Annotated in this window: 91 protein-coding genes and 3 pseudogenes; 42 read left to right on the forward strand and 52 right to left on the reverse strand. The window is 63.2% G+C overall.

Annotated elements, in window-relative coordinates; translation table 11 throughout:
- Positions 1-525 precede the first annotated feature (525 nt).
- The 3 genes from V5F77_RS16560 to V5F77_RS16570 all read left to right on the forward strand — a co-directional run bounded on the left by V5F77_RS16560 (position 526) and on the right by V5F77_RS16570 (position 1,848).
- Positions 526-849, forward strand: a complete 324-nt coding sequence (locus tag V5F77_RS16560; RefSeq protein WP_429006467.1) for a WGR domain-containing protein — start codon at positions 526-528, stop codon at positions 847-849.
- A 97-nt stretch (positions 850-946) separates the two neighbouring features.
- The gene (locus V5F77_RS16565; protein WP_429006468.1) at positions 947-1,573 is read left to right on the forward strand and encodes an acyl-homoserine-lactone synthase; all 627 of its coding nucleotides are present in this window, start codon (positions 947-949) and stop codon (positions 1,571-1,573) included.
- Positions 1,574-1,602: 29 nt separating this feature from the next.
- Complete coding sequence (locus V5F77_RS16570) at positions 1,603-1,848, forward strand: hypothetical protein (RefSeq protein WP_429006469.1); 246 nt, start codon at positions 1,603-1,605, stop codon at positions 1,846-1,848.
- Between the two features lie 111 nt (positions 1,849-1,959).
- Here the strand turns inward: V5F77_RS16570 and V5F77_RS16575 are convergent, their stop codons facing one another.
- The gene (locus tag V5F77_RS16575) at positions 1,960-2,853 is read right to left on the reverse strand and encodes an NADP-dependent oxidoreductase (protein ID WP_429006470.1); all 894 of its coding nucleotides are present in this window, start codon (positions 2,851-2,853) and stop codon (positions 1,960-1,962) included.
- Between the two features lie 59 nt (positions 2,854-2,912).
- Positions 2,913-3,563: a VOC family protein gene (locus V5F77_RS16580; RefSeq protein WP_429006471.1), complete on the reverse strand. Its 651-nt coding sequence runs from the start codon at positions 3,561-3,563 to the stop codon at positions 2,913-2,915.
- Positions 3,564-3,650: 87 nt separating this feature from the next.
- Between V5F77_RS16580 and V5F77_RS16585 the strand changes: the two genes are divergently transcribed.
- Entirely contained in the window at positions 3,651-3,995 is a 345-nt protein-coding gene (locus tag V5F77_RS16585) for a winged helix-turn-helix transcriptional regulator (RefSeq protein ID WP_429006472.1), read from the forward strand.
- A gap of 88 nt (positions 3,996-4,083) precedes the next feature.
- Here V5F77_RS16585 and V5F77_RS16590 read toward each other — a convergent pair whose 3' ends face one another.
- From V5F77_RS16590 to V5F77_RS16625, 8 genes are all read right to left on the reverse strand, one after another.
- On the reverse strand, positions 4,084-4,773 hold the full coding sequence (locus tag V5F77_RS16590) for a hypothetical protein (protein ID WP_429006473.1): 690 nt from the start codon (positions 4,771-4,773) through the stop codon (positions 4,084-4,086).
- A gap of 43 nt (positions 4,774-4,816) precedes the next feature.
- On the reverse strand, positions 4,817-5,383 hold the full coding sequence (locus V5F77_RS16595) for a hypothetical protein (protein ID WP_429006474.1): 567 nt from the start codon (positions 5,381-5,383) through the stop codon (positions 4,817-4,819).
- A 146-nt stretch (positions 5,384-5,529) separates the two neighbouring features.
- Entirely contained in the window at positions 5,530-6,147 is a 618-nt protein-coding gene (locus V5F77_RS16600) for a hypothetical protein (protein WP_429006475.1), read from the reverse strand.
- Between the two features lie 60 nt (positions 6,148-6,207).
- Entirely contained in the window at positions 6,208-6,759 is a 552-nt protein-coding gene (locus V5F77_RS16605; RefSeq protein WP_429006476.1) for a hypothetical protein, read from the reverse strand.
- Entirely contained in the window at positions 6,756-7,283 is a 528-nt protein-coding gene (locus V5F77_RS16610) for a thermonuclease family protein (RefSeq protein WP_429006477.1), read from the reverse strand. The genes V5F77_RS16605 and V5F77_RS16610 overlap by 4 nt, the downstream gene beginning before the upstream one ends.
- A 55-nt stretch (positions 7,284-7,338) precedes the next feature.
- Entirely contained in the window at positions 7,339-7,680 is a 342-nt protein-coding gene (locus tag V5F77_RS16615) for a single-stranded DNA-binding protein (protein ID WP_213375244.1), read from the reverse strand.
- 33 nt (positions 7,681-7,713) lie between these two features.
- Complete coding sequence (locus V5F77_RS16620; RefSeq protein WP_246544815.1) at positions 7,714-8,334, reverse strand: thermonuclease family protein; 621 nt, start codon at positions 8,332-8,334, stop codon at positions 7,714-7,716.
- A gap of 1 nt (position 8,335) precedes the next feature.
- Positions 8,336-8,839 (reverse strand): hypothetical protein, encoded by a 504-nt coding sequence (locus V5F77_RS16625; RefSeq protein WP_429006478.1) that lies wholly within the window; start codon positions 8,837-8,839, stop codon positions 8,336-8,338.
- Between the two features lie 118 nt (positions 8,840-8,957).
- On the opposite strand from V5F77_RS16625, the gene V5F77_RS16630 reads away from it, so the two are divergent.
- Genes V5F77_RS16630 through V5F77_RS16695 form a run of 14 tightly spaced genes read left to right on the forward strand, consistent with a single transcriptional unit; the run spans position 8,958 to position 21,924 of the window.
- On the forward strand, positions 8,958-9,686 hold the full coding sequence (locus V5F77_RS16630) for a lytic transglycosylase domain-containing protein (protein WP_394015625.1): 729 nt from the start codon (positions 8,958-8,960) through the stop codon (positions 9,684-9,686).
- Positions 9,687-9,697: 11 nt separating this feature from the next.
- Positions 9,698-10,003 carry a TrbC/VirB2 family protein gene (locus V5F77_RS16635; protein ID WP_429006479.1) on the forward strand — a complete coding sequence of 102 codons (306 nt, stop codon included), beginning with the start codon at positions 9,698-9,700 and terminating at the stop codon, positions 10,001-10,003.
- Entirely contained in the window at positions 10,000-10,296 is a 297-nt protein-coding gene (locus V5F77_RS16640; protein ID WP_429006480.1) for a type IV secretion system protein VirB3, read from the forward strand. The genes V5F77_RS16635 and V5F77_RS16640 overlap by 4 nt, the downstream gene beginning before the upstream one ends.
- A 9-nt stretch (positions 10,297-10,305) precedes the next feature.
- The gene (locus tag V5F77_RS16645) at positions 10,306-12,717 is read left to right on the forward strand and encodes a VirB4 family type IV secretion/conjugal transfer ATPase (RefSeq protein WP_429006481.1); all 2,412 of its coding nucleotides are present in this window, start codon (positions 10,306-10,308) and stop codon (positions 12,715-12,717) included.
- A complete protein-coding gene (locus V5F77_RS16650; RefSeq protein WP_429006482.1) occupies positions 12,714-13,616 on the forward strand; it encodes a hypothetical protein in 903 nt (300 codons plus the stop codon). Before V5F77_RS16645 ends, V5F77_RS16650 begins: the two co-directional genes overlap by 4 nt.
- Positions 13,617-13,625: 9 nt before the next feature.
- The gene (locus V5F77_RS16655) at positions 13,626-14,348 is read left to right on the forward strand and encodes a type IV secretion system protein (protein WP_429006483.1); all 723 of its coding nucleotides are present in this window, start codon (positions 13,626-13,628) and stop codon (positions 14,346-14,348) included.
- 13 nt (positions 14,349-14,361) lie between these two features.
- On the forward strand, positions 14,362-14,538 hold the full coding sequence (locus V5F77_RS16660; protein WP_429006484.1) for a hypothetical protein: 177 nt from the start codon (positions 14,362-14,364) through the stop codon (positions 14,536-14,538).
- The gene (locus V5F77_RS16665) at positions 14,535-14,732 is read left to right on the forward strand and encodes a hypothetical protein (RefSeq protein ID WP_429006485.1); all 198 of its coding nucleotides are present in this window, start codon (positions 14,535-14,537) and stop codon (positions 14,730-14,732) included. The genes V5F77_RS16660 and V5F77_RS16665 overlap by 4 nt, the downstream gene beginning before the upstream one ends.
- 7 nt (positions 14,733-14,739) lie before the next feature.
- Positions 14,740-15,870 (forward strand): type IV secretion system protein, encoded by a 1,131-nt coding sequence (locus tag V5F77_RS16670; RefSeq protein ID WP_429006486.1) that lies wholly within the window; start codon positions 14,740-14,742, stop codon positions 15,868-15,870.
- Entirely contained in the window at positions 15,867-16,604 is a 738-nt protein-coding gene (locus tag V5F77_RS16675) for a virB8 family protein (RefSeq protein ID WP_394039617.1), read from the forward strand. Before V5F77_RS16670 ends, V5F77_RS16675 begins: the two co-directional genes overlap by 4 nt.
- On the forward strand, positions 16,601-17,404 hold the full coding sequence (virB9, locus tag V5F77_RS16680) for a P-type conjugative transfer protein VirB9 (protein ID WP_429006487.1): 804 nt from the start codon (positions 16,601-16,603) through the stop codon (positions 17,402-17,404). The genes V5F77_RS16675 and virB9 overlap by 4 nt, the downstream gene beginning before the upstream one ends.
- Positions 17,405-17,410: 6 nt before the next feature.
- On the forward strand, positions 17,411-18,769 hold the full coding sequence (gene virB10, locus V5F77_RS16685) for a type IV secretion system protein VirB10 (RefSeq protein ID WP_429006488.1): 1,359 nt from the start codon (positions 17,411-17,413) through the stop codon (positions 18,767-18,769).
- Positions 18,729-19,796 carry a P-type DNA transfer ATPase VirB11 gene (gene virB11, locus V5F77_RS16690; RefSeq protein ID WP_429006489.1) on the forward strand — a complete coding sequence of 356 codons (1,068 nt, stop codon included), beginning with the start codon at positions 18,729-18,731 and terminating at the stop codon, positions 19,794-19,796. Before virB10 ends, virB11 begins: the two co-directional genes overlap by 41 nt.
- Positions 19,774-21,924 (forward strand): type IV secretory system conjugative DNA transfer family protein, encoded by a 2,151-nt coding sequence (locus tag V5F77_RS16695; RefSeq protein ID WP_429006490.1) that lies wholly within the window; start codon positions 19,774-19,776, stop codon positions 21,922-21,924. Before virB11 ends, V5F77_RS16695 begins: the two co-directional genes overlap by 23 nt.
- Before the next feature lie 92 nt (positions 21,925-22,016).
- On the opposite strand, the gene V5F77_RS16700 is transcribed toward V5F77_RS16695, so the two are convergent.
- The 4 genes from V5F77_RS16700 to V5F77_RS16715 form a co-directional block, all read right to left on the reverse strand.
- Positions 22,017-22,538: a Spy/CpxP family protein refolding chaperone gene (locus tag V5F77_RS16700; RefSeq protein WP_429006491.1), complete on the reverse strand. Its 522-nt coding sequence runs from the start codon at positions 22,536-22,538 to the stop codon at positions 22,017-22,019.
- A 75-nt stretch (positions 22,539-22,613) separates the two neighbouring features.
- On the reverse strand, positions 22,614-23,276 hold the full coding sequence (locus V5F77_RS16705; RefSeq protein WP_429006492.1) for a methyltransferase family protein: 663 nt from the start codon (positions 23,274-23,276) through the stop codon (positions 22,614-22,616).
- A 28-nt stretch (positions 23,277-23,304) separates the two neighbouring features.
- Positions 23,305-23,586, reverse strand: a complete 282-nt coding sequence (locus V5F77_RS16710) for a DUF2933 domain-containing protein (protein WP_213375373.1) — start codon at positions 23,584-23,586, stop codon at positions 23,305-23,307.
- Between the two features lie 239 nt (positions 23,587-23,825).
- The gene (locus tag V5F77_RS16715; RefSeq protein ID WP_213375278.1) at positions 23,826-24,116 is read right to left on the reverse strand and encodes a NifB/NifX family molybdenum-iron cluster-binding protein; all 291 of its coding nucleotides are present in this window, start codon (positions 24,114-24,116) and stop codon (positions 23,826-23,828) included.
- A gap of 1,170 nt (positions 24,117-25,286) precedes the next feature.
- On the opposite strand from V5F77_RS16715, the gene V5F77_RS16720 reads away from it, so the two are divergent.
- Entirely contained in the window at positions 25,287-25,940 is a 654-nt protein-coding gene (locus V5F77_RS16720) for a Crp/Fnr family transcriptional regulator (protein ID WP_271188570.1), read from the forward strand.
- Between the two features lie 406 nt (positions 25,941-26,346).
- Here V5F77_RS16720 and V5F77_RS16725 read toward each other — a convergent pair whose 3' ends face one another.
- The 5 genes from V5F77_RS16725 to V5F77_RS16745 all read right to left on the reverse strand — a co-directional run bounded on the left by V5F77_RS16725 (position 26,347) and on the right by V5F77_RS16745 (position 31,464).
- Positions 26,347-28,167, reverse strand: coding sequence for a DUF3141 domain-containing protein (locus V5F77_RS16725; protein ID WP_429006493.1), 1,821 nt, complete (start codon positions 28,165-28,167; stop codon positions 26,347-26,349).
- A 127-nt stretch (positions 28,168-28,294) separates the two neighbouring features.
- Positions 28,295-28,732: a hypothetical protein gene (locus V5F77_RS16730; RefSeq protein ID WP_429006494.1), complete on the reverse strand. Its 438-nt coding sequence runs from the start codon at positions 28,730-28,732 to the stop codon at positions 28,295-28,297.
- 84 nt (positions 28,733-28,816) lie between these two features.
- On the reverse strand, positions 28,817-30,004 hold the full coding sequence (locus V5F77_RS16735) for a thiolase family protein (protein WP_429006495.1): 1,188 nt from the start codon (positions 30,002-30,004) through the stop codon (positions 28,817-28,819).
- Positions 30,005-30,035: 31 nt separating this feature from the next.
- On the reverse strand, positions 30,036-30,779 hold the full coding sequence (gene phbB / locus V5F77_RS16740) for an acetoacetyl-CoA reductase (RefSeq protein ID WP_394260233.1): 744 nt from the start codon (positions 30,777-30,779) through the stop codon (positions 30,036-30,038).
- Between the two features lie 4 nt (positions 30,780-30,783).
- On the reverse strand, positions 30,784-31,464 hold the full coding sequence (locus V5F77_RS16745; RefSeq protein WP_429006496.1) for an RNA polymerase sigma factor: 681 nt from the start codon (positions 31,462-31,464) through the stop codon (positions 30,784-30,786).
- A 263-nt stretch (positions 31,465-31,727) separates the two neighbouring features.
- Here V5F77_RS16745 and V5F77_RS16750 point away from each other — a divergent pair, with 263 nt between their 5' ends.
- From V5F77_RS16750 to V5F77_RS16760, 3 genes are all read left to right on the forward strand, one after another.
- Positions 31,728-32,198 (forward strand): hypothetical protein, encoded by a 471-nt coding sequence (locus tag V5F77_RS16750; protein WP_429006497.1) that lies wholly within the window; start codon positions 31,728-31,730, stop codon positions 32,196-32,198.
- Positions 32,199-32,623: 425 nt separating this feature from the next.
- A complete protein-coding gene (locus V5F77_RS16755; protein WP_394040780.1) occupies positions 32,624-32,998 on the forward strand; it encodes a hypothetical protein in 375 nt (124 codons plus the stop codon).
- A 63-nt stretch (positions 32,999-33,061) separates the two neighbouring features.
- Positions 33,062-34,465, forward strand: a complete 1,404-nt coding sequence (locus V5F77_RS16760) for a bifunctional enoyl-CoA hydratase/phosphate acetyltransferase (protein ID WP_429006498.1) — start codon at positions 33,062-33,064, stop codon at positions 34,463-34,465.
- A 160-nt stretch (positions 34,466-34,625) separates the two neighbouring features.
- Here V5F77_RS16760 and V5F77_RS16765 read toward each other — a convergent pair whose 3' ends face one another.
- Genes V5F77_RS16765 through V5F77_RS16775 form a run of 3 tightly spaced genes read right to left on the reverse strand, consistent with a single transcriptional unit; the run spans position 34,626 to position 36,558 of the window.
- Positions 34,626-35,195: a hypothetical protein gene (locus V5F77_RS16765; RefSeq protein ID WP_429006499.1), complete on the reverse strand. Its 570-nt coding sequence runs from the start codon at positions 35,193-35,195 to the stop codon at positions 34,626-34,628.
- A gap of 14 nt (positions 35,196-35,209) precedes the next feature.
- Entirely contained in the window at positions 35,210-35,944 is a 735-nt protein-coding gene (locus V5F77_RS16770; RefSeq protein ID WP_429006500.1) for a TPM domain-containing protein, read from the reverse strand.
- Between the two features lie 11 nt (positions 35,945-35,955).
- Positions 35,956-36,558 carry a LemA family protein gene (locus V5F77_RS16775; RefSeq protein ID WP_429006501.1) on the reverse strand — a complete coding sequence of 201 codons (603 nt, stop codon included), beginning with the start codon at positions 36,556-36,558 and terminating at the stop codon, positions 35,956-35,958.
- A gap of 429 nt (positions 36,559-36,987) precedes the next feature.
- Between V5F77_RS16775 and V5F77_RS16780 the strand changes: the two genes are divergently transcribed.
- Positions 36,988-37,644, forward strand: a complete 657-nt coding sequence (locus V5F77_RS16780; protein ID WP_429006502.1) for a response regulator transcription factor — start codon at positions 36,988-36,990, stop codon at positions 37,642-37,644.
- A 134-nt stretch (positions 37,645-37,778) separates the two neighbouring features.
- Positions 37,779-39,086 (forward strand): sensor histidine kinase, encoded by a 1,308-nt coding sequence (locus tag V5F77_RS16785; RefSeq protein ID WP_429006503.1) that lies wholly within the window; start codon positions 37,779-37,781, stop codon positions 39,084-39,086.
- A gap of 73 nt (positions 39,087-39,159) precedes the next feature.
- Here the strand turns inward: V5F77_RS16785 and V5F77_RS16790 are convergent, their stop codons facing one another.
- The 3 genes from V5F77_RS16790 to V5F77_RS16800 form a co-directional block, all read right to left on the reverse strand.
- Entirely contained in the window at positions 39,160-39,669 is a 510-nt protein-coding gene (locus tag V5F77_RS16790; protein ID WP_429006504.1) for a cytochrome b, read from the reverse strand.
- A gap of 211 nt (positions 39,670-39,880) precedes the next feature.
- Positions 39,881-41,932 (reverse strand): bifunctional DedA family/phosphatase PAP2 family protein, encoded by a 2,052-nt coding sequence (locus V5F77_RS16795; RefSeq protein ID WP_429006505.1) that lies wholly within the window; start codon positions 41,930-41,932, stop codon positions 39,881-39,883.
- Between the two features lie 113 nt (positions 41,933-42,045).
- Positions 42,046-42,741 carry a VIT1/CCC1 transporter family protein gene (locus tag V5F77_RS16800; protein ID WP_429006506.1) on the reverse strand — a complete coding sequence of 232 codons (696 nt, stop codon included), beginning with the start codon at positions 42,739-42,741 and terminating at the stop codon, positions 42,046-42,048.
- Positions 42,742-42,935: 194 nt separating this feature from the next.
- Between V5F77_RS16800 and V5F77_RS16805 the strand changes: the two are divergent.
- A pseudogene (locus V5F77_RS16805) lies at positions 42,936-43,742 on the forward strand (MFS transporter); the annotation flags it as partial.
- Positions 43,743-43,795: 53 nt separating this feature from the next.
- Here the strand turns inward: V5F77_RS16805 and tnpC are convergent.
- Positions 43,796-45,073: an IS66 family transposase gene (gene tnpC / locus V5F77_RS16810; RefSeq protein WP_429006507.1), complete on the reverse strand. Its 1,278-nt coding sequence runs from the start codon at positions 45,071-45,073 to the stop codon at positions 43,796-43,798.
- Positions 45,074-45,085: 12 nt separating this feature from the next.
- Positions 45,086-45,412 (reverse strand): hypothetical protein, encoded by a 327-nt coding sequence (locus tag V5F77_RS16815; protein ID WP_429006541.1) that lies wholly within the window; start codon positions 45,410-45,412, stop codon positions 45,086-45,088.
- Between V5F77_RS16815 and V5F77_RS16820 the strand changes: the two genes are divergently transcribed.
- The gene (locus tag V5F77_RS16820; RefSeq protein ID WP_429006508.1) at positions 45,366-45,551 is read left to right on the forward strand and encodes a hypothetical protein; all 186 of its coding nucleotides are present in this window, start codon (positions 45,366-45,368) and stop codon (positions 45,549-45,551) included. The genes V5F77_RS16815 and V5F77_RS16820 overlap by 47 nt on opposite strands.
- Positions 45,552-45,572: 21 nt before the next feature.
- Here the strand turns inward: V5F77_RS16820 and V5F77_RS16825 are convergent, their stop codons facing one another.
- The 3 genes from V5F77_RS16825 to V5F77_RS16835 are packed head-to-tail and all read right to left on the reverse strand — an operon-like array spanning position 45,573 to position 48,209.
- Positions 45,573-46,130 carry a cation transporting ATPase C-terminal domain-containing protein gene (locus V5F77_RS16825; protein ID WP_429006509.1) on the reverse strand — a complete coding sequence of 186 codons (558 nt, stop codon included), beginning with the start codon at positions 46,128-46,130 and terminating at the stop codon, positions 45,573-45,575.
- 43 nt (positions 46,131-46,173) lie between these two features.
- A complete protein-coding gene (locus V5F77_RS16830; RefSeq protein ID WP_429006510.1) occupies positions 46,174-46,935 on the reverse strand; it encodes a lysophospholipid acyltransferase family protein in 762 nt (253 codons plus the stop codon).
- A complete protein-coding gene (locus tag V5F77_RS16835) occupies positions 46,932-48,209 on the reverse strand; it encodes an SAM-dependent methyltransferase (protein WP_213375311.1) in 1,278 nt (425 codons plus the stop codon). The genes V5F77_RS16830 and V5F77_RS16835 overlap by 4 nt, the downstream gene beginning before the upstream one ends.
- Before the next feature lie 395 nt (positions 48,210-48,604).
- On the opposite strand from V5F77_RS16835, the gene V5F77_RS16840 reads away from it, so the two are divergent.
- Together V5F77_RS16840 and V5F77_RS16845 are read left to right on the forward strand one after the other, a co-directional pair.
- On the forward strand, positions 48,605-49,678 hold the full coding sequence (locus V5F77_RS16840; RefSeq protein WP_429006511.1) for an NAD(P)-dependent alcohol dehydrogenase: 1,074 nt from the start codon (positions 48,605-48,607) through the stop codon (positions 49,676-49,678).
- Between the two features lie 68 nt (positions 49,679-49,746).
- Positions 49,747-50,959: pseudogene (locus V5F77_RS16845) on the forward strand (IS3 family transposase).
- A gap of 437 nt (positions 50,960-51,396) precedes the next feature.
- Here V5F77_RS16845 and V5F77_RS16850 read toward each other — a convergent pair.
- From V5F77_RS16850 to V5F77_RS16870, 5 genes are all read right to left on the reverse strand, one after another.
- Positions 51,397-51,621, reverse strand: a complete 225-nt coding sequence (locus V5F77_RS16850; protein WP_429006512.1) for a hypothetical protein — start codon at positions 51,619-51,621, stop codon at positions 51,397-51,399.
- Between the two features lie 210 nt (positions 51,622-51,831).
- Positions 51,832-52,602, reverse strand: coding sequence for a polyphosphate kinase 2 (gene ppk2 / locus V5F77_RS16855; RefSeq protein ID WP_213375317.1), 771 nt, complete (start codon positions 52,600-52,602; stop codon positions 51,832-51,834).
- Between the two features lie 195 nt (positions 52,603-52,797).
- Complete coding sequence (locus tag V5F77_RS16860) at positions 52,798-54,060, reverse strand: MFS transporter (protein ID WP_429006513.1); 1,263 nt, start codon at positions 54,058-54,060, stop codon at positions 52,798-52,800.
- Entirely contained in the window at positions 54,057-56,411 is a 2,355-nt protein-coding gene (locus tag V5F77_RS16865) for a heavy metal translocating P-type ATPase (RefSeq protein ID WP_429006514.1), read from the reverse strand. Before V5F77_RS16865 ends, V5F77_RS16860 begins: the two co-directional genes overlap by 4 nt.
- A gap of 126 nt (positions 56,412-56,537) precedes the next feature.
- The gene (locus V5F77_RS16870; RefSeq protein ID WP_429006515.1) at positions 56,538-56,780 is read right to left on the reverse strand and encodes a hypothetical protein; all 243 of its coding nucleotides are present in this window, start codon (positions 56,778-56,780) and stop codon (positions 56,538-56,540) included.
- A gap of 335 nt (positions 56,781-57,115) precedes the next feature.
- On the opposite strand from V5F77_RS16870, the gene V5F77_RS16875 reads away from it, so the two are divergent.
- Genes V5F77_RS16875 through V5F77_RS16885 form a run of 3 tightly spaced genes read left to right on the forward strand, consistent with a single transcriptional unit; the run spans position 57,116 to position 62,020 of the window.
- Entirely contained in the window at positions 57,116-58,114 is a 999-nt protein-coding gene (locus tag V5F77_RS16875; RefSeq protein WP_429006516.1) for an HlyD family secretion protein, read from the forward strand.
- The gene (gene rbbA / locus V5F77_RS16880; protein WP_429006517.1) at positions 58,104-60,890 is read left to right on the forward strand and encodes a ribosome-associated ATPase/putative transporter RbbA; all 2,787 of its coding nucleotides are present in this window, start codon (positions 58,104-58,106) and stop codon (positions 60,888-60,890) included. Before V5F77_RS16875 ends, rbbA begins: the two co-directional genes overlap by 11 nt.
- 2 nt (positions 60,891-60,892) lie before the next feature.
- Positions 60,893-62,020, forward strand: coding sequence for an ABC transporter permease (locus tag V5F77_RS16885; protein WP_429006518.1), 1,128 nt, complete (start codon positions 60,893-60,895; stop codon positions 62,018-62,020).
- Positions 62,021-62,240: 220 nt separating this feature from the next.
- Here the strand turns inward: V5F77_RS16885 and V5F77_RS16890 are convergent, their stop codons facing one another.
- From V5F77_RS16890 to V5F77_RS16905, 4 genes are all read right to left on the reverse strand, one after another.
- Positions 62,241-63,296, reverse strand: a complete 1,056-nt coding sequence (locus tag V5F77_RS16890; RefSeq protein ID WP_429006519.1) for a 2-oxoacid:ferredoxin oxidoreductase subunit beta — start codon at positions 63,294-63,296, stop codon at positions 62,241-62,243.
- Positions 63,293-65,137 (reverse strand): 2-oxoacid:acceptor oxidoreductase subunit alpha, encoded by a 1,845-nt coding sequence (locus tag V5F77_RS16895; RefSeq protein ID WP_429006520.1) that lies wholly within the window; start codon positions 65,135-65,137, stop codon positions 63,293-63,295. Before V5F77_RS16895 ends, V5F77_RS16890 begins: the two co-directional genes overlap by 4 nt.
- Complete coding sequence (locus V5F77_RS16900) at positions 65,116-66,906, reverse strand: FAD-dependent oxidoreductase (RefSeq protein WP_429006521.1); 1,791 nt, start codon at positions 66,904-66,906, stop codon at positions 65,116-65,118. The genes V5F77_RS16895 and V5F77_RS16900 overlap by 22 nt, the downstream gene beginning before the upstream one ends.
- Before the next feature lie 83 nt (positions 66,907-66,989).
- Positions 66,990-68,507 carry a DASS family sodium-coupled anion symporter gene (locus V5F77_RS16905; protein ID WP_429006540.1) on the reverse strand — a complete coding sequence of 506 codons (1,518 nt, stop codon included), beginning with the start codon at positions 68,505-68,507 and terminating at the stop codon, positions 66,990-66,992.
- A 332-nt stretch (positions 68,508-68,839) separates the two neighbouring features.
- Here V5F77_RS16905 and V5F77_RS16910 point away from each other — a divergent pair, with 332 nt between their 5' ends.
- The 3 genes and pseudogenes from V5F77_RS16910 (at position 68,840) to V5F77_RS16920 (ending at position 73,687) form a co-directional block, all read left to right on the forward strand.
- Positions 68,840-70,714: a heavy metal translocating P-type ATPase gene (locus V5F77_RS16910; protein ID WP_429006522.1), complete on the forward strand. Its 1,875-nt coding sequence runs from the start codon at positions 68,840-68,842 to the stop codon at positions 70,712-70,714.
- Positions 70,701-71,853: pseudogene (locus V5F77_RS16915) on the forward strand (chromate transporter). Before V5F77_RS16910 ends, V5F77_RS16915 begins: the two are co-directional and overlap by 14 nt.
- A gap of 415 nt (positions 71,854-72,268) precedes the next feature.
- The gene (locus V5F77_RS16920; RefSeq protein WP_429006523.1) at positions 72,269-73,687 is read left to right on the forward strand and encodes a DUF1254 domain-containing protein; all 1,419 of its coding nucleotides are present in this window, start codon (positions 72,269-72,271) and stop codon (positions 73,685-73,687) included.
- 13 nt (positions 73,688-73,700) lie between these two features.
- Here the strand turns inward: V5F77_RS16920 and V5F77_RS16925 are convergent, their stop codons facing one another.
- Both V5F77_RS16925 and V5F77_RS16930 read right to left on the reverse strand, forming a co-directional pair.
- Positions 73,701-73,844 carry a helix-turn-helix domain-containing protein gene (locus tag V5F77_RS16925; RefSeq protein ID WP_429006524.1) on the reverse strand — a complete coding sequence of 48 codons (144 nt, stop codon included), beginning with the start codon at positions 73,842-73,844 and terminating at the stop codon, positions 73,701-73,703.
- 199 nt (positions 73,845-74,043) lie between these two features.
- Positions 74,044-74,990 (reverse strand): IS630 family transposase gene (locus V5F77_RS16930; protein ID WP_429006525.1). Its coding sequence is split into 2 segments (ribosomal slippage): positions 74,044-74,654 and positions 74,654-74,990, totalling 948 coding nucleotides; the frame shifts between segments, so codons are not numbered across the junction.
- A 252-nt stretch (positions 74,991-75,242) separates the two neighbouring features.
- On the opposite strand from V5F77_RS16930, the gene V5F77_RS16935 reads away from it, so the two are divergent.
- The 4 genes from V5F77_RS16935 to V5F77_RS16950 all read left to right on the forward strand — a co-directional run bounded on the left by V5F77_RS16935 (position 75,243) and on the right by V5F77_RS16950 (position 78,815).
- Complete coding sequence (locus tag V5F77_RS16935; RefSeq protein ID WP_429006526.1) at positions 75,243-75,446, forward strand: DUF2934 domain-containing protein; 204 nt, start codon at positions 75,243-75,245, stop codon at positions 75,444-75,446.
- A gap of 178 nt (positions 75,447-75,624) precedes the next feature.
- Positions 75,625-77,316 carry an alpha-glucan family phosphorylase gene (gene glgP, locus V5F77_RS16940; protein ID WP_429006527.1) on the forward strand — a complete coding sequence of 564 codons (1,692 nt, stop codon included), beginning with the start codon at positions 75,625-75,627 and terminating at the stop codon, positions 77,314-77,316.
- 140 nt (positions 77,317-77,456) lie between these two features.
- On the forward strand, positions 77,457-78,131 hold the full coding sequence (locus V5F77_RS16945) for a CBS domain-containing protein (protein ID WP_429006528.1): 675 nt from the start codon (positions 77,457-77,459) through the stop codon (positions 78,129-78,131).
- Between the two features lie 6 nt (positions 78,132-78,137).
- Positions 78,138-78,815: a DUF6629 family protein gene (locus V5F77_RS16950; RefSeq protein WP_429006529.1), complete on the forward strand. Its 678-nt coding sequence runs from the start codon at positions 78,138-78,140 to the stop codon at positions 78,813-78,815.
- Between the two features lie 228 nt (positions 78,816-79,043).
- On the opposite strand, the gene cueR is transcribed toward V5F77_RS16950, so the two are convergent.
- Together cueR and V5F77_RS16960 are read right to left on the reverse strand one after the other, a co-directional pair.
- A complete protein-coding gene (cueR, locus tag V5F77_RS16955; RefSeq protein WP_429006530.1) occupies positions 79,044-79,529 on the reverse strand; it encodes a Cu(I)-responsive transcriptional regulator in 486 nt (161 codons plus the stop codon).
- 33 nt (positions 79,530-79,562) lie between these two features.
- Positions 79,563-82,100: a heavy metal translocating P-type ATPase gene (locus V5F77_RS16960; protein WP_429006531.1), complete on the reverse strand. Its 2,538-nt coding sequence runs from the start codon at positions 82,098-82,100 to the stop codon at positions 79,563-79,565.
- A gap of 162 nt (positions 82,101-82,262) precedes the next feature.
- Between V5F77_RS16960 and V5F77_RS16965 the strand changes: the two genes are divergently transcribed.
- On the forward strand, positions 82,263-82,466 hold the full coding sequence (locus tag V5F77_RS16965; protein ID WP_213375400.1) for a heavy-metal-associated domain-containing protein: 204 nt from the start codon (positions 82,263-82,265) through the stop codon (positions 82,464-82,466).
- A 120-nt stretch (positions 82,467-82,586) separates the two neighbouring features.
- The gene (locus tag V5F77_RS16970; RefSeq protein ID WP_429006532.1) at positions 82,587-82,793 is read left to right on the forward strand and encodes a hypothetical protein; all 207 of its coding nucleotides are present in this window, start codon (positions 82,587-82,589) and stop codon (positions 82,791-82,793) included.
- Here the strand turns inward: V5F77_RS16970 and V5F77_RS16975 are convergent.
- The 6 genes from V5F77_RS16975 to V5F77_RS17000 all read right to left on the reverse strand — a co-directional run bounded on the left by V5F77_RS16975 (position 82,773) and on the right by V5F77_RS17000 (position 92,470).
- Complete coding sequence (locus V5F77_RS16975; RefSeq protein WP_213375403.1) at positions 82,773-84,059, reverse strand: MgtC/SapB family protein; 1,287 nt, start codon at positions 84,057-84,059, stop codon at positions 82,773-82,775. The genes V5F77_RS16970 and V5F77_RS16975 overlap by 21 nt on opposite strands.
- 140 nt (positions 84,060-84,199) lie before the next feature.
- Positions 84,200-85,732 carry a thymidine phosphorylase family protein gene (locus V5F77_RS16980; protein WP_429006533.1) on the reverse strand — a complete coding sequence of 511 codons (1,533 nt, stop codon included), beginning with the start codon at positions 85,730-85,732 and terminating at the stop codon, positions 84,200-84,202.
- Positions 85,729-87,087, reverse strand: coding sequence for an MBL fold metallo-hydrolase RNA specificity domain-containing protein (locus tag V5F77_RS16985; RefSeq protein WP_394040852.1), 1,359 nt, complete (start codon positions 87,085-87,087; stop codon positions 85,729-85,731). Before V5F77_RS16985 ends, V5F77_RS16980 begins: the two co-directional genes overlap by 4 nt.
- 8 nt (positions 87,088-87,095) lie before the next feature.
- Positions 87,096-89,465: a phosphoketolase family protein gene (locus V5F77_RS16990; RefSeq protein WP_429006534.1), complete on the reverse strand. Its 2,370-nt coding sequence runs from the start codon at positions 89,463-89,465 to the stop codon at positions 87,096-87,098.
- Positions 89,462-90,508 (reverse strand): ribose-phosphate pyrophosphokinase, encoded by a 1,047-nt coding sequence (locus V5F77_RS16995; RefSeq protein ID WP_394040854.1) that lies wholly within the window; start codon positions 90,506-90,508, stop codon positions 89,462-89,464. Before V5F77_RS16995 ends, V5F77_RS16990 begins: the two co-directional genes overlap by 4 nt.
- Positions 90,509-90,520: 12 nt before the next feature.
- Positions 90,521-92,470, reverse strand: a complete 1,950-nt coding sequence (locus V5F77_RS17000; RefSeq protein WP_429006535.1) for a heavy metal translocating P-type ATPase — start codon at positions 92,468-92,470, stop codon at positions 90,521-90,523.
- Positions 92,471-93,245: 775 nt separating this feature from the next.
- Here V5F77_RS17000 and V5F77_RS17005 point away from each other — a divergent pair.
- Entirely contained in the window at positions 93,246-94,886 is a 1,641-nt protein-coding gene (locus V5F77_RS17005; RefSeq protein ID WP_429006536.1) for a Na+/H+ antiporter, read from the forward strand.
- 142 nt (positions 94,887-95,028) lie between these two features.
- On the opposite strand, the gene V5F77_RS17010 is transcribed toward V5F77_RS17005, so the two are convergent.
- On the reverse strand, positions 95,029-95,274 hold the full coding sequence (locus V5F77_RS17010) for a hypothetical protein (RefSeq protein WP_429006537.1): 246 nt from the start codon (positions 95,272-95,274) through the stop codon (positions 95,029-95,031).
- A 1,130-nt stretch (positions 95,275-96,404) separates the two neighbouring features.
- Here V5F77_RS17010 and V5F77_RS17015 point away from each other — a divergent pair.
- Positions 96,405-97,082, forward strand: coding sequence for a Crp/Fnr family transcriptional regulator (locus V5F77_RS17015; RefSeq protein ID WP_429006538.1), 678 nt, complete (start codon positions 96,405-96,407; stop codon positions 97,080-97,082).
- A gap of 68 nt (positions 97,083-97,150) precedes the next feature.
- Here the strand turns inward: V5F77_RS17015 and V5F77_RS17020 are convergent, their stop codons facing one another.
- Both V5F77_RS17020 and V5F77_RS17025 read right to left on the reverse strand, forming a co-directional pair.
- Positions 97,151-97,399 carry a hypothetical protein gene (locus tag V5F77_RS17020; RefSeq protein WP_394015557.1) on the reverse strand — a complete coding sequence of 83 codons (249 nt, stop codon included), beginning with the start codon at positions 97,397-97,399 and terminating at the stop codon, positions 97,151-97,153.
- Between the two features lie 108 nt (positions 97,400-97,507).
- Positions 97,508-97,974, reverse strand: a 467-nt coding sequence (locus V5F77_RS17025) for a hypothetical protein (RefSeq protein WP_429006539.1), incomplete at its 5' end; no start/stop codon positions are given.

Below are 97,974 nucleotides of genomic sequence, written 5' to 3' on the forward strand. Positions count from 1 at the left end.
AATGACCGAGGCAGGATCGCCCTCGAATTCGTCCGAGGGGAGAACGCCATAGCCGCCGTCGGACTTGAAGAGCGTGATGCAGACCATCAGGGTCTTGGCGAGGCTCCAGGCGTGGTCTTGAGCAAGGGTGAGGTTCTGCGACATTGTTTCGGCTCCCGTCTTGCGGCGGGGACCATCCCCGCTCGACAGGCGCCCGAAGCGTCCGGATCACGGCCGCGATCACCTCGCAGGCGAAGCCGCAGAGGCCGCATGCGCGCATAGCGGACCCCTGGCGGGTTGATCGCAGAAGGCCATGGCCGAGACCAAGGAATTGCGCTGATTGAGAGCGGGGTGGCTCACAGTGGAAGCCCCGGGTGCCGGGCTCGCAGAACTCTGTCAGAAGCGGGCCGTGACCTGCCTCCGCAGCCTGCTGGCTGTCACGTCGGCTGATCCGAGCCGGCCGTCATCACCAAAACGAATCGATCACGGGCAACTGATTCAATCATTGCGTTGGACCATGCGCACGCGCGCGTGGGACTGTGCATCATGCTAGACGATCATCGGCCCTCGCCATCAATGCTTCAGGTGCTCGTGCTCGACCGTATCGACGCGTCGCAGAACATGGCGCGTTACTATGTGCTGTCGATCGAGCCGACGTTATTCGGGGAGACGGCGATGGTGCGCGAATGGGGGCGGATCGGGAGCTTTGGGCAACGCCGCACGGAACTCTACGCGCAGCGCGAAGGTGCGCGCATGGCGCTTGGGACGTGGCTGGATCGCAAGCTTCGGCGCGGCTATCAGCTTCGGGTCGCGCCTGCACACCACAGTGGGAACGGCACGACTCGGTTACCCGACAGCCGTCACGAATGATCGCGGCGCCAGTGCGCAATGGTGATTTCTAACCATACCCGCCGCGCTTGATTCATGAACTCCTCGGCTCGTTACACAACAAGCCGAGGAATTTCCGATGCTTTTGCTCATCCCTGGCTCCGAGATCGCGCGGCATGGCGATCTGATGGAGCGCGTCTTCCGCTTCCGGCATGCCATCTTCGTCGAAGAAAAGGGCTGGACTGATCTGCGGCAGCCCGACGGCCTGGAACGGGACCGCTTCGACGACGCGCATGCGATTCATCAGGTCTGCCTGCGCGACGACGAGATCGTCGGCTACCAGCGGCTGCTTCCGACGACACGCCCGCATCTGCTCAGCGACGTCCTGACGGATCTTTGCCGCAGCAAGCCGCCGCGGGGACCGCGCGTCTTCGAATGGACACGCTTTTGCGTGGCACCCCGTCATCGCGAGCTCCGCCCCAGCGCAAACGGACCATTCCTCGAGCTGGCGCAAGGCGTGGTCGAATGGGGCATGGCGCATCGCGTGGATACCGTCACCGTGGCAATCGATTGGCGGCTGATGGTGATCGCGATGCAGCTGCGGTTCTTCGTGCGCCCTCTCGGCTTTCCCAAGCGCATCGGCCGCGACGAGGTCGTGGCGCTGCGCATGTCATTCAACCGGGAAACCCTCACGACGATCCAGCAGGCGCGGCATTGCGAAGGCTCGGTTCTCCCTGACCCCGGATCACTGCCTTCGGCGGCATAACCCAACTCTCTTAGATCAGGAGGTGCGCCGTGATCCGAACCGCCGATACGAAGCTCATCGCGAGTGAACTGCATTCTCGCTACGAGCCGCCCCGCGCCGTTGCGCTGATCGGACGGACGTTGCAGAAGGCCCTCTTTGCCGGCAGGGCGGACGAGGTGGTCTTTTGGGCATTGGTTTACGCACACTATCGTGGCGGCGATCTGTGCGACGCGACTGAAGAGCAGCTCGCTGCATTCCGGAAAAATATTCTGCCGGATCCCTCCGAGATGAACTGAATCTCGCCAATGCTTACGCCACGTCAAATCCTCAGGATCCACAAGATGCTTGGCTAATTTTAGTTACCTGGCGCAACATAGCCTCCTGAATCTAACGTCTAGACTTGGTCGTCATGCCATGACGATTACGGTCTTGCCCTTGCCCCCTTTGCCCGCTTCCATCGCCGCGATCCGGGCGATGGTCTCGCCGAGGGGGATGGTCCGCCCGATCGGGATGCGGAGCCGGCCGGTAGCGGCAAGATCGACGGCATGCTGGATATCCTTGGCCTTCAGACTGCCAAACACCATATTGCGCCGCCGCGACGCGATCGCGAGCAAGCGCTTATGCCACGACGGGTTAACATCGAGGATCACGCCGCGGGGCCTGGCGAGCAGATCGCCCTCAGCCGGCGTCAGGCTCCCGTGACAGTCGAACACGATGTCGAAGCGGTGGTGCAGCTCGCGCGGGATCGGCGCCTTGTAGCTGATCGCCGGATCGATCCCCGCCGCCACGGCGGCGTCGATGTCGTCCGGCCCGACGCGCCCGGCGATCACCGAGGCTCCCTTGGCGCTGGCGATCTGCGCCGCAGCCTGGCCGACGCCGCCCATAGCGCCGTTGATGAAGACGGATAGGCCGGGGCGAATGTCAGCGTAGCCGATCAGCCCGCGCCAGGCCGTGACGCCGACTGTCGGCAAGGCGGCGGCGTCCTCGAACGAAAGCGAGGCCGGCTTGAGCAGCGTCTGGCTCTCCCGCGCGATCATCGCCTCGCTGAACGCGCCGGGCGAGCGCAGCGGCGCCATTCCCATCACCGCATCGCCGATCGCGAAACCGGAAACGCCGGCGCCGACCTGTTCGACGGTGCCGGCGAAATCCATTCCCATGCCGCGCGGGAAACGCCAGCCGGTGATCAGCTTCAGATAGCCTTGCCGGATTTTCCAGTCGATCTCGTTGACCGAGGCTGCGTGAACGCGAACCCGCATCTCACCACGGCCGGGCAGCGGCAGGACATGGCTCTCCAAGCGCATCTCCTCGGGACCGCCATAACGATAATATTGGACTCGGCGGATCGGTTCGGATGGACCGCTTACGGACGCACTTGTAATAGCAGGACCATCGGGTTGTACGGTTCGGCCGGGGCGAACTCGTGCCGCCAGGCGCGCTTGTGCAGTTCCCAGGGGCTGCCGCCAGCCTCGCGCGCGGCCACGAGCTTGTCGGGATCGACATCGACGCCGAGTGGACGCCTGGCGAAATCCGGCGAAGTCTGCATGTGCTCGATCGACGTCCAGTTCTCGCCGAACTCGCCATAGTTGCTGACGTTCAGCTCGATGCTGTTGCGGTCGGGATCTTCGTAATAGAACGCCGTCTGCGCGCGTTCATCGACCGATAGCAATGGCAGGATGCCGAGCGTCTTCAGCCGCTTGTAGGTTCCGAGCAGTTCATCGAGCGTGCGATAGGCGAAGGCGACGTACTGGAGCCGCTGGTGCTTGCCGCGCTCGGCATCGAAAACAAGGCCCGGCAGTTCGACCACAGCAATCCGGTGATTGGCGGCGTCATTGGTGAGCCAGGCCGCCCGGGGACGCAAATCTCCCTCCTTGGCGCCGATCGGGTTTTCCGACCGAAAGACGAGGCGCATGCCCAGCACCTTGGCGTACCAGTCGGCCAAGCGGGCCATGTCGCCGGTGGTCAAACCGACATGATGAAGCGCGGGATGGATCGTCGTCTCGTCATTGAACATGCCTGTTTCCTTGCAAACCACGCGCAAGCAGTAGAAATGTCGTGGTATAGTTAGAATGGCAAGTAGGATGGGAAGGTCAGGGTAACTATGGAAAACCATAGTATGGAATGCAGCGGTGGCGCCGATCCCGACCGGCTGAATAGCGAAATGCGTCGCGCCTTCGCTGTTCTGTCAGGCAAGTGGAAGCTGGAGATCCTGTGGCTGCTCAACCAGCGCGTCCATCGCTTCGGGGAGCTGGGGCGGGCGATCCCGGGCATCACCCAGCACATGCTGACCGTGCAGCTCCGCGAGTTGGAGAGGGATGGCCTCGTCTCGCGCACCGTCTTCGCCGAGGTCCCGCCACGCGTCGACTACGCGATCACGTCGAAGGCGCGCGGGCTGAAGCCCGTGATCGATGCGCTGGTGGCGTGGTGTCGCGAATACGCGGAGTGAACGGGGCGCCTGGCGATGCGCGGGTCTGGGCCCTGATTAACGCGGGCCACCACAGCGGTCTCTCTCCTGACCTCTTCGAGACGCGCCGTTAAACGTCGGTCGGCGCGACGATGATCGATGCGGTGCTCGCCGTCGGTGGGTTCGCCGCGATTCCCGTCGACGTCGGGAAATCTCCGGGACCGGACGGGCCACACACGCCCTGCCCGTCCTTGCAGTTGGGATCAGCCATGGCGCGGGCATTGTTCGCCATGCCGCAAATCGTGGTCCCGTTGATGTCGGAGAAGCCGGAGCACTTTCCCGAATCGACCATCTTCTGGCAGTTGCCGGTGCCAAGCTGGATACACGCCGCGATGAGACTGGCGTCCACCTTCTGGCCGTCGAAGGTCGACATCGAGGCCAGCTGTTTCACGGCCGACGAGTTGTAGCCGGCGTTCGTGAGTCTGGCCCAGGCATCGACCTGATCCTGCAGCGACATGCACCCGTATCCGGCGCGATCCGTGCCGGCATATTTCTGGACATTGGCGTTGTTGAGCTGGAAGATTCCGGTGCAGCAACTGCCATTGTAGACGCCCTTGTTGCCGCCCGATTCGAAACGCCCGAGACCGCCCAACGAGCATGACGTCCCCTTGAGATCGTCGCGCAGCGAGGAGTTTCTCACCGCGTCGGTGATCTCCTGGGCCGAATAGTTGGTGCGCTCGCAATATTGGCCCTTCTGCGCCAGCGCATGGCCCGACAGGGCTGCGAGCAACATTGGAACGAAGGCGAGCGTCGTGAACAATCCGGCAATTCGCCTGGGCATGAGCGCCTCCTGATCCTGGTGGTCATCTGATCGAATAGGTCCGCGCGCAGTCCGGCACGTCGCGGCCGCCGACATTGGTCCGGAAGGCGATCGTGCCGGCTGCCGGATCGAAGCGTGTGAAGGAATTGTCGTTGCGGTTCTTCGCCGGGATCGCCGGATCGGCGTGATCCGCGTAGCAGCCCGTTGCCGTCTTGACGGTGAGAACCTTGCCGTTCTCGATCGTGACGATGCGCAGCGGGCAGGTCGATGGCTCGATCTCGGCGCCGGCGTCGTTCGCACCGCTGTCGCAATCGCGCGAGAGCGCGGTGCTGACAATGATCGTGCGGGGCCCGTCGCGATAGGTCGAGGACAGGGCCGTCACCAGGGCATTCTTGCCATTGAGCGGTCGCTTGAGCTCGGTGGTGACGTAGGCATTCGCTTCGCGGATCACGTCCGGCCAGACGAGCGTCTGCAGGGTGTCGGTTTTCGATAGCGTCTGGAAATTGTGGAACGTCATCGGCTGCCAGGCCCCGGAGCCCTGGTCCTGCGCAACGGCGGCCGTTGAGAGGGTGGTAAGCCCGACAAGTGCGATGACGAGAAAGGAACGCATCGAAGCCTCCTGATGCTGAGATGGCCGGCCAGCATGGCATGGCCGCAGGGGCGGTCCGGGCCGCGGCGCAAGCCGCGCCCCGCAAGGGGTCGCCTTGACCGCGCCGTCAGCGGACATGGGATGATGGCGGGCGCGCAGCCGTTTGATCATGGCGCGCCCAGCGGGATGTTGTTCGAGCAGCCGTCGACGGCCTGATGGTCGATGACGAGGCCGGTCTTCACCGTCTTCGTCGCGACATCATAGGCAGCGTAGGCGACGGTTCGGGCGGGGTCCACGGGTGCGCCCGCCGCGGCCGGCGCGAGCTCGAGGAAGCAGGCGTTACCCCCGTCGAGGGTGCGAACCTGAATGCCTTCATAGATGGCGATCCGCAGCGGACAGAGTTTTATCGTGGCGCGCGCCGACGCCTGGACCTCTTTCAGCGTGCAGCCGGTCGCCGTGTTCAGGATGCTGAGCACGACCGCCTTCCTGGCGCTCCAAATGACGAAATGCGCCTCGGTCGCCGGGGCGTTGGCGCTTGCGTAGCGCGTGTCGCCGCGCGCGAGATAGGCGCGGTTGTTGTCCTCGATGGCGTCCTTCCAGATGTCGGCATAGGTGGCGGTGTCCGCCGTCGCCTGCTGGAGATCGGCATAGGACATCGGACGCCACGCTCCTGGATCTGCGGTGAGCGCCTGGGCGTGGACGAGGGCCGGGATCACAAGAGACATCCATGCAGCGGTGATCGCTGGCAATCGTCGCGCGATATGCCGTGGAACGCAGGCGCCCATTCCTTCAACAACATCTAGTATACTGAACCAATGTCGCACCCGTGGAAAGCCCCCGCCGCGCTATTCGTATCGATCGCGGCCCGGGACCCAGCGCCACGCATCTTTCGGCGAGCGCTCACCGCCGCGCCAGGGGACAAGGGTTCGCGGCGGATCGACCGGCTGCATGTTCCAGACAGAGCGGTAATGATAGAAATTCGCGGTCTCGCGCCTGAGACGTCTGCCCCCGGCATCGAGAAAATCTGTGGCGCAATGCACGACGGGTCCCCGGTAGCGGCTGACGCGCGCGGTCTGGGCATCGAGCGCTCCGGGCTTGCAGCCGAAGAGCCAGACAGAGGTCGCGCGCGACGGCGGGATCGGGTCGTCGCCAAGCAGCCGGCGATAGGCGTCGTTGGCCTGGGCCTGCGTCGGATAGGAGAAGCGTTCGGTCAGGATCGGGGCGAACGTCGTCCGATCGGGAGCGTATTCGAGGCGCCCGGGCTGAACGCGGTCTGGCTCGTAGAGCGTGTCGCGCGATGGCGGAGGCAACGCCTCGACAACCGGCGACGTCGGGGCGGCGCAAGCCGCCAGGGCGAGCGCCAGAAGCCCGGGCGCGAGATAGGCCGCGACGTTCATGGCGCGGCCTCGGCGCCTTTCTTCGCGATCGCACGCCGCCGATCGCTGGTCCGGTACTCCCAGGGCATCTGGAACGTGCTGGCCCAGATGCCCCGATAGGCTTTGCGCGCGTCCCTCTCGGCCGACACATAAGCGCGGATCGCGGGATCCTGCTCGCTTGGCGGCAGGGTCATCGCAATGCCGTCGCGGATCATGTCGGCGCCGATATCGGCGTGATCCGCCGAGGCGCAGCGCGCGAGGTGCTCGCCCTGCTCATCGCGAAGAATGTTGCAGGCAACCCATTTGTTGAGCGTTGCCGAGACCAGCCAAGCCGCCGCCACGGTGCCGCACGGCCAGGGCTGACGGCCAAGATGAGCGGCCTGCCCTGGCGCACAGGTGTCGATGCCGTAGAGCCGATAGACAGCCTGCGTCTCGATATCGCGAAAGCGCGTCCCGTCGAGAACCTCGACGCGCAGCGGTGGCGATTGCAGCGCGCTACCTGGCGAGTAAAGGCCGGATCGTTCCGGCGATTGCGCGCCGGCCAATGTGGTCGCGGCAAGCGTGGCGACCATGACGATGGTCCCCGTTCTGGCGCCGCGGTTACGCCCCCGCGTCATCACGGTTGCCCAGGTCGAGCTTGTGGAAGGCATTGGCGATGACGTCGGTGGTGTAGACTGTCTCGCCGGCCTTATCCTTGTAAGAGCCGTCGGCGATGCGGCACTCCGCGTAGACGGCGTCGCCTTTGACGACATGGGTCAGCGCCCATTGGGCGACCTTTTCGTTCAGCAGGCTGATCGTCACCCAGTCGGTCTCTTCCTTTCGCTCGCCCTTGCTGTCGGTCCAGACGCGATCGGTCGCGACATTGACCTTGGCGGTCTTGCCAAAGGCCTTCGGTGCCTGTCCGACATGGCCGCGAAGGATGAAGAGGTTGGTGGTTCTCATGGGCAAGGCTCCCTCGGCTGGTGGTGGCGTTGGTCATGGCGGCGCGATCCCTGGCGTGTCCGGGGCGCTCGAGGCTGTTGGCTGCGACGGCGTCGTAGCCGATCGATCCGCCCGGAGCGCGCGCAGGATGATGGCGTTCGGTTCGGGCAGGTCGGCGAAGGCCCACAGCCCGGCGTGTCCGCGTTGCGCCACGAGCTGCGCGACGAAGTAGGGCGGGTGGACCGGCTTGCCGTCGGGTGTCAGCGCCGCGAAGCCGTAGCCGGTCGAAATCAGCGCGGTGCCGAGATCGATCCGTGAGCCGGCGCCTGCTCCGCTCAGTGGTTGCGCGATGCAGAACACGAAGACCGTGCGCGCCTCCGGCAGGGCAGCCGCCTGGTAGCATTGTGGCTTCAGGTCCCGCGTCAGCGCGATCAGCATCGCGAGCGAGGCCTCGCCGCAATCACGCTTCACGCCATGCGCATTGGTGACGATGGTGCCGCGAAGGCAGGACTGAACCCCGTAGAGGCGATAGATCACGCCGCCGTCCGTCCAGCTGTCGCCGGTCTGGTAGACAGCGTTGCCTGGGACGGCAAACCAGCCCGGCGCGGCGGACTGCGCCGCCACGGGCGATACCGCGGCTGCCAGCACGAGGAGCGCGACGCGGACGCGGCGCATCTCAGTATCCCCTCAGCGAGAAATAAAAGCGCTGCGCGCCGTTCGCCGTGGAGATGTCGACATAATTGGGCTCGGTGCGAGCCTGCCGTGGTGTCGTGGGATAGGTGGTCTCACACGACCCATCGTCACCACTATGGCAACCGCGCCGCGGTTTGGAGGTGTCGGCGCAAAGATCACCGTTCGGCGCCGGCACGAGCGCGTCGGAATCGCCGCCGGTTCGTTGCATGGGCGTCGTGCCGGTCGGGCAGGGGAAATAGGGCTCAAAGCCAAGGCGCCCGGCATTGCCTTCCGGGCAGGTCGGCCAGGACCCGCCGCGCGCGAGCGACCGGAAGAGCTGCTGCATGACCGGCACGCAATAGGGAATGCCCGACCAGCTGGGCGCCGTGGCAGCGGCGCAAAGGAGTACCTTGCAGCCAAATGAGGCATCCTGCGCCCCGGCTCCGCCGGGCCCAAGCGCGCCGCCGGTGACAATTATCGCCATTGCCAACCACTGAGGCCGCTTCATCCGCCCTCCTTTTCGGTCCTCTAGGAAAACCCGTCGCCAGTCGTGTTGCCATCGTATCAACATTCAATATATTGTCCATGACGAATTGATTTGAGGGCAGGGCATGTGGATTCGCGGCTTGACGATCGGAACGCTCCTGACGACCGGGATGGCAGGGGCCAGCGCGCAGAGCGGAGCGCCTACGACGCTCGCCACCGTCGACAGTTCCGGCCGCGTCGTCCCGATCGAAGCGCCGGCGCAACCGGTCGAGATACTCCAGGGTCAGAAGGGCGCGGCATCTCCCTGTGCGCCTGCCACGGACCTCGCATCCGATGCCGCGAGGGCGCTGATCGTGAGGATCGCCACAGAGGAGAAGTTCTATCCGGACTTCGTCCTGTCGGTCGCCAAGATCGAGAGCCGCTATCTGTCGACGGCGCTATCGGAAAAGGGCGCGTATGGCCTGATGCAGTTGATGCCCGAGACGGCGCAGCGTTTCGATGTCGATCTGTGCGACCCGGTAGGCAATGTACGCGGCGGCGTCCGCTTTCTGCGCGCGCTGCACGAGCGCTACCGGAATCCGTTCTTCATTCTCGCCGCCTACAACGCCGGTGAGGCCGCCGTGCAAAAAAGCCGCGGTGTTCCGCCTTATCCCGAGACCGTGCGTTTCGTCGCCGACGTCATGAACGACTTCTACACATGGCCAGACCCCGCCGCGGCCGCGACAGTCGGCGCCGCGCGGGTCGCGTCGGCCGCTGCCGACATCATCCAACCTCTCTCCGGCGGCGCTTCACCAGCGGCAGCCTCGGAGCCTGCGAAGCCACGCGCCAAGACACAATGGAGCGACGGCTTCGTGATGCATGTCGACTGAGGAGACCGTAGATGAAGCAGCCGTCGAGACGCCTTCCTTACCTCACCGGAGCCATGTTGCTCCTGATGACCGCCGGCGCCGCCGCACAGTCGGGCGGCACACTGCAGCCGGTGCAGTCGACGCTGACCACCCTCGTGCAGGCGCTGACCGGCCCGATCGCCACCGCGCTGGCGACGCTTGCCGTCATCGCCTGCGGCTTCTTCGCCTGGTCGGGCCGGCTGACCTGGGGCATCGCCGGCAGTGTGATCTTCGGCATCGTGCTGGTGTTCGGTTCGGCGCAGATCGTTCAGTTCTTCCAGTCGGCGGTCGGTCAATGAACAGCCAGCACCTCGAAGAGCCGCATATCAGCCCGCTGGTCAAAGCACTCACACGCGCGCCGACGCTGATGGGCGTGCCGTACATGTATTTCATGTTCAACGGCGTGGTCTCGTCGGTCTGCTTTCTGATCTCCCACAATTTGTTCCTGCTGCTGGTCGCGATCCCGCTGCATCTGTTCGGCTACATATTGACGCTGCGCGATGATCGCATCTTCGAAATCCTGTTCGTCAAATCGACAAGATGCCCACCCCGCTCGCGCGCCTTCTGGGCCGCCGACAGCTATTGCGCGTGAGGCGAAGGCATGGTGGCAAAGGCGCTTCTCGATGAGCTGACCTTCGGCGCGGTCTCGCGCCGGGAGCGTCCTGTGGCCAGCCACATCCCCTATACCCGCCATGTCGACGATCACGTCATCAAGACCCGCGACGGTCTCGTCATGACGGTCCTGAAGTGCGAGGGCTATTCCTTCGAGACCGCCGACATCAGCGAGATCAACTCCCGCCTGTTGGCGCGCAACGACCTCGTCCGCACGCTGGCGAATTCACGCTTCGCGCTCGTCAGCCATATCATCCGCCGCGAGGTGCAGCCGCGGATCGCGTCGAGCTTCGACAATGCGCTGTGCCGCGAGATCGACGAGCGCTATGACGCGGCGCTGTCGCAGCGGCGGATGTTCGTCAATGATCTCTATCTGACTATCGTGCGTCGGCCGCTGCAGGGTCAGGCCGGCACGTTCGACGCGATGTTGACGAAGCTGCTTGGACGCAAGGACGCCGCCGGCGAATCTGTGGCGTCGCAGACGGCCTTGAGCGAGTTGCACGACGCCTCGACCGCGGTGCGCGAGAATCTCGCCGCCTATGGAGCGCGCCAACTCGGCGTCGTACGCCGCTGCGGCGTTTGGCACTCGGAACCGCTGGAATTCCTGGTTCAGCTCGTCAATGGTGGCATCCCCCGCCCAATGCACTTGCCACGCATGGCGCTCGCGGATGCGCTGTCGATGAAGCGGATCTTCTTCGGCAAGAACGCAATCGAAATCCGTGGCGCCGGGCCCGAGGACACCCGCTTCGGCGCCATGGTGTCGATCCGCGAGTATCCGGCGCAGACCGGACCGGGCTCCTTCGACAATCTGCTGCGCGTGCCGCACGAGTTCATCGCGACGCAGAGTTTCGCCATCGTCGACCGCCCCGAGGCGGCCAAGCAGATCGACCGCGTCGCCCGGCAGGTCGACATGTCGGACGAGGCCGGCTCCATCATCGCCGAGCATCTCGACGAAGCCCGTGACGAACTCCTGGCGTCCGAGGCGATTTACGGCGAGCACCACATGTCGGTGATGTGCCTCGGTCGCACGGTTGCCGAGGTTGCCGCCACCGTGACCGCGGTCGGCGCCGCGTTGACCGATCGCTCGGTGATCTGGACGCGCGAGGATCTCAATTGCGAGCCGGCCTTCTGGGCTCAGCTGCCTGGCAATTTCCCCTACATCGCGCGCAAGTCGGTGATCTCCTCAAAGAACTTCGCCGGCTTCACGTCATTGCATAATTACCCGAGTGGGCGGTTGGACGGGAACCATTGGGGTCCGGCGATCTCGGTGTTCGAAACCACCTCGCAGACCGCCTATTACTACAATCACCATGTTCGCGACCTCGGCAACTTCACCGTCGTCGGGCCCTCGGGCAGCGGCAAGACGGTCTTCCTGTCCTTCATCTCGGCGCAGTCGCAACGCGTCACGCCGCGACCGAAGCTGCTGTTCGTCGACAAGGATCGTGGTGCCGAGATCTTCATCCGGGCCATGGGCGGCCAGTACGAGGTGCTCGTCCCCGGCGAGCCGACCGGCTTCAACCCACTGTCCTTGCCCGACACCGCGCCGAACCGGGAATTCCTGTTCCAGCTTCTCGGCTTCATGCTGCGCCCAAGCCATGGCGGAGAGCTCAGCGCCTCCGAGGAGCAGGTCATTCGCAACGCCATCGCTTCTGCGCTGAGCGCCGGACCCGATGGGCGGACGCTGAAGGCCTTCTCGACGCTGCTGCGTGGCCGCATCCGGGCCGGGGAGGGCGACCTGCTCGCACGGCTGGAGAGCTGGATGCGGGCGGATCAGCGTGGCTGGCTGTTCAATAATGAGGCCGATCAGTTCTCGGTCTCGAGCATCTTCGGTTTCGACATGACGCGGGTGCTGGACGATCCTGTCATCCGCACGGCGGCGCTGATGTACATCTTCCACCGCACCGAGGAGCTGCTCACCGGCGATCCCGTGATGATCTTCCTCGACGAGGGCTGGCGGCTGCTCGACGATCCGGTCTTTGCCTTCTTCATCAAGGACAAGCTGAAGACCATCCGCAAGCAGAACGGCATCATCGGTTTCGGCACGCAATCCGCCGCCGACATCGTGCGCTCGAACTCGGCGAGCACGCTGATCGAACAGACCGCGACCAACGTCTTCTTTCCGAACCCGAAGGCGGATGACGAGAGTTACACCCGCGCGTTCCGACTCTCGGAGCGCGAGGTGACCTGGATCCGCAGCACGGTGCCGGAGTCACGCTCGTTCCTGATCAAGCACGGTCGCGACAGCGTCATCGCCAAGCTCAACCTCGGCGGCATGCCCGACATCATCAAGGTTCTGTCGGGTCGCACCGAGACCGTCGCCGAGCTCGACGCGCTACGCGCCCGCGTCGGTGACGATCCAGCCGTCTGGCTCCCGATCTTCACGGGGAGGGTTGAGGCATGAAGCGTCTCGCAATCGCGGCCATCGCCTGGTCATGCATCGGCGCAGGCAGTGCGCTTGCCGCCATCCCGACCAGCGACGCTGCGCAGCTGACGCAGCACTCGGAGACCGCGGGCGCGACCGTCAAGCTGGTGCCGATCACGACGCAGCGCCAGAACGCCAATCAGGGCGTCAAATGCGCGGTGACGACCGGCAAGAAGGCCAGCGTCACCGATCCGACGGTGCAGCCGCAGTCGGGCGCGGGCAGCCGGACCATCCAGGCCTATGCCCCGGACATGCCGGCGACCCCGGCCGCCGATGCACGCGGCGCCGCGCTCAACAGCCAGACCTTGTTCAAATCGACGGGCGATGTCGTCGCCGGCCTCGACGCCAGCCGATCGACGCTCGGCGCTGCCCAATCCGCCTTCCGGGCGGCCGGCACCGAAGTGGGGACCGCGACCACGGTGATGGCCGCGATCGATATGAACAGTGCCGCACGTGTGCAGAACAATCTCGCCTGGAACGGCGCGATGGGCTCGACCAATATCTGGGTGACGGCCCTGAACGCGCTCAATCTGGCGAACAACAGCGACCTGAGCCGCGCTGCCATCGGCATGCGCTCGACCACGACGCCCTCGGGAAACTCGATCGCGCCGGCGTGTCCGGTCGGCATGGTGGGATCCGGTACGATCGCCGATCCGTGCCATGCGGCGGCCTCGTGTTCCACGACCCCGCCGGGCACGCCCGCCGACCCGGCTTGCGTGAGCGCGCGATACGTCGATAGCGATGCAAACGTCCAATCCTACCTTTCTCGGGTTCAGGACCCGGCTCCATCGACCGCTACCGTCCCGCCACCTCAGGCGCCCTTGTCCGGCGCTGATGTCGCCGCCGCGATCGAGAGCATTCAAGCCAACGGCCAATAGGAGGCTGCCATGCGATCTGTCCTGAAACTGGCGCTCGGTCTCGCCGTGGGCATAATCATTGCCACGTCCGCAGCGCGCGCGCAGGTGCCGGTGATCGACAATGCCAACCTGACGAAAGCACAGGAGATCGCGACCAGCACCCGGCAGATCCTCGACGCCGACCAGCAGATCCTGCAATTCACGCAGAAGACGCTTGCCGCGGTGACCGGGGATCGCACCTCGCAGGCGCAGGGGAGCCTGGCGCAGATGGCCCTGGGTGGTGGTTTCTCCATGGCGAAGGCCCCGTCACTGGGCTCGGTGATTTCGGGCGGCTCGTTGTCCTTCGCAGGCTTGGGCTCGGGATCGCAGAACATCGTCTCGACGCTGATCAACGGCCTGCAGCTCGTCCAGACCATCACCGGGATGACTGGCGGTCAGACGCACCCGGTCGACACCGCCTACAAGAACTCCGTCAATGTCGCGGCGACCCTGTCCGGCCTGATCGACTCGACGCAGGGAGCTGTTCAGCAGCGCTCCTCCGCATTTACCCAAGGCGGCCAGCAGATCGGCCAGGCCCAGGACCTGAAGGGCAGCGTCGACCAGAACACGCAGGTGCAGATCCAGACCGGCCAGACCATCAACGAGCTCAACGGCGTCGTGAACAATGCGGCGGCCGCTGCCAACCAGGCCAATCTCGATCGCATCGCGGCGGAATCCGCCGTCGCGCGCGCCATGAAATTCACCCAGCAATGACGTCGGAGGACGCTTGAACAAGATCACCATCGCCGTCGCCGCTGCGATCATCCTCATCGTCGCCGCCGGCGTGATCATCATTCGCATGCCCGCGCCACCGGCCCCCGCTGCGCAGACGGAGAGCAAGCCGGACACCGAAGGCCTGTCGCGCGCCATGACCTTCACCTCGCCGGCCGAGCCGAAGAAATGATCCGCACCTCGGCAGCACTCGCCGCCCTTTGCGGTCTCGCGCTTGCCCTCGCGGGCTGTGCCTACAAGCCACTCAAGGCGCCGTGTTCGCCGGACGAAGGCGGCGCTCCGCTCGGCTACGCGGCGTCCACGCCGACGCCATCACCTCAGCCGTTCGAGTCGTTTGACGCCTGCGGCCCGATGAAACCGATCTGAGGGCGCGATGGCGACGTTCAGCATCACCTCGCTGCTGCAATCGGTCGACCAGATCGGCCAGAACTACGTCTCGACCGCCTACCAGGCGCTGTCGAACGCGCTGACGTCGGGCGGAGCGACGAGCGTCGCCGGGCTGCTCCTGACGCTTTATGTGATCTTCTGGGGCGTCGGCATCTGGCAGGGCACGGCAACCGGCGGCCCGGCCGACCACGCCTTCAGGCTGTTCCGCGCCTTCCTGATCTATGCGCTCGCGACCAGTTGGAACGATTTTCAGACGCTGGCCTACCGGTTCATGAATGACGGGCCGTCGGCAATCGGCAACGCGCTGCTCAGCGCCGTGACCACCGCCAACAACACCGGCACGGCGCAGAACCTGAGCTCGGTCAACGGCGTGCAATCGGCCCTGCAGAACATGTGGGACACCACCAACAGCGCCACCGAAGCGTTCCTGCAGAATGCGGGCCTCACCAATTGGGGGCCCTACATCTTCGCCGCCGTCTTCTATGTGGTGATGGCGCTGCTGATCGGCTTCGCGATCTTCCTGATCGTGCTGTCGAAGCTCTTCATGTGGCTGCTGCTGGCGCTGGCGCCGGTATTCATCATCCTGCTGCTGTTTGGCGTCACCTCGCGCTTCTTCAGCGGCTGGCTCGGCACGCTCATCCAGTATTTTCTGGTGCAGGTGCTCGTCTACGCCTTCCTCGCCTTCTACGTCTCGCTGATCCAGCAGACGATCGACACGCTGAATGGCGTCGCGAACACCAAGAGCGCGAGCTGGGCGACGATTGGCCCGGTCGTGCTGCTGGCCATCATCGGCGTGCTGCTGCTGGCTCAGATCAACAATGTCGCGGCGGCCATTGCCGGCGGTGTGCCAATCTCGAGTTCGCGGATCGGTGCGGTGCTCGCCACGGTCAGCGGCTATCGGCTCGGCATGGCGGCAAACAGGGCCCGTCTTGCCTTTCGCAACCCGTTGAACCCGGCCTCGACATCACGGCGCGAGGAACTGGCGGCACGCCAGCGTGCGCGTGTCGGGCTGCGCGCGGCGTCGTGGGCGCAATCGCCTGAGTTCCGCAGGCTCGCCGAGCAGATCAAGCATCCCGGCTCGCCGCCGGCGCAAGGTGGGGGAGGGAACCGGCCTTGAGCGATACCCCAGTGACAGAGGCTGGAGCGGTCGATGTCCCGGCTAAGATCGACCCCCGCTATTACGCTGAGGGCGCAACCTGGGAATATGACGTCGCACGGCGTAACCGGAACTCGCGAGCGCTGGCCTGGATCGTCGCCGGCGTCATGACCATCGTTGCCGTCGCCTCGCTCGGTACATTGGCGCTGCTGGTGCCGCTGAAGACCTACGAGCCCTATATGGTGGTCGTCGACAGGACGACGGGCTTTGTCGAGGTCAAACGCCCGATGGCCGAGGGGCCGCTGACGCAGGACGAGGCCGTCACCACCTTCAATGTCGTTCGCTACATCAAGGCGCGCGAGACCTACGATCCGAGGGCGCTGAAGGACAATTTCGACCTGGCACAGTTGCTCGCCACCGGCGACGCGGCGCGTGAGCTGACCGAGATCTATTCGCCGGCCAATCCGCAAAATCCCGTCAAGATCTACGGCTCCAACACCGAGGTCTCGGTCTCGGTCAAGTCGGTGACGTTCCCGAACAACCGCACCGCGCTGGTGCGGTTCTCCACCGATGAGAAAACGGCGACCAGCATCACGACGCGCAACTGGGTCTCGCTCGTGCGCTTCCGCTACACCTCCGCGCCGATGCGCAACGAGTATCGCTTCGACAATCCGCTCGGCTTCCAGGTGCTCGAATATCGACGCGACCAGGAGACGGCTCCCTCTCCCGGCACGGCCGGAGCGCAAAGATCATGAGGCGGCGCCTGATCCTTGCAGGCTGCGTCTTGCTTGCGTCCGGCCATGCGTTCGCGGAAGCGATCCCGCGCGCGGGACGGGTCGATGCTCGCGTCCGCGACGTCGTCTATAACCGCGACAACGTCACGGCGATCGACGCCACCTACGGCACGTCGACGATGATCCAGCTGCAGCCGGACGAGAAGATCGAGACGCTGGCGCTCGGCGATTCCCTTGCCTGGAAGGTCGAGCCCAATCGCAAGGGCGACATCATCTTCGTCAAGCCGATCGACAAGAATGCGCAATCCAACCTCAATGTCGTCACCGACAAGCGCATCTACAGCTTCCTGCTGCGGTCGAACACGCGCGCGCCGAATGACCAGATCTACGCGGTTCGGTTCCGGTTTCCCGACGACGAGGCGAGCGCGAAGCTGCTCGTGGCCGCCAAGGAGCGCGCCGCCAATCCGAACCTGCGCGATCTCAACATCGCCAATGCCAACAGCGACTATGGCTACAAGGGTTCGTCGGCCAACAAGCCGGTCGCGGTGTTCGACGACGGCGTCAAGACCTGGTTCCGCTTCGAGGGCGAGACGCCGGCGATCTACATCGTCGATGCCGAGCGCAATGAGAGCCTGGTCAATTTCCGGACCGAGGGACCGTTCGTCGTCGTCGACAAGGTCAGCCCGCAATGGACGCTGCGCAATGGCACTGAATCGACCTGCATCTTCAATCGGCGTGCGACCAATGTGCACGAGCCGAATGGGCTCGAGCCCTATGCGCCGCAGCGCGTAGGTTTTCCGTCAGCCAGCGCAGGAGGCTGACGCGCCATGCCCTCGCCACAGGATTATCGCTCGCTCGAACTCGAAGCCTCTGCCGCGACCGCCGTCGCGCGGGGTTCGACCGCCATCGGCAATCTGCTGAAATTCGGCGTGCCGCTCGGCGCCGTCCTCATCGCGGGATGGATGATTTACGCCTCGCTCGGCAGCGGTCCGCGGAACATGACCGCGCCGGACACGGAAGAGTTCACGACGACGCAGTTTCCGGCACCGTCGCTGCAGGCGCCGCGCCCGCAGACCGACCAGGGCACAATCGTCGTTCCGCAAGCCCCGCCCGTGCCGCCGGAGCCGGTCTTGCCACCACCGCCCGTCGCGCCGCCCATGGCGCTGCCGGCGCCGCCACCACCCGAGCCACCGCTCGCCCTGCCAGCGCCAAATGACGATGAAGCGCGCCGGCTGGCCGAGCTTGAGCGGCTACGCCAGGAAGAGGAGCGCCGGAGATGGGAACGGTTCCGCGCGCCGCAGGTGATCGCCGACAATGCCAGTCCGGGCGATGCAATTGGCGGTCCCGGTGATCCGGCGCGCGCGGCTGCCGGGCAGGACGAGGACCCCAACCGCCGCTTCCTGGCGTCGGTGTCGAGCGCCGGCGTCGAGATCGCGAAGGCGGTGAAGAACGATCGGATCGATGCGCTTGTCGCACAGGGCACGATGATCCGCGGGGTTCTTGAGACCGCCGTTCAGAGCGACCTGCCGGGCATGGTGCGCGCCGTCACAGCTGAGAATGTCTGGTCCTTCGACGGCCGCCGCATCCTTATCCCGGCGGGAAGCCGGCTCATTGGCGAATACAAGTCCGGAATCTCGCAGGGGCAGACCCGCGTCTTCGTGGTGTGGACCCGCCTGCTGCGCTCGGATGGGGTGTCGGTTCAGCTGGGGTCGAACGGCACCGACGACCTCGGCCGCGCCGGCAATGCCGGCTTCGTCGACAATCACTACCTTGAGCGCTTCGGCTCCGCGATCATGCTGTCGGTCGTTGGCGGCGTTTCGCAATTCCTGAGCGGCTATGGCCAGTACGACAACAACAATAACGGCACCACGATCACGACGACCGATCCGGTCACCGGCCTCGTCACCACGACCCAAACGGGCACCAACCAGAACAGCCAGTCGCTCCAGGCGCGCCAGATCGCGGCGCAGAACGTGTCGCAGACACTGACCAATATCGCCCAGGAGGCCCTGAAGAACTCGATCAACATCCCGCCGACAATCTATCTCGACCAGGGGACGCGGATCATCGTCTTCGTGCGCCGGGACCTCGATTTCTCCTCCCTTTACCCTGATCCGGTGAAGGAAGCGCTCAGGGAGCTCAAGCGTGAACGCACCGGCGCGAAACCTGACAGTCTTCCTCGATAGGGCGCTCAATCCCATTCGGCCCTGGCTCGACGACGACCAGGTCGTCGAGATCTGCGCCAATGGACCCGGCGAAGTCTGGGTCGAACGCTTCGGCCAGGCCGCGATGGAGCGTCACGAGGTTCCCGCACTCACCGAGTTCGCCATCCGACACCTCGCCGAACGCATTGCCGGTCAATCCGGCCAGAGCGTCAACGAAGAGCATCCGCTGCTGTCGGCAGCGCTGCCGACGGGCGAGCGCTTTCAGGGCGTGATGCCGCCGGCGACAACAGCGGGCGGCGCCTTCGCCATCCGCAAGCAGGTCATCAAGGAGATGCGGCTCGACGATTATCGCCGGCTCGGCTCGTTTGAGAAAGTCGCCACCGTCACCGAGGGCGCATTGTCGGATGTCGACCGGCAGCTCTGCGCGTATCTCGACGCTGGCCGCATCGAGGACTTCATCCGGCTCGCCGTGGTGAACCGCTATTCGATCCTGCTCTCGGGCGGCACCTCCTCCGGCAAGACGACGTTCCTCAACGCCATTCTGAAAGAGGTCGCGGCCGAGGAGCGCATCATCACCATCGAGGACACCCGCGAGGTGAACCCGATCCAGAGGAACTATCTGCCGCTGGTCGCCTCGAAGGGCGATCAGGGTGAAGCCCGCGTCACCGTCGAGACATTGCTGCAGGCGTCGATGCGCCTGCGTCCGGACCGTATCTTCCTCGGCGAAATCCGCGGCGCGGAGGCCTATTCGTTCCTGCGGGCCATAAACACCGGCCATCCCGGCAGCATCACCACGGTCCATGCCGACAGCCCGGCCGGTGCGTTCGAGCAGCTCGCGCTGATGGTGATGCAGGCCGGGCTCGGTCTGCGGCGGGACGAGATCGTCGGCTACATCAAATCCGTCCTGCCGATCGTCATCCAGCAGACCAAGGTCGGCGGCTGGCGCGGCACCTCGGCCGTGTATTTTTCACGCATGGCGGAGTGGCGTGCAGAAAGGGCAGGGGCGGCAGGAAGGAAGGCCGGCCATGGCCCGCGTCGTCGTTTATAGGATCGGCATTGCGATCCTGCTCGCCATTGCCTTCTGGCTGCTCTGGAGCATGGCCTATGAGATCGTCGTCGGGCTGCGATGGGCCCCGGCGCGGTTTCCGAGCGAGGGCGCCAGCCGCTGGGGACTGTTGCGGCTGCAGAACGCCGACCGCTCGGCCGGCTTCTTCCTGGTTGCCTGGCAGCACTTCCATGCCCGGCTTCTCTACCCGGCGACCCAGGCCGAGGCGCTGATCCGCGCCGGCATTGCGGCGGGGGTGGTCATTGCCCTTGGTCTGGCAGGATGGCTGTTCGCCTTCATCAATCGCCGCCAGATGCCATTTGGGGCGGCGCGCTTCGGGACGTTGATGGAGGCGGCGAAGCAGGGCCTGACCGGCAAGCAGGGCATCGTGCTGGGGACGATTAGTGGCGTCACGGTGCGTTCGGATGAGCCCGCGCACATCCTCGTGGTCGGACCCTCGCGATCTGGCAAGGGGACCGGGTTCGTGCTGCCGAACGGTTATCTCTGGCAAGGGTCGGCGGTGTTCTTCGATCCGAAACGGGAGAACTTCGAGGCGCTGGCCAACCACCGCACGGCTATGGGCAACAAGGTCTTCATGTTCTCGCCGGGCTCCAACGACACGCATCGCTACAACCCGCTCGACTTCGTGCGCCGCGACGAGCGCATGGCGACCGACTGCCTGGTGGTCGCCTCCTTCGTAATCCCCGAGAAGGCCGACGACACCTGGGCCGGGGCAGGGCGGCTGCTGCTGTCCGCTCTTATCGGCTATGTGCTGTCGTCTCCCCTCATCGCTGGCGCGCAGCACATGCGCACGGTCGCCCGGATGACGACCACGGGACGGGACATCTCGTCGGTGCTGCGCGCGATCGTGAAGACCGAGCGGCAGCATCTGCCGACCTGGGTGACCGACAATTTCAACCAGTACATCGCGCTCGAACCGGAGACCCGCAACAGCGCCGTCTTCAATGTCAACATGGCCATGTCGCTCTGGAACAACGGGCTGATCTCGGCGGCGACCGAGACATCCGACTTCGACATTCGCGAGCTGCGCCGCCAGCCGATGACGATTTTCATCGGCTGCACCATCGCCGAGCTCGCCATCTTCCGTCCGCTGATCCGCATCCTGTTCCAGCAGATCCATGATCTGATGATGGTGAGGATTCCGGGCGATGACGAGCCGCACCAGGTGCTGCTCATGCTCGATGAATTCTACCATGTCGGGCGCATGGACTCGCTGATTTCCAAGATTACCATCAGCGCCGGCTATGGCTTCCGCATGGCGATCGTGATGCAGGACATCTCGCAGCTCGATGAGCTCTATGGCCGCAACACGCGCATCACCACCGTGTCCGGTTCGCAGATCAAGCTGTTCATCCAGATCAACGATCTGGAGACATCGGATTTCGTATCCGAGATGCTCGGCGAGACGACGCAGGTCTACAAAACGCCGGTGATGCGGCCAGGGCAGGGGATCTTCGCGCCGCGCGCCTGGGCGCCGCACTACACGCCGCGCCCGCTGCGCAGCCCGCTCGAATTGCGCGAGATGTCCGACCGCGTGTCGATCCTGATGGTGAAGAACTCGCGCTCGTTCGAGCTTACCAAGATCCGCCACTATCTCGACAAGCCCTATCGACGGCCCTACGAGGCGGCGAAGGGAAATCCGCCGGCGTTGCCGAGCCTGCGCGAATGGAAGGATGAGGCATTGGGCGGCGCGATCAATCCGGCGCCGGCCGCCGAGAGCACCGAAGACGACACGGTCGCCCGGCCACCGCTCCAAGCCGCCGCGCAACAGGCGCCAAGGCGGAACCCTCAACCCCCTGGAAAGAAGGCCCCAGCCAAGCGACAAGCCGCGGCGGAACCTGCTTTCTTTCCGGCGCCGCTGGTGATCACGAGGGTGAAGCCAGTCGAACGACCGGCCCGCAAGCAGCTCTCGCTTGGTGACCAGCCATTGGTTCCGCCTGGGGAGAACTGCAACATCAGTGATCTACTGGCCGCGTCAGAAAGCGCTCAGCGTCGCGACTTCGAAGCGATGACTGCCAGTGCCGCGGCGGTTGGTCAGGAAGAGCGAGTCGAGCAAGCGTTGATAACCCTTACCGGGCTGCAGGACGGGTTCGGCGACGACGCGCAGTGAAATATGTAGCCGTGGTCCGCGCGGCCCGCGTCGCTCACCGAGACGAGCTTGAAGCGACGCGATGGCTCTGCTTCTCAGCAAACGCCGTCCGTTCAGAATAGGCCCATCGGGCTCACCATCAACTGATCGGCGGCGCGCTTCTGCTCCTCGCTGAAGCTTGCGTAGAGCGGCTCCACCGCTACTTTGATCTTTTGGAGCGCTTCCTGGCATAGAGCCATGGCCTTCTCGATCCGCTCAAGACGCACTGGAAGAGCGTCGTCACGTGCCTGCATCATGCCCTCACGCATGCCCATCATCGCCTTCGCGTTGGCTCGCACGGCGTCTGCGAACATGTTCCATTTGGCTTCCTGAACGTCGGTGACCTTGAGTTCGGTCCTTAAGAACGCCAGCCGGCCTTCAATGTGTCCGGTCATCATGCCCATCATGGGCATACCGCCAGCACCCATCGTCGACATCATGCCGCCCATGGGCATTTGTGATCCGGGCGCATTCAAAGGCGTGGCTGGCGCTTCAGCGCCCCCGGCCGGATGGTGCTCATCGTTGGCCGAGGCGGGTGACCCTGCGAGGAGCATGGCGCTGAAAAGCAGGATGGAAATGGAGGGCATCTTGATCATCGGAGCCTATTCCTTCGCGTTGTGAGTTGTTATGACAGGGCGGAGCCTGCTACGGCGAGGCCCGAAACTCGCTGTTCAACCCTGGCCGGCGCGGCTACTTTTCGGGCCGCCGAGCCGTGGAATGAAGCCCGGCACGTCTCGCATGTAGCGTTCATAGTCAGAGCCGAATTCCGCCAAAGACTCGCGTTCTTCGGCGCGGGCAAGCCGCACGTACATGAACACCAGCACCGGGAACATCGCGAGGGTCAGCAAGGTCGGCCATTGCAGCAGGAAGCCGAACATCACCAGCACGAAGCCGACATATTGCGGATGCCGCACATAAGCGTAGACGCCGGTGGTGGCGAGCGTTCTATGACGCTGTGCTTCGTAGAGCACCTTCCAGCCGGCCGAGATCAGGATAAAGCCGCCACCGATGAAAACGAAGCTCAGGAGGTGAAACGGCCCGAAATGCGGATTGGCTCTCCAGCCGAACATCTCCTCGAGAAGATGCCCGGCGTCGTGGGAGAACCAATCGACTCCCGGAAAGCGGCTCTGCAGCCAGCCGGAGAGCAGATAGATCGTCAGCGGGAACCCATACATCTCGGTGAACAGCGCGACCAGAAAGGCGCTGAAGGCGCCGAAGGACCGCCAGTCGCGCTTTGTCTGCGGCTTGAAAAAGCTGAAGGCGAAGAAGATGAAGATCGCCGAATTGATAATCACCAGTGACCAGAGGCCATAGGCAGGAACATCGTCGTGCATGGTCGACCTCCGGACCGTTGATCGCGGCTCAATGTTTGTGAGGCTGGTTCTGGCCGGCATCCGCCGATCCGCTGCCGCTGTCGTTGCTTCCTCCCCGTCCGCCGTGGCCGCCATGCCCGCCATGCATGAAAACATGCATCAACGGGCAGGCGAGGATCAGCAGGAACGGCCAATACCCCAAATACGGGATGAGATGCGCGCGATGCTCGGTCAGTAGATAGAAGCCGCCGATCGCGAGAAAACCGATCAGGACCCAATTTGCGCGGGAGCGAAAGAAGCCCCCCTCACCACCATGACCGCCGTGTTCCATTGGAAACTCCACCCACGTCAGACCAGGACGCACCGGCACGCCCTGCAACCGTCCAGAGGTCGCTAGACGATGCAGGCTTGCATCGGCCAGACGCCATCCTCCGAGCGACACGACAGCGCTCGAACCATGGCCGGCCATCTGTTCTGAATCTTTGATCCCGGTTAAACATCCGCCGGGTGTGGATCGAAGCAGCAGGACCGATCAGATGCCTCGCCTGCCTCGCCCCGTGGCAGCCGGCGTCATGCGGCAACGAGAGCGGAAAAGCAGGCCACGAGTTCCTGGATCGTCCTCACGCACGAGCCGAGCCTCACGTCGATCCCAGCAGCACAAAGTCTCTGTTTCTCTGGCTCGCCGATAAAGCCGCAGATCAAGCGACCTGGTCTGGCTGCGACAATGAGATCGCATACCGCGGCGGACGTGCGCTGCGGGTTGGCGCGGAATTCTGTCGCGCCCGTGGCGGTATCGACGATCCATATTCCATCGCACTTGCCGAAGAAGGGGCACAGTGCGGGGCCCGCGTCGGATTTCATCACAATGATCGCAATGCGATTTGCCGGCGGGGGTGGTACGCAGGCGGACCTAGCCATCGGTTCCTCGTTTGAACACCAGCAAAGCCAGGGAATTATGGCACCGGCTAACATATCGGACTTTAAACTCGATCAAACATTCGCGTAGGCGGCGCGGCATGACATCATCTGCCAAGTGTCCGACGGGCGGCCGGAAAGCTGCCCCGCGCAGGATTCCGGGCGGTCGATGCGCGCTGCCCACCACTTGATTTCAATCAATCTCGCCGGGCCCTTCCCCGTATAGGTTTCCGCCGGGCTAATTGGTAGATGCGGAGCCGTGTGGTAACTTCCGGTTCTGGCCTTCTTGGAAAGAGGCGGATGCTGCGGTTCCTCGCCATACTGATCTTCGCCACAGCGATCATCATGACGCTGAGCGGGCGGAGTATGGCCGGGACAGTAGCGATCACAGCTGATGCGACCATGGTGGTTGTGAGCGCTTCTGGCCTTGGGCCCCACAGTGACGAATGCGACGACTGCCCGGAGTGTCCAAATTCGGACAAGCCCTGCTGTCCGATGAGTACCTGCTCCTGCCCGGCCACCTGCTCAACGAGCTTGGCGCCCCTCCCTAGCAGCCTCACGGCCCATGCCTTCGAGCGCTCTTCAGTAGGGATGGGGTCCGAAGAAGCCGACCCAGGCTCGGTCATCCCCGGACTCGACCCCCCAGTTCCTCGGCGCTCGACCTAGCGGGTCGATCGGCCCAGCGGAGCGCGATCTAGCTGCCAACGGTCCACGCCCTGCGCGGATCGGGAGCGTGGCTTGATTGTTCCATTCCCGCTGGCGTCGCGCCGCCAAAGCGGCCGGCCGAGCCGGGCGACCTGGTCAGATGGATTCAACCTTCCAGGTGAAACCGACCAGATCGAGGACTGTAATATGACTCCGAGCCAAGCGTCTTATTTGGAGAGCACTATCCGAGCGTCGCGGGATCACGCCCATGGCCGATACGACGGTCTGCAACCCGGGGTGGTCCGGTCCCCAGTTCCTTGGGGAACCGCAAACACGATCAGTGATGCGGAAAGGAACGCCCGTATGCCGATGCCTGGGAATGGCACGACGAAGCAACCCCCGGGCTGTGAGGCTTGCTTCGCGCGGGCTAACCGGGGTTTGTGCGGCGATTGCCAGCCGGGATCGCCCTGTGTGATCGCGAGTTACAAATCTGCTGATCGGGAATTCAAGGCCGGCCAGGATCTCTTCAGCCTCGGTGAGCCGTGCGATTCGATCTACAATCTCCTTGAAGGTTGGGTCATTCTCTATAATTTATTGGAAGATGGGCGACGGCAGATTTTGCACTTCGCATTGCCGGGCGCCGTGCTTGGATTCCATCCCGGCGGCGGCGCGATGATGACATTTGGCGCGCAAGCCTTGACGGATATCGTCGTCAGCACAATTCCGCGCAAGGCGCTTCCACCGATCGTCAAACAGCAGCCGGAGTTCGGTCTGCGGCTTGCCTGGCTGATCGCGCGCGATTGCACCCTGGCTTATGACCGTCTTACCAGCATTGGGCGGCATTCAGCCCGTGAGCGCGTTGCCCACCTGCTGCTCAAGCTGTTCGTCCGCTACCGCGCGCAATGGCCGGGCAGTCATATCGAGGAGATGCATCTTCCGCTGACCCAAGAAGATATCGGAGATGCGACGGGTCTGACCTTCGTTCATGTCAACCGGGTGCTAAGGGATCTGCGAAAGGATAGGATCCTGGAATTCCATTATCGACGGCTCCGGATCCTCGATCCGGACAAACTCGTCGACGTTGCAGGTCTTGACCCTCAACTCGTGATGTCTTGGATCCGCTGATGGATGATCGGCCGGGACAATATGGGATGGAGCGGGCGGAATGTCCGATCCAGCCTTGTTGCGAGCTGCCGCGTCATGCTCCTTCGGCTCCATTGTTGCGCAAAGACAACCGCTGATCTTCCGTCACCAGCGGCCCCTTTGCGTTGCGGCGTCACGGGTCGCGTCTGCGCCCAAAGATGCGATCTTGCTCCACGACGAGCCTGTCCGTGAATATCCCATCGGGCAGCCGAAGCCGAATTTGCCGCCTTGTCTGGCATGGTCTCCACCCGAACCGTCTGTCCGGCCGACAGGTCCGCGCACCTATTGAAGTCAGCGCAAGCGACCTTCTCGGAACAGAGCGCCGTCTCCTCCCGCGGAAACGTTCAATCGCACCGGCTTGCCATGGCGAACGACGACGGTGTCAAGCCTATACCGCCGGTGGCGCTGCTGGCCGAGCCGAGGCGGGAACATCGTAAAGCGCCTGGAAGACCCGTTCCTCCGTCGCGTCGCGCTGCCTGCGGCCGTTTTCGATCACCTCGGAGACACGGTCAATCGCCTCCCGCTCACGACGGAGATTGGCATCGTCCTCCGGCAGCGGCTGGCGGCGCTGCTCGATCAGACGCGCGAGCGCAGCGACGCCATGCATCCACGGACTGAAGGATTCCGACAGCAGGTAACGGCTCGTGCGCATCGGATGGAGCCATTCGAGCGTCGCTGCGGTCCAGGGATTGGAGGCCATGCGCACGAACGGGCTGACCATGGTCTTGTAGAATTGCTCGTTCACCTCTGAAAGATGGCGAACCTGCTCGAACTCCGCGCGCGGCGTCGCGAACCGAAGATCCTCGACACGCCGCTCTTCGAACCGGACCGAGTATTCCGGCTTATGGCAGTCGGGATTGCCGGTCGGATTGTCGATCTTCATCTCGTAGAGACCGGGGGCGAGGGTCTCGATTTCGCCGAGGCTTTCGAGGATCGCGCGATGTTCGAACCGCGCCACCTTGGCTGACACGAAAATGCCGAGATGGCCCGCATGGGGGTTCGTCAGGTAGACAATGCGCTGACCGGCGGCCTTGAGATCGCTCGTATCCTTGTACACCACCGGGATCCAGCCGAGCGCCTGGTGCGGCGGGGTGATGTTGTCGCCGTAGGACGCGAAGATCACCAGCGGATTGCGAATACGCCGAAGGTCGGCGACGCAACCCTCGCAGATCCGCATCTTGCCCTCCTCGAGGCGATTGCCGATGAAGAGGTTCTCGACGATGGCGACGATCTCTTCCCGGCTGAGGAAATAGAAGCCATTCCACCACCGCTCGAACTCGAGGAAGCGCTCCCGCTCCGTGTCGACATGCGTAAACAGGTTGGCGTATTTCTCCCAGACGGCTTCGGGCTGAAGGTTTTCGAAATTGAAGGCGAGCCACGCACCGTCCAGGCGGCCGTCGTTGAGATCGGCGAGAAGGTGGGTGGCCCAGACGCCGCCGAGCAGCCCGCCCGCGATCCGCATCGGATTGACGCCCGATTCTCCCGCCCAATAGGAGAGCGGAGAGCCGTTGAGCACGGCGGGGCCGACCAAGCCTTCGCAATCCGCCGAGAGCAGGGTGATCGCCCAGCCGGCCTGACAGTTGCCATAGAGCACCGGAGGCTTGCCGGGGTGACGTTTGACCACGTCCTCGACGAAGCGTCCGAGCGCATGCAGCACATCCGCCAGGGTCTGGCCCACGCAGGGTTCCGGAAAGAAGGAAACGAAATAGACCGGATAGCCCTCGTGCATGGCGATCCCAACCTCGGAGTCGCGCTTGAAGCCGCCGATGCCGGGCCCATGGCCGGCTCGAGGGTCGAGGATGACGACGGGTGGCTTCGCCGGATCGATACAATCCTCGATGCAATCGTCGCCGATCCGGGTGATCCGCAGGAGGGCGTAGTTGACAGGTCGTTCGAAACGGCGGGCATCGACCAGCGTCTCATAGTCGAAGTCGAGAAGCGGCGGTTTGCCGGCGCGCTCATGGGCGATCATGTTGTTGGCACGCTGGCGCAGCGTGTCCCAAAACAGAATCGACCGTTCAAAGACATCCCTCTGATAGGCCAAGGGATCACCGATGTTGATCGGCAGCCCGGCTGGATTCGCCGCGACGGCCGGTTCCAGGCTTTTCACCGTAGCGGCCGCTACGGTAGCCCGCCGAACAGCCAATTGCCGACCCGGCGACGCCTTCGGCTGGTCAATCAGCGCGGAATCCGATCTTGCTTCGGCCATCACCATCTCCATCATCTGATCTTTAGGGCGAGGAAGTTGAACAGCGGCCAGAAATCCGGCTGCTGTGCCAGCCGCACGCCACGGTCTCGGCAAGACCCCGCGGGACGCTCTTCAACACTATATGCGGCTAGGATGCCTTGACGCTGCTTCCGGCGTCAGGGGTTCCATTTGCCTGCCGACGGATTTCGCCTGCGGTCTCCCGTGCCATGGTCGCACAGTAGTCTTGGACCTTCTGCGAGAGATCGAGCCAAGTCTTCGTCTGCAATGACGTCTCTTCCAGGATGGCCGCCATGACGCTCGATTCCGCCGCGATCACATCCTGCGGTCGCCGGCACTGCACGAATTCCAGAAGCGAGCGTCCGATCCGCTCATTGGCGCCAAGGAGAGTGCTCATCTGAGCGCTGTATGTCTCGCCATAGGCCTTCTGCAGATCGGACGTGAAGGCCTGGAACCGTTTGAACTGGCCGTCGAGCTTGCCGGTACTGTCGGCGCCCGACAGTCCCCACCATGCGAATACAGCGTTCATGCGATCGAAACCAACTGGCGCCTCATTCTTCGTGGCCATTGTTCTCTCCTTCATTGTTTCGTTGCAGTTTCAGGAACGCGACGTTCGATTTACTGTGATGGGTCGCATTTTGCGCTCTCGCGGTCAGTGGATAGCCTCAAGCGCCAAAGCGACCCCCTGACCGCCGCCGATGCACAGCGTCACCAATCCGCGGCGGAGACCGTCCCGGTGCATCGCGTGAAGGAGGCGGGTCGTCAGCACGGCTCCTGTCGCACCGATCGGATGGCCATGTGCTATGGCGCCGCCCTCGACATTGACGATGTCCTCCGGGAGCCCGAGCTCTCCGATGAGCGCCAGGACGATCGCAGCGAAGGCCTCGTTGATTTCCACCCGCTCGACGTCGCCGAGGGTCCAGCCAGCGCGATCCAAGGCCTGCCGAACCGCGGGAACCGGCCCGAGACCGAACAGGCCGGGTTCGACCGCGCCGACCCCGAAGGCCACAAGACGGGCCATCGGCGTCAGGCCGTGCTTCTCGGCCCAGCGGACATCCGCAACGATCATGCCTGCGGCGCCGCTGTTGAGGCCCGGTGCATTGCCGGCGGTGATGGTCCCATCCTTGCGGAAAGCCGGCTTCAACTTGGCCAGCGACTCCAGCGTTGCGTCCGGGCGGTTGTGCTCATCCTTGTCGAAGATCGTCGGCCCCTTGCGACCGGGGATTTCGATCGGCGCGATCTCGGCATTGAACTTGCCGGCCGCCTGCGCCGCGCCGAAGCGTTGCTGCGTTCGCTCCGCCCAGCGGTCCTGCGCCTCGCGCGTCACCTGAAACTTACTGACGAGATCCTCGGTCACCAAGCCCGAGTGGTGATCGGAAAAGGCGTCGTTGAGGCCGTCGCGCAGCATGCAGTCGTAGATCTGGGCATCGCCCATGCGGTAGCCCCACCGTCCGCCCGACATCAGGTAGGGCGATTGGTCCATGTTCTCCATGCCGCCGGCGATGGCGCTCTCGGCGAGGCCGAGCATGATCTCCTGCGCGGCGGTCGCGATCGCCTGCGCACCCGAACCACACACCCGGTTGATGGTCATCGCCGGAACGCCGGCCGGAACGCCGGCCTTGATCGCCGCCTGCCGCGCCGGGTTCATCTTGGCGCCGGCCTGGACGACCTGCCCCATCACCACGGCGCCGATCGCACCGTCTGCGATCTTCGCGCGGATCAATATTTCCTTGATCACGGCGGCCCCGAGCTCGGGGGCGCCTATGTCTTTCAGCGTTCCGCCATACGTGCCGATGGCTGTCCGCACCGGGGTGCAGAGCACGACGTTCGACTGTGCCATGTGGATGTCCTTTCGATTTCCCGGGGGGGGCCTATGCCATGTACTGGCCGCCATTGGCGGTGACCGTCGAGCCAGTGATGAACGTTGCCTCCTCGCTCACCAGGAACTGGACGATGCGTGCGACCTCGTCGGCATTGCCCAGCCGCCCGACAGGGATTTGCCCCTCGATCCTTGCGAGAACATCTTCAGACATGGCACCGACCATGTCCGTCGCGATGTAGCCGGGCGCGACCGCGTTCACGGTGATGCCCCTCGACGCCGTCTCGAGCGCGAGCGCTTTGGTGAAACCAAGGATGCCAGCCTTCGCGGCTGCATAGTTGGTCTGACCAAGCTGCCCCTTCTGACCGTTGATCGAGGAAATATTGACGATCCGGCCGAAGCCGTGATCACGCATGGCGCCGATGACTGCTCGGCACATGTTGAAGCAGGAGGTGAGGTCGGTCGCGATGACCTCGCCCCACTGGGCAGATGTCATCTTGTGCAGCATGGCATCGCGGGTGATGCCCGCATTGTTGACGAGGATCTCAACCGGTCCGCCGAGGTCGTTCGCCACGCTGGCCACGCCATCCTGGCAGGCGTCAAAATCGGCAACATCCCATTTGTAGACTGGGATACCGGTATCGCCCGAGAACGCGTCGGCCGCTGTCGCGTTGCCGTGGTAGACGGCCGCAACCGCGTATCCCGCGTTCTTGAAGCGACGCGCAATCGCGGCGCCGATCCCTCGCGTTCCGCCGGTGATGATCGCCACGCGCTTGGTGAGGTCATCTGCATTCATTGTGTTATCCGTTCTCAGGCGGCGTCTTGGTCTCGTCAGCGAGGCCCCGAGCTCGCCGGCGAATGCGCTCGGCCTCATCGCACCGGCAATCGAGGAAGCCGTGGACCGGACAGGTCAGGCACATTTCCTCGAGCCTCTTGCGGAGCGCCTGGCGCCCGCGGTGAAGCCGGACCGCGATGTTGTTGAGCGTGGTGCCGAGGCTCGCGGCGATCCGATCCCGCGGCTCGCCAAGAATGTCGGAGCGCCAGACGACATCGGCATATTCGGGCTTGAGCGTCGGCAGCAATTTATGGAGGCAGTTGCAGACGGCCTCATCGGTTTCTCGATCCGGCTCGATCGCGAGGTTCTCGACGTCCGACTGCTCCATGTCGACCTCCCGGCGACGCCGTCTGATGGCGCGTCGCTGGTGATCGACGAGTGTCGTCGCCAGTATGCGCCCGAGCCAACCGCGTACCGTGCGGACGTCCCGCAATTGCCAGGCGCGCTCGATCGCCCGGAGCGAGAACTGCTGCAACAACTCTTCAGCCTCGTCCCGGCTGCCCACCCGATGATGCAAAAAGACCAGAAACTCCTCGCGTGCCTCGACAAGCGCTCGTCGTACAGCCGCGTCCGCTGGTTTTGCGGCGTCCTCTCCTTCCGGATCACTGCCCGAATGCTGGGCATCCGTCTCACGCCTGTTGGTCATCGTCCAGCCAGATCTTTCAATGGCAGAGACGTCCTCTTGAGACGTCTCTGCCAAAACCAGACAGGATTTAACGTTACGGCAGCGACCGCTCACGTTCTTTAACGCAGATCAAGCTTTCTGTTGCCGGTCGTCGCTACGAATCCGTCTCGGATATCAGCCTTTTCGCCGCGATGGGCTGCTGTCCTGGCGGGATCGGAACGGACCGAACCCTCGCTGGCACATCGTGCGCCATCTTAGGTCTTTGGCCAGCGGTGGGAGAGCAAATGACCATGCGAGCAATGAGCGTCGGGGTGGCGCTGGGTCTGATTCTGCTTTCTGGATCAGCCCACACAGCAATGGCGGCCCCTAGCGGCGACAGCAGGGTCGTCGGCGATGTCCAGATCTATATGGGAATCCTGCCGGCGGAATTAGTCCGCGGTCATCAGCAAGGCCACACGGAGAATTCCATGCATGGCGGGCAGTCGGCGGCCCGCGGGCAATTCCATATCGTTGTTGCACTCTTCGATGTCAGGAGTGGGCGCCGCCTCACCGGCGCAGACGTCTCGGCCCGCGTCTCCGAAATCGGCCTTGCGGGGAGCCAGAAGAACCTCAATCCGATGGAGATCGCGGGCACCGAAAGCTACGGCAACTACTTTGAAATGCAGGGCAATGGACCGTTTCGGATCAGCCTGACAATTCGCCTGCGGGACCAGGCGCAGGACATCAAGGTGGAATTCGAAGAACGGCACCAGTAATAACGACTATGAAGTGATCGATCGAGCGCGTCGGTCATGACGATGAACGAGGCGCTGCCATTTGTGACTACGCCGGCCAGAGAGATGAAATCGCAGCGAGTCGTTCAAATCGAACGGATGCATTTCCACTCGGAAGAATATCAACTCCACAATAGTTCACGGCCAGCGCATATAGCCGATCCCGGGGCCCGTTGGCGCTGGACGGGTCGACGCCGGCCACACGAACAGGCTCACTATGATGCAAGACTACATCACTGATCGGGAGCGCCAAGACAAACGCAAGACCGCGGGCTTGCAATCCCTCACGGCGCGCCCTGCGATTTCCTTCGGAGCTTCGCGCGGCGCAAGTGGCGATCTTTAACCTGCCGCAAAGCTCTCACTGCGATTTCAGCTTTCCTCAGTGCCTCAGTCGACAGGAGGCAGACATGGATTGGATCTCCCAGAACTGGATCTGGATCGCACTTGCAATTGGCGCATTCTTCTTCATGACCCGCATGGGCGGCCGCGGAATGGGCCGATCGGCACGCCACAGCCACGGAAGCGGGCAAGACGGCCCACCATCCGACGCTGGAGCCGGTCCGCGGTCGGTCCTTGATCCCGTAAGCCGGCAGTCTGTCAGCGGCAGTTCGTCGATATCTTCGGTCTATCGGGAGCGCGCCTACTATTTCGAGTCCCGCGAAAACCGTGAGGCGTTCGAGGCCGATCCCGAAAAGTATCTGACCGGGATGGCTGCTTCGGGCCAAGCGATCGATAACCAGCGCGACGACAACCATCCTCAGCACCACCGACATGGCTGCTAGGGCGCAGAGGTCCCGGACCGTTCGGCTTGGTCCCAACACCGGTAGAGAACCTCAGAGGCCGGAATGAACCAAACGGGCACGATCGAAAATCGGACGTTCGACGAGATTCGGATCGGTGACACCGCCAGCATCGTCCATACGCTCGTCCGAAAGGACGTCGAGCTCTTTGCCGTCATGTCGGGGGACGTCAATCCCACTCATGTCGATGAAACCTTCGCCAAGAGCGATCTGTTTCACAAGATCGTAGCACACGGCATGTGGGGCGGCGCCCTTATCTCGACCATTCTCGGCACCGAGCTGCCAGGCCCAGGCACCGTCTATTTTGGCCAGACTCTTCGTTTCCATCGCCCAGTTGGTCTCGGCGACACCATCACGGTGACCGTGCGGGTCGCCGAAAAGATTGAAGACGGGCATCGCGTCCTTCTCGACTGCAAGGCGGTCAATCAGCTCGGTGAGATCGTCATCAGTGGAATTGCAGATGTGATCGCGCCAACGGAGAAAATCTCTCGCCAGCGCACGATTCTGCCAGAGGTAGAGTTCGTCGAGAAAGGGCGTTGGCATCGCCATCTCATGAAATTGGTCCAAGGTCTTGAGCCAATTCGCACGGCTGTGGTGCATCCCGTCGATACGACATCACTACTCGGCGCGATCGAGGCTGCTCAACAGAAGCTGATCGTCCCCATCCTGGTCGGACCTGAGGCAAAGATTCGGGCCGCTGCTCAGCAAGCTGCGCTCGATCTGTCCCCCTTTGAAATCGTCCCGACGGAGCACAGCGATGCTGCGGCGGCACAGGCGGTCGCGATGGCGCGTGCCGGCAAGGTCGGGGCCTTGATGAAGGGGGCGCTGCACACCGATGAACTCATGGGCGCCGTAGTGGATCGCGATCATGGATTGCGGACGGCGCGGCGCGTCAGCCATGTGTTTGCGATCGACGCGCCACGCTATCCACGCCCGCTCTTCATCACCGACGCGGCGATCAATATCAATCCCAATCTCGACGACAAGCGCGACATCGTGCAGAACGCGATCGACTTGGCTCATGCCCTGGGACTTGCGACGCCGAAGGTAGCCGTCCTGTCGGCCGTCGAGACGGTGTCGTCGAAGATTCCATCGACACTCGACGCCGCAGCTCTCTGCAAGATGGCGGACCGCGGCCAGATCACCGGCGCGCTCCTCGACGGCCCACTCGCGTTCGACAATGCCGTTTCCGTCGATGCGGCAACGACGAAGGGCATCATCTCTCCCGTCGCGGGCCAAGCAGACATCCTCCTTGTGCCTGACCTCGAGGCCGGAAACATGCTGGCGAAGCAGCTCGAATATCTTGCCGAGGCCGAAGTCGCCGGCATCGTGCTGGGCGCGCGCGTCCCGATCATCTTGACCAGCCGTGCAGGCACGACGGCGGCGCGGTTGGCCTCCTGTGCCATCGCGCTTCTGCTCGCCCGCCATAGGGCCGGTATCCGGCCGTGACGGGCACAATCCTGGTCCAACATGCCGGATCTTTGATCTAGCGATCCAAGTCGGCCTCATTCAAACCGGCGGGCCTCAACATGAAGCTACGAGCAATGTCTGTTCGTGCATGCTTCCAGAGCTTGATCATGCATTTCACTCAACATTCGGGGCTCGCCATCTACGCCCGTGGATAGTGCATTTCCAGTGTGGCGGCGCAGGCTTCTATACTGCCGATGAGGCCATCCGCAATCGAATTGCCGGGCTTCGGCGCTGTCATGAAGGTGGCAATGGCCCTGTTCCAGGCGGCTTCGCCGACGCATGTGTGGAGGGCGTTGTCGGCCAAAATCTCAACATGGCGTTCGCCCAAGGACACGAAGAGCAGCATGCCGGGACGATGTTCCTGGTCGGCCAGGATCCGGGCCGCAAACTCACGACGGGCCAAGCCGACACAGTGCTCGCGCTTGATCCGGCCAGGCACGAGCAACAAACGTAGAGGCAACCAATCAAAGATCAGAGCCGAGCTCGCGAACGTCCCCGCCTGGATCAGAAAGCCGATGGGGAGTGGCAATAGCGGCCAGAAGATCGCCAATAGGCCTCCGACTGCAAGGGCGGCTGCAGCCGCCCATATCAGCGGAAAAAGCAAATACCGATCGCTGAGCGGAGTGACCACCAACGCGAAGTGTGCGCCAGTGCGCCGTTCGACGGTCGTCATAAGCTCGTGTAGGCGTCGGCTGTCGTCGTCGGACATGCATTTCATCTTCATCACCAGCGTCCTGATGCTCCCCCGCCACCAAACGAGCCTCCGCCGCCGGAAAACCCGCCGCGCGAGAAGCCGCCACGCCCGGCCCCCCCGTGCCGTCCGCGGAACCCGCCAAGGAACAGCAGAGGCCAGAAGAAACGACCGAAGATGAACATGATGACGATAATGGCGATGACGCTTCCGCCTCCGCTACCGTCTTCGTCTTGGCTCCATCGTTGCTCAGTTTGCTGGGGCAGGGCAGACGCATCGCCGCCCAGAACACGCAGAAGCGTCGTTGCCCCGACAAGAACGCCGGTGTTGAAATCGCCCTTCCGGAATTCGGGCAGGATGAGATTCTCGATAATCAGCCTGCTCTGTGCATCGGTGAGCCGACCCTCCAGGCCGTAGCCGACTTCAACGCGCACATTGCGTTCGTTCGGCGCTACCAACAGCAATGCACCGTTGTTCTGACCCCTTTGTCCGATCCCCCAGGCGCGGCCCAACTGATAGCCAAAGTCGTCGATGGAATAGCCTTGAAGTGATTTGATCGTTGCAATAACAATCTGGTTCCCGGTCTGCACCTCATGCTGAGCCAGCATTTCTGTCAGCTTTTGTTGCGTTTCAGCTGAAAGGATACCTGCGTCATCCACAACGCGACCGGTGAGGGGTGGAAAAACCGGCGCTGCGTAGAGCGCGGTGGCAAGTAATACATAGACCAGCCCTGCAAAAAGTGCCTGCCATGCGACCTGCGGATGCATGCGGGGGCGGATCATAGTTTGACTTGCGGCACTTCTTGCGCCTTTTCATCGATCGTAAAGGTTTCTCTCACCTTGGCGTTCGGATAAAGGATAGCTGCGATCCATCGGCTGGGAATGGTGCGCAAGGTCGTGTTGTAGGTTTGCACCGTGCCGATATAGTCGCGCCGCGCGACGGCGATGCGGTTCTCCGTGCCCTCGAGCTGCGATTGAAGCGCTAGGAAATTTTGGTTCGACTTGAGATCGGGGTATTGCTCGCTGATAGCCAAAAGGCGTCCCAAGGCTCCGCCAAGAGATGCTTGGTTTTGTTCGAACTGACGGAAGGCGTCCGGGTTGGTGAGGATGTCCGGCGGCAAGGTCACTTGGGTGGCGCGCGCACGAGCCTCGGTGACCTGTGTCAACACCGTCTGCTCCTGTTTAGCATAGCCCCTCACCGTTTCTACCAGGTTGGGAACAAGATCGGCGCGCCGTTGATACTGGTTCAGCACCTCGCTCCAAGCAGCTTTCACCTGCTCATCCTGGGTTGGCACAGCGTTGATACCGCAGCCGGCGAGGCCGATCGCAAGAAGGAGGACCGCGCCGACGCGAGCGGCCAAGCGTGCAATCGGATGGCTCATTCTATTGTCTCCTCCCGGACGACAGGGCGATCCAGGGATGGCGGAATTGCCACGCATTTTTCGTCTGATGCAGCCTTGGCTCCCGGGAGCGCTCAGACTTCGAGTTTTTGACCTTAGGTGGTACGCTCGTTGGGAATCTTTGATCCTGATTAAGGAACCGCGCTTTGGCCGCGCACAGTGTTCATCCGCGATGAACCCCAGCATCCGCCGGGTCTTGCGGCCCGCATACATCGACTGCCAATCGCACAGATGCTCGCCGTCCCGAAGAATTGCGCTATCGCTTCGACGTCCATGGCAAGATTCGAGCTATTGTTGCGGCGCCAATAGACGTTGCTAAACCCACACCATTTTGGAGAGGGCTGATATAGTCCTTCAGCTTCACGTCAGCATAGGATGGTATTTGCTCAAGGCAATTTCTTGGGAGAGACCTTGCGCATATTACTGATCGAAGACGACCAAGTGCTGGGCACGGCCATCCGCGATCACATCGCGTCAAACGGCCACGGCGTCGACTGGGTGCAGCGGATCGACGACGCGCGATTGGCCCTGGCCACCGTTGGGTATGAGCTGATCCTCCTCGACCTCGGGCTGGCCGACGGTTACGGTCTGGCCTTGTTGCGCGAATTGCGCGCGGCGCGAAACCCGGTGCCCGTCATCATCGCAACGGCACAGGACCAGATCGCCGTCCGTATCGAGGGGCTGAACGCGGGGGCGGACGACTATCTGGTCAAGCCGTTCGACCTCAGCGAAATGATCGCGCGGATTTCCGCCGTGACGCGCCGCTACACTGGCGATCCGAACCCGGCCATCAACATCGGCCCGGTCTCGATCGACCTGGCCCTGAAACTGGTCACGGTGGCGGGCGAGGATGCCGGGATCACCGCGCGGGAATGGGCGGTACTGGAACGGTTGGTCCGCCATCGCGGCGCCGTCGTTACGAAGAGCGAGATCGAGGATTCGCTCTATGAATTCGGCGCGGAAATCGACAGCAACGCCGTCGAAGTCTATGTCAGCCGCCTGCGCAAAAAGCTCGGCAGGGAGTTCGTGAGCACCATCCGGGGCCTTGGCTACAAGGCGGGAAGCTGAGATTGGCGCGTCCTTCGATCGCCTGGCGCCTCGCCGCCGGTCTCTCGGCGACCATGGCCGTGCTTTGGATCGGAGCCGCGGGCCTCGCCGGCACGGTCATGTATGCTCAGATCAACGAGGCTTTCGACCAATCCTTGCGCCAGGGTGCGCTTCGCCTGCTGCCGCTGGCGGTTCATGAAATCGGCGAGGGTGACAAATATGGCCTGGATCGCGTGCGCGGCTCCGATCTCGACGAGGACGAAGCCTACTTCACCTACTACTTGATCGACCAACATGGCGCCGTGGTCTTGCGGACGGACGACGCGCCGAACGATCCGCCGCCATTTCCGGTTTCGGCCGGCTTCTCGGATGTCGAGGGCCGGCGCCTGTTCGCGAAGACGGACCCTCGGTCCGGTTTCTCCATCGTCCTTGTCGAGCGCACCGAGCATCGCCGCGCCGCCTTGAGGGCAGCGCTCGCCACGGTTCTGTGGCCCCTCGCCGGGCTGATACCGCTGGTCGCGGGCGGCATCTGGATCGCGATCCGGCTGGCGATGCGTCCCGTCGAGCGGTTGACACACGATATTTCACAGCGCGGCAGCCGGAACTTGTCGCCTCTGACGTTCGACGGGCAACCCGCCGAACTCGCGCCTATCGCGGAGGCGGTGGCGAGCCTGCTCAGGCGGCTGAGCGCGGCGCTGGATGCGGAACGAGCGTTTGCGGCCAGCAGCGCCCACGAATTGCGAACGCCGATCGCGGGCGCCTTGGCTCAAACCCAGCAACTGGCGATCGAACTCGGCGACCAGCCGGCAGGCAGGCGTCTGAGGGAGGTCGAGCTCTCCTTGAGGCGCCTGGCGCAACTGTCCGAGAGGCTGCTGCAGCTCTCGCGACTCGAAGCGGGCTTCGCGCAGGCCGAGACAGCCTCCGATCTTCTCCCGGCTCTGCGTCTGGTGGTGCGGGATTTCCAGGTCGCATCCGGAACGCGGTCTCGGGTGAGATTGCACGTTTGCGAAGGGCTGGTCCTCGTCGGCCGGATCAACCTCGATGCCTTCGCCGTCGCCGTGCGCAACCTGGTCCAGAACGCCCTGATCCATGGCGCGCCGGATGGCTTGGTCGAGGTGATCGGCGGACCCGGCAGGCAGGTTCGCGTGATCAATGCGGGGCCGGTTGTCCCCGGAGCAACGCTGGCGCGGATCGCTGAGCCCTTCAGGCGCGGTGCCACATCGGCCAAGGGAACGGGCCTCGGCCTGTCCATCGTCCGCTCCATCATGGACCAGACGGGTGGAAGCCTGACGCTCCGTTCGCCCGCGATCGAGAGGAAGGATGGCTTCGAGGCCATTCTCCAATGGCCGGACGAGTTGCCTTCGGAAAAAGCGGCCGTCCATTGCCGTAGTGCGGTCGTGGGTACCGTCGATGACGACTTGCCGGTGCATCACCTACCACCGCAGGTACCGGCGAAACGTTGAAAAGCTTGCGGCCACGCACTGGAGCGACAGCCGGCTTTCCGCCGACCTCTAGCGGACGATGATGGAGCAGGATTCAAGCCGGCGTCATGCGGCGAAGGGTATCGTCCTTCAGGACGAAGTGATGATACAGCGCCATGAGACCGTGGAGACCGGCGATAACGAGAAACACGGTTCCGCCGTTGCTGTGGAGGTCCGCGACGATGCCCGGAGGTTGCTGGACCGGTGCCGTCAGGGCCGGCAGGGTCACTCCGAACACGGTAACTGGGATGCCTAGCGCCGAGGCGGCGTACCATCCAGAAAGCGGCATGGCGATCAAAAACGCATAGAGCACAGCATGGCCGGTCTTGGCGGCAAGTTGCAGCAGCGGGGCGCTCCGCGGGTCGAGCCGAGGAGCACCGCCGGCCAGCCGCGCGATGAGCCGCGGCACCACGAGCACCAGCACGGCGAGACCGAACGCGAAGTGTACTGTTGGAGGGTTCTTCAGAATTTGTGGTCCGCCTTCGCCGAGGAACCAGGCGATCACCACGCAAATCGCCGTCAGCCAATGCAGTACGATCATGAATTTCGAGTAACGCTGAACCATGTGCCGCCTCGGCTGTCTTTCCATAGGATTGTTGCCGGTGCAACTAGACCCTACCAAGCTGACACCCACCTGAAGCTCAAGCGCAGCGTCCAAATGAACGTAGCCTTACGTGACGCCGCGAGCGGAATGGCCAACGTTCACGCGACGGCGCCAACGCCAACTGATTGCATTCTGCCCCGAAATAAACGACGGTTGAGCGGATGCGCTACGATCAATCGGAGATTGTCTTCGGTGCCTCGCCTTGGCGAGCCAACAGGACTTGCCCATCCCAATCAGCATCGGTCATTTCGACAGCCCGCAAAACGAGACGTCCCCCACCGAGAGACCCTGCCAGGACTTGTCGCGGCGCATTGACGTCAGTCTGCGTCGAGGCCACCGAGACGAGCGACAAGGGACGATAGAGGCGTTCCTCGACGACCGATCCGATCCAGAGCGGAGCGGTCTGTCCATTTGTGAGCTCGAAGTCGACGGCCCACAGCCGGAGCACGAGACGCGACGCGGCGAGTGTACCAACGCTATTGGGTCGAATGAGAGTGAGGCTGGGAAGACGCCCGCTGGCGAAGAGAGGAACAACCGGAAGATTGGCGGGGTCCGCCGATGGGGCAAGCCAGCTTAGGGCGCTTGAGAGCGCCCAAGCCGCTGATGTGTGCCACCCATCCCGCAGCAAGGCGTCTTGCAGGTCCCGCAAGCTACCGGCCCACTGGAAGGTCAGCGGCTCCTCCACCTCGCCGGTAAGATCGATCCGCCTACCCGGCAATTGCTGCCAACCCGATGCCCACCATTCGGCGGCGGCCATCGTCGGCAGCACGCTTTTGACGGCATAGCGATCGCTGTCCGTTGCGTGGTTGCGGTAGATGTTGAAGCCACCGGCGAGGACAACCGCCGCACATCCGACGGCGAGCAGGCCGCCTGGCTCAACGCGTTCTACTTTCCGCCGCAGATAGGACAGCCCGAGCAGCGCAAGCCAGGCAGATCCGAATGCCAAGCCTCCGAGCACGTCGGAAAGCCAGTGCGCACCGAGGTAAAGGCGTGAAAATGCGATCAGAGATATCAGGGTTGCCGCGCCGAGAACGACTGATATGCGCAGTGCCGGGCGAAGTTCACGCGCGATGAGGAAGGCGAAGAAGCCGTATAGAACCAAGTTGATTGTGCTATGACCGCTGGGGAAGGAAAACGCGCTCCAGCCTGAGTAGAGCAGATCGCCGGGCCGCGCTCGATGCAGTGCCATTTTGATCGCGGTATTGAGCGCCGAGGCGCCGGCGATCGCAACCAACCAATAGGCTGCCGTGCGCCATGCCCGTTTCCAGGCAAGCCACAGCAAGCCGATGACAGTGACCGCCACGACGACGACGGTATCCCCAAGTTCGGTGATGGCGATCATTACCGCATCGCCGGGCGCCGTGCGGAGATCCTGGAGAGCGCGGTAGATAGCGCTATCGGCCAGCACCAACGGATCTCCGTTGACGACGTCTTCAAGGATACCGAAGAAAAGCCACGCCGCGCCGACGAGCAGAACAGTCAATAATGCGAGAGTCCGCGCCTCGTGCCGCTCTGGGTCGAGCAAACTGGAGAGATTGCGGCTGAGCCAGGTGTCGCGGGTGCCGACCCAGCCCCGCAGCCGTTCCACACCAATGATGAGAAGGGGTATGCCGCGACGCAACGTCCAGCGCACGATATGCAGAATGACCCAACCCACTGCGGCCAGAACGACCAGAAGGACGGCGAGCGGCTTGGCGGCCGCGCCGAGAATACCGAAGGCGGCCCCGACGAATACGCCGGGCAGAATATGCGACGGAGCCCAGGCGAGCGCCGATGCGACATTGACGGCGTAGAATCGGCGGACCGGCATTCCCAGCACACCGGCGAGGAGAGGAACGAAGGCGCGGACGCCCGGTGAGAAGCGTGCGAGAAAAACACTCTTGTCGCCGTGGCGGGTGAAAAACGATTCGCTACGCTCGATCAGTCCCGGATGCCGGTTCAATGGCCAGAGGCCAAGAATCTCGCGGTGGTATCGATGCCCTAGCCAAAACGAAACTCCATCACCGGCGACGGCGCCAAACGTGGCGGCAGCCAGCAACGGCCAGAGCACCAACGCGCCGCTCGGTACTAAGGTGCTGAGTGCCAGGATCCCGACCGTACCCGGTATGACGGCACCGATGATCGGGATCGACTCCGAAAGGGCCAGGAGAAACACCGCCAGATAGGCGACATGCCGATGTGCCGTCAGGAAATCGACTATCGTTAGGACCAAGGACGTCATCATCCGACGGTGCCTATCGAATGCCGGTGATGACGCGATCGATGCGCGTGTCTTCTCGATAGGCCGCGTGCACGATGACGCCTACAATGATTCTTTTGGCGCTCCGCCACGGCATCTCAGGCGACCGTGCCGAAGATGGCGCCGATCGCGGTCGTCACGGCCATTGCGAGAGCCCCCCAGAACGTCACGCGGATCGTCGGCTTCAGGATGTCGGCTCCGCCGGCTCTGGCGCCGATCATGCCGAGCAGGGCCAGGAACACGAGCGAACCAACTGAAACAGCTGGCAGCAGCCAGCTCGATGGCGAGACGAGCACGAGCGCCAACGGCGCGGCCGCTCCGAGGGAAAAGGTCGCCGCGGACGCCAGCGCTGCTTGCACGGGACGCGCCGTGGTGATCTCCGAGATGCCGAGTTCGTCCCTGGCATGGGCGCCCAATGCGTCCTTGGCCATGAGCTGCTCCGCGACCTGGCGGGCAAGCCTGGTCTCGACGCCTCGGGAGACATAGATCTGAGCCAGTTCCTTCTTCTCGAACTCCGGATCACACGCGAGTTCGCGCTTTTCACGTGCGAGATCGGCATGCTCAGTGTCGGACTGCGAACTGACAGAGACATATTCCCCCGCAGCCATGGACATGGCGCCGGCGACCAGACCGGCGACGCCCGTCAGCAGGACATTGCTTGAGGAGGCCGCTGCCGAAGCCACGCCCAGGATCAGGCTCGCCGTCGAGATGATCCCGTCGTTTGCGCCCAGCACAGCGGCGCGCAGCCAGCCAATTCGCCCGACAAGGTGCCTCTCGTTATGCATGCGACTCATGTCAGCCTTGCTCCATTGATTCCATCCGCAGCGCTTCCCTCACACAAGCATTGCTGAAATCCCGGTTTGATCTACCAGAGGGAGATGTCTTGGAACTTACAGAAGCTCGATATCCCATCGGGGGAATACGCCTCGAAGCATGGTATCGACAAAGCTCGCGCTGCGAGACGCCCCCCGTTCGGAGTCCCTGGAAAATGGCAATCGACACACCGCCTGCCACGTCTGGATCGAGCGCCAAGCTCCCGTCGGGCATCTGGGCGCTCGGCTTCGTCAGCATGTTCATGGACATCTCGTCGGAGATGATCCACGCGCTGCTGCCGATCTATCTCGTGACCGTGCTCGGCACGTCAACGCTGACGGTCGGCTTCATCGAAGGCATCGCCGAAGCGACCGCCAACATCACCAAGATCTTCTCGGGCGCGCTGTCGGACTGGCTCGGCAAGCGCAAGTTGCTGACCGTCCTCGGCTATGGTCTCGCCGCCTTCACCAAGCCGATCTTTCCGCTGGCCGGCTCGGTCGGCTGGGTGGTCGCGGCGCGCTTCATCGATCGGATCGGCAAGGGCGTGCGCGATGCCCCTCGCGACGCGCTCGTCGCTGATCTGGCGTCGGCGGAACTGCGGGGCGCGAGCTTCGGCCTCAGGCAGGCGCTCGATACGGTCGGCGCCTTTGTCGGGCCGCTCGCCGCGATCATCCTGATGTGGCTCAGTTTCGACAATTTTCGCCTCGTGTTCTGGATCGCGGTCGTCCCGGCCTTCATCTCGCTCGCGGTGATGATATTCGCCGTCCGCGAGCCGGTCCGGCGTGAAACCGATGCCAAGCCGAGGCTGCGCCTCGCGGATACGAAACGCCTGTCCGGCCGTTTCTGGATCGTGGCCGGCGTCGCCACCCTCCTTACCCTTGCCCGGTTCTCCGAGGCATTTCTCATCCTGCGTTCCCAGAATGTCGGTCTGCCGATCGCGCTGGTGCCCGCCGTCATGGTGGTGATGAACATCGTCTATGCGTAATTACCCACCCCCTATCGTTTTGAGGGGGCCCCGCGCGGTTTGGACCGGGGTCAGGCGAGGACATCGACGATCACGGCGAAGGGGTTGGCGCCCTTGAGCCTTGCGGTGTCGACGGTTGTGCGGACGTCGGCTTCCGCTTCAGCGGCCCACATGGCGCGATAGCCGTTGGTGACCTTTCGCTGGATCACGCAGGGACGGAGTTTGCGCTCCGAGGTGTTGTTGGTGGGGTCGACGTCGCCGGGAAAGTCGCAAAAGGTCAGAAGCTGGGCTCGGGCGCGTCCGATTTTGGCTTGCAGTTCCCGGGCGAGGTAGCATCCGGTCGGCGCGGCCAGAAGCGTTTCGAGCTGCCTTTCCAGGTCTCTCTTCTTCCTCGCCAGCGTCGAGGCGGCGAAATCGGCGATGGTTCGCGCGAGGTCGAACGCCTTGCCAAGCCAGAGCCTGAACCGGAAGGGCAGATCATCGGAGCCGTGCTCGAACGCGAAAGCCGTGTCGCGCGCCAGATGCGCCAGACAGGTCTGATGCCGCTCGCCGTGCTTTTGCTGCGCCGAATAGCGATCCGAAATCCAAACCGCCGGCTTATGGCCCCCCATCATCTCGTCCACGACGCGGGCGGCGCGGGAATAATCGGGCTGATGCACGACCGCGTCCTTGCAGTGGAAGACCCAGTGATACGAGTTCGTCCCCTCGATCCGGACGCCGGTCTCGTCGCTGGCGACGACCTGGGCGGCGCGAACGATCGCCTTCGCCTTCCCGGCCTCGATCTCGAACCGGGGATGGGAGCGGATGAACATGTTCATCAGCGCCCCCTCGCTGACGCTCAGCCCGAAGGCGTCGCGGAACAGGCCGCGCAGCCGTTCGTAAGACAGCGCCTGGAAGCCCTTGAGATAAATCGCCAGCGCGTGGATGCGCGGCCCGAACGGCGTCGTCGTCGCGACCGCAGGCGCCGGCGCTTTCGCCGCCACCCCGCAATGCGCGCAGCAGCAGGCGAAGCGCCGATGCCGAATGACATAGGGGTTCACTGGCGGCATCTCGATCTCGTCGTATTCGCCGATCAACTCTCGCTCGGCGTCGGGCGAAAAAGAACCACCGCACCCCTCGCATACGATCGGCATGTGATCGCGGATTTCGTCGGGATCGTCCGCCAGCCGACGATTGTGCGGTTCATGTCCCGGCTTCGCCCCGCCCGGACGAGAGTTCTCGCGCTTCTCTTTCTTGTCCGTCGAAGGCGGCTTGGATGACGTGCGCGAATTCTTGTCCGGCCGCTGAAGCCGCAGCACCAACTCGATCAATTGCTCTTTGCTGAGCTGCTGCAAATCACTGCGGTCCATCACCCCATGGATTCAGAGATCGGCGACCGTGGCAAGGGGGTGGGTAATTGCGTCTATGCGATTGGCGCCTATCCGGCCGGCGCCCTCTCCGACAGGATCGGCCGTGGCGGCTTGCTCGCGGTCGGCATCGTCTGCCTGATCGTCGCCGACCTCATCCTCGCGCTCGGCGCGACCATTCCACTCGTCATGATCGGTGTCGTGTTCTGGGGGCTTCACATGGCGCTCACGCAGGGGCTTTTCGCGAGCCTCGGCCGACACCGCGCCCGAGGATCTGCGCGGGACGGCGTTCGGCGTGTTCAACTTCGCGGGGGGCATCGCCATGCTGATCGCGAGCGTCATCGCCGGCGGCTTGTGGGACGCTTACGGTCCGGCCGCGACCTTTCTGGCCGGCGCGGGGTTTACAATGGTTGCGCTGCTCGCCCTCGTCCTGTCGCGACGCTGGATCGGCAAGCCGTCGCCGGACCCAAGCAAGGATTGATCTGCCCTCTCGCCCCGAGACTCAAGCCGTCAACCATCCGCGCCAGAATCGCTTCAGGATCTCCAGAACGACAACCAGACCTACGGCGATGCCGAACGCGACGGCGAGATCATCGGCGTGCAGAGGCCCGAAGCGAAAAAGATCGCGCGCCCACGCCAGGGCAATGCCCAGTAGGACGCCGGCCACGGCGCTTACCCGCCACAGCGCGTGATTGTCCCACCGCAGCGCCCCGCGCATCGAGCTGTCGAAGGAGCGGTTGACCAGCACCAGTCCCAGATTGGCCAGCACGAGCGACACGAAGGTGAGCGCACGCACATCCCCGGCCGGCATGCCGCGCTGTAGCGCCAGCAGATAGAGTACGGCAACGGCTACGAAGGCGAGAACGCCCTGCAGCAGACTCCAGAGCACGAGCCCCGACGAGAACAGACGGCTCGTCGCCGCGCGCGGCCGTCGGCTCATGATGTCCTTCTCCTCCTTCTCCGCCTCGAAGACCAACGAGCAAACGGGATCGATGATCATCTCGAGAAAGGCGATGTGGATCGGCGAGAAGATGATGGACAGGCCGGTCAGCAACGGCAAATGCAATTACATGCTGTCCGGTTCAACCGTGAATGAGCTTCCGTCAATATTCTTCGTAGGTGGCGGGAACAGCCCCGGAGATATTCTCCGCTTGCTTGCCTTCGACGATGAGCATAGCTGTCGCGGCCTCAATGCGACGCTCAAGTTCCGTCATGAAATGCCGCCGATCAAGTCCAGGCTGGATTGGGGGGAGAAACTCAACGAGGATTGTGCCGGATCGTTTTAGGAAGGAGCGACGGCCCCAAAATAGACCGGAACTGAGTGCCACCGGCACGACCGGAAGACCAAGCTGCATGTAAAGCGCGGCGACCCCGGGATGATAGGCTTGGTGAGCTGCCACCGGCGTGCGCGTCCCCTCCGGGAAGATGGCGATCGAGCGACCGTCTGTTATCGCAGAGCGAGCCGCCGCGACCATCGGTCTTAACGCTTTCGCGCCTGCCTCGCGATCGATGATGATCGCCTCGCCCCGTTTCATATACCAGCCAAATACCGGTATCCTGGCCAAGCTCTGCTTCAGCACGATAGCCGGATTCTTAAGCAAGACCCACAGCGCAATGGTCTCCCAGGCGGAATGGTGCTTGAGCGCAACGATAACCGGGCCTTCGGGCAGGTTGTGTCTGCCGCGCACCTCGTAGGTCAGTCCGACGATTGACCGCAGCAGCAACAGGGAAACGGTCGCCCACAGTTCGGATACACGCGCAGCCGCGCGTTGCGAGATGAAAAGCGCTGGCAAGGCAAGGACAGAAAGAAGAGTTGTCCAAGAATAGAACGCTAGGTCGAATAGGAGGGAGCGAACGAGGGTCACCGTGCAAGGCCTCCGTTATTCGCTGGACGGGAAACTGATTGAGGGGGCGCATCGACATCCGCCGCATCAATCTTGTGCAGCTGCTCCCAGCTCTGGATGTAATCGCGGGTCAGCGGTGCGGCATTGACACGCTTGCTCACCTGAATCTGGAAATTGATCAGGCCGCCGTGGCGAAAGGCTGCTTCGCAACTGGCCAGGTAGAATTCCCACATCCGGCAGAACCGCTGGTCGTAGATTTCCGCGACGCGCCCACGGTTTGCGATGAACCGTTGCCGCCACGCCTTCAGCGTTTCTGCATAATGTAGCCGCAATATCTCGATATCGGTCACGTACAATCCGGCCCGCTCGATGGCGGGCAGAATCTCCGACAGCGCCGGGACGTACCCACCCGGAAAGATGTACTTGTTGATCCAGGCGTTGGTCGCGCCGGGGCCGTCGGCGCGACCAATCGTATGGATCATTGCCACCCCGTCGTCCGTGAGGAGATTCCTAACCTTCTTGAAGTATTCGCGGTAATGTCCCACCCCGACATGCTCAAACATGCCGACCGAGACGATGCGGTCATACCGGCCTTCTTCTTGGCGATAGTCCTTTAGCAAGAATCTCACCCGGTCCCCCAAGCCCGTCTCGGCAGCGCGTCGTTCGGAGTATGCGTGTTGCTCGGTCGACAGTGTCAGGCCTGTAACGTCAACGGCGGCAACCTGGGCAAGATAGAGACCGAGCCCACCCCATCCAGATCCGATGTCGAGGACCCGCTGCCCTGAGCTCAGTAGCAACTTAGCCGCCAGGTGCCGCTTCTTTTGTTCTTGTGCTCGCTCCAGTGTGTCGTCACTTGAGTTGTAGTACGCACAGGAATACTGACGGTCTGCGTCTAGAAATTGCTCGTAGAGCGCGTCCGACAGGTCGTAGTGGTGCGCGACGTTCGCACGTGCGACTGGGATGGGATTGTGTTGAACAAAGCGTCGGACGAGGCGACTCAGGGCTGCACGCGCGCGCCTTACCCCTTGGCCAGTGCTCCAGCCGATGTTTGAAAAGCAGAGATCAAGAAAGCCGTAGATATCCCCGTCGTCCACCAATAATGCGCCATCCATGTAGGCCTCGCCGAGGGCAAGATCTGGATTGAGGAGCAGTCGCGGAATCACAGCTGGATCCACGATACGAATCGTAATTGACGGTGTTCCGTTACCGATGTGATGGACGCCTCCGTTCGGCGCGATCACAGTCAATCTGCCGTCGTGGATGATCTGCCCAAGCAGCCTCCGAAACAGGAGCATTGTCGCATTCGTGCTCATGTTTTTGAGCGACCGAATTGGGCTTGATCGACTCACTTCGATATCAATCGGTTGGGGCCTCTCAGAAACGGTGGAAGCAGACGAAGGATCGGATTGGATGCTCATCCTTGGGCCCCACGCAGACGACGGCTGTTGAATGCCAAAGAACCCCGCGGAGCGGGCGCATTCTTTGATTTGGGTTAAACATCGGTATTCGATGATGGCTTCAATCGATCGCCGATGAGAGCGGTCGCGACGACGGCTCGGGTGCACCGTGGCTTCCAGCAAAAGCGGAAGGCAACATCCACAACGCTCGACTGCTCTTTAACCTCGAGCAATGTTTCGCTTCGGTCGAGCCGAGAGACTATCGATACGTGATCGACACAAGGAGATCTTCAATGGCATTGATGCGAGCAGCCGTTTTTGTCGAACCTGGCCGCATCGTCCTTGATGAAAAGCCGATTCCAGACATTGGTCCGCTTGACGCGCTCATCCGGATTACGACCACGACGATTTGTGGAACCGACGTGCATATTCTCAAAGGTGAGTATCCGGTGGCCAAAGGCCTGACCATCGGTCACGAGCCGGTCGGGGTGATCGAGAAGCTCGGCTCCGCCGTTTCCGGTTTCCACGAGGGGCAGCGCGTCATCGCCGGCGCAATCACACCGAGCGGTCATAGCAATGCTTGTCTTTGCGGCTATCACTCGCAGGACGGGGCAGGCACCAAGCACGGGTGGAAGCCGGCGGGCGGTTGGAAATTCGGCAACACGATCGATGGCTGTCAGGCCGAGTTCGTGTGCGTTCCTGATGCCATGGTCAATTTGAGTCCCGTACCCGAAGGCTTGACCGACGAACAGGTTCTGATGTGCCCGGACATCATGTCTACAGGCTTCGTCGGCGCGGAGAACGGAGACATTCGCATTGGCGATAGCGTCGTGGTTTTCGCTCAAGGGCCGATCGGCCTTTGTGCCACCGCCGGCGCCAAATTGAGAGGCGCCACGATGATCATCGCCGTCGATGCGATCGGCGAACGAATGGCCGTGTCGCGCATGCTCGGCGCGGACTTCATCATCGATTTCAAGAAAGCTGACCCTGTCGAGGAGATCATGAGGATCACGGACGGGCGCGGGGTTGATGTCGCGATCGAGGCCCTCGGGACGCAGGCAACCTTCGAGGCTGCGCTGCGCGTGCTGCGGCCGGGCGGCACGCTGTCGAGCCTTGGCGTCTACTCGACCGACCTTCGGATCCCGCTTGGGGCCTTCATTGCTGGGCTAGGAGATCACAAGATCGTCACGGCGCTGTGTCCGGGTGGCAAGGAGCGGATGCGGCGGCTCATGGACGTGATCGCTTCCGGCAGGGTCGATCTGACGCCGCTGATCACCCACCGCTACAAGCTCGACGACATCGAGAATGCCTATGACCTCTTCTCCCATCAGCGTGAGGGGGTGTTGAAGGTTGCCATTACTCCGTAGCGCCTGTGACCTGAGACCCTGATCTTCCTCCAGATTTAGGTAGAGTCTGTCACTCATGGAGACGGACGATGCGCCCCTCACGGTTCACGGAAGAGCAGATCATCGGGATGCTGAAGGAGCAGGAGGCCGGGGCGGCGACGGCGGATGTCTGCCGCAAGCACGGCATCTCCTCGGCGACCTTCTACAAGTTCAAGGCGAAGTATGGCGGGATGGACGTGTCGGACGCGCGCCGGCTGAAGACCCTCGAGGACGAGAACGCCCGCCTCAAGAAGCTGTTGGCCGAGCAGATGCTCGACAATGCGATCCTGAAGGATGCCGCCGCAAAAAAATGGTGACGCCCGATGCGAAGCGGAAGGCGGTGGCTCATGCCTGCGCGGTGCATGCGGTGAGCCAGCGTCGGGCGTGCCTGGCCTTGAAGATCGACCGCTCGACGGTGCGCTACACGAGCACCCGTCCCGACGACGTCCTGTTGCGCGAGGCGATGAAGGCCGTGGCGGGAGAGCGTCGGCGGTTTGGCTACCGCAGGATCCACGTCATGCTGGACCGCCAGGGCATCGTGATGAACCAGAAGAAGCTGCGGCGTCTCTATCGCGAGGAGAAGCTGCAGGTGCGCCGGCGCTGCGGCCGCAAACGGGCACTGGGCACGCGCAGGCCCATGCTCGTGCCGGATCGCGCCAACGCGCGCTGGAGCCTCGATTTTCTCTCCGACACGATCAGCGACGGTCGCCGCTTCAGGGTGCTCGCCATCGTCGACGACTACACACGCGAGTGCCTGGCGCTCGTCGCCGATACCTCGCTCTCGGGCTTGCGCGTGGCTCGCGAGCTGGATGATGTCATTCGCCTGCGCGGCCGGCCAGGGACGATCGTTTCGGATAACGGCACCGAGTTCACCTCAATGGCGATCTTGCGCTGGTGCCAGGAGACGGGCGTCGCGTGGCACTACATCGCCCCCGGCAAACCGACGCAGAACGCTTTCGTCGAGAGCTTCAACGGACGTTTCCGGGACGAGTGTCTCAACGACACGCTGTTCTCGACGCTTGCCGAGGCCCGCAGCGCCATCACCTCATGGAAGGAGGATTACAACCGCCACCGACCACACTCGGCCCTCGGCAACATGACGCCCGCCGAGTTCGCCTTCAAATCCACGCTGGAAAAACAGGCCGCCTGAGGCCAGAAATGAAACCCAGGACTCTCCCTCAGGCCGGAGGAGAAAAGGGTCTCAGGTCACCTGGAGCGCCACTCGCTGCCGATACACTGCTGCGACGAACTACAGGTCCTTAACCAGACGCTTTTCTAAAACATTCGGAAGCCTCAAGATGTCTCGGGAGGAAAGCAGTTCTTCACCCTTCGATTCCCGGGGTGACACAACACCATCTTCGCCCTGATATCGGTGGTCACCCTTACCGTTCGAAGAGTTGTGGAGCCCAGCTTCAATTTTCGCGGAGAATTTCCGGTTCCGCTTGATCTCAACCACGAAGGGCCGAACCGACTGTTTCATCCGTCCTCTCCAATCTCTCGGCAGGGCTTGCATGCTACGACACCGATGTGACTGGCATTTGATCTCAGTCAATTCCGTCGCAGCGGCACACGCACCTCAACCAATACATCGTTACTCGAAGGACCGGACTGCCTGGCAAACGCCGGAGTGCCGAACTCGACTTCCCGCCAAGCGGCATTCGGCCCCCCCCAAGGGCCTTTTGAGCGACAGGGGTCGCGCGTCAGCGCGATCCCGACCTATCCCGCGGCCATTCCCGCAACGCAACAATCCAGAGACCCACCAAGTTGGCCAGAGGCACGAGCGCAACGATCGACCAAAGTGGCGAGAATCCAATTCGAGCGAGAATGCGCCCGACGGGGTAAAGCAGCACCGTGACAAACAAGACGAAAGCGATCCAGTGCCAAGCCGACCAATAGCCAATCATCATATAGGGTTGGTCCATCATTAGAATGTCCTTAGGACTTTTGCTGCGTGAATTCACAACCTGAGATACAAGAATCTGCGAAGAGGCGAGCCCTCCGTCCAGGCTCGTCGCGGTAACACGAAAAGCCAGATACTTCTCGCGTCAACACCACCAATTGACATGTCTCAGCAGCCATGCCGACCTAACGTGCGACGATTTCATCGTAAGATGGCAAGTTCTATGCTGGAATAATTACTCCGAGATAAGGCCGTTCGTAACCGCCGCCTTGTCGTACAAGAATACGAGATTGGGGTCGGGGAGGTCGCGAGCGCGGTCCTTACCGTCGAAGTCGAAGCGCGTCAGGAAATCTCGGATGACATTTAGCCGTGCCTCTGACTTGTTATCCGCGCGCACGACGGTCCAGGGCGCAAATGGCGTGTGCGTACGGGCCAGCATCTCGTTCCGGGCTACACTATAATCGTCCCAGTGCTTTGTCGCTGTATCGTCGATCGGGCTCAGCTTCCACTGCTTGAGCGGATCGTCGCGGCGATCCTTCAGCCGGCGCTTCTGTTCGGTTCGCGAGATATCCAAATAGTATTTGAGGATAGTGACGCCACAATGGGCGAGCAGCTGCTCGAACAGCGGGGCCGTCATGAGGAACTCGTCATATTCCTCGTTGCTGCAGAAGCCCATTACCCGCTCGACCCCGGCGCGATTGTACCAACTGCGGTTGAACAGCACGATCTCCCCGCCCGCCGGGAGATGCGGCACCCAACGTTGGAAATACCAGGACTTCTGGTCGCGGTCGGACGGCTTGCCCAGTGCGACCACCCGCGTCTCGCGCGGGCTGAGATGCTCAACGATTCGCTTGATCGTTCCATCCTTGCCGGAGGCGTCCCGTCCTTCGAAGATCACGAGAACCTTCTTGCTGGATTTGATGAGGTGCTTCTGAAGACCCGCCAGCTCCACCTGGAGTTCGTGAAGTGCTTGTCTGGTGGCTTCGTGTTTTTCTTTCTTGCCCATCTGGAATTCCTGTCATGAGGTTTGTTGCATTCCGAAGTATCGTCGATTGCAATTCAACGGTACGAAAGCGCAGCCGCCTGCCAACCTAGACAGGCGTTCACCGAGGGCCGATCTTACTCAGTCGGATATCTTCGGCTTGCCAATTTGTAACTTCCATTCTCTCGCTGAATCGCGATCTAAAGGCGCCGAAATCCATCAGTGCGCCGTTTCAAGAGCGGCGGGAGAGTTGACCCGTGCCAGGAGGCCCGGGATACCAAGACTTGCGACGGCGCCTCCAAGCACCACGAGGGCCGCTAGCGTGAAGGGCGCGTTTGGCACGAAGGAAACCCCAAACAGCAGACCGCCAGCGGCCGATCCTGCCGCTTGGCCGAGACTTGCGGCCGCAGTCTGCCGACCCAATTCCGCTCCTTGCCTTTCCCCCGCACTGAGCGAAATCCAGTACGTCGCGATGGGGGAGAGGATACCAGCGCTGGCCGCGATCGCGGCTACGACGATGGCCGTAGGCACGGTCGCTGCGGCGAATGGCACGGCGGCGACGCTCACTGCCAAGACAACAAGGGCGGGCGTGAGGAACCAGCGTGTGGTCTCCGGCTTGACGAGCGGCGAGAAGACGATCGTTTGAGCGACTAACATGACGAGGCTGCACACACTGAACATGAGCCCGATCTGGTAGGTGCTCATGTCGAGAACTTGCATTCCGCGAAGCGACAGGCCGACTTCGAAGGCACCCACAGCCGCGGCGGTTACGAACGAGATGACGAGGAGGCGTGGAAGAGCGCCACGGCCCTCAGGCCGGGCTCCAATCCCCACCTGATCTACGCCGCGCTGGATGGCGTCAGGCACGAGGAACCATACCGCCAGCGCCACCAGAAGCGAAAAGCCCGATGTCGCTAAATAGGGTGAAAGGGAAATTGCAGCCTCGCCCGAGCCTGGAAGGAGTTCGCGGGCGACAACCACGGTGAAGCTTCCCAGCATCGGCCCGACCAGGAAGCCGATGGCACCGGCAATGTTGAGCAGAGCAAAGCGGCGCGCGCGCCATTCCTTGGTCCGAGCGTAGTCGCCGACAAGGGCATAGGCTGCGGGCACAATGGAAGCCGCGAACAACCCGTTCAGGAAGCGGCCGAGATAGAGCAGAGGGAGGCCATTGGCGAGCCCAAACAGTGCCAGGGTCAAGGAGAACCCCATCAGTCCCGCGAGCAGCACGGGGCGGCTACCATGCCGATCCGCAAGGCGGCCCCATAGTGGTGCGAACAAAAACAGCGCGAGGGTGTAGGTTCCGGTCAGTATGCCGGTATGCCGCGATAGGACAGTAGGATCCGTCGTTCCTGCTATCCGTTCAATCGCAAGCGGAAGTATCGGCAGAAGGAACCCATAACCGACGGTAATCGTGAACATTGCCAGAAGCAATGAGATCATCATCCACCATCGCAATGGTTGGAAGGAACTTGCCGCGATCACGCCGCCGCCTCGACCGCGGCTTCCGTTGAACCACTTTGGACTCTGCTGCCGCGCGTGATGCCGGCCAGCCGTGTGCGTTTGAGCATCAGGGCGTTGATCGCCACCAGAGCCGAGCTGCCCGACATGGCGAGAGCGGCGATTTCGGGGCTCAGCAGCATTGGGTAGAGCACGCCCGCTGCGAGCGGGAAGGCGATGACATTGTAGGCCACGGCCCACCACAGGTTCTGGTGCATCTTGCGCAGGGTTGCGCGGGAGAGCTCGATGGCGCCGACAATGTCGTACGGATCGCTCTTCATCAGCACGACGTCGGCGCTCTCGATGGCGACGTCCGTCCCCGCACCGATGGCGAACCCCACATCGGCCTGGGTGAGTGCCGGAGCGTCGTTGACGCCGTCACCGACCATCCCGACCTTGTGTCCTTGAGCCTGCAGCTCCTGAATCTTCGCCGCCTTCTGGCCCGGCAGTACATCGGCCAGCACCATATCGATGCCGAGAGTTGCGGCGATGCGCTTCGCCGTGCCGGCGTTGTCGCCGGTCAGCATGGCGACCTGGACGCCACGCTCGCGCAGCTTGGCTACGGTGGCCTGGGCGGTCGGACGCGGTGCGTCGGCGATCGCGACGATGCCGAGAAGTCGGCCGCCACGGGCTACATGAACCACGGTTCGGCCGGCGCCCTTCAACTGCTCCGCCGCATCGGCGAGTTCGTCAAGGCCGATCTTTTCCTCGTCCATGAGACGACGGTTGCCGAGAAACGTCGTCTGACCCTCGATCTCGGCGCGGGCGCCTTTCCCCTCGAGATTGAGGAAGGACCGCGCGTCCGGCACAGTGAGCCCTTCAGCGCGCTCGATGATCGCCAGCGCGAGCGGATGATCCGAACCGTGCTCGACGGCGGCCGCGATGCGCAGCACCTCATCGGGCGACGCCTGGCCTGCCGCGATCACGTCGACCACGCGCGGTTGACCCATGGTCAGCGTGCCGGTCTTGTCGAAAACGATGACGTCGAGCTTGGTCGCATCCTCCAGCGCGGAAGCATTCTTGAACAGGATGCCGTTCATCGCGCCGAGCCCGGTTCCCACCATCACCGCCATCGGCGTGGCGAGCCCCAGCGCATCGGGACAGGCGATGACAAAGACGGTGATGGTCAGCGTCAGCGCGAAGAGGAGGGTCTGACCGATCCAGAAATACCAGACCGCGAAGGTGACGAGACCGATCAGGATCGCCGCGAGCACAAGCCATTGCGAGGCCCGATCAGCGAGAAGCTGCGCCGGCGCCTTGGAATTCTGCGCTTCCTGGACGAGCTTGACGATTTGGGCGAGGGCCGTGTCGGCACCCACCTTCGTCGCCTTGTAGCGCAAGCTGCCACTCTTGTTGATGGTGGCTCCGATGACCATGTCGCCCGGCTTCTTCGAGACCGGCATCGACTCGCCCGTCAACATCGATTCATCAACGTCGGAGCGACCTTCGAAAACCTCGCCGTCCACAGGGATCTTGTTGCCAGGACGCAGAATGACCGTATCGCCTAGCAGGACCTCGGCGGTCGGGATCTCGATCTCGGCACCGCTCCTGAGCACCGTGGCCTTGGGCGGCGCGAGGTCCATGAGCTGACGGATTGCCTCCGACGCGCCAGCTCGTGCCCGCATCTCAAGCCAGTGTCCGAGCAGAATGAACACCAACAGAACGGCAACAGCCTCGTAGAACTGCTGGCCTTTGAAGAAAAAGGTCGAGCCGACGCTGAACAGGTAGCCCGTGCCGACACTGAGCAGCACCAATACCGCCATGTTGAGCACGCCGTTGCGCAGCGCGCGGATCGCCGCGACGACGAAGGGCCAACTCGGATAGAGGATCGCGGCGCTCGCGAGAACGAAAAGCAGGATCTCGCGATCGAGACCGAATGGCGGATCGATGCGCAGGAAATCCATGCCCATCGGCTGCAGCAGAAATATCGGCACGGAGAAAATCAACGCGACCCAGAACCGGTTGCGCATGTCCCGGACCATGCCCTGCATGTCCATTCCCGCGCCATGACCCATCTCATGGGCCATGGCATCGTGCGAGATCGGCATCGCCTTGTCCGGCGTCCCGGAGGCAGGATGCGCCCCGTGGCCCGCGTGACCGGCGCCATGACGATGCGGCGCCGCCGGATGCGCCGGCGGCACGGTCGTCTCGTTTGGCACGCATTGGTGCCTCGGAACCACCTCGCCGCGGCAATGGAAGCCGCAGGCGATCACCTCGGCCTGGATGGTCTCCAGGCTGGTACGTGTCTCGTCGAAGCCGACCGTAGCCGTGCCGGACGCGAAGTTGACGGCGGCGGAGGTGACACCGGGCAATCGACGCAGGCGCTTCTCCACCACGAGCGGATCGAGCACATCGAAGAATTGCTCCACGTCAATTGTTGTGGTCGTCACAACCGTCGTCTCCTGTCGAAATCGGAGCGGATGCCCACCACGAACCACCCGCCTTTTTCACGGATCGCGCTGTCAACTGCCGCCGCAGCAGCCGGTCTTCTTCGGGTGATGACCAGCACTGGAGACTGCCTTGTCCAGTTCGCCAGCGGGCGCGACCGTGTCGGGCGCCGCAGCATTTTCGTGATTGCCGCAGGAGCCATGAGCATTCGCTTTCTCCGCGGCCTCTGCGCCGGCATGGCCATCGCAGCAGGATGAGGCATTTGGGACCGAATGCTCGGAGGTCGTCTTGGTCTGGTCGGCAGACGTGGTGCTCATTCCGGTGACTCCTGCTTGCGGGCACGACGATAGATGGCGCCATTGCGGGCGCTGTCGCCCCATGCCGCACCCGCACTCTCATTTCCTGATTTTCAAACTTAGGCGATGGCCCGGTCAGCCATCTTTAATCTCGATTAAGGATCGGCATCCTTGGGTCGCGCATCGTTCCCGGAGCTGACGACCCCTTCAGACTCAGTGTTCCGGTTGTCTCATTTGGCGGCATTTCGAATTGCATCGCTGCGATACGCCGAAGGGGGTCAATTGCGCATCCAAGAGATTGCTCGGCCAAGGCTGGCTGAAGTCGTTTCCACGATGGCGTCGACTACCCGCCTACTATGGATGAGAATGTGCGTATTGCTCCGATCATTGCCGTTGTCATCCTCGCGGCCGCCGGGGCTGCCGGCTATGCATATTGGTGGAAGCAACAGGCGACCCGCGTCCCCGCGGGACTGGCCCGGGCAAATGGCCGGATCGAAGTCGAACGCGTCGACATCGCCACCAAGTACGCGGGCCGCCTCGCCGAAGTGCGCGTCAACGAGGGCGCCGATGTTCAGAAGGATGGCATCCTCGCCCGCATCGACACGACCGAAATTCTTGCGCAACTCGCGGCAGCCAGAGCTGCCGTGCACCGCAGCCACCAGGGTGTGGCCATCGCCGAGTCCAATGTGGCTCTCCGCTCGGCAGAGTTGAAGCTTGCCGAAGTCGAGCTCCGGCGCATCGTCGAACTGATGCGCACGAACACGGCGACGCAAGCGGAACTTGATCGCCGCACGGCGCAAAGGGATATTTCAAAGGCCTCGCTGGATAGCGCGAAAGTCGCCATCGAGGACGCCAAGGCGGCCGTCGAGGCGGCTGAGGCCCAGGTCAGCCAGATCGAAGCCGCAATTGCGGACATGACGCTGAAAGCGCCGGTATCGGGTCGCGTCGAGTATCGTCTTGCACAGGCCGGGGAGGTCGTAGCTGTCGGCGGGCGGGTACTCACCCTTCTCGACCTTTCCGACGTCCACATGACGATCTTCCTGCCGACGAGCCAGGTCGGCAGCGTCGAACTCGGGTCGGATGCCCGTATCATGCTGGATGGTGCGCCCGGCTACGTCGTTCCCGCAACAGTCGCCTTCGTTGCCTCGGAAGCGCAGTTCACGCCGAAATATGTCGAGACCGCGAACGAGCGCGAGAAGCTGATGTACCGCGTCAAGCTGCACATCGATCCGAAGCTCATCGAGACCTATCGCGCTTACGTCAAAGCCGGCATGACCGGCAACGCCTACGTCAAGGTCCAGGCCGGAGCGGCGTGGCCGACGAATCTGACGCCGAGGCTTCCGGATGTCCGCTGATGCCGAGCCGGCCGTTCGAGTCGATTCGGTCCATCACCGCTACGGTGACACCGTTGCGATTGACGGCGTCAGCCTGTCGATCGCCTCCGGATCGACGGCGGCCTTCATCGGCCCCGATGGCGTCGGAAAGTCGACTCTCCTTGGCCTGATCGCCGGCGTCAAACGCATCCAGTCCGGAACCGTGACGGCCCTCTCCGGCAACATGGCATCGAGCTCTCACCGTGACATCGTCGCGCCGCGCATCGCCTATATGCCGCAAGGCCTCGGCCGCAACCTCTATCCGACGCTCTCGGTGGTCGAGAACATCGATTTCTTCGGGCGCCTCTATGGCCAGTGCGAGAGCGAACGTCGCTCACGCATCGCGGGCCTGCTGACCGCCACGGGGCTCGACCCGTTCCCGGACCGCCTCGCCGGCAAGCTCTCGGGCGGGATGAAGCAGAAGCTCGGCCTGTGCTGCGCGCTGATCCACGATCCGGACCTCTTGATCCTCGACGAGCCCACGACCGGCGTCGATCCCCTGTCACGGCGTCAGTTCTGGGAGTTGATCGAACGGATCCGCGCTGAGCGCCCCGGCATGACACTACTGGTGGCGACCGCCTATATGGAGGAGGCCGCGCGTTTCGACCACATCATAGCGATCGACGAGGGCAAGGTCATCGCCGCCGGCGACATGGCGGGGCTACTTGATCGGACCGCGACGCGTACGCTGGAGGAGGCCTATGTCGCGCTACAGCGCCCCGAACGGCGCGGCGATCAGGCGGCGTTGGTAATCCCGCCGCTGCTGGAGAGCGGCGGGCCTCCGGCGATCGTCGCAGAGGCCCTGACCATGCGCTTCGGCGATTTCACCGCCGTCGATCATGTCAGTTTCCGCATCCGGCGCGGCGAGATTTTTGGGTTTCTCGGGTCGAACGGCTGCGGCAAGACGACGACGATGAAGATGCTCACTGGACTGCTGCCGGCGAGCGAAGGGCGAGCTGAGCTGCTGGGGAAACCGATCGACGCCCGTGATATCGCAACAAGAATGCGCATCGGCTACATGTCGCAAGCGTTCTCGCTCTATGAGGAGATCTCCGTCCGCGCGAATCTGGAGCTGCACGGACGTCTCTTCCGCATTCCCCCGGGCGAACTCAGGCTGCGCGTCGCCGCGGCGCTTACCCGTTTCGACCTCGACGCCGTTGCCGACGCCTCGCCGGCGTCGCTTCCGCTCGGGATGCGTCAGCGGCTCCAGCTTGCCGCCGCCTGTTTGCATCGGCCTGAAATATTGATCCTTGACGAGCCCACATCCGGGGTCGATCCGGCAGCGCGCGACAGGTTCTGGCGCCTCCTCGTCGAGATGTCGCGCCGCGACGGCGTAACGATCTTCATATCGACCCACTTCATGAACGAGGCCGAGCGGTGCGACCGCGTATCCTTGATGCATGCGGGCCGTGTCTTGTCCGTCGGCAGCCCCGAGGGGCTTCGCGTCGCTCGTGGCACCACGACTCTCGAGGGCGCTTTCGTTGCCTATCTGGAGGAGGCGTCAGCGCCGCCTGCGTCTAAAGTGATGAAGGAAGCGCCTTCGTTGGCGGCTACCCCAAAGCCGATCGGCGCCCCGGATAATGTCCAAAAGGGAACATCGTCGGAATCCCAATCATCGCATAGGTCATCGTCGGCTTCTTTGCGCCGAGTCTGGGCCTTTGCCCGGCGAGAGGCCGTGGAAGTCCTCCGGGATCGCATTCGGCTCGCCTTCGCGCTCCTCGGCCCGCTCGTACTTATGGTCGGGTTCGGCTACGGCATTTCGTTCGACATCGAGAATCTCCGTTATGCGGTTCTTGATCGCGATCAGTCCTACGAGAGCCGGCTATTCCTGGAGCAGTTTTCGCAATCCCGTTATTTTGTCGAACAAACGCGGCTGGGCGACGAGTTTGAGATTGATCGGCGCCTGCGATCCGGCGAGCTACGGTTTGCCGTCGACATCCCGCCCGGCTTCGGTCGCGACCTTTTGCAGGATCGCCAGCCGCAAGTGAGCTTCTGGCTCGACGGTGGCGCGACATTCCCCGCCGAGACGGCACGGGCCTATATCCAGGGCGCCGTCCTCACCTATGCCGCGGATCGCTACCGCCAGCTGCACGGCCGCGCTCCACAGGTCCTCCCGATCAATGTTGAACCCCGGTTTCGCTACAATCAGGATTTCCGCAGCGTCTTCGCGATCACGCCCGGCGCGATCATGCTTCTCCTGATCCTCATCCCCGCGATGCTGACAGCCGTTGGTGTCGTGCGTGAAAAGGAGATGGGGTCGATCACCAATGTGTATGCCTCGCCCGCGACAGTGGGTGAATATCTTATCGGCAAGCAATTGCCCTATATTGCGATTGGGTTTGTCAGCTTCGCCAGTCTCGTGCTCTTGGCCGGCGCACTCTTTGGAGTTGTAGCGAAAGGGTCTCTCATCGGCCTTTCTCTCGCAGCGCTCATGTACGTGTTCGCGGCAACGGCCTTTGGACTACTGATATCCGCGTTCGTCTCGACGCAAGTCGCGGCGATCTTCGCGACCGCCGTTCTAACCGTAATTCCCACGGCGCACTATTCGGGGTTTCTCTATCCGGCCTCGACGTTGGAAGGCTTGGCGCGCGCGATGGGGGTCGGCTTTCCGGCATTCTGGTTTCAGACCGTGAGCCTGGGCGTCTTCGCGAAAGGGCTCGATGCCGGTGCGTTCGTGCGCGAAATCGCCGTGCTGTTCGGCTTCGGGGTCGTCTTTCTCCTGCTGGCGCGCCTCGCCATCCGCAAGCAAGGTTCGTAGCGATGCGCCAATGGATCCTCAACGTACTTTATCTGGGTCTCAAAGAGATCGCGAGCGTCCTGCGTGACGTGGCGATGGTCGGGCTGATCATCTACGTTTTTACAGTTGCCGTTTATTCTATGGCCACTGGTCTCAAGACCGAAGTGAACAATGCCAGCGTCGCTATCGTCGACGCCGACCGTTCGACACTGTCGTCGCGCATCAAGGATGCGCTACAGCCGCCTTACTTCAGCCCAGCGCGCGACATCGACCGTTCCGAGGTCGACGAGCTGTTGGACAAAGGGTCATATACGTTTGTCCTGGAAATACCCCCCCGCCTCGAAGCGGACCTCCTCGCAAATCGTGGCCCCTCGATTCAAATCAACGTCGACGCGACGGCCGTGAGCCAAGCCGCTGTGGGAACGGCCTATATCCAGGAAATCATCACCCGCGAGGCGGCAAACTTTCTGCATCAGCACGGCACGAGCGAAGTCGTTCCCATCGAGCCCGTCATCCGCGCCTTGTTCAACCAGAACCTTGAGGCGATCCGGTTCAATGCGAGCATGGACATCATCATGAACGTAACGATGCTCGGGATCATTCTCGTCGGGGCAGCCGTCATGCGCGAACGAGAACACGGCACCATTGAACATTTGCTGGTGATGCCGGTCCGGCCGAGTGAGATTGCCGCAGCGAAGATCTGGGCGAACGGTCTGATCATTCTCCTGGCAGCCGGCTTTTCTTTGCACGTTGTCATAGAGTTCGTGCTGCAGATACCGATCATCGGCTCTGTCGAGCTTTTCCTGGCTGGAACCGCCATCTATCTCTTCGCGGTGACGTCGCTCGGTATTTTGCTGGCGACGATCGCGAACTCGATGCCGCAGTTCGCGCTGCTGGCGATCCCGGTGTTCGTCGTCATGTTCCTGCTGTCAGGCACGTTCACGCCGTTTGAGAGCATGCCTCCGATCCTGCAGGACATCATGTATGCGGTGCCCTCGACGCACTTTGTGAGATTTGCGCAGTCGATCTTGTATCGAGGTGCGGGACTCGATGTCGTCTGGAAGGATTTGATGGTCATGACCGGATTGGGGGCGGTGTTCCTTGCCGCCGCTCTCTCACGATTCAGGTCGATGCTCGTACGACAGTCGTAAGGTGCTGTTCGTGGGTGGTCGAGACCTGCCTCTTCCACCGAATGGCCGGCAACCGTTCGGGCAATCCGCGGAGCGTGGCGCTCGCGGTCGTCAATTCGTACTTCACCATCGCCCTCGCTGATGTTGCCCGACTTGGTCGACCATGTCGTCGATGTCGCTCTATCCAACTGCACGAAGCTCGGTCGCCGAGCCTTCGCCAGCGGCCATCGAGGGGCGACATTCAGCGAAGGCTTGCATTGATCTCCTCCAATCGTGCCATGCGAGGGCACAATTCCTTTTCCGAAAGCGCGTTGAGAGGCGTATCCGTCGTGTTGAGATCGGCGTGCAGTTCGTCCTTATCGCTTGCAACGTAGAGCAGTCCCGTCACGATCTCGGACTTGGCCTCGTGCTCGAGCAGAAAATCTATGGCGGCCCGGCGATCATGCACGCTGTATTCGGCGTTCAGCTTTTTCAGCCGGAGCCAGGACCCGTCGTGCTGTTGAACCAATTCGAGCTTGCCGGGCTCGTAGTCGACCGTGATCGGTGCACGTCCGACGATCACGTCCAGCCGATTGACCGCGATGTTGTGCTCGCGGACATAATCATAGCTCTTGGTGGAGCCCTCATGGTTGTTGAAGGCGACACACGGCGAGATGACGTCGATGAAGGCCGCGCCCTCGTGCTCGATGGCGCCCTCGATGAGCGAGACGAGCTGTGCCTTGTCACCGGAGAACGAGCGGGCGACGTAGCTTGCGCCGAGCTGGAGCGCCAGGGCGGTAAGATCGATGGGCTTGTCGATGTTGACGACACCCTGCTTTGATTTCGATCCGTCGTCAGCAGTTGCGGAGAACTGGCCCTTGGTGAGGCCGTAGACGCCGTTGTTCTCAACGATATAGACCATGTTGACGCCACGGCGAAGCGCATGGGCGAACTGACCAAGCCCGATCGAGGCGCTGTCACCATCACCCGACACGCCGAGATAGATGAGGTCGCGATTGGCGAGGCTGGCTCCAGTCAGGACCGACGGCATGCGCCCGTGCACGGAGTTGAAACCGTGGGAATTCCCCAGGAAATAGGTCGGCGTCTTCGAGGAGCAGCCAATGCCGGAGATCTTGGCCACTCGGTGCGGTGCAATCGATAGCTCGAAGCATGCCTCGACGATCGCAGCAGTGATGGAATCGTGGCCGCATCCCGCGCACAGCGTGGAAATAGCGCCCTCGTAGTCGCGCCGCGTATAGCCGAGCGTGTTTTCCGGCAGGGCGGGGTGATGGAACTTCGGCTTGGCGAGATAGCTCATGCGATCGCCCTCTCACTCTGTTTCGCGGCTTCGCCGAGACGGGCGGCGATGGCGGCGGCGATGAATCGGGCGGTGATCGGCGTTCCGTCATAGTGCAGAATTGGCGTCACCTTGGCGGGATCGACACCGCATTCGGTGACGATCAGTGTGCGAAGCTGGGCATCGCGGTTCTGCTCGACCACAAACACCGCCTCGTGTGAGCGCAGGAAAGCGTCGACGTCGCGGTTGAAGGGAAACGCCCTGACCCGCATCCGGTCGAGCACATGGCCCTCGGCCTCCAGCAGATCAGCCGCCTCCTCCATGGCGGGAGATGTCGAGCCGAAATAGATCACCCCGTAGCGCGAGGGGGTGCTGGCCAGGGTGACCACGGGCCCGGGAACAAGATCCTTTGCGGTCTCGAACTTCTTCAACAGCCGTTCCATATTGTCGACATAGGGACCGCCCTCCTCGGTATAGCGTGCATAGCGGTCTCGGGTCGTGCCGCGGGTGAAGAAGGAGCCCTTGCGCGGATGAGTGCCAGGGTAGGTGCGGTAGGGAATGCCGTCGCCGTCGACGTCGAGATAGCGGCCAAAGTCCTTGCCGGCGTCGAGATCGGCTGCGGTCATCACCTTGCCGCGGTCGTAGACCCGGTCGTCATCCCAGCGCAGTGGCGCGCAGAGCCGATGGTTCATGCCGATGTCGAGATCGAGCATGAGCAAGACCGGCGTCTGCAGCCGGTCAGCGAGATCGAAGGAGAGGGCGCTGAACTCGAAAGCCTCTGCCGGCCCCTCCGGGAAGAGCAGGACATGCTTGGTGTCGCCGTGTGAGGCATAAGCCGCGAGCAGGATGTCGGACTGCTGCGTGCGCGTCGGCATGCCCGTCGAGGGGCCGCCGCGCTGCACATCCATGATCACGGCTGGGATCTCGGCGAAATAGGCTAGCCCGAGAAACTCCTGCATCAGCGAGATGCCGGGCCCGGAGGTCGGCGCAAAAGCCCGCGCGCCGTTCCAGGCGGCGCCGATCACCATGCCGCTGGAGGCGAGTTCGTCCTCGGTCTGGATGATGGCGTAGCGCTTCTTCCCGGTCTCGGGATCGATCCGGAAGCGCGCGCAATAGGCGGAGAAGGCGTCGGCGATCGAGGTCGAGGGCGTGATCGGATACCACGCGCAGACCGTGGCGCCGCCGAACACCGCACCGAGCGCCGTCGCGGAATTGCCGTCGATGAAGATGCGCCCGCCGACGGCGTCCGCACGCCGGACGCGCAGGCCAATGGGGCAGGGGAGATTGTCGACCGCCCAGTCACGACCGAGATGGAAGGCTTGGACATTGGCCTCTATGAGGCGCTCCTTGCCCGCGAATTGCCGGTCGATGAGCGTGTCGATCTCACCGGTGTCCATCTCGAGCACCGCGGCGAGAACACCGATATACATGATGTTCTTGAAGAGCTGCCGCTCCCGCGGGTCGCTGTATTCCCTGTTGCAGATCGCGCCCAGCGGAGCGCCGAGGACGGTTATATCCTCGCGGAATTGGGATTTCAGAACGGGCCGCGTCGAATCGTAGATCAGGTATCCGCCCGGTTCGAGCCCGGCCTGGTCCTTGGCGAAGGTCTGGGGGTTCATCGCCACCACGAGATCGGTTCCGCCGCGTGCGCCCAGATAGCCGGCCTCGCAGACGCGGACCTCGTACCAGGTCGGAAGGCCCTGGATGTTCGATGGGAATATGTTGCGAGCCGCGACCGGCACGCCCATTCGCAGCACCGCCCGCGCGAACAGCTCGTTGGCGCTTGCGGACCCCGATCCATTGGTGTTGGCAAAGCGGACGACGAAGTCGTTGACGCGGCTTATCGCGAGCGTGTCGGGCATGTGTCACCTGCATGGGTCATGTCGATGAAGTATTTCTGCATGCTCCAGGCGCCGGTCGGGCAGCGCTCGGCGCACAATCCGCAATGCAGGCAAAGGTCCTCGTCCTTCACCATGACGCGTCCGGTCTTCAACCCGTCGGCGACATAGAGATCTTGGAGCGGGTTCAGCGCGGGCACCCGTAGCCGCAGGCGCAGCTCCTCCTCCTCGCCGTTCTCGGTGAAGGTGATGCAGTCCATCGGGCAGATGTCGACGCAGGAATCGCATTCGATGCAGGACGGCCCGCTGAACACCGTTTCGACATCGCAGTTGAGGCAGCGATCCGCCTCGGCGAGCGCCAGGGCCGGGTCATAGCCGAGTTCCACCTCCGTGCGGATGTCCTTCAGCGCGGTCTTGTTGTCGCGCGAGGGCACCGGGAAGCGGCGGTCGAGCGTGACCTCGCTGTCATAGGCCCACTCGTGGATGCCCAGCTTTTCGCTCTCGATCTGCACATGGGGTAACAGGCGTTCGCCGATGTCCTCGCCGGACAGCAGGCGGTGGATCGACAGCGCCGCGTCGTGGCCGTGGGCGACGGCGCTGATGATGTTTTTCGGGCCCCGCGCCGCGTCGCCCCCGAAGAACACCTTGGGGTGGGTCGAGGCGAAGGTCGTTTCCGCCACGACCGGCATGTCCCATTTGTCGAAGTCGATTCCGATATCGCGTTCGATCCATGGAAAGGCGTTCTGCTGACCGATTGCGATCACGACCTCGTCGCAGTCGATCTGCCGCGGCGGCTCGCCCGTCGGTACGATCGTGGAGCGGCCGTTTTCGGTGACGGTCGTGACTGGTTCGACCAGCAGGCCCGTCAGGCGCCCCCCTTCGTTGACGAAGGCTTTGGGCGCGAGACCGGCCGAGATGGTGATCCCCTCATTGAGGAGCGCTTCCTTCTCCCAGCTTGCCGCCGGCATCTCGTCGAAGCCCTCGCGGACGACGACGGTGATGTCCTCACCGCCTAAGCGCCGGGCAGAGCGGCCGCAATCCATGGCGGTGTTGCCGCCGCCGATGACGACGACGCGCCGCTCCGTCCTCGTTACGTGCCCGAACGACACCGACGCCAACCAGTCGAGCCCGACGTGAATTGCGGTGGCAGCCTCTTTCCGGCCAAGGATATCAAGTTCCCTGCCGCGCGGGGCGCCGGAGCCGATGAATACGGCATCATAGCCCTCCGAAAGCAGCGCCTTGAGGCTGTCGATGCGCTTGCCGGAATGAAAGGTGACGCCGAGATCGAGGATATAGCCGCATTCCTCGTCGATTACGGAATCGGGCAGCCGGAATTTCGGGATCTGGCTGCGTATCATGCCGCCGGCCTTGGGGTTGCCGTCGAACACGGTGCAGTCATATCCGAGCGGCGCAAGATCGCGCGCGACCGTCAGCGAGGCGGGACCTGCCCCCACCAGCGCGACGCGCTTGCCGTTCGTGTGGGCAGTCGGCCTGGGGAGGCGGTCGCGGATGTCGTCCTTGAAATCGGCCGCGACCCGCTTGAGCCGGCAGATCGCCACCGGCGCCTGCTCGACCCGGCCGCGCCGGCAGGCCGGCTCGCAGGGCCGGTCGCAGGTGCGCCCGAGGATTCCCGGAAAGACGTTCGATTTCCAATTGATCATGTAGGCGTCGGTATAGCGGCCCTGCGCGATCAGACGGATGTATTCGGGAACCGGCGTATGCGCCGGGCAGGCCCACTGACAGTCCACGACTTTGTGAAAATAGTCAGGTGCGGAAATGTCCGTCAGTTTCATCTCATCATCTCCTGCATCCGGGGGCCTTAACGCGCGACGTCTTAGGTCCGCCGCAGAGACTGGGAGCAGGGGGCTGCCGGATCTCAGACATATCCGATCCATTTCCAGTAAGTTGCGCCGAGCAGCATGACGAGCGCGAAGGCGATCACGGTGAGCACGAGGCCGGTGCGCACGAAGTCTTTCGCCTCGAAGGTCTCGGTTCCGTATGCCACCATGTTCTGCGGCGCATTCACTACGAGGATGAAGCCGAAGCTGACAACGAACTGCAGCAATATGGTCATGCCGATGATGTTGATGCCGGGGGTCGATACGCTCTGCAGCACGGCGATGACGATGGGGATCATCGCCGAGGCGAGTGCCGTCGCGCTGGCGAAGCCGAGATGGATCAGGATGAGGAACAGGCTGAGCACGGCGAGGATGAAGAGGGAGGTTCCGCCGGCGAGCCCGAACCGCTCTACCACGATGCCGGCGAGCCAGACCGCACCGCCCGTCTGGAGAAGCGCGGTGCCGAGGCTGATGCCGACGCCGAACAGGATGACCGTGCCCCAGGGGATCTTCGGCTGCGCCTCTTTCCAGGTCATGATGCCGATGCCGGGCACGAACATCAGCGCCACCGCAGCGACCGTCGTCGACGAGGTGTCGAACGGATGCAGCACCCCTTCCGTCGCCCAGAAGGCGAGCAGGGTGAGCGACAGGGTGAGCAGCTTCTTTTCAGCCGTCTTCATGGGGCCGAGTTCGGCGAGCGATTTGCGGATCGCGGCCCGTCCGCCCGGCACTTCATCAACCTCCGGCTTCATCATCCGCGTCATGACGAAATAGAGCACCACCGTCATGATGATGGCGAAGGGCGCGGCGGCGACGAACCATTCCAGCCAGGTCACGGTGTAGTTCAGCGTCCGCTCGATGAAGCCGACGGCCACCATGTTCTGGGCGGCGGCCGTCTTGATGCCGATATTCCAGATGCTGGCGGTGTTCACTGTCGTGATCATCAGCATGCCGGCGAAGGCGCCGTTCTTGTTCACGCCGAACGCCGCGATGATGCCGAGCATGATGGGAACGATGCTGGCCACGCGGGCCGTGGTGGATGGCACGAGAAAAGCCATCACGATGCCCACGATGATCGCGCCGATGACGACGTCGCGGCTCCGGGTGCCGGTGCGCGAGAGGATGACGAGGGCAATGCGCTTGTCGAGCCCGGTGATCGTCATCGCGGCGGCGAGGAACAGCGCCGCCGCGACCAGAACGAGCGCAGTATTGGCGAAGCCGCCAAAGGCCAGGCCGAGCCCTCTGCTGGTGCCCATCAGCACGTCGGGATTCGTCTGAGAGGGGGACAGCCCCAGCAGGAACGCCATCAGTGCAGCGATGATCAGGGCCGAGACGGCGTAATCGACCGCTTCCGTCATCCACACGATCACGGCGAAGGCCAGCACCGCCAGCATGCGCTGGCCCGCGACGGGCAGCCCCTCCGGGGTTGGAAGCATGATGACGAGGACAAGCGCCGCAAGGCCTGTAAGCAGGCCCCAGTGCGACCGGAGCCAAGATGGCTCCTGAGGCGCGCGGCCAGACTCGGACCTCGAACTTTGCTCTGAAGGGGCTGCGATATTGCGATCTGTCGTTCCGGACACGATGTCGAAATCCCCTTGCATTGCCAGCGCAAACATTGGCCGGGGGGAACACCGGAAACCTTAATGGATATCAAAGAATCTACTGATCGCAGCATTCGACGGTTTGGACGTTGTACGAACAACGGACTGAAACACTTTCTCGGGGCGGGCTGTTTTGACGATGAAAAAGGGGAATCGTGAGCCTGTTGATCAACGGTATCGCCGGCTCTGTTGTTCGCGACTTTTGAATGGCGAATTAATTAGAATGATTATAAGGAAGGGCATTCGCCCGCCGTGGCAGTCGGCGACCAGCCATCCAGAGGTTCGACGTGGGTCTGTTCACCGGCCTGGCCACGGCCCGCGCCAGACTGCTGCTGGTCATCATCGCGCTTTTGGGGCTGGCAGGCGGCGGGATCGCCTTTCTGACGGATAATGGCGCTTGGGCCGGACGCCTCTGGTTCGCAGGGACGCTCCCCATTCTGGCGGCGCTCCTCACCGAAATCGTCACATCCCTCCGGCGCGGCCAGATCGGGCTCGATATCGTCGCCGGCCTGTCCATGTCGGCGGCGCTTGCCTTCGGCGAACCGCTCGCCGGCAATGTGGTGGCGCTGATGTATGCCGGCGGCCAGCAACTGGAGAGTTTCGCCGAGGGCCGCGCGCGGCGGGAAATGACGGCGCTGCTCGGGCGCGTCTCGCGGACTGCCATGCGCTACGCCGGCAACCTCCTCGAGGAGGTGACGATCGAAAGCCTTCGCCCCGGCGATCGCATTCTGGTGCGCCATGGCGAGGTGATCCCGGCTGACGGGACGGTCGCGGAGGGGGAACCGCTGCTCGACGAGGCGGCGCTCACCGGGGAGGGGTTGCCGGTGCGCAGGCCAGCAGGCGAGGAGATCCTGAGCGGTTCCACCTGCGCGGGCGACGCCTTCGATCTCATCGTCATGCGCGAGGCGGCGGAAAGCACCTATGCCGGCATCGTCCGTCTGGTCGAAACGGCGCAGCAGAGCAAGGCGCCGATGGTGCGCATGGCGGACCGCTATGCGATCTGGTTCCTGCTGTTCACGGTCGTTCTCGCCGGCGCGGCATGGGGGTTGAGCGGCGATCGCCTGCGCGCCTTGGCGGTTCTGGTCGTCGCCGCCCCCTGTCCGCTCATCCTGGCCGTGCCCGTGGCGATCATCTCGGGGATGTCGCGGGCGGCTTCGCGCGGTGTCCTCATCAAGAATGGCGGAGCGCTCGAAGCGCTGGCCAGGGTGCGCACGGCGATTCTCGACAAAACCGGAACGCTGACCTTCGGGCGGGCCGCCGTCACCGGGATCCGCACCGTGGAAGGCTGGGACCAGGACGAAATCCTGCGGCTTGCCGCTTCGCTCGATCAGGCCTCGGCCCATGTCACGGCGGAGGCGCTGGTGACGGCGGCGCGTGAGCGCGGGCTTTCTCTGTCGAGCCCCTCCGAGGTTCAGGAGACGGCGGGAACCGGCATCGAAGGCATCGTCGAGGGCCGGCGCATCGTGGTCGGCGGCAGCGATTTCGTCCGCTCCCGCAGTGCCGCGGGCAATCCGCGCGCGTTGGGGGCCGGGCTCGCTCAGGGAACCGTCGTGGTCGCCATGGCCGTCGATGGCACCGTGGCGGGCATCATCACGCTCGCCGACCCCATCCGCCCCGATGCCGCAGGCGTGCTCGCCGCGTTCCGCAAGGCCGGCATCCGGCGCATCGTCCTTGCCTCCGGCGATCGCGACGATGTCGTTGCGGATGTCGGACATAGGCTGCAACTGGACGCCGCGCAGGGCGAGCTGGACCCGGCCACCAAGGTGGAGGTCGTCCTGCGCGAACGCGCCGCCGCCGCGGTGATGATGGTCGGCGACGGGGTCAATGACGCGCCCGCGCTCGCCGCGGCGGATGTCGGCGTCGCAATGGGCGCCCGGGGTTCGGCAGCGTCCTCGGAAGCGGCGGACATCGTTCTCCTTGTCGATCGGCTCGACCGGCTGGCCGACGCGCTCTTCGTGGCCCACCGCACGAGGCGGATCGCACTGCAGAGCGTCGTCGCCGGGATCGGCCTGTCGGTGATTGCGATGGCCGTCGCCGCCCTCGGCTTCCTTCCGCCGGTGCAAGGCGCGCTGATGCAGGAACTGATCGACGTCGCCGTCATCCTGAATGCGCTCAGGGCGCTGAGGCCAATTCCGATCGGAGGCGCCGATGAACATTCCTGATGATTGTACGCAGACGGACGGGCGGGACCGGGGCACACCGCCCGAAGTGTTCCGTGCTTTCCTCAAGCTGGGCCTCACCTCCTTCGGCGGGCCGATCGCCCATCTCGGCTATTTCCGCGACGAACTCGTAGTGCGCCGGAAGTGGATCGATGAGGCCGGCTATGCCGATCTCGTCGCGCTCTGCCAGTTCCTGCCGGGACCGGCCTCCAGCCAGGTCGGATTCGCGCTCGGTGTCCTGCGCGCCGGGGGCCTCCTCGGCGGGCTCGCCGCCTGGCTCGCTTTCACTCTTCCGTCCGCCATTGTCCTCTTCGCCTTCGCGCTTGGTGCAGCCGCTTTGACTGGGCCGCTGGCTGCCGGCTTCCTGCAGGACTGAAGCTCGTGGCGGTCGCCGTCGTCGCCCAGGCCATCTGGGGCATGGCCACGAGCCTGACACCCGACCGCGAGCGCGCAGCCATCGCGCTGGCGGCCATCGTGATCGTCGTCTTTATCGGCGGCTCGTTCGGCCAGATCGGCGCGATCGTACTTGGCGCCGCCGCCGGCCTTTGGCTCTGCCGCAGCGCGACGCCCGCGCTCGCCGGTCACCTGAGTTTCCCGGTGTCGCGGCGCCGGGGGGCGGCGATGCTGGCGCTGTTCGCTGCCTGCTTCGTGGTCCTCCCCGTCGCGGCGACCATGTCGTCTTGCCGCTACTTCAGGCGGAGGTGGTGACGCCTGGATGGGTCGGCGATGAGACCTTCCTCGCTGGATACGGCCTGGCCCAGGCCGTTCCCGGGCCGCTTTTCACCTTCGCGGCCTATCTCGGCGCCGTCATGGGGCCGTCGCCGAATGGCCCTGCAGGAGCCATGATCGCGCTCGTCGCGGTGTTCCTGCCGGGCCTACTGCTGGTTTATGGCATGCTGCCGTTCTCGGATGCGATACGCCTGCGCCCCACGGCGCAGGCCGCCATGCGCGGGGCGAACGCAGCGGTCGTCGGCATTCTCGGCGCAGCGCTTTACAGCCCGGTCTGGACTAGCGCGGTCCTTGGACCTCGCGATTTTGTGCTGACGCTGGCAGGGTTTCTTCTGCTGACCGCCTGGAAAGCACCACCCTGGATCGTGGTCGCGCTGTTGGTGGCGGCGGGAACGATCATGCCTCCGATCTGATAGCGCTTCATCCTCGGATTCGCCGTTCGCATGATCCAGCCATCGAGCCGGTCGCACTGCGTTCACGTACACCTTTCCATCTCTTCGAGGTGCGGGAGCCGGCGGCCTTCGGAGCCGGCCAGGCGATATCGGTGCCAAGCTGCCATGTGTCGAGATCCGACGGCGGCATGCAGCAATCTAGGGCGTACGGAAATCGCTGTTCGGCGATCCGGCGACGTTCCTCGAACGCAGCCCATGGCGTCGGCATCAGATCACCGATCCCACCACCACCGGAGTAGGTGGCATCGAAGCTGTACCTAGTGGATTGACTGTGGCGCAAAATGAGTGGCTGGAGGCATGGTTACATGGTCCATTCCTCGCCGCACGGCGTTTGATCTGTGAAATCCCTGACAAGCGCATCAGACGAGGAACATCGATGCCCTTTTTGAAGCAGACATTCACGATGGCTGCGGCCGCAATGTTCTCGCTAGCTGCGTGGACACTGCCGGGACAAGCACAAGCCATCACACCCGACGAAGCTAAGGCGATCGCTGAAGAGGCCTACATCTACGGCTACTCGCTAATCTCAGTTGAGATGTCGCGGAAGGTGATCACCAATGTCGAGAAGCCCGCCACGACACGCGCTCCGATGGGACAGTTCGCTAATCTGCGCGAGTATCCTTCTGCCGCCTTTCGCGACGTCACCGCACCAAACGCTGACACCTTGTACTCCAGTGCATTCATTGATCTCTCCAAGGGGCCATGGGTGGTCAGTTGGCCGGACATGGGTGACCGGTACTATGTCTGGGAGTTCTACGATGCGTGGGTGCCGGTGATCTTTGACCCCGGCTCGCGTACGACAGGGCAAAAGGCCCAGACGTACGTCGTCACTGGGCCGGGCTGGAGCGGCAAGATTCCTGACGGTGTGAAGGAGGTAAAATTCCCGACGTCGAGCGCCTGGATTCTGGCACGCACCTATTCCAGCGGCACCCCCGAGGACTACAAGGCCGTCTGGGCGCTGCAAGACCAGTACAAGCTTTATCCGCTCAGCGCTTGGGGCAAGGAATATGTCCCCCCGCCGGGAAAGGTTGACCTGAGCGTGGACATGAAGCGGTCGGTCCGCGACAGCGTCAATGCAGTTGACGCTGTTCACTACTTTCAGTGGATGGCCGACTTGATGAAAGACAATCCGCCGGCAGCGGAAGATGCACCGATCGTCTCGAAGCTCGCAAAAATCGGGATCGTGCCCGGTCAGAAGTTCGACCTCGGCAAATTCGAGCCCGCCGTGGCCAAGGCGATCGACGAGGCGCCGAAGGCCGCCTGGGCCAGAATTGTCGAGTACACGAAAGTTGCTGGTGAAACCAAGAATGGGTGGCTGCTCAATCTCAAGATCGGTCACTATGGCACCGACTACATGGCCCGCGCCTGGCTCGCTGCGTTCGGAATTCCCGCTAATGCACCGAAGGATGCGGCCTACCCCATTGGCGTCGCCGACGCCGACGGCAAGCCACTGGACGCAGCCAATAACAATTACATCATTCACTTCAAGAGCAAGAACGACCTGCCACCCGCCAATGGCTTCTGGTCGCTGACGATGTACGATGACCAATACTTCTTTGTTCCTAATTCGCTGAATCGCTACACTGTCAGCCCGCGTAACCAGCTCAAGGCCAACGCCGACGGCTCGATCGACCTCTATCTCCAGAAGGACAATCCCGGTCCCGACAAGGAATCAAACTGGCTCCCGGCGCCGGCAGCGGGATTCATTCCCATGTTCCGCCTGTACTGGCCGAAGGAGAATCCGCCGTCTGTACTGGATGGTTCGTGGTGGCCGCCGGTCATCGTGAAGAACTGAGGCGGCTTCAGCGTCATGGCGACCACGGCCGCATCTTGTCGCGCAACAGCCCTTTGACGCCTTCTTCCATGAAGCGGGTCCGCCAGCGCCAGACTGTGGTCTTCGCTGTGCCGGTCTGCGCCATGATGGCATGGGTGCCGATACCGTCGGCGCCCATGAGCACCATCCGAGCCCGCGAGGCGTGCTTCTGCGGCGTGTTGCGATCAGCTACCAAGGGGCGTCAGCCGCCGCCGGTCAGCCTCGCCGAAAGTGATCGTGATCCACTTGCGCAGGCGCCAGACTCGCGCCGGTCGGCGCCCGGCGGAATCCACCAATGGACTCTTCCGTATCGGTCAATCTACTAGGGCGGATTCGGATCATTCCGGTTCATAGCCGCAGGCGGTGAAGAAGCTTCGGGCATCGTTTGGCGTGACGGCGTCGATGGCGTCTCGGATCGCGTCCCAAAGGCTCGGGAGGGTGCGGGCGGCAGCCTTCCTCAGGCTGGCCTTCATCTTGGAGAAGGCCATCTCGATCGGATTGAAGTCGGGGCTGTAGGGCGGCAGGAAGAGCACGACGGCTCCCGCGGCCTCGATAGCTTCGCGGATGGCGGCTGGCTTGTGGGCCGGCAGGTTGTCGAGGACGACGACATCGCCTGGGCTGAGGGTTGGGACCAAGAGCTGCTCGACATAGGCGAGGAAGGCGGCGCCAGTCATCGCGCCGTCGATGGTCATCGGCGCGACGATGCCCTCGAGGGTGAGGCCTCCGACGAACGTCGTCGTCTTCCAATGGCCGTGGGGTACGGGCGCCCGGCAGCGCTCGCCCCTGGGCGCGCGGCCATAGAGGCGGGCCATCTTGGTGGACGTGCCGCTTTCGTCGATGAAGACGAGGCGCCCGGGATCGAGATCGGGCTGGCCGTCGAACCAGGCGTGTCGCCAGTGCGCTACGTCCGGCCGGTCCTGCTCGGCGGCGTGGGCCGTCTTTTTTTGCGCGTCACGCCGCGGCGCTTGAAGAAGTCGTGCACCACGCTCGGCGGCGGCCGGTAGCCGACAGCCCCGTCGAGCCGGGCGGCGATCTCGGGCAGGGTCAGGTCCGGTTCTGCTCCGACCCACTCCATGATGAGGTCGGCGTGCCCGTCGATGCGGCTCGGACGACATCCACCCCGCCGCCTCGGCTCGAGGTTCCCCGTCGTCCGCGCCTGAGCGACCCAGCGGATTGCGGAGGAGATGCCGACGCCGAACCGCGCCGCCGCCTGCCGCCGCGACGCGCCGGCCTCGACCGCCGCAACGACCCTCTGTCGAAGATCGAGAGAAAGAGCGTTCGCCATGCGAGCCGGCCTCCTTCGCCAGCCCGCACGATGAATCAGAAATCAACGCTCCTGGGAATCCCCAACCGATTCAATCCGCAGCGAATGTGCTCTAGCGTCCGGCGTCGGGCTTGGCGGGCTTGGCGGGCTTGGCGGGCGATCGGGCTGGCTGAGCCCGAGGCCATCTTTAACCTGCATCAATGACATGCGGCGGAACGCAGGAGACCTGTATTGGGCGGGCGTGATGTCGCGCGGAAAAGGAGAGACGAGACGATGAGCACAGAGCAGGAAAGTCCGGTCGACAGCCCTCTCAAGCTGAAGATCGAGCACCGCGCATATGAAATCTGGGTGGGCGAAGGCAGCCCGAATGGCTGCGATCTCGAGCATTGGCTGCGAGCCGAAGCCGAGGTTACAGCGGCAGAACCCGAGAGCAAACTCGCTTTGAAAAGCGCCGCAGCTGCGAAGAAGGCCTCATAGTGTTCATCGGCTGGCTCGGGCGAGATCCATGGCAGAGCATACTGAAAAGTGATCTTGGTGTGCTCCGGCTTTGGCCGGCGATGGTAGGCGGCAGGTTTGGACGCGATCGAGCCTTTGTGCGATGTCGGGCTGCCGCGATATCCGGCCAGTCGGGCTGGAATGGGAATAGGGGATCTTCGTGAAAGCCCTCGAACCCTTCCTCTATCACACGATTGTCGCGTACTTTTCGATGGAGATCGCGCTCCGTCCAGACATTCACACCTATAGCGGCGGGCTTGGCGTCCTGGCGGGCGACACGGCCCGCTCAGCGGCTGATCTGAACCTCCCGATGGTCTTCGTAACCTTACTCAGTCGAGAAGGCTATGTTCGCCAGGAGCTGAGCGCCGGTGGCGCGCAGATCGATAAGCCGAACCCATGGACGCCAACGGACTCGACACATCCGCTTCCCGCCATGGTGGCCATTTCCATCGAGGGGCGGAGCGTCTGGATCCAGCCGAGGCTCTACCGCCTGGCATGCCCGATCGGGCACGCCGTTCCGGTGTTGCTGCTGGACACCGACCTCGACCAGAACGCTGCTGAGGACAGGAAAATAACCGACCGCCTCTACGGCGGCGACGATGCCTATCGGCTGAAGCAGGACATCGTGCTCGGGATCGGAGGCCTGCTCGCGTTGCGCGCGCTCGGCTTCTCAATCCGCACCTACCATTTGAACGAGGGACATGCGGCGCTTCTTGCGCTGCAGTTGCTTCGGGAAACACGCCGACCGACCGACGATCTCGCTCCTGGCGGAAGTCTCTACGATCGCGCCATTGTCCGGGAGAAATGCGTATTTACGACCCATACTCCGGTCGAGGCAGGGTTTGACAAGTTCGACTACGCTCTCATCGACCGCGTCCTGGGGGATTACCTGGAACTCGACGAGCTGAAGAAACTGGCCGGGCTGGACCGTCTCAACATGACGCAGCTTGCCCTCAATCTAAGCGGCTACGTCAACGGCGTGGCGCGCCGGCACGCAGAGACCACCCGGAAGATGTTTCCGGGCTATCAAATACGCTCGATCACCAATGGTGTTCATGCTCACACGTGGACGCATCGGGCACTGGTGGAACTCCATGTGGCGCGGTTCCCGCATTGGGCTCACGAGCCCGAGATCCTGGCCTTTGCGGACCAATTGGCTGATGAGGATGTGTGGAACGCCCACCAGGTGGCAAAATCGGAACTTGTCGAACACGTCAGGAATGCGACTGGCACGCTGATGCATGCGGATGTACCGCTTATCGGGCTTGCGCGGCGGATGACGGCCTATAAGCGACCGGATTTGCTTTTCAGCGACCTCGAACGATTGATGGCAATTGCCCAGGACCAGCCGTTCCAGGTCGTCCTGGCCGGTCTTGCTCACCCGCGCGATGAACCCGGGCACCGGTTGATCGAGAGCTTTCACCGGCACATCGAGCGGCTTGCCGGTGTCGTGCCCGTGGCATTCCTGCCCGGCTACGACATGAAACTTGGCGCTGCGATGGTTTCGGGCAGCGACATATGGCTGAATACGCCACTTCCACCTCTGGAGGCTTCTGGCACCAGCGGCATGAAGGCGGCGTTGAACGGCGTGTTGAACTTCAGCGTCCTTGACGGCTGGTGGATTGAGGGTTGGGTCGAGGGAGTTACCGGATGGGCGATCGAAGGACATCCGCCGGGAGCAGGAGACGCCTCGGCGCTTCTCGACAAGCTGCAGTCCGTCGTTCTTCCGCTCTACTACAATGACAAGGCGCGTTGGATCTGGATGATGAAGCAGTCGATCAGCAAGATCGGCGCGACCTTCAACAGCCAGCGCATGATGCGCCGCTATGCGACGGAAGCCTATATGCGCTGACCACAGCGGCCGACGCTGGTTCGACTCGAGCGGTGAAAAGGCCCCGATTGCTTGTACCGATTCCGGGTAGAGAACGCGGGGCCAGGTGCCGAGATCGATCAACGCAGGGTTCTGCAATGCAGAGGGACGTGGGCTGAACGATGAACGCAAAGGATCTGATGACAGAGGTGCCGACGACCGTGAGTCCAGAGCACAGTGTATGGCACGCGACTCAGATCATGCTGTCTGAACATGTGAGCGGGGTCCCCGTACTTGCCGATGATGGCCTGCTTGCCGGCATTGTGACCGAGGGCGACCTCCTGCGGCGCACGGAGCTCGGAAGCGCAGAGGCGTTCCCCAATCCCTCGCAAGACGCCGATGCGGTTGCGAGGGCCTATGTGAAGAGTCGGAGCTGGAGGGTCGGCGATGTCATGACGACGAATGTCATCACGATCGACGAGAACGCCGCTGTGCACGAGATCGCCAAGCTGATCGACCAGCATGACATCAAGCGCCTGCCGGTCATGCGCGAGGAGCGACTGGTTGGCATTGTCAGCCGGGCTGATCTCTTGAAGGTCATTGCGACCGGCAAGCCGGATGCCGAGATCCGAGGCGACGAGGCTGTGCGGCGCGCCATCGTCGCACGCCTCGCCGAAGCCGCTTCGGCTCTGTCAGCCCAGCCGGTCGTCGCCGTCGAGGGCGGGATCGTGCATGTCACAGGCGATACTCGGTCCCAAGACGAGCATGATGCGATTCGCATGATCGTCGAAGGTGTTGCCGGACCAGGGTTCAAGGATGATCTCAGTATCTCGAAAAAAGGTCCTGTAAGGCTATGATCTGAGATGTGCCTGTCCGCAGAAGCGAGCTTCACGGCCGCCGCGATTCTGATGCCTGCCGGAGTCTTGAGCACCTATCGCGCCTGGCAGACCGATCGGCGATACCTCGCGATCGCTGCCCTGCCATTCCTGTTCGGTCTCCAGCAAGCGACGGAAGGGCTCGTATGGACTGCCGGACAGTGGGGCGATCAGGACCTCGTGACGCGCTATTCGCTGGCCTACATGTTCTTCACTTGGCTCGCCTGGCCGGTCGGCGCGCCGGTCTCGACCTACTTCATCGAGCACGGGCGGCGCCGGAGCCTCTATTTATTCTTGGCTATCGCCGGGGGCATGCTAGGCGCACTGCAATATGTGCCGTATTTCGCGCATGAAGGCTGGCTGACGACAACGTTCCTCGAAAGGGCAGTCCGCTATCAGGATGTCAATCTTCTCGACTTCGTGGTGACGCGCGAAACAACCTATGGCATCTACGCTGCGCTCGTCACCGTTCCATTCCTGTTGTCGCGTGACCGTGCCGTAAAGGTCTTTGGCTTGCTGGTCCTGGGTGTTCTTGTGGTGACATACACATTCTTTGCCTATGCCTATATCTCCGTCTTCTGCTTCGGCGGAGCGCTCATGTCGCTTTATCTTGTCGCGATGACATTGCGTAAGCCGCGAACCGGTTCGGCTATGGGGACTGTCTGACAAGCCCCCAGACCGGCACTGCCAAGTCGCTTGCGGAGACCTAGCGCCATCGCTCGATTGGGAAGACTCCACGAGGCGCAGGGCGGCTGCGGAAATGCTGATGAAGCAGCGAGCTGGAAGGAGCTGGCGAAGAGACCGGCATCGCCCACAGGCGCAATTCGATCTATTTCCATCGATGATGACACTGCAGGACGGGAAGCTTGTTCTTCGCTTTTCCAAGGTCAGGCCTTACGAGTGGACGTCCGTCCGAGGTGGGCCCCTTTCGAGGGGAGCGATGGGAGCTTTGCTCGGACGGCTCTCGGCCTGTGGCTCACGCAGTTCCACGTCCGCATCGGCGAGATTGGCGATGATCGGGCAGTCTGGTCGTCCGTCGCCATGGCAATGCTGAGCGAGGTTGCTGAGCGTCGCGATCATGTCCTCTATGGCCTGCCTTTTGTCCTGCAGGTCCCGCACGTGCTGGAGGGAGATTGCCTTCACATCGGCGCTGCTGCGATCCCGGTCGCGCCAAAGCGCGAGAAGATCGCCGATCTGTTTGACAGAGAAGCCGAGGTCCCGAGCCCGACGGATAAAGCGGAGCGCATGAACGTCATTGTCCGAATAGTCACGATACCCCGATTCCTGTCGGGTTGCCGTTTCCGTAAGTCCGATGGATTCATAGTATCGGATCATCTTGGAGTTGACGCCCGAACGCTTCGCTGCCTCACCGATGTTCATGTTCCAAACTCTCCTACTGCGGCTCGGCTGGGGTCACTCGGCCGGAACAAGCGCCGGCCGATGCGCCCGCCTCGCGGGAGTGGAGTCCACGGTCATCGGCGGTTGGAAGCGCTTCAGACGGAGCGCATTGCCGAGCACGAAGACGCTCGATGCCGCCATGGCGCCTGCCGCGAAGATCGGCGAGAGCAGCGTTCCGTTAAACGGATAGAGGATGCCGGCCGCCACCGGGATCAGGCTGGCGTTGTAGGCGAATGCCCAGAACAGGTTCTGCTTGATGTTGCGGATCGTCGCCTTGCTGAGCGCGATGGCGTTGACCACGCCGCGCAGATCGCCTGACATCAGCACAACATCGGCCGCTTCGATCGCCACATCCGTGCCGGTCCCGATCGCGACGCCCACATCGGCCTCGGCGAGCGCCGGAGCGTCGTTGATGCCGTCGCCGACAAAGGCCACGGTTCCGAAGCGCTGGCGCAGCGCCTTGATCGCCTTGACCTTGCCGTCCGGCAGAACCTCCGCCATCACCTCGTCGATACCGAGTTGCCTGGCGATGGCGGTGGCGGTTCTGGCGTTGTCGCCGGTGATCATCGCTACCTTGATCCCCAGCCGATGCAGCGCTGCGATGGAATCGCGTGTCGTCGGCTTGATCGGATCGGCGACGGCAATCGCTGCCGCGAGCCGGCCGTCGATCGCGGCATAGAGCGGGCTCTTGCCCTGGCTCGCCAGACTCTGGCCGACCGGCTCGACCTCCGCGAGGTCGTAACCGAGCTTCTTCATGTAGCGATCCGCGCCAATCTCGACTTGACGGCCATCGACGGTCGCAGCGACGCCGAAGCCCGGAACCGCCTCGAAGTTCTGGACGGCCCCAAAGGTGAGAGCGCGCAGCTTCGCGGCGGCGACGATGGCCTCGGCAATCGGATGCTCGGAGCGTTCCTCGACGGCGGCGACGAGAGACAGGACGTCGGACTCCCCGAACCCGTTGATCAGCGAAAGGTCGGTCAGCTCCGGCCGCCCCTTCGTCAGCGTGCCCGTCTTGTCGAGCGCGATGGCCTTCGCGCTCCTCAGCGTCTGGAGCGCTTCGCCCTTGCGGAACAGGATGCCCATCCTCGCGGCGCGTCCCGTGCCAACCATGATCGACGTCGGCGTAGCGAGACCCATGGCGCAGGGGCAGGCGATGATCAGGACAGCGACGCCGTTGACCAGCGCGAAGGCGAGCGCCGGATCGGGACCGAACACCAGCCAGATCGCGAAGGTCAGTGCCGCGATTCCTATGACGATTGGCACGAAGACGCCGGTCACGCGGTCGACCAGCGCCTGGATAGGTAGCTTGGAGCCCTGCGCGGCTTCGACCATGCGGATGATCTGCGCCAGCACGGTGTCGCCGCCGACCTTGGTGGCGCGGAAGGTGATGCTGCCCGTCTTGTTGATCGTGCCGCCGACGACTGCAGCGCCCGCGCCCTTCTGAACCGGGATCGGCTCGCCCGTGATCATGGACTCGTCCACGAAGGAGGAACCATCGAGCACGTCGCCATCGACCGGCACCCGCTCGCCGGGACGCACCTGCACAATGTCGCCGGCAACGACCTCGGACAGGGCAACCTGTACCGCTTTCCCGTCGCGAAGGACCTGCGCCGTCTTTGCCTGCAGGTCCATCAGCTGTCTGATCGCTTCGCTCGTGCGCCCTTTTGCGCGCGCCTCGAGCCAACGGCCGAGCAGGATCAGCGCGACGATCACAGCCGCCGCTTCGTAGTAGACGTTGTGGGTGCCTTCCGGCAGCAGGTGAGGCGCGAAGGTCGCGACCACGGAATAGGCCCAGGCCGCTCCGGTGCCGAGGCTGACCAGCGTGTTCATGTCAGGGCCGCCGCGCAGCAGCGCCGGGACGCCCTTGATGAAGAAACGCAGGCCGGGGCCGAACAATACCAGCGTCGTCAGAGCGCACTGCAGATACCAGTTCCCCTGCTGCCCGATGGTCTCCATCACCCACATATGGATTGCCGGAACCAAGTGGCTGCCCATTTCGAGAACCACGACCGGCACGGTAAGGACCGCCGCGAGCAGTAGCGCATTGCGCAGCGACCGCATGTCCCGCTCGCGCCGAGCGGCCTCCCGATCCTCGGCAACCGCCCCATTCGTCACCAGACGCGAGCCGTAGCCGGCGCTTACTACCGCAGCAATCATATCCGAGGCGGAAACAGAATTGTCGAGATACCGGATCCGCGCCTTCTCCGTGGCGAGGTTGACCGATGCATCAAGAACGCCGGGAAGCGCCTTCAAGACCTTCTCAACGCGTCCGACACAGGACGCACAGCTCATTCCTTCGACGACGAGTTCCGCCGTCTCGCTACCGACCTCGTAGCCGGCGGTCTCGACCGCGCCGACCACGGCAACCGGGTCGGGTTGTGCGGAAAAATCGACCTCGGCGCGCTCCGTCGCGAGATTGACCGACACGCGCGTCACCCCTGGCAGTGCCTTCAAGGCCTTCTCGACCCTCCCCACGCACGAAGCGCAGGTCATGCCTTCGATGCGTAGCCGCAACGTTGCGGATGGAGAGGCGCATGCGGTTGAGGTCGGCATGTCGTCAGCTCCTTGAATCACAGCTGACCGCGAACATGGTGCTTCCAACAATGGGAAGGTCAACGCCGACTGGTGCATTTTTTCGGCGGGCAGACCTATTGACCTTCCCATTGTTGGAAGCACCACCTTCACTCACGGAGTGCCAAATTGAGGAAAAAAGCCATGGTCTATCTGAAAATCCCCAACATGAACTGCGGCGGTTGTGCTGCGACCGTCACCAAAGCTCTCAAGAGCATCGACGTCGACGCCAGGATTGACGTCGACACGGCGCTGAAGACCGTAAAGCTGGAGAGCAAGGCAGACGTCGAACAAATCAGCGCGGTGCTCAAGTCGGCAGGCTATCCCGCGGAGGTTCAGCCCGGCTGACGCGCCTTTCTCTCGGGGCAAGGACAGGCGCTGGTCCGCTGGCCTGGAGCGGACCGGCGCTGTAGTGCGTTGTTCGGTGCGGAAACGCTGGGAGCCGTCCACCATTCCGGAGCCATCCCGATGCGCCGTGAAGCCGAGATCAACGACGCCGAGATCACCGAACTGTGCTCTCAGATCATGCCGTCCGAACAACATGAGATCGAGCAGACGGTGGGAGTTCTGACGCGACTTCAGGCACGGAGCTCCGTCCTCGGCAAATCTGAGGTCCGGGTGCGGGACGACGGTATATGCCCGCGCCTCGTCCATTCAAGAGCCGATCACGGCTGACGGTCCCGGCCACTCGAAATGCGGCAGCGTCGCAAAGGCAGCGTAGCCGAGCGCAATGGCCACCACCGTAGCGGCCGCCAGCGGGAGCCAGAAGCGAACCGGTCCCGCAACGGCGGCGACGGCCAGGCGGCCAATGGCATTCGTAGCGAGCGCCAGAAGCACGGCGTGTCCGACCGCCTCCATGGTTGCCGGCTGTCCGAGCAGCCGCAACGCGCTGAGCACTGCCACGTCGACATCGAATATTCCCGAGATGGCGGAGGTCGCCACCATCCCGCTGCTGCTTCCGACCGAAAGAGCGGCGCTCACGGTGGAGACGACCGCGAAGAGCGCCGCGAACAACATCAGCGGCCCCACCTCGAAGGGGTTGCGCGGCGGTTGCGTACCTTCGCCCGAAATGGTGTGGCGCGACAGCAGGAGGAGAATGCCGCAGGTCGCAAAGCCGCCGATTGCGGCCAGGATGGCCAGACCCGCGACGCCCAGCACCGACGGCGCGACGATGGCGACGATTGCCGTGACCCGTATCACGGATACGCCCGCCGCGAGGATCGCGGCACCTGCCAGCGGCCAGGGATTCGTTCCGGTCTTGGCGATCCGCGCCAGCGACAGAGTTACGGCGGTGGACGAGATGACGGCTCCGGCAAGACCGCTGACCAGAATACCCCGGGTCGTGCCGAGAGCCCGGACCGCGATGTAGCCGAGGAAGGAGATCGCCGCCGTCAGCACGGTGAAGAGCCACACCTGCCGGGGATTGAAGCCGCCCCAGGGATCGACGGCTCGATCGGGCAGCAGCGGCAGGATGATCGCCGTCATCACCGCGAGCACCAGAGCCGAACGAAGCTCGATCCAGGAAATTCGCCTGAGAAGCCCGTGCAGAAGCTCGCGACTGGCGAGAACCGCGGCGAGCGCGGCCCCACCGGCGGCGGCGGCGCGCTGATCCCCGACGACGGCAAGCGCCCCCAAGGCGAACACGCCCAGCGCGGCGATGATGCCGGTCACGCTGTAATCCTCATCGTGGAGGGACTCGCGTGCCTTGTACCAGGCGAAGACCGCCGTGAAGGCGAGGAAGCCGGCGATCAGAATGGAGGGAGCATCAAGGCTGGCGCTGAGAGCCGCCACCACGCCGCCGAGCAGTCCGGAGATGCCGTATGTTCGGATGCCCGCCGCGCGGCCGCCATCCGGCGTGTCGCGCTCGCGCCACCCACGCTCCAGGCCGACGAGCAAGCCAATGGCAAGTGCCAGACCGAGCTGCAGGATCAAGAAGTCCATGGCGTGGCCCGTGATGGATAAGTCACGTCATCAGCGCAGCTGATCATGACGGTCGCCTGTTCGTCTGAGCAGCACCTTGTCGCACCGATAGAATTGATCCCAAAGCGCTGCCACGACGCCGGCGAGAACCAATTGCCGCCTCATGCCTCGACCTTGACGATATCGCCGGACCGGGCGGCGTATTCCAGGGCATAGGCGAGTTCGGCACGCGTCTCGGCATGGACATGAAGCATTGGCTGGCCCTTGTCGATCTCGTTGCCCAGCCGCACGTCCATGCGAACGCCGGCGGCCTTGGCCTCGGGCGCTCCAGCGAGTTTTGCAAGCCGGGCGAGCTTTCGATTGTCGATATGGACGATGCGTCCTGCATGCGGGGCCACAAGCGGATGGACGTTGGACGCAGTCGGAGGTGTCCGCATCCCGCCCTGCGCCTCACAGATGGCTTCGAACTTCGCCCAGGCGCGCCCGTCGGAGAGCGTTTCGAGCGCCAGCCGAGTCCCTTCACCCGTTGCCACTTTTCCGCCGATTTCGAGCGCTGCACCCGCAAGCGTCGCGGCGCGCCTCCTGAGATCGTCCGGCGCATCGCCGGCATTTTGAAGGACAGCCAGGACATCGAGAGCCTCGAGCGCCGGCCCGATCCCCCGGCCGACCGGCTGTGAACCATCGGTCTGGAGACATATCGCGGTCAGGCCGAAACGCGCGGCGACCGCCCCCATGCGTTCGGCGAGGTGACCGGCGAGTTCCTCGCTGCGGACCTTGGCGGTCGGGCCGACAGGAATATCGATCACCACATGGGTCGAGCCCGCGGAAATTTTCTTCGACAGCACGGACGCGATGAGCTGGCCTTCGGTATCGACATCGAGCTCACGCTCGACGCGCACGAAGATGTCGTCGGCGGGACTGAGATGCACCGCGCCACCCCAGGCGATGCAGCCGCCTTCAGCCTCCACCACGCGCCGGAGCGTCGCAATGTCGAGGTCGACTGGAGCGAGCGTCTCCATCGTATCGGCCGTGCCTGCCGGCGAGGTTATCGCGCGTGAAGAGGTTTTGGGCATGATGAGGCCCTGCGCTGCGACGATCGCGACAATGATCGGCGTGGTGCGATTGCCCGGCAGGCCGCCGATGCAGTGCTTGTCGACGACGATCGGGGCATCCCAGCGCATACGCTCGCCAACCTCGACCATCGCGCCGGTCAGATCGGCGGTCTCCTGCTCGTCCAGAGGCAAGGCGGCGCCCGCCGTCAGGAATGCGGCAAGATTCACGTCGGTGTATCGTCCGGCGACAATGTCTTTGACAATCGCCGCGAAGGCGGATGCGTCGAGGCGGTTGCCGTAGATGCGCCGGCGCACGCTTGCCAACGATTCGATCGCCGGCGCATGTGTGACTTTAACGGCTTCGCCGTCCGCAATGCCGAGGATCGTCCAGGCGGTCTCAGAAAGAGCGACCTCGTCGAGCGCGATCAATTCGCCGCCCTCTATCTGAAAGAGCGTTGCCTGCACCTCCCGATTGCCTGTCGAAACAAGAACCTGCGAGCGTGCGGCAAGGCCCTCCGAACGGCAGACATGGCAGTCTGTGCGCATGATGACCACGGCCTGATGCTGGGTGTGCAGGCCAAGACGCTTGGCGCGGAGCATCGGCTGTGCAAGGGCGTCGGTCCGTTCGAGGGCTGCGGTCATAGATCGAACACCTGATCCTGACGGGGAACGCTCGCGCTCCATCCGAGATCCCTGTCGATGCGTACGCGCAGCGCCTCAGCGGCTTCGGGCTCGCCATGCACGATGAAGACACGCGAGGGGCTGTGACGGAAACCCGAGAGCCAGTGCATCAGGTCGTTGGCGTCGGCGTGAGCCGAGAGCATCGTCAGATCGTCGACCTCTGCGCGAACGGGAATCCATTGGCCGTGGATCTTGATCTCGCTTGCACCCTGCAACATGGCACGTCCGCGCGTTCCGGCGGCCTGGAAGCCGGAGAACAGGATGGTGTTCTTCTGTTCGGGCGCGAAAGCCTTCAGATGATGGAGCACGCGACCGCCGGTCGCCATGCCGCTCGCCGAGATCACCACCTTGGGATAGGGGCTCGCCGTGATCGCCTTGGACCCTTCGACATCTCTCGTATACGTCGCAATTCCGCAGATCGCGCCGCAGACCTCCGGTGTGAGGCGATGATCAGCAGGGTGCGCATGAAGCAAATCGGTCGCGTCGATCGCCATAGGGCTGTCAAGATAGATCGGAATGTTCGACAGCCTGCTGGCGGTCTTCAGCTTCCACAGATGATAGAGCAGCGACTGTGCGCGGCCGACCGCGAAGGCCGGGATCACGACGGTGCCGCCGCGTTGGACTGTGCGCTCGATCACCGCGCCGAGAACCTCGGTGATGTCGCCCGGTTTATGAATGCGATCGCCGTAGGTGGATTCGATGACAATGAAGTCGGCTTCCGAGACTGGCTCGGGATCCGGCATGACCGGATCGCCGTAGCGCCCGAGATCGCCGGAGAAGGTAACGCGACGGCCGGCCCAACCGATATCCGCGGTTGCAGCGCCCAGGATGTGCCCAGCATGGCGGAACATCAGCGTCGCACCGCCAGGAAGCTGAACGAGCTTTCCAAAGGGAACGGCTGAGAAGAACTCGAGCGCGCGTTCCGCGTCGCGAACTCCGTAGAGCGGCAAGGCCGGCTTGTGCTTCGAGAATCCCTTGCGGTTGGCGTATTCGGCGTCCTTCTCCTGCAGATAGCCGCTGTCTTGAAGGATCAGCTCGGCCACATCGCGCGTGGCCTCGGTTGCGAAGATGCGGCCGCGAAAGCCGTCGCGCACCAGCTTCGGCAGATAGCCGGAATGGTCGAGATGGGCATGGGTCAACACGACGGCGTCGATGCTGGAGGGCTCGACCGGCAAGGGCTCCCAATTCAGCTCGCGCAAGTTCTTGAGGCCCTGGAACAGGCCACAGTCGATCAGGATGCGCTTTCCATCATGAGTCAGGAGATGTTTCGAGCCAGTGACGGTGCCGGCACCGCCCAGCGAGGTCAGCGTAAGCATGGCGGCCTTCAGATCACGGGTTGGAAAAGATCGGCGGGGTTACCCCTACTGTCGACGGCGGCGCGTTCGGCGGGCGTGAGCAGATCGTCGCGTGACCAACCGGCAAGCGGGGTCGCCGCATCGATCAGGTGAGCCCAGGAGCAGCGATTGGCGAACAGCATGCCGTCGACATCGAGCGTGCCGCCCCGGCTGATATAGCCGCGCGCGGCGGTTCTCAGCGGTCCCCCGTCCAGCCGCCTCAACAGACCAAGCATCGGCTCGGGCCGCGTATGAGTGACGATGACGCGGGGAAGCTGCGGGGGAAATAGTGCGGCGAGATCCTCGTCGCTCGCGGTGAAGGCGGCCTCGATCGGGTCGCGCGGCGCACGGAAGCGACCCGGTTCCGCCAATGCCGTCACGACGGCTTTGAGGCCACGGGCCGAGAGGCGTCGTGACGCCTTGAGCGCCTCCTCGAGCTGATAGGCCCCGACCGCCACCAGTTGCAGGTCGGCTTCGCCGGGATTGCCATCGATATGGGCCGCGCCCTCGGACACGAACCGGCCAGCCGCCTCGCCGTCGAGCCGGTGCGGCATGTCGCGCTTCGATACGATCAGGCAGGCTACCTGGCCGCGTCCGTCATAGACCGATCGCAGCGCGGCCATTGCGCTGTTCGCGTCGACTGGAAAGAGCACCCGGGCTGTGTCCGACATCTCGCCGAGCAGTGCCTCGCCAATCGTCGGGTCCTGGTGCGATTGCTCATTCTTGGAGTTCTCCCAGGTGTGGGAGGTGACGACGAGGGGCACCGAGATCCAGCCGGACTCCTGACCGACCTCGCGACGACGCCGGGCGAAGACGATCTCCTGACGGAGGCCGCCCAGCATCTTCATGGCGAAGGCCTCATAGCTGACGATCAGGTTGAGCCCGCCTTTGTTGGCGAGCGCCGCACCTGCAACTGCTTCCTCGTTGAGCGCGGTGATGACGGCGCCATCAACGGCTTCGGCTACCCCGGGCTCGGCGACGTTGACGCGATGCCGCAGACGATCGAGCGCGGCGCCCATATGGTTGGAGCGCAACTCGTCGGGATTGCCGAGCCGCGGCCGTAAATCCGGATTGGCATCGACGACGCGCACGAACCAGCGGTCTAGCGCATGCATGGCGCAATCCGGCGGATCGCCCACGCGGATCCATTCGGGTTCGGGGAGCTGGGGTGACGGCGGGCTTCGCAGTGCGAGGGGATGGCGGCTTTCGAGCGGCCGGTTCTGCGGGTCGTGAATGGCAAGCGCGCCGACCGCGCGGTCAATCTCTTGCAGCGGAACGAAGAGCGCTGCTGCAGCTTCGTTGAAGGCGTTTCGTGCCGCGTCATCGCGCGACGGGTTGCCGTCGATCGGAAGGTTGTGCGCCGCATTGGTGCCGGCGCCCGGAAAGCCGAACCCCTTGATCGTCTTGGCGATCACATAGGGGATGGGCGCGGGATAGACGTGATCGGCATCGGCGGCGAAACGTCCGAGCCGCTCCTCGGCCGTGAGGATCGCCCAGGCGAACGCGGCCGGGTCGCGGCCGTCGATCGCGAAGGGATCGAAGCCGTTATGGCGAAGATGGGCCGCGAGCCAGTCGACCCCGCCCTGCTGGGCAATCTGAGCGCGCTCCTCGATGCGGCGTCCGTTGAGGATCATGATGGGGATCGCGAGGCCGGAATCCTCGGCGCGCCACCAGCGGGGTGTCCAGTCGGAGCCGCGCTGCTCCTCGAAGGCACCGTCACTCAGGAAGGCGATGAGACTCTCTCCGGGAAGCGGCATGTGCACATATTGCACCTCCGCGAAACCAAGATAGCCTCCCTCCGAGATCGCCCCGGCGGTGTTGGGACCAGCATGGCTGCCCAGCGGGACCGCGGCGCGACCCTCCGCATCGATCGCATAGGAATAGAAGTCGGCCGCGAGCTGAGAGAGCCCCTTCTCGGTCCGGTCGTAGCGGCCTTTCTGCGTCGGCGAGACGTCGCCAGTGAGCGCATTGACGGCCTCGATCGCTGCGACGCAATGGCCTTGCCCCATCAGCCACGAGCGGGTCTTGGCGGTGATCGTGTTGGCGGTGAGATAGCCGACAAAAGCAGGAACCATGTTGAGCGAGCCACCGGTATGGCCTTCAGGCGTCGGCTTGAACGCAGCGGCCGGCAGCGGCGCGCCGGAGAGATTGACCCGGCTGGCATAGGTCATGTGGACGACGGTCCACATCGCCGCGCAGGCCAGACGGTCGGCAGCGGCGAGCAGCCGGTAGAGCCTGTCGGGCGCCATGTATCCCGAGGCTGCGAGTGCTGCAACACGCTCGACCGTCTCGGCGCTGTGCTCGATGGGCCCGTAGCCCTTCTGCCAGATCGCGAATGCGTCCGATGTCATTTCACTCATGTTGCGCTATCACCTTTTCCTTGTCGTGGGACCGGCGTCCGCGTTCGACTGACGCCGCTTGTCCATGGCGGAGGATCGCTGGCCGGAAAGGAGTCGATGCCGGCGCGTTCGACTTCATCGAGCGGTTCGGCCGGCCGCCTGTGGCGGACAATATCCCGCGGGACATTCCGGGCGGCCGAGATGGCGGCGGCTATCAGGGGTGCGAGACGGATGGCGTTGCTCGCATGCAGGACAGAATCGCTCGAAACGATTCTGTCGGCGACGGCCAATAAGCGCTGGTAGGAATCCTCGGCGAAGAGGCCATGGATGACGGCGCAGATGGGCCGCGCGAACCCCTGGAGCGGAAGCTTGCATGCGGCTTCAAAGAGCGTGTCGCCGGACGACGCGATGTCGTCGACGAGGACCGGCCGGAGGCCGCTCCATTGCGAGAGGTCGGGGAGCTCGACGTCGACGCTGCGGTCGCCGTGCCTGGTTTTGCTTAGAACGGCATGGGGTGCGCCGATGCGCGCGGCAATGGCCGAGACCCACTGCTCGCTTTCCTCGTCCGGCCCGATGATGAGAGGCTTCTGCACCTCAGCCGCGATCCAGTCGGCGAGAAGCGGCGCGGCATGAAGCGTCTCTGTCGGGATCGTGTAGAGTGCGGAAAGAGCGGCATAGCGATGAAGGTGCGGGTCGACGGTCACCAACCGGTCGAAGGTCGAGGACACGAGGCGGGCAAAGGTCTTCGAGGTCACCGCTTCGCCGGGCAGAAAGCGACGGTCTTGCCGCATATAGGCGAGATAGGGCGCAACGAGCGTGACCTCGCGCGCACCGAGCGACCGGGCCGCATCGGCCGCGAAAACGAGACGCAGGAACCCGTCATCCGGCGGCGCCAGGGTGCAGACGAGATCGACGGGACGGTTCGCAATATTGGAGAGAATCCGAACGTAGGTCTCGCCGTCGGGAAAGCGGCGCGTCTCGATCGCACCCAGTTCCCATCCCCCGGACTCGGCAAGATGTCGGGCGAAGATTTCGTTTCCGGGCAAGGGAAGGATCAGGCGCATGGATCATGCCCCTCATTTCTTCCGGTAGAACCGCAGAAACTGCGCGTTGATGGCGACGATGACGGTGCTGGCCGACATGAAAACGGCGGCGACGGCTGGGGTCATCAGGAAACCCGTTCCGAAGGTGATGCCGGCCGCCATCGGGATGGCGATTGCGTTGTATCCGGTCGCCCAGATCAGGTTCTGTACCATCTTGCGGTAGGTGGCGCGTGACAGGCCGAGGATCGCGGCCACATCGCGCGGATCGCTTCTGACCAGGACGACGTCGGCGGATTCCACGGCAACGTCGGTGCCAGCGCCGATGGCGATCCCGAGATCGGCCACGACCAGCGCCGGCGCGTCATTCACGCCGTCGCCAACCATGGCAACCTGCAGTCCGCGCGCCTGCAGTTCCTTGATCTTCTCGGACTTCTGATCCGGCAGCACCTCGGCGAAATATTCAGCTATGCCCAGTTCGTCCGACACCGCTTGCGCGACCCCCTTGGCATCGCCGGTGAGCATCACGGAGTTGATCCCGAGCGCCTTCAGTTCGGCGATGGCCTCCTTCGATTCCGGCCGGACGATATCGGCCAGCGCGAACAGCGCGCGCGGCTCGCCGTCGCGGACGAGCACGACCACTGTCTTGCCCTGGGCCTCCAATTGTTTGAGTCGCTCGTGGCCGATCGCCTTGCCCTGCCTTGCGAGATGGCCGGGGCTGACGATACGGATGTCGGCGCCGTCGACCTTTGCGGCGATACCCTCTCCGGTGATGTTGCTGACCTCGCTTGCCTTCGGGACGGTCAAGTTGCGATCCCTGGCCTCGGCGACGATGCCGTGGGCGATCGGATGCTCGGACTGGCTCTCGGCCGCTGCCGCCAAGGCGAGTTCCTCCTTCTCGTCACCGCCGGCGAGCAGCACGATGTCGCTCACGCCAAACCGGCCCTCGGTCAGCGTTCCGGTCTTGTCAAAGACCACCGCATTCAGATTGCGCGCGCGTTCAAAGGCCGCGCGGTCACGGATCAGAAGTCCGTTTCCGGCGCTGAGCGAGGTGCTGACGGCGACGACGAGCGGAACGGCAAGCCCGAGCGCATGCGGGCAGGCGACGACCATCACCGTCACCATGCGCTCGAGCGCGAATTCAAGCGGCGCGCCGAGAACGAGCCACCAGACGAAGAGCGTCCCGAAGCCGACGGCGAGAGCGATGTAGGTGAGCCATGAGGCCGCCCGGTTGGCGATGTCCTGCGTCCTGGATCGCGTCGCCTGCGCCTTCTTCACGAGGTCGATGACCTGCGCGAGATAGGTGGCATCGCCGGTGGCCGTCACCTCGATGGTCACGGCGTTGGCGCCGTTGATCGCGCCGCCGATGGCGGTGGCGCCGACCGTCTTCGAGACCGGGCGGGATTCGCCAGTCAGCATCGCCTCGTTGAAGCCGGACGACCCCTCGATGATCCTCCCGTCCACGGGCACCTTGGCGCCCGGGCGGACGAGAACCCGATCCCCCGGTTGCAATGCGGAGATGGCGACCTCTTGCATCGAGCCGTCGGCGCCGATCTTGGTTGCGCTGTCGGGCAGCAGCCGGACCAGTTCCTCGAGCGCGCGCGACGCACCCATCACGGAGCGCATCTCGACCCAGTGGCCGAGAAGCATGATCGCGACCAAGGTCACGAGCTCCCAATAAAATGGCTCTCCCGGAAAGCCAAAGGTGGTGGCGGCCGAGAAGAAGTAGGCGGCCGAGATCGCCAGTGCGATCAGGGTCATCATTCCGGGCTGCCCCTTGCGCAGCTCGGACAGGAAGCCGGTGAGAAACGGCCAACCCCCATAAACATAGACGATCGTTGAAAGAGCGAAGAGAACCAGTCCATCTCCCGCAAAGGCGAGCGTCTCGGCAACGCCAAGCCAGTGCTGGATCATCGGCGACAGAAGCAGGACCGGCGGCGTGAGAACGAGCGTGACCCAGAACCTTCGGCGGAAGTCGGCGACCATCGCACCATGATCGTGCCCGGCATGCTCGGAATGACTGGAACCGGCCGCTGCCACGATCTTGGGATCGGTGTGATGATCGTCTTGGCGCCGGCCGCCAGCGTGATCGGCATGACCATTGTGATCGTGGGCATGTGGCCGGTCAGAGGTCATTCTACGAGATCCTGCTGTTTGCTACGGCCTTTGGGAGACCATGGTGCTTATGGAATGCTCGACGAGGTTCGGCCCGCGCGCCCGCGACGTGAGCGCCATTTCGTGCCGAGCCTGCTTGGTCGCCGGCTCCCCACGGCACGTCTTTGATCGAGGTTAAGTTCGCCGATGGGCCAAGAGGTCATAGGTGAAGCTCAATCTCGGCGTCGCACTCCGACGGCCGAGCGGTAGCGGCCTGCCGTGTCGGATCGTGCGAGGCTCGGGCGGCAGACGATTGTCGAGACGGTAACCCCGACCCACGGACGGAGAGTCGCCGAGCCACCCGGCGTGCGTCAGCTTGAGCATGCCGGACCTCAGAACCGGTTGCATTTGCCGCCGTTCCAAAACTTCAATGCCGGAAAAAATGTCGCCGACACGCTACCATCATTTGTGCGACAACCCTGCGCTTCATCCTCCCCTGGCTGAGTTCGCTCGACCGGAATCGGCACTACCGCCGCCATGAGCCTTCACCATAGAGCTCTTGCATGCGCGGCCGATCGACGTGGGAGGCGAGATGGGTCTGGTCCCGAGCGCGGGATGAAGCCGGCCATCGACAGGCCGCGACCATGCAACCGGGACTGGAGCAGACGTGGAGACGATCTCAGTTGCCTTGATCCTTCTACTGGCCGTTGTGATCAGCGGTGCGCTCGCGCGCATGTCGCCGATCGCCCTGCCGCTTCCCCTTTTTCAGATCGCGCTCGGCGTGGTCATCGCGTCGGTGGCCAATCTCGGCGTCGAACTGGAACCGGAGATTTTCTTGCTGCTGTTCCTGCCGCCGCTCCTGTTCCTGGACGGCTGGCGCATCCCCAAGGAGGGTGTGTTCCGGGACAAGGGCACGATTCTGGAGCTTGCCTTCGGCCTGGTCGTGTTCACGGTGGTCGGCGTCGGCTTCCTGGTGAACTGGATGATCCCGGCCATGCCGCTGGCGGTTGCTTTCGCGCTGGCGGCCATCGTCTCGCCCACCGATCCGATCGCGGTGTCGGCCATTGCTGCCAGAGTTCCCATTCCCAAGCGGCTGATGCACATCCTCGAAGGCGAGTCCTTGCTCAACGATGCGTCGGGCCTGGTCTGCATGCGCTTCGCTGTTGCCGCGGCCCTGACCGGCACATTCTCGCTCGCGGAGGCCGCCGGCACGTTCCTGTGGGTCGCGATCGGCGGCATTGCGATCGGCACGGGCGTGACCTGGTCGGCGACCAAGGCGAAGAACTGGATCTCGCGCAAATTCGGGGAGGAGACCGGCTCGCAGATCCTGATCAGCCTGCTGATCCCCTTCGCCGCCTATCTTCTGGCCGAGCGTCTTCATTGTTCGGGGATTCTCGCCGCGGTCGCGGCCGGCATCACCATGAGCTATGTGGTGCAGACCGGACAAGCGCTCGCCGTCACCCGTGTCCGTCGCAGCGCCGTCTGGGACACGGTCCAGTTCACCGCCAACGGAATCATTTTCGTTCTGCTGGGCGAGCAGCTCCCTCAGATCCTGGCCGGGGCGGCGCAGGTCGTGCACGAGACCGGGCATCACGAGCCGGCCTGGCTCGTCGTCTACGTCGTCGCCATCAACCTGGCGCTTGCGGCATTGCGGCTTCTGTGGGTTTGGACCTCGCTGCGTTTCACCTTGTTCCGGGCTGCGCGCCGGGGTGAAGCCCTCGTCACGCCCAGTTGGCGTCTGATCGCCGCCATGTCGCTTGCAGGCGTGCGCGGAACGATCACGCTCGCCGGCGTTCTGACCTTGCCGCTGGTGATGGCCGACGGGACAGCGTTTCCGGCGCGTGACCTCGCCATCTTCCTGGCCGCCGGCGTGATCATCCTGTCGCTCGTCGCCGCCAGCATCGGCCTACCGCATCTTCTCAAGGGGCTGGAACTGCCGCCGGAGCCTTCGCATCAGGAAGACGAAGACCGCGCCCGGATCGCCGCGTCCGAGGCGGCGATCCGGGCCGTCGAGCGGGCCCAGCATGATATGGGCGAGGGACGCAGCGACGCCGATCTTTACGTGGATGCCGGAGCGCGAATCATGGAGCTTTACCGCCAGCGCATCGATGGCCGTTCCAAGACTGGCGAGGAGCGCGATCTCGCCCGGAAGATCGACGAGATCGAACGCAGGCTGCGCCTGGCGGGCTTGCGTGCCGAACGCGACGAGATCTATCGCATTGCTCGCGGCCGGAGCCTCACAGACGAGGCGGCGCGCAAGCTGGTCAGGGAAGTCGATCTGCTGGAAGCAAGATTCAGAGTGACGTGAGGAACCTTCGATAAGCGCACGAAGGGTGCCGCAACACGACCGTGGCGTCGCTTCAGGAAGACACTCATAAGCTTTGCGGGAGTGCTGAGCCGCGCCAACAAAGGGCGCGGCTCGATTTCCGAGTGGTGCGAGGCAGGGCCTGCTAGAGCCTCGGCTTGGAGGGGATCGTGGCCCCACCCGTCATCGTCGGCATTTGCAGATCGCCCGGCGGCATGGATGACATATACGCGGGCGCCTGTCCGCTCGGGAAATCCGCCTTCTGGACGTCGAGAAACTCGTGACGTTCACGCTCCTCTTGGGAAAGCGTAGACGGATAATAGTCAGCGAAAGCAGGTGCCGCAGACAGCAGAGCCACCATGCCACCGAACAGGATCTTCCTCAGGGCCATATCAACTTCCTTTTTCAAAGCACTGTCGCGATGCCCGGAAACTGCGGGAAGAGACGCAGATGCGATGTGAAGGATTTCACGTTCGGCTTCACAAAATGGTGTGGTCCAAATAATAACTTATGTTAATTTTTCGTTTGTCATAAAATACACCAACGGATACGCAAACATATGTCTTCATACCTACACGTCCCTTCGTCCAACAAACCTATATTCATTTACAAATCTGCAAATATGTTTGTAGCTCATATGACACGTTGGCGGGTTCTGTCGATTTGGGTTTGCTAGCGGCGGAACGTGGCACCGACGTCGTCTGCGGCGATACCGCGCATCCGTGTCGACGATTCCGGTATGTTTGGTCAATGAATACCGATGCGGAAGGATCAATGAATACCGATGCGGAAGGAGAAGCGCGGCCAGGAAGCGGCGGTTCGGCCGATTCGAGTCGTTGCCACGTTCATGCTCGATTGGCCTGTCGAACGGGAGACACATGATCGCCTCGATTAGCGGCTTTCATGCCTTTCGCCGAATCGATCGGCTCCTTCTGCCTTGGGCAGCCTTGAAGATGTCGTCACCAGTATGTCGATACCTTGCTTTATTGCTTACCGCCATCTTCGTGATGTCTGCGGGGATGCTCCGTGGTGGCCTTGACAATGGCGACAGCGCTGATGTTTTCGCGAGCCTCGCACAGGAACGGTCCTTCGACCACATGCCGTCATGCCCAGATGGCAACGGAGTGTGCGGCGGCGCGTTGAATCATGGGCGGGAGCTCTCGGATTGTTCCGCGATGAGCTGTGCTGTGCTATGGCCCACGCGGGATCCCATGTCTGCCGAGCGGAACGCGCGTCGGCTCACGTTCCGTCTCGGGCACAGCTCGATTCGTGGTTCCCGGCCTAGCCGGCTGGATCGGCCGCCTCGGCTGACTTGATCCCGGCACTGAGGGCCGTTGGCCTGGCGGATGCATCCGCGGCGTCAATGTGACTTCCGGTGCAGCGGACGCGGTCCGTGCGGAAAGCACTGGCTGCTCCAAATCTCCTTCTGTCGAACTCTCTGGGCGAACGCGTCCGCGCCTCCTGGCATTTGCCGGTATGGAGCGAAACCCTCTCGACGCGCGCGCCTGCAAGGCCAGTGTCATGAATATCTTGCCTCTTGCAGCCCCCGCTTGTTCAGAATTACCGGATCACATCAGCCTCCTAGACTTTCTGGAAGACGCCCGCCTTCAGCTCGGTGCGCACAGGCGGACCATTCCGAAGGCACAACGCTTCGCAATCTCGGCCAATACCGCGTCAATGATATACGTCGTCGCGGATGGACGCTTGCGGGTGTCGATACCAACGCTGCAGGGCATCGACGTCTTTGTAACTGACGTTGAGCGCGGTGAACTGATCGGAGAATCAGCCGCTTTTGCGGATAACATTGTGCCCCTTGTTGTCGAGGCATCCGAGACCTCGGACACGTTCGTTATCGATCGGGCGAGCTTTTTTCGGGCAATTGCGGAGCACGGGGCTTTTTCAACGGCGGTTATGCGCGTCATGTGCCGGCGGCTGTGCCGTGTGAACCGGCGCCTCGTCGATACCGTCACGCTGCCGATGCACACCCGCTTGAAGATTGAGTTGGTGCGGTTGGCGAAATCGGGAGCGGACGGTACCCTGATGATAGACTGCCTGCCAACGCATGAGGAACTGGCTTTGCGTATTTCCTCTCAGCGCGAGGCAGTCACCAAAGAGCTCACCAAGCTAATGCGGTCTGGCTTCATTGTCCGAAGTGGCCGTGGCCTCGTAATTAGAGGCGATCAGCTTTCCGGCGATTGATCGGGAGCAGTTAAGCCGCGCCCTGGAAATGGGCGCGGCTTAACATCTTTCTAAGGGAGATCTGCCTTTCACATATTGGACTTGCCTTCGGCCGGTGAACTGAGCAACCTCTTCAGCGGCGCCGGCACGACGTTTCGCTGGGCCGGTGCGGTCAGCTGTGGCGCAGGGCCCCTCGGATAAGCCCCACGCTGGACATCCCGGAACTCGTGGCGCGCGCGTTCCCTTCCTGCCAACGTCGGCGAATAGGAATCCGCCATGACAGGTGTTGTGGCAACGATTGCGAAAGCGCCAAAGGCGAAGAGTTTGTAGATTCTCACGATGATCTCCTTTGGGGGCACTCACCCAGAAAGCTAAACGTTAATGAGGAGTCGCGGCCGCCGATGTGAGGAATTTCACGTCTGGCGTTTCGGCTACATTCGTTTGGCTCACTTGAAGGAAGGATGTTTGTTAGGGGGTTGCAGGTCCTCCTTGGCCCTCGCAATTTCCGCATCGAACGCATCATGATGATCGTCGTAGCTACTGACGAACTCTTTGACCAAAGGCACTGCCGAGCTTTCACACCAGTTAGAAAGTCGCTCGCGTTCTTCGCTTTGATTCGGTCCGTAGTGCTCTCTGATTGCGAGCAACGCACCGATGCGCGCTGCATTCGCCGAACGGACGACAACTTCCATCGCCTCAGCTTGAGGCAAACCAGAGATCACCTCGCTTCGAACGTGCAGCATGAGCTGTTGCGCATCGCCGACACTGCCTCTTGTTCTTTCAATGATCGATGGATCGTATTGAGCGCAATATACAACAAAATTGTGAACAATATCCGCTTTCGCAAGAATTCGAACGAGACTGTTATCATCGGCGGCGAAGGTTGGTGTCCAACAAGCGGCAAGTAGAATTG

Source organism: Roseixanthobacter psychrophilus (assembly GCF_043195195.1).
Lineage (GTDB): Bacteria > Pseudomonadota > Alphaproteobacteria > Rhizobiales > Xanthobacteraceae > NCEH01.

Excerpts from the sequence above, each read along its gene's own strand:
- V5F77_RS16560 (WP_429006467.1), top strand. The coding sequence starts at position 526 with ATGCTAGACGATCATCGGCCCTCGCCATCAATGCTTCAGGTGCTCGTG.
- V5F77_RS16565 (WP_429006468.1), top strand. The coding sequence starts at position 947 with ATGCTTTTGCTCATCCCTGGCTCCGAGATCGCGCGGCATGGCGATCTG.
- V5F77_RS16575 (WP_429006470.1), bottom strand. The coding sequence starts at position 2,853 with ATGCGCTTGGAGAGCCATGTCCTGCCGCTGCCCGGCCGTGGTGAGATG.
- V5F77_RS16580 (WP_429006471.1), bottom strand. The coding sequence starts at position 3,563 with ATGTTCAATGACGAGACGACGATCCATCCCGCGCTTCATCATGTCGGT.
- V5F77_RS16585 (WP_429006472.1), top strand. The coding sequence starts at position 3,651 with ATGGAAAACCATAGTATGGAATGCAGCGGTGGCGCCGATCCCGACCGG.
- V5F77_RS16595 (WP_429006474.1), bottom strand. The coding sequence starts at position 5,383 with ATGCGTTCCTTTCTCGTCATCGCACTTGTCGGGCTTACCACCCTCTCA.
- V5F77_RS16600 (WP_429006475.1), bottom strand. The coding sequence starts at position 6,147 with ATGGGCGCCTGCGTTCCACGGCATATCGCGCGACGATTGCCAGCGATC.
- V5F77_RS16605 (WP_429006476.1), bottom strand. The coding sequence starts at position 6,759 with ATGAACGTCGCGGCCTATCTCGCGCCCGGGCTTCTGGCGCTCGCCCTG.
- V5F77_RS16615 (WP_213375244.1), bottom strand. The coding sequence starts at position 7,680 with ATGAGAACCACCAACCTCTTCATCCTTCGCGGCCATGTCGGACAGGCA.
- V5F77_RS16620 (WP_246544815.1), bottom strand. The coding sequence starts at position 8,334 with ATGCGCCGCGTCCGCGTCGCGCTCCTCGTGCTGGCAGCCGCGGTATCG.
- V5F77_RS16625 (WP_429006478.1), bottom strand. The coding sequence starts at position 8,839 with ATGAAGCGGCCTCAGTGGTTGGCAATGGCGATAATTGTCACCGGCGGC.
- V5F77_RS16635 (WP_429006479.1), top strand. The coding sequence starts at position 9,698 with ATGAAGCAGCCGTCGAGACGCCTTCCTTACCTCACCGGAGCCATGTTG.
- V5F77_RS16640 (WP_429006480.1), top strand. The coding sequence starts at position 10,000 with ATGAACAGCCAGCACCTCGAAGAGCCGCATATCAGCCCGCTGGTCAAA.
- V5F77_RS16645 (WP_429006481.1), top strand. The coding sequence starts at position 10,306 with ATGGTGGCAAAGGCGCTTCTCGATGAGCTGACCTTCGGCGCGGTCTCG.
- V5F77_RS16650 (WP_429006482.1), top strand. The coding sequence starts at position 12,714 with ATGAAGCGTCTCGCAATCGCGGCCATCGCCTGGTCATGCATCGGCGCA.
- V5F77_RS16655 (WP_429006483.1), top strand. The coding sequence starts at position 13,626 with ATGCGATCTGTCCTGAAACTGGCGCTCGGTCTCGCCGTGGGCATAATC.
- V5F77_RS16665 (WP_429006485.1), top strand. The coding sequence starts at position 14,535 with ATGATCCGCACCTCGGCAGCACTCGCCGCCCTTTGCGGTCTCGCGCTT.
- V5F77_RS16670 (WP_429006486.1), top strand. The coding sequence starts at position 14,740 with ATGGCGACGTTCAGCATCACCTCGCTGCTGCAATCGGTCGACCAGATC.
- virB9 (WP_429006487.1), top strand. The coding sequence starts at position 16,601 with ATGAGGCGGCGCCTGATCCTTGCAGGCTGCGTCTTGCTTGCGTCCGGC.
- virB10 (WP_429006488.1), top strand. The coding sequence starts at position 17,411 with ATGCCCTCGCCACAGGATTATCGCTCGCTCGAACTCGAAGCCTCTGCC.
- V5F77_RS16695 (WP_429006490.1), top strand. The coding sequence starts at position 19,774 with ATGGCCCGCGTCGTCGTTTATAGGATCGGCATTGCGATCCTGCTCGCC.
- V5F77_RS16700 (WP_429006491.1), bottom strand. The coding sequence starts at position 22,538 with ATGATCAAGATGCCCTCCATTTCCATCCTGCTTTTCAGCGCCATGCTC.
- V5F77_RS16705 (WP_429006492.1), bottom strand. The coding sequence starts at position 23,276 with ATGCACGACGATGTTCCTGCCTATGGCCTCTGGTCACTGGTGATTATC.
- V5F77_RS16710 (WP_213375373.1), bottom strand. The coding sequence starts at position 23,586 with ATGGAACACGGCGGTCATGGTGGTGAGGGGGGCTTCTTTCGCTCCCGC.
- V5F77_RS16715 (WP_213375278.1), bottom strand. The coding sequence starts at position 24,116 with ATGAAATCCGACGCGGGCCCCGCACTGTGCCCCTTCTTCGGCAAGTGC.
- V5F77_RS16725 (WP_429006493.1), bottom strand. The coding sequence starts at position 28,167 with ATGGCCGAAGCAAGATCGGATTCCGCGCTGATTGACCAGCCGAAGGCG.
- V5F77_RS16730 (WP_429006494.1), bottom strand. The coding sequence starts at position 28,732 with ATGGCCACGAAGAATGAGGCGCCAGTTGGTTTCGATCGCATGAACGCT.
- V5F77_RS16735 (WP_429006495.1), bottom strand. The coding sequence starts at position 30,004 with ATGGCACAGTCGAACGTCGTGCTCTGCACCCCGGTGCGGACAGCCATC.
- phbB (WP_394260233.1), bottom strand. The coding sequence starts at position 30,779 with ATGAATGCAGATGACCTCACCAAGCGCGTGGCGATCATCACCGGCGGA.
- V5F77_RS16745 (WP_429006496.1), bottom strand. The coding sequence starts at position 31,464 with ATGACCAACAGGCGTGAGACGGATGCCCAGCATTCGGGCAGTGATCCG.
- V5F77_RS16750 (WP_429006497.1), top strand. The coding sequence starts at position 31,728 with ATGACCATGCGAGCAATGAGCGTCGGGGTGGCGCTGGGTCTGATTCTG.
- V5F77_RS16755 (WP_394040780.1), top strand. The coding sequence starts at position 32,624 with ATGGATTGGATCTCCCAGAACTGGATCTGGATCGCACTTGCAATTGGC.
- V5F77_RS16760 (WP_429006498.1), top strand. The coding sequence starts at position 33,062 with ATGAACCAAACGGGCACGATCGAAAATCGGACGTTCGACGAGATTCGG.
- V5F77_RS16765 (WP_429006499.1), bottom strand. The coding sequence starts at position 35,195 with ATGTCCGACGACGACAGCCGACGCCTACACGAGCTTATGACGACCGTC.
- V5F77_RS16770 (WP_429006500.1), bottom strand. The coding sequence starts at position 35,944 with ATGCATCCGCAGGTCGCATGGCAGGCACTTTTTGCAGGGCTGGTCTAT.
- V5F77_RS16775 (WP_429006501.1), bottom strand. The coding sequence starts at position 36,558 with ATGAGCCATCCGATTGCACGCTTGGCCGCTCGCGTCGGCGCGGTCCTC.
- V5F77_RS16790 (WP_429006504.1), bottom strand. The coding sequence starts at position 39,669 with ATGGTTCAGCGTTACTCGAAATTCATGATCGTACTGCATTGGCTGACG.
- V5F77_RS16795 (WP_429006505.1), bottom strand. The coding sequence starts at position 41,932 with ATGATGACGTCCTTGGTCCTAACGATAGTCGATTTCCTGACGGCACAT.
- V5F77_RS16800 (WP_429006506.1), bottom strand. The coding sequence starts at position 42,741 with ATGAGTCGCATGCATAACGAGAGGCACCTTGTCGGGCGAATTGGCTGG.
- tnpC (WP_429006507.1), bottom strand. The coding sequence starts at position 45,073 with ATGGACCGCAGTGATTTGCAGCAGCTCAGCAAAGAGCAATTGATCGAG.
- V5F77_RS16815 (WP_429006541.1), bottom strand. The coding sequence starts at position 45,412 with ATGACGCTCGCGATCAGCATGGCGATGCCCCCCGCGAAGTTGAACACG.
- V5F77_RS16835 (WP_213375311.1), bottom strand. The coding sequence starts at position 48,209 with ATGCTCCTGTTTCGGAGGCTGCTTGGGCAGATCATCCACGACGGCAGA.
- V5F77_RS16840 (WP_429006511.1), top strand. The coding sequence starts at position 48,605 with ATGGCATTGATGCGAGCAGCCGTTTTTGTCGAACCTGGCCGCATCGTC.
- V5F77_RS16850 (WP_429006512.1), bottom strand. The coding sequence starts at position 51,621 with ATGATGGACCAACCCTATATGATGATTGGCTATTGGTCGGCTTGGCAC.
- ppk2 (WP_213375317.1), bottom strand. The coding sequence starts at position 52,602 with ATGGGCAAGAAAGAAAAACACGAAGCCACCAGACAAGCACTTCACGAA.
- V5F77_RS16870 (WP_429006515.1), bottom strand. The coding sequence starts at position 56,780 with ATGAGCACCACGTCTGCCGACCAGACCAAGACGACCTCCGAGCATTCG.
- V5F77_RS16875 (WP_429006516.1), top strand. The coding sequence starts at position 57,116 with ATGGATGAGAATGTGCGTATTGCTCCGATCATTGCCGTTGTCATCCTC.
- rbbA (WP_429006517.1), top strand. The coding sequence starts at position 58,104 with ATGTCCGCTGATGCCGAGCCGGCCGTTCGAGTCGATTCGGTCCATCAC.
- V5F77_RS16885 (WP_429006518.1), top strand. The coding sequence starts at position 60,893 with ATGCGCCAATGGATCCTCAACGTACTTTATCTGGGTCTCAAAGAGATC.
- V5F77_RS16890 (WP_429006519.1), bottom strand. The coding sequence starts at position 63,296 with ATGAGCTATCTCGCCAAGCCGAAGTTCCATCACCCCGCCCTGCCGGAA.
- V5F77_RS16895 (WP_429006520.1), bottom strand. The coding sequence starts at position 65,137 with ATGCCCGACACGCTCGCGATAAGCCGCGTCAACGACTTCGTCGTCCGC.
- V5F77_RS16900 (WP_429006521.1), bottom strand. The coding sequence starts at position 66,906 with ATGAAACTGACGGACATTTCCGCACCTGACTATTTTCACAAAGTCGTG.
- V5F77_RS16920 (WP_429006523.1), top strand. The coding sequence starts at position 72,269 with ATGCCCTTTTTGAAGCAGACATTCACGATGGCTGCGGCCGCAATGTTC.
- V5F77_RS16925 (WP_429006524.1), bottom strand. The coding sequence starts at position 73,844 with ATGGGCGCCGACGGTATCGGCACCCATGCCATCATGGCGCAGACCGGC.
- V5F77_RS16935 (WP_429006526.1), top strand. The coding sequence starts at position 75,243 with ATGAGCACAGAGCAGGAAAGTCCGGTCGACAGCCCTCTCAAGCTGAAG.
- V5F77_RS16945 (WP_429006528.1), top strand. The coding sequence starts at position 77,457 with ATGAACGCAAAGGATCTGATGACAGAGGTGCCGACGACCGTGAGTCCA.
- V5F77_RS16950 (WP_429006529.1), top strand. The coding sequence starts at position 78,138 with ATGTGCCTGTCCGCAGAAGCGAGCTTCACGGCCGCCGCGATTCTGATG.
- cueR (WP_429006530.1), bottom strand. The coding sequence starts at position 79,529 with ATGAACATCGGTGAGGCAGCGAAGCGTTCGGGCGTCAACTCCAAGATG.
- V5F77_RS16960 (WP_429006531.1), bottom strand. The coding sequence starts at position 82,100 with ATGCCGACCTCAACCGCATGCGCCTCTCCATCCGCAACGTTGCGGCTA.
- V5F77_RS16965 (WP_213375400.1), top strand. The coding sequence starts at position 82,263 with ATGGTCTATCTGAAAATCCCCAACATGAACTGCGGCGGTTGTGCTGCG.
- V5F77_RS16970 (WP_429006532.1), top strand. The coding sequence starts at position 82,587 with ATGCGCCGTGAAGCCGAGATCAACGACGCCGAGATCACCGAACTGTGC.
- V5F77_RS16975 (WP_213375403.1), bottom strand. The coding sequence starts at position 84,059 with ATGGACTTCTTGATCCTGCAGCTCGGTCTGGCACTTGCCATTGGCTTG.
- V5F77_RS16980 (WP_429006533.1), bottom strand. The coding sequence starts at position 85,732 with ATGACCGCAGCCCTCGAACGGACCGACGCCCTTGCACAGCCGATGCTC.
- V5F77_RS16985 (WP_394040852.1), bottom strand. The coding sequence starts at position 87,087 with ATGCTTACGCTGACCTCGCTGGGCGGTGCCGGCACCGTCACTGGCTCG.
- V5F77_RS16990 (WP_429006534.1), bottom strand. The coding sequence starts at position 89,465 with ATGAGTGAAATGACATCGGACGCATTCGCGATCTGGCAGAAGGGCTAC.
- V5F77_RS16995 (WP_394040854.1), bottom strand. The coding sequence starts at position 90,508 with ATGCGCCTGATCCTTCCCTTGCCCGGAAACGAAATCTTCGCCCGACAT.
- V5F77_RS17000 (WP_429006535.1), bottom strand. The coding sequence starts at position 92,470 with ATGGTCGCCGACTTCCGCCGAAGGTTCTGGGTCACGCTCGTTCTCACG.
- V5F77_RS17010 (WP_429006537.1), bottom strand. The coding sequence starts at position 95,274 with ATGGCCCTGAGGAAGATCCTGTTCGGTGGCATGGTGGCTCTGCTGTCT.
- V5F77_RS17015 (WP_429006538.1), top strand. The coding sequence starts at position 96,405 with ATGAATATCTTGCCTCTTGCAGCCCCCGCTTGTTCAGAATTACCGGAT.